The 86,811-nt window shown below is 69.5% G+C and carries 94 protein-coding genes and 4 tRNA genes; 75 read left to right on the top strand and 23 right to left on the bottom strand.

Translation table 11 applies throughout. The features are described 5' to 3' along the window. Positions 1-187 precede the first annotated feature (187 nt). The 3 genes from RM479_RS23210 to rarD form a co-directional block, all read right to left on the bottom strand. Complete coding sequence (locus RM479_RS23210) at positions 188-1,561, bottom strand: hypothetical protein (RefSeq protein WP_311513861.1); 1,374 nt, start codon at positions 1,559-1,561, stop codon at positions 188-190. Between the two features lie 206 nt (positions 1,562-1,767). Then, positions 1,768-2,646 (bottom strand): hypothetical protein, encoded by an 879-nt coding sequence (locus RM479_RS23215; RefSeq protein ID WP_311513862.1) that lies wholly within the window; start codon positions 2,644-2,646, stop codon positions 1,768-1,770. 120 nt (positions 2,647-2,766) lie between these two features. Next, a complete protein-coding gene (gene rarD, locus RM479_RS23220; RefSeq protein ID WP_311513863.1) occupies positions 2,767-3,711 on the bottom strand; it encodes an EamA family transporter RarD in 945 nt (314 codons plus the stop codon). Positions 3,712-3,789: 78 nt separating this feature from the next. On the opposite strand from rarD, the gene RM479_RS23225 reads away from it, so the two are divergent. The 4 genes from RM479_RS23225 to RM479_RS23240 all read left to right on the top strand — a co-directional run bounded on the left by RM479_RS23225 (position 3,790) and on the right by RM479_RS23240 (position 5,845). Then, positions 3,790-4,665, top strand: a complete 876-nt coding sequence (locus RM479_RS23225; RefSeq protein ID WP_311513864.1) for a phosphorothioated DNA-binding restriction endonuclease — start codon at positions 3,790-3,792, stop codon at positions 4,663-4,665. 240 nt (positions 4,666-4,905) lie between these two features. Further along, complete coding sequence (locus RM479_RS23230) at positions 4,906-5,208, top strand: AbrB/MazE/SpoVT family DNA-binding domain-containing protein (RefSeq protein WP_311513865.1); 303 nt, start codon at positions 4,906-4,908, stop codon at positions 5,206-5,208. A 4-nt stretch (positions 5,209-5,212) separates the two neighbouring features. Beyond that, entirely contained in the window at positions 5,213-5,512 is a 300-nt protein-coding gene (locus tag RM479_RS23235) for a hypothetical protein (RefSeq protein ID WP_311513866.1), read from the top strand. A gap of 171 nt (positions 5,513-5,683) precedes the next feature. Next, entirely contained in the window at positions 5,684-5,845 is a 162-nt protein-coding gene (locus tag RM479_RS23240; protein ID WP_311513867.1) for a hypothetical protein, read from the top strand. Positions 5,846-5,854: 9 nt separating this feature from the next. On the opposite strand, the gene RM479_RS23245 is transcribed toward RM479_RS23240, so the two are convergent. Then, positions 5,855-6,319, bottom strand: coding sequence for a winged helix-turn-helix transcriptional regulator (locus RM479_RS23245; protein WP_311513868.1), 465 nt, complete (start codon positions 6,317-6,319; stop codon positions 5,855-5,857). Between the two features lie 131 nt (positions 6,320-6,450). Here RM479_RS23245 and RM479_RS23250 point away from each other — a divergent pair, with 131 nt between their 5' ends. Beyond that, entirely contained in the window at positions 6,451-7,326 is an 876-nt protein-coding gene (locus tag RM479_RS23250; protein ID WP_311513869.1) for an aldo/keto reductase family oxidoreductase, read from the top strand. A gap of 133 nt (positions 7,327-7,459) precedes the next feature. Here RM479_RS23250 and RM479_RS23255 read toward each other — a convergent pair whose 3' ends face one another. From RM479_RS23255 to RM479_RS23265, 3 genes are read right to left on the bottom strand one after another with little or no spacing between them, the layout of a single operon-like run. Continuing rightward, positions 7,460-7,780, bottom strand: a complete 321-nt coding sequence (locus RM479_RS23255; RefSeq protein ID WP_311513870.1) for a hypothetical protein — start codon at positions 7,778-7,780, stop codon at positions 7,460-7,462. Continuing rightward, positions 7,777-8,040 (bottom strand): hypothetical protein, encoded by a 264-nt coding sequence (locus RM479_RS23260; protein WP_311513871.1) that lies wholly within the window; start codon positions 8,038-8,040, stop codon positions 7,777-7,779. Before RM479_RS23260 ends, RM479_RS23255 begins: the two co-directional genes overlap by 4 nt. Continuing rightward, a complete protein-coding gene (locus RM479_RS23265) occupies positions 8,041-8,388 on the bottom strand; it encodes a hypothetical protein (protein WP_311513872.1) in 348 nt (115 codons plus the stop codon). Positions 8,389-8,899: 511 nt separating this feature from the next. On the opposite strand from RM479_RS23265, the gene RM479_RS23270 reads away from it, so the two are divergent. From RM479_RS23270 to RM479_RS23280, 3 genes are all read left to right on the top strand, one after another. Next, complete coding sequence (locus RM479_RS23270) at positions 8,900-9,712, top strand: helix-turn-helix domain-containing protein (protein ID WP_311513873.1); 813 nt, start codon at positions 8,900-8,902, stop codon at positions 9,710-9,712. After that, positions 9,709-9,882 carry a DUF397 domain-containing protein gene (locus RM479_RS23275; RefSeq protein ID WP_311513874.1) on the top strand — a complete coding sequence of 58 codons (174 nt, stop codon included), beginning with the start codon at positions 9,709-9,711 and terminating at the stop codon, positions 9,880-9,882. The genes RM479_RS23270 and RM479_RS23275 overlap by 4 nt, the downstream gene beginning before the upstream one ends. 234 nt (positions 9,883-10,116) lie before the next feature. Continuing rightward, positions 10,117-10,770 (top strand): DUF4333 domain-containing protein, encoded by a 654-nt coding sequence (locus RM479_RS23280; protein WP_311513875.1) that lies wholly within the window; start codon positions 10,117-10,119, stop codon positions 10,768-10,770. 153 nt (positions 10,771-10,923) lie between these two features. Here the strand turns inward: RM479_RS23280 and RM479_RS23285 are convergent, their stop codons facing one another. Genes RM479_RS23285 through RM479_RS23295 form a run of 3 tightly spaced genes read right to left on the bottom strand, consistent with a single transcriptional unit; the run spans position 10,924 to position 14,068 of the window. Further along, entirely contained in the window at positions 10,924-12,483 is a 1,560-nt protein-coding gene (locus tag RM479_RS23285) for a tripartite tricarboxylate transporter permease (protein ID WP_311513876.1), read from the bottom strand. Next, positions 12,483-13,079, bottom strand: a complete 597-nt coding sequence (locus tag RM479_RS23290) for a tripartite tricarboxylate transporter TctB family protein (RefSeq protein ID WP_311513877.1) — start codon at positions 13,077-13,079, stop codon at positions 12,483-12,485. Before RM479_RS23290 ends, RM479_RS23285 begins: the two co-directional genes overlap by 1 nt. Then, positions 13,076-14,068 carry a Bug family tripartite tricarboxylate transporter substrate binding protein gene (locus tag RM479_RS23295; protein WP_311513878.1) on the bottom strand — a complete coding sequence of 331 codons (993 nt, stop codon included), beginning with the start codon at positions 14,066-14,068 and terminating at the stop codon, positions 13,076-13,078. The genes RM479_RS23290 and RM479_RS23295 overlap by 4 nt, the downstream gene beginning before the upstream one ends. 232 nt (positions 14,069-14,300) lie before the next feature. On the opposite strand from RM479_RS23295, the gene RM479_RS23300 reads away from it, so the two are divergent. Together RM479_RS23300 and RM479_RS23305 are read left to right on the top strand one after the other, a co-directional pair. Continuing rightward, entirely contained in the window at positions 14,301-16,001 is a 1,701-nt protein-coding gene (locus RM479_RS23300) for a sensor histidine kinase (RefSeq protein WP_311513879.1), read from the top strand. Further along, positions 15,998-16,681: a response regulator gene (locus RM479_RS23305; RefSeq protein ID WP_311513880.1), complete on the top strand. Its 684-nt coding sequence runs from the start codon at positions 15,998-16,000 to the stop codon at positions 16,679-16,681. The genes RM479_RS23300 and RM479_RS23305 overlap by 4 nt, the downstream gene beginning before the upstream one ends. Positions 16,682-16,839: 158 nt before the next feature. Here the strand turns inward: RM479_RS23305 and RM479_RS23310 are convergent, their stop codons facing one another. Next, positions 16,840-17,994 carry an FAD-dependent oxidoreductase gene (locus tag RM479_RS23310; RefSeq protein WP_311513881.1) on the bottom strand — a complete coding sequence of 385 codons (1,155 nt, stop codon included), beginning with the start codon at positions 17,992-17,994 and terminating at the stop codon, positions 16,840-16,842. Positions 17,995-17,999: 5 nt separating this feature from the next. Next, the gene (locus RM479_RS23315; protein ID WP_311513882.1) at positions 18,000-18,923 is read right to left on the bottom strand and encodes an RNA polymerase sigma-70 factor; all 924 of its coding nucleotides are present in this window, start codon (positions 18,921-18,923) and stop codon (positions 18,000-18,002) included. Between the two features lie 101 nt (positions 18,924-19,024). Here RM479_RS23315 and RM479_RS23320 point away from each other — a divergent pair, with 101 nt between their 5' ends. Continuing rightward, the gene (locus RM479_RS23320; protein ID WP_311513883.1) at positions 19,025-19,561 is read left to right on the top strand and encodes a GNAT family N-acetyltransferase; all 537 of its coding nucleotides are present in this window, start codon (positions 19,025-19,027) and stop codon (positions 19,559-19,561) included. Positions 19,562-19,620: 59 nt separating this feature from the next. Here RM479_RS23320 and RM479_RS23325 read toward each other — a convergent pair whose 3' ends face one another. The 6 genes from RM479_RS23325 to RM479_RS23350 all read right to left on the bottom strand — a co-directional run bounded on the left by RM479_RS23325 (position 19,621) and on the right by RM479_RS23350 (position 24,818). Further along, positions 19,621-19,833: a hypothetical protein gene (locus tag RM479_RS23325; RefSeq protein WP_274810009.1), complete on the bottom strand. Its 213-nt coding sequence runs from the start codon at positions 19,831-19,833 to the stop codon at positions 19,621-19,623. Between the two features lie 92 nt (positions 19,834-19,925). After that, entirely contained in the window at positions 19,926-20,138 is a 213-nt protein-coding gene (locus RM479_RS23330; RefSeq protein ID WP_274810008.1) for a hypothetical protein, read from the bottom strand. Between the two features lie 270 nt (positions 20,139-20,408). Further along, on the bottom strand, positions 20,409-20,930 hold the full coding sequence (locus RM479_RS23335) for a hypothetical protein (RefSeq protein WP_311513884.1): 522 nt from the start codon (positions 20,928-20,930) through the stop codon (positions 20,409-20,411). A gap of 179 nt (positions 20,931-21,109) precedes the next feature. Then, a complete protein-coding gene (locus RM479_RS23340; RefSeq protein ID WP_274810006.1) occupies positions 21,110-21,772 on the bottom strand; it encodes an NAD(P)H-binding protein in 663 nt (220 codons plus the stop codon). 150 nt (positions 21,773-21,922) lie between these two features. Next, positions 21,923-22,909: a 2-oxoacid:ferredoxin oxidoreductase subunit beta gene (locus tag RM479_RS23345; protein ID WP_311513915.1), complete on the bottom strand. Its 987-nt coding sequence runs from the start codon at positions 22,907-22,909 to the stop codon at positions 21,923-21,925. A 64-nt stretch (positions 22,910-22,973) separates the two neighbouring features. Continuing rightward, complete coding sequence (locus tag RM479_RS23350) at positions 22,974-24,818, bottom strand: 2-oxoacid:acceptor oxidoreductase subunit alpha (RefSeq protein WP_311513885.1); 1,845 nt, start codon at positions 24,816-24,818, stop codon at positions 22,974-22,976. Between the two features lie 435 nt (positions 24,819-25,253). On the opposite strand from RM479_RS23350, the gene RM479_RS23355 reads away from it, so the two are divergent. Continuing rightward, a complete protein-coding gene (locus RM479_RS23355; RefSeq protein WP_274810004.1) occupies positions 25,254-26,111 on the top strand; it encodes a M48 family metalloprotease in 858 nt (285 codons plus the stop codon). A gap of 1,088 nt (positions 26,112-27,199) precedes the next feature. Here the strand turns inward: RM479_RS23355 and RM479_RS23360 are convergent. Next, complete coding sequence (locus RM479_RS23360; RefSeq protein WP_274810002.1) at positions 27,200-27,697, bottom strand: YajQ family cyclic di-GMP-binding protein; 498 nt, start codon at positions 27,695-27,697, stop codon at positions 27,200-27,202. Positions 27,698-27,932: 235 nt separating this feature from the next. On the opposite strand from RM479_RS23360, the gene RM479_RS23365 reads away from it, so the two are divergent. The 17 genes from RM479_RS23365 (at position 27,933) to RM479_RS23445 (ending at position 43,409) form a co-directional block, all read left to right on the top strand. Beyond that, positions 27,933-28,014, top strand: a tRNA-Tyr gene (locus RM479_RS23365). Positions 28,015-28,434: 420 nt separating this feature from the next. After that, the gene (locus RM479_RS23370; protein ID WP_220563428.1) at positions 28,435-28,680 is read left to right on the top strand and encodes a hypothetical protein; all 246 of its coding nucleotides are present in this window, start codon (positions 28,435-28,437) and stop codon (positions 28,678-28,680) included. A 56-nt stretch (positions 28,681-28,736) separates the two neighbouring features. Then, positions 28,737-28,982 (top strand): hypothetical protein, encoded by a 246-nt coding sequence (locus tag RM479_RS23375; RefSeq protein ID WP_311513886.1) that lies wholly within the window; start codon positions 28,737-28,739, stop codon positions 28,980-28,982. A gap of 11 nt (positions 28,983-28,993) precedes the next feature. Continuing rightward, positions 28,994-29,242 (top strand): hypothetical protein, encoded by a 249-nt coding sequence (locus RM479_RS23380; protein WP_397222970.1) that lies wholly within the window; start codon positions 28,994-28,996, stop codon positions 29,240-29,242. Positions 29,243-29,252: 10 nt separating this feature from the next. Further along, a complete protein-coding gene (locus RM479_RS23385) occupies positions 29,253-29,537 on the top strand; it encodes a hypothetical protein (protein WP_311513887.1) in 285 nt (94 codons plus the stop codon). Positions 29,538-29,664: 127 nt separating this feature from the next. After that, positions 29,665-30,168 (top strand): hypothetical protein, encoded by a 504-nt coding sequence (locus RM479_RS23390; protein WP_311513888.1) that lies wholly within the window; start codon positions 29,665-29,667, stop codon positions 30,166-30,168. Positions 30,169-30,325: 157 nt separating this feature from the next. Then, on the top strand, positions 30,326-31,417 hold the full coding sequence (locus tag RM479_RS23395; RefSeq protein ID WP_311513889.1) for a DUF2397 family protein: 1,092 nt from the start codon (positions 30,326-30,328) through the stop codon (positions 31,415-31,417). Beyond that, the gene (locus tag RM479_RS23400) at positions 31,417-32,775 is read left to right on the top strand and encodes a TIGR02678 family protein (RefSeq protein WP_311513917.1); all 1,359 of its coding nucleotides are present in this window, start codon (positions 31,417-31,419) and stop codon (positions 32,773-32,775) included. The genes RM479_RS23395 and RM479_RS23400 overlap by 1 nt, the downstream gene beginning before the upstream one ends. Then, positions 32,741-37,270 (top strand): TIGR02680 family protein, encoded by a 4,530-nt coding sequence (locus RM479_RS23405; protein ID WP_311513890.1) that lies wholly within the window; start codon positions 32,741-32,743, stop codon positions 37,268-37,270. The genes RM479_RS23400 and RM479_RS23405 overlap by 35 nt, the downstream gene beginning before the upstream one ends. A 108-nt stretch (positions 37,271-37,378) precedes the next feature. Continuing rightward, entirely contained in the window at positions 37,379-39,472 is a 2,094-nt protein-coding gene (locus RM479_RS23410) for an AAA family ATPase (RefSeq protein ID WP_397222973.1), read from the top strand. Positions 39,473-39,722: 250 nt separating this feature from the next. Next, positions 39,723-39,798: transfer RNA gene (locus tag RM479_RS23415), tRNA-Thr, on the top strand. 99 nt (positions 39,799-39,897) lie between these two features. After that, positions 39,898-39,973, top strand: a tRNA-Met gene (locus tag RM479_RS23420). Positions 39,974-40,094: 121 nt separating this feature from the next. Continuing rightward, positions 40,095-40,259, top strand: a complete 165-nt coding sequence (gene rpmG, locus RM479_RS23425) for a 50S ribosomal protein L33 (RefSeq protein WP_013156089.1) — start codon at positions 40,095-40,097, stop codon at positions 40,257-40,259. A 133-nt stretch (positions 40,260-40,392) separates the two neighbouring features. Further along, a complete protein-coding gene (locus RM479_RS23430) occupies positions 40,393-40,836 on the top strand; it encodes a MaoC family dehydratase N-terminal domain-containing protein (protein ID WP_274810169.1) in 444 nt (147 codons plus the stop codon). A 35-nt stretch (positions 40,837-40,871) separates the two neighbouring features. After that, positions 40,872-41,300 (top strand): MaoC family dehydratase, encoded by a 429-nt coding sequence (locus RM479_RS23435; RefSeq protein WP_311513891.1) that lies wholly within the window; start codon positions 40,872-40,874, stop codon positions 41,298-41,300. A gap of 27 nt (positions 41,301-41,327) precedes the next feature. Continuing rightward, on the top strand, positions 41,328-42,422 hold the full coding sequence (locus tag RM479_RS23440) for a UDP-N-acetylmuramate dehydrogenase (protein WP_311513892.1): 1,095 nt from the start codon (positions 41,328-41,330) through the stop codon (positions 42,420-42,422). A 393-nt stretch (positions 42,423-42,815) separates the two neighbouring features. Beyond that, positions 42,816-43,409, top strand: a complete 594-nt coding sequence (locus RM479_RS23445; RefSeq protein WP_311513893.1) for a TMEM165/GDT1 family protein — start codon at positions 42,816-42,818, stop codon at positions 43,407-43,409. Positions 43,410-43,419: 10 nt separating this feature from the next. Here RM479_RS23445 and RM479_RS23450 read toward each other — a convergent pair whose 3' ends face one another. Beyond that, positions 43,420-44,469 (bottom strand): adenosine deaminase, encoded by a 1,050-nt coding sequence (locus RM479_RS23450; protein WP_311513894.1) that lies wholly within the window; start codon positions 44,467-44,469, stop codon positions 43,420-43,422. A 260-nt stretch (positions 44,470-44,729) separates the two neighbouring features. After that, positions 44,730-45,938 (bottom strand): pyridoxal phosphate-dependent aminotransferase, encoded by a 1,209-nt coding sequence (locus tag RM479_RS23455; RefSeq protein ID WP_311513895.1) that lies wholly within the window; start codon positions 45,936-45,938, stop codon positions 44,730-44,732. A gap of 223 nt (positions 45,939-46,161) precedes the next feature. On the opposite strand from RM479_RS23455, the gene RM479_RS23460 reads away from it, so the two are divergent. The 5 genes from RM479_RS23460 to rplA all read left to right on the top strand — a co-directional run bounded on the left by RM479_RS23460 (position 46,162) and on the right by rplA (position 49,127). After that, positions 46,162-46,234 (top strand) — tRNA-Trp (locus tag RM479_RS23460). A 99-nt stretch (positions 46,235-46,333) separates the two neighbouring features. Beyond that, positions 46,334-46,588 carry a preprotein translocase subunit SecE gene (gene secE / locus RM479_RS23465; protein ID WP_274809990.1) on the top strand — a complete coding sequence of 85 codons (255 nt, stop codon included), beginning with the start codon at positions 46,334-46,336 and terminating at the stop codon, positions 46,586-46,588. A 249-nt stretch (positions 46,589-46,837) separates the two neighbouring features. Continuing rightward, on the top strand, positions 46,838-47,644 hold the full coding sequence (gene nusG, locus RM479_RS23470) for a transcription termination/antitermination protein NusG (RefSeq protein ID WP_311513896.1): 807 nt from the start codon (positions 46,838-46,840) through the stop codon (positions 47,642-47,644). A 251-nt stretch (positions 47,645-47,895) separates the two neighbouring features. Then, entirely contained in the window at positions 47,896-48,324 is a 429-nt protein-coding gene (gene rplK, locus RM479_RS23475) for a 50S ribosomal protein L11 (protein WP_220563411.1), read from the top strand. 125 nt (positions 48,325-48,449) lie between these two features. After that, positions 48,450-49,127: a 50S ribosomal protein L1 gene (gene rplA / locus RM479_RS23480; RefSeq protein ID WP_311513897.1), complete on the top strand. Its 678-nt coding sequence runs from the start codon at positions 48,450-48,452 to the stop codon at positions 49,125-49,127. A gap of 110 nt (positions 49,128-49,237) precedes the next feature. Here the strand turns inward: rplA and RM479_RS23485 are convergent, their stop codons facing one another. Continuing rightward, positions 49,238-50,083: a LolA-like protein gene (locus RM479_RS23485; protein WP_311513898.1), complete on the bottom strand. Its 846-nt coding sequence runs from the start codon at positions 50,081-50,083 to the stop codon at positions 49,238-49,240. Positions 50,084-50,540: 457 nt separating this feature from the next. Between RM479_RS23485 and rplJ the strand changes: the two genes are divergently transcribed. From rplJ to truA, 41 genes are all read left to right on the top strand, one after another. Further along, a complete protein-coding gene (gene rplJ, locus RM479_RS23490; protein ID WP_306370913.1) occupies positions 50,541-51,068 on the top strand; it encodes a 50S ribosomal protein L10 in 528 nt (175 codons plus the stop codon). Between the two features lie 97 nt (positions 51,069-51,165). Further along, positions 51,166-51,555 carry a 50S ribosomal protein L7/L12 gene (gene rplL / locus RM479_RS23495; protein WP_274809985.1) on the top strand — a complete coding sequence of 130 codons (390 nt, stop codon included), beginning with the start codon at positions 51,166-51,168 and terminating at the stop codon, positions 51,553-51,555. Between the two features lie 691 nt (positions 51,556-52,246). Beyond that, positions 52,247-55,714: a DNA-directed RNA polymerase subunit beta gene (gene rpoB / locus RM479_RS23500; protein ID WP_311513899.1), complete on the top strand. Its 3,468-nt coding sequence runs from the start codon at positions 52,247-52,249 to the stop codon at positions 55,712-55,714. Between the two features lie 34 nt (positions 55,715-55,748). Continuing rightward, on the top strand, positions 55,749-59,627 hold the full coding sequence (locus RM479_RS23505) for a DNA-directed RNA polymerase subunit beta' (RefSeq protein ID WP_311513900.1): 3,879 nt from the start codon (positions 55,749-55,751) through the stop codon (positions 59,625-59,627). Positions 59,628-59,745: 118 nt separating this feature from the next. Beyond that, a complete protein-coding gene (locus tag RM479_RS23510) occupies positions 59,746-62,388 on the top strand; it encodes a hypothetical protein (RefSeq protein WP_311513901.1) in 2,643 nt (880 codons plus the stop codon). Between the two features lie 459 nt (positions 62,389-62,847). Beyond that, the gene (rpsL, locus tag RM479_RS23515) at positions 62,848-63,219 is read left to right on the top strand and encodes a 30S ribosomal protein S12 (protein ID WP_017538026.1); all 372 of its coding nucleotides are present in this window, start codon (positions 62,848-62,850) and stop codon (positions 63,217-63,219) included. Positions 63,220-63,221: 2 nt separating this feature from the next. Continuing rightward, complete coding sequence (gene rpsG / locus RM479_RS23520; RefSeq protein ID WP_274809981.1) at positions 63,222-63,692, top strand: 30S ribosomal protein S7; 471 nt, start codon at positions 63,222-63,224, stop codon at positions 63,690-63,692. 43 nt (positions 63,693-63,735) lie between these two features. After that, positions 63,736-65,850 carry an elongation factor G gene (gene fusA, locus RM479_RS23525; RefSeq protein ID WP_311513902.1) on the top strand — a complete coding sequence of 705 codons (2,115 nt, stop codon included), beginning with the start codon at positions 63,736-63,738 and terminating at the stop codon, positions 65,848-65,850. 83 nt (positions 65,851-65,933) lie between these two features. Continuing rightward, positions 65,934-67,127, top strand: coding sequence for an elongation factor Tu (tuf, locus tag RM479_RS23530; protein ID WP_274809979.1), 1,194 nt, complete (start codon positions 65,934-65,936; stop codon positions 67,125-67,127). 251 nt (positions 67,128-67,378) lie between these two features. Beyond that, positions 67,379-67,687: a 30S ribosomal protein S10 gene (gene rpsJ / locus RM479_RS23535; protein ID WP_014908366.1), complete on the top strand. Its 309-nt coding sequence runs from the start codon at positions 67,379-67,381 to the stop codon at positions 67,685-67,687. A 12-nt stretch (positions 67,688-67,699) separates the two neighbouring features. Further along, the gene (rplC, locus tag RM479_RS23540; protein ID WP_274809978.1) at positions 67,700-68,350 is read left to right on the top strand and encodes a 50S ribosomal protein L3; all 651 of its coding nucleotides are present in this window, start codon (positions 67,700-67,702) and stop codon (positions 68,348-68,350) included. Between the two features lie 3 nt (positions 68,351-68,353). Further along, positions 68,354-69,028, top strand: a complete 675-nt coding sequence (rplD, locus tag RM479_RS23545) for a 50S ribosomal protein L4 (RefSeq protein ID WP_311513903.1) — start codon at positions 68,354-68,356, stop codon at positions 69,026-69,028. Beyond that, positions 69,025-69,315, top strand: coding sequence for a 50S ribosomal protein L23 (rplW, locus tag RM479_RS23550; protein ID WP_311513904.1), 291 nt, complete (start codon positions 69,025-69,027; stop codon positions 69,313-69,315). Before rplD ends, rplW begins: the two co-directional genes overlap by 4 nt. A 52-nt stretch (positions 69,316-69,367) precedes the next feature. Continuing rightward, a complete protein-coding gene (rplB, locus tag RM479_RS23555) occupies positions 69,368-70,207 on the top strand; it encodes a 50S ribosomal protein L2 (protein WP_073382314.1) in 840 nt (279 codons plus the stop codon). A gap of 12 nt (positions 70,208-70,219) precedes the next feature. Next, complete coding sequence (gene rpsS / locus RM479_RS23560; RefSeq protein ID WP_274809975.1) at positions 70,220-70,498, top strand: 30S ribosomal protein S19; 279 nt, start codon at positions 70,220-70,222, stop codon at positions 70,496-70,498. Between the two features lie 75 nt (positions 70,499-70,573). Further along, the gene (gene rplV / locus RM479_RS23565) at positions 70,574-70,942 is read left to right on the top strand and encodes a 50S ribosomal protein L22 (RefSeq protein WP_274810168.1); all 369 of its coding nucleotides are present in this window, start codon (positions 70,574-70,576) and stop codon (positions 70,940-70,942) included. Then, positions 70,942-71,748 carry a 30S ribosomal protein S3 gene (rpsC, locus tag RM479_RS23570; protein WP_311513905.1) on the top strand — a complete coding sequence of 269 codons (807 nt, stop codon included), beginning with the start codon at positions 70,942-70,944 and terminating at the stop codon, positions 71,746-71,748. The genes rplV and rpsC overlap by 1 nt, the downstream gene beginning before the upstream one ends. A 3-nt stretch (positions 71,749-71,751) precedes the next feature. After that, positions 71,752-72,165 carry a 50S ribosomal protein L16 gene (rplP, locus tag RM479_RS23575; protein ID WP_274809973.1) on the top strand — a complete coding sequence of 138 codons (414 nt, stop codon included), beginning with the start codon at positions 71,752-71,754 and terminating at the stop codon, positions 72,163-72,165. After that, the gene (gene rpmC, locus RM479_RS23580; RefSeq protein WP_274809972.1) at positions 72,165-72,419 is read left to right on the top strand and encodes a 50S ribosomal protein L29; all 255 of its coding nucleotides are present in this window, start codon (positions 72,165-72,167) and stop codon (positions 72,417-72,419) included. The genes rplP and rpmC overlap by 1 nt, the downstream gene beginning before the upstream one ends. After that, entirely contained in the window at positions 72,416-72,688 is a 273-nt protein-coding gene (gene rpsQ / locus RM479_RS23585) for a 30S ribosomal protein S17 (RefSeq protein WP_311513906.1), read from the top strand. The genes rpmC and rpsQ overlap by 4 nt, the downstream gene beginning before the upstream one ends. A 105-nt stretch (positions 72,689-72,793) precedes the next feature. After that, positions 72,794-73,162, top strand: a complete 369-nt coding sequence (gene rplN / locus RM479_RS23590) for a 50S ribosomal protein L14 (RefSeq protein ID WP_013156121.1) — start codon at positions 72,794-72,796, stop codon at positions 73,160-73,162. 3 nt (positions 73,163-73,165) lie between these two features. After that, the gene (gene rplX, locus RM479_RS23595) at positions 73,166-73,471 is read left to right on the top strand and encodes a 50S ribosomal protein L24 (protein ID WP_274809970.1); all 306 of its coding nucleotides are present in this window, start codon (positions 73,166-73,168) and stop codon (positions 73,469-73,471) included. Further along, positions 73,471-74,046, top strand: a complete 576-nt coding sequence (rplE, locus tag RM479_RS23600; protein WP_274809969.1) for a 50S ribosomal protein L5 — start codon at positions 73,471-73,473, stop codon at positions 74,044-74,046. Before rplX ends, rplE begins: the two co-directional genes overlap by 1 nt. Positions 74,047-74,059: 13 nt before the next feature. Beyond that, entirely contained in the window at positions 74,060-74,245 is a 186-nt protein-coding gene (locus RM479_RS23605; RefSeq protein WP_073382333.1) for a type Z 30S ribosomal protein S14, read from the top strand. Between the two features lie 282 nt (positions 74,246-74,527). Further along, positions 74,528-74,926, top strand: coding sequence for a 30S ribosomal protein S8 (rpsH, locus tag RM479_RS23610; protein ID WP_274809968.1), 399 nt, complete (start codon positions 74,528-74,530; stop codon positions 74,924-74,926). 18 nt (positions 74,927-74,944) lie between these two features. After that, positions 74,945-75,484, top strand: a complete 540-nt coding sequence (gene rplF / locus RM479_RS23615; RefSeq protein ID WP_311513907.1) for a 50S ribosomal protein L6 — start codon at positions 74,945-74,947, stop codon at positions 75,482-75,484. 2 nt (positions 75,485-75,486) lie between these two features. Further along, positions 75,487-75,867 (top strand): 50S ribosomal protein L18, encoded by a 381-nt coding sequence (rplR, locus tag RM479_RS23620; protein ID WP_274809966.1) that lies wholly within the window; start codon positions 75,487-75,489, stop codon positions 75,865-75,867. A gap of 51 nt (positions 75,868-75,918) precedes the next feature. Next, positions 75,919-76,521, top strand: coding sequence for a 30S ribosomal protein S5 (gene rpsE, locus RM479_RS23625; protein WP_073382340.1), 603 nt, complete (start codon positions 75,919-75,921; stop codon positions 76,519-76,521). 2 nt (positions 76,522-76,523) lie between these two features. After that, positions 76,524-76,709, top strand: coding sequence for a 50S ribosomal protein L30 (rpmD, locus tag RM479_RS23630; protein ID WP_073382342.1), 186 nt, complete (start codon positions 76,524-76,526; stop codon positions 76,707-76,709). Then, positions 76,706-77,170 (top strand): 50S ribosomal protein L15, encoded by a 465-nt coding sequence (gene rplO / locus RM479_RS23635; RefSeq protein ID WP_311513908.1) that lies wholly within the window; start codon positions 76,706-76,708, stop codon positions 77,168-77,170. Before rpmD ends, rplO begins: the two co-directional genes overlap by 4 nt. Before the next feature lie 285 nt (positions 77,171-77,455). After that, positions 77,456-78,769, top strand: a complete 1,314-nt coding sequence (secY, locus tag RM479_RS23640; RefSeq protein WP_311513909.1) for a preprotein translocase subunit SecY — start codon at positions 77,456-77,458, stop codon at positions 78,767-78,769. Continuing rightward, positions 78,770-79,432, top strand: coding sequence for an adenylate kinase (locus RM479_RS23645; RefSeq protein ID WP_274809963.1), 663 nt, complete (start codon positions 78,770-78,772; stop codon positions 79,430-79,432). Next, positions 79,432-80,253, top strand: coding sequence for a type I methionyl aminopeptidase (map, locus tag RM479_RS23650; RefSeq protein ID WP_311513910.1), 822 nt, complete (start codon positions 79,432-79,434; stop codon positions 80,251-80,253). The genes RM479_RS23645 and map overlap by 1 nt, the downstream gene beginning before the upstream one ends. 66 nt (positions 80,254-80,319) lie before the next feature. Further along, positions 80,320-80,784, top strand: a complete 465-nt coding sequence (locus tag RM479_RS23655; protein ID WP_311513911.1) for a DUF1707 domain-containing protein — start codon at positions 80,320-80,322, stop codon at positions 80,782-80,784. Positions 80,785-81,095: 311 nt separating this feature from the next. Then, positions 81,096-81,317 carry a translation initiation factor IF-1 gene (gene infA, locus RM479_RS23660; protein ID WP_013156135.1) on the top strand — a complete coding sequence of 74 codons (222 nt, stop codon included), beginning with the start codon at positions 81,096-81,098 and terminating at the stop codon, positions 81,315-81,317. Positions 81,318-81,362: 45 nt separating this feature from the next. Continuing rightward, positions 81,363-81,476 carry a 50S ribosomal protein L36 gene (gene rpmJ, locus RM479_RS23665; RefSeq protein WP_073382354.1) on the top strand — a complete coding sequence of 38 codons (114 nt, stop codon included), beginning with the start codon at positions 81,363-81,365 and terminating at the stop codon, positions 81,474-81,476. Between the two features lie 234 nt (positions 81,477-81,710). Next, positions 81,711-82,091, top strand: coding sequence for a 30S ribosomal protein S13 (rpsM, locus tag RM479_RS23670; protein ID WP_073382356.1), 381 nt, complete (start codon positions 81,711-81,713; stop codon positions 82,089-82,091). Positions 82,092-82,156: 65 nt separating this feature from the next. Next, a complete protein-coding gene (gene rpsK, locus RM479_RS23675) occupies positions 82,157-82,561 on the top strand; it encodes a 30S ribosomal protein S11 (RefSeq protein WP_013156138.1) in 405 nt (134 codons plus the stop codon). A 185-nt stretch (positions 82,562-82,746) separates the two neighbouring features. Next, complete coding sequence (locus RM479_RS23680; protein WP_274809959.1) at positions 82,747-83,769, top strand: DNA-directed RNA polymerase subunit alpha; 1,023 nt, start codon at positions 82,747-82,749, stop codon at positions 83,767-83,769. Positions 83,770-83,834: 65 nt separating this feature from the next. After that, positions 83,835-84,332, top strand: coding sequence for a 50S ribosomal protein L17 (gene rplQ / locus RM479_RS23685; RefSeq protein WP_311513912.1), 498 nt, complete (start codon positions 83,835-83,837; stop codon positions 84,330-84,332). A 126-nt stretch (positions 84,333-84,458) separates the two neighbouring features. Beyond that, the gene (gene truA, locus RM479_RS23690; RefSeq protein WP_311513913.1) at positions 84,459-85,307 is read left to right on the top strand and encodes a tRNA pseudouridine(38-40) synthase TruA; all 849 of its coding nucleotides are present in this window, start codon (positions 84,459-84,461) and stop codon (positions 85,305-85,307) included. Positions 85,308-85,564: 257 nt separating this feature from the next. On the opposite strand, the gene RM479_RS23695 is transcribed toward truA, so the two are convergent. Further along, on the bottom strand, positions 85,565-86,431 hold the full coding sequence (locus RM479_RS23695; protein ID WP_311513914.1) for a hypothetical protein: 867 nt from the start codon (positions 86,429-86,431) through the stop codon (positions 85,565-85,567). Positions 86,432-86,811: the final 380 nt, after the last annotated feature.

The raw sequence follows: 86,811 nt of genomic DNA on the forward strand, positions 1-86,811 counted from the left end.
CCCCCCCCCCCCGGGGGGCGCCGCCGCCCACGTCTCCGGGGGAGGCGGATCCGGTCCCGGAGACGCCGATGGCGTCGCTCGGCGCGGAGAGCGACGCCATCGGGTGGTGCGGGGAGGGGCACCCCCAGGCGCGGTGAGGGCGCCCCGGTCGGTGTGGGCGGGCCCGGGGGCCCGGGGCGAACGGTGCCTAGCTCACCAGCGGCAGGGCCTCGGAACCGGGCAGGTCCATGAAGGTCGGGTGCGAGACCATGCCCTCGGGGGTCGCCGGGGCCTCGGCGGTGCCGCCGTCGATGGAGACCAGGTCGCTGGTGTCCAGGTCCTCCAGCAGCCCGGGGCCGCGGCTCAGCCCGGCGACCAGGTCCTCGACGGTGCTCATGTCGGGGCCCTCGGCGATGCTCGGCAGCGATGAGGTGTCGGCGACCTGCGGCAGCTTCCCGTCCACGGTGGGCAGCCCGGTGCCGACCTGCGGGAGTTCGGCGTCGGAGAGCGGGCCGTCCAGGCCGACCATGTCGGCCGAGCCCAGGTCGGAGGCCCCGGTCAGCAGCGCGTTGGTGAGATCGGACAACCCGGGCACGTCGGCCGCCCCCGGCGCGCTCTGGTGCTCCCGCAGGGACACGGCGGTGAGGTCCTCGTCCAGGTTGCGGTTGCCGATCATGCCCAGGACCTCCTCCTCTCCCAGGCTGACGTAGTTGTCGTCGGTGACCGGGTTGGACTCGACCACGTCCTGGATGGCCTTGGGGGTCTCCAGGCCGAAGGCGTGGGCGAAGTCCCACATGTTCGGGACCTCGGGCGTGCCCGCGCTCTGCGGGACGGTTCCGGCGGCGGTGGGCAGCGTCGGGGCGACGTCGAGGACCTCGGTCACGGCCAGGGCGTTCTCACTGGTCAACGCGGTGGGGTCGGACAGGTCGACGCCCTCGCCGAGGTCGGGCAGGCGGGAGGCGTCCAACTGTCCGGCGATCTCGGCGGGCCGGGGCAGCTCCGAGACCGAGGGGACGCCCACCTCGTCGCGCAGTTCCTGGACCGCGATCACCGTGTGCGGCAGGGTCTCCGCGGCGGCGTCCTCCACCATGCCGCCGGCGCTCTGGGCGGTGGTCTCGAACTCCGTGCCCGCGCCGGTCGCCCGCTTCTCCACGGCCGCGCCCAGGTCGTGGCCGACGGTGTCGTGCGGGTTCCCGTCCAGACCGGTCGCGTCCTGGGTGGAGGCGACGGCGTCGCCCAGCGCGCCGCCGGGGTGGGTCAGGTCGCCGAACGGGGTGACGATGTCCCGCTCACCGGCGGGCAGGACGGCGGACAGGTCGGGGGCGGGCTTGGCGGGGTCGTGAGAGGTCTCCTGGAGTTCGGTGAGCGCCGAGCCGGCCACCGGCCCCACACCCCCCGGGAACGCGGTGTTCATGGTCGGCGCGACGCCCTCCACGAGCGTCCGCTCGACGATGGGGGCGATCTCCGCGACGGGCGAGGCGAGGGCCTCGGCACCGGCGATCCCGGTACCGAGGGCGACGAATCCCGCGGTTCCGGCGGCGAGCAGAACGGTCCTGGCCGAGATGCGGTTGGCCTGCGTCATGGGGTTTCCTTCCGAAGGACTCTGTGGTTGCGGAGTGGATCCGGGCGGTCGCGCCTGGGCGCGGCCGACCGGGAGGCCGGAGTATCGGTGGACCACCGGCTGACATGAATCACGTGAGCGGGACCGCGATGGCGGTACGGGGCACGGGACTCAGGTCAGCTCCCAGAGCCGGACGAGGGCTGGGAACGGTCCGTCGAGGACCGTTCCTAGTCGGGGGAGACGGTGAGGTCGTCGGTGGCGCCGGCGGGCACGGGGTGCACGGCGTCGACGGCCGACAACGGCACGTCGGCGGGGGGCGCGGCGATGTGGGAACCGGTGAGGTAGCCGGCGACACCGGGGGCGGCGGCACCGGAGGGCGCCGAGGAGCCGGTGGTCGGCTTGGGCGCGGTCGGGTGATCCGGGTCGGCGGGCGCGGGGCGCTCGGTGTCGACGGTTCCGGCGCCGGCGACCGCGCCGACGGGGTGCCCCGTGTGGGAGGGGAGGTGGACCGCGAACACGCTCCCCGGTACGTCCACGGCGTCGGTCTCGCGCGCGGACCCCTCGTCGGGACGCTCGTCGCGTTCGACGACGGGTGCGGTCTCGACGGTGGCCGACCGCTCTGCGGCGGCGGGGGCGGCGGTGGGTGCGGTGAGCGGTTTGGTCGAGGCGACGTGGGCCACGAGGTTCTCCGCGCGGTCCCGGTCGACGACCTCCAGTTCCCCGACCACGCGCCTGGCGCCGTCGCGCACGCTCACGCCCACCTCGGTGACGGAGGGGTCGGACAGCACGCCGGTGGGTGCGCTCTCGGCCCGCTGCTCCAACCGCCGTTGCACGGTGCCGAGGGTGTCGGTGACGGGCGCGGTGACCTCGGCGACGCCCTCCAGGGAGGGCGGACCGTCGAGGCCGTCGGGCAGGTCGGTGTCCAGCACGGTGCCCTGGGTCAACCCGAGCGGCCCGGGGGCCGTCTCGGCCTGCGCGGGAGCCGCCCCCATCAGCCACAGGGCGGCCAGGGTCGCCCCGACGAACAAAGGCAACAGGAGCGGGAAGGGCGCGCGCACCACCGTGGCCGCGCGCGGGGCGCGTGCCGTGCGGTTGGTGCGGGACATGAGGGTGCCCTCCGGGACGTGCGGACCGAGGGGAACCGGGACGCACCCGGCTCGCGACTCGACGTTAGCACAACGTCACGGATTGTAGTTTCGGTTCGCCGAAAGCGGGGAAATCCGAGGTCAGTCGCAGGGCTCGGTGGTCGGTCGCTCCCGCGCCGACTCCCGATCCTCCCGGCGCCGCACCGACCGCGCCCGGGCGCCGCGCACCTGGTCGAAGGCGAACACGCTCAGGGCCAGCCACACCAGCGCGAACCCCGCCCACCGGGCGAGCGGCATCTCCTCGCCCTGGATCAGCCACCCGATGAAGAACATCATGGTCGGGGCGATGTACTGGAGCATCCCGATCACGCTCAAGGGCACCAGCCGCGCCGCGAGCCCGAACAGCAGCAGCGGCAACGCCGTGACGAAACCGCCGCCGACCAGCAGCGCCGTGTGCGCGGGGGATACCGACACCGCCGTTCCGACACCGGAGAACTCCAGGAACAGCACGTATCCCAGGGCGGGCAGAAACATCACCAGGGTCTCCACGGTGAGGCTCTGCATCCCGTCCAGGTCCACGTACTTCTTCACCGCGCCGTAGGCGGCGAACGACGAGCCCATGAGCAGGGCCAGCCACGGGGCGGCGCCGTAGCCGACCGTCATCACCACGACCGCGATCACGCCCAGCGCCACCGCGATCCACTGCGCCGTGCGCAGGCGCTCGGAGAACAGCACGACGCCCAGGCAGACCGACATCAAGGGGTTGATGAAGTACGCCAGGGACGCCTGGAGGGTCTGCGCGGTGGAGACCGAGTAGATGAACCCCCACCAGTTGACGGCGATGAGCACCGCGGCGGCGGCCACCGGCAACAGCCGACGAGGGCTGCGGATCACGCCGGGCAGCCACTTCCAGCCGCGGCGGGCGAGGAACAGGAAGACGCACATCGCCAGCAGGGACCACACCATGCGGTGGGCCAGGATCTCGGTGGGTTCGGCGGCGGAGAGGAAGGGCCAGTACAGGGCCGCGACGCCCCACAGGAGGAAGGCGGTCGCCCCGAGGGCGACGCCGCGATTGGAATCCGGCACGAATGCAATGGTAGGACGAATTGTCCGACCTGTCGCCCGTATTCCGGCCGTCGCACTCCGACGCTAGGGTCGTGCCTCATGGACTGGGAAGAGCGTGTGGGTCGGATCAGGCAGTGGCGGAAGGACGGCAAACGGGCCCCGCACAAGCCCCTCCTCCTGCTCTACGCGCTGGGCCACCACCAGCGTCACGGCGACGCCCCCATCCTCTACAGCGCGGCCGAGGAGCACCTCCGACTGCTGCTGGACGAGTTCGCTCCGCCGACCAGGAGCGGTACCACCCCCGCCTACCCCTTCCGCCGTCTGGCCAACGACGACGGGCTGTGGCTGCTCACCACCGACGACGGCGGCGATCCCGGGGACAACGCGGGCCGACTGCGCGGCTCCGGCGCCCGTGGGAACCTCACCCCCGAGTTCTCCCGCGCCCTGTCCGACGACCCGGGTCTGCGCACCCGTATCGCCCGAGCCCTGCTGGACGCGAACTTCCCGTCCTCCCTGCACGAGGAGATCCTCGCCCTGGCGGGCCTCGCCCTCACCGACGGCCGCCGGGTCGCGGCGCACGACCGCGATCCCCGCTTCCGCGAGGCCGTGCTGGACGCCTACGGTCACCGGTGCGCGTTCTGCGGCTACGAGGGACGGCTCGGCGGCGTTCCCGTCGGACTGGAGGCCGCCCATGTCCGCTGGTGGTCGCACGCCGGGCCCGACGAGGTCGACAACGGCCTCGCCCTGTGCTCCAACCACCACCTGCTCTTCGACCGCGGCGTCCTCGGTCTCACCGGGGAGCTGACCCTGGACGTCTCCCCGCGCTTCGAGGCCCGTTCCGCCGAGGCCGAGCGGATCGTCACCGACCTCGCGGGCCGCGACCTGCTCCTGCCCGCCACCGCCCCACCGGTCGCCGCCGGGCACGTCGACTGGCACCGACGTGAGGTCTTCAAGGACCCCGGCCTGGCCGCTTGACGCCCACTCCCGGCCGATGTCCCCGCCGATGTCCACGAGGATGCCCTGTCGTTCCTCGGCCCCGGTGTCCTGTCCGTCGGGGAGGGCGTGAGGGTCCCCGGATATGGACGCTCCTCCCGACACCCGCCCACCGAGTGGTCCTCTTGTCAGAGGATCCAATTTTCCGACTTTCCGAAAAATCCTTCTCCCTGCTGCATCGAGCGCCTAACCTGGAAGTGGTCCCCACCCAAGGAGCAGCCAGTGAGCGAGACGAAGGAGCAGCGTCGACGTGCGGTGATGCGTCGTAAGAACCAACTCACCTTGCCGCGTGAGGTCACGGAGGCGCTGCACATTCGGGAAGGCGATGAGGTCGAGTTCGCCATCGCCGAGGACGGGCAGGTCACGCTGCGCGGCATGACGGTGATTCCCACGGACCAGGCATGGTTCTGGGACCCGGAGTGGCAGCACGGTGAGCGGGAGGCCAGCGGGCAGATCGCCGAGGGCCGCACCGAAGAGTTCGACGACGCGGAATCGATGTTCGACGCTCTGGAACAGGAGCAGTGAACACGTGGCCACGTTCGCCGTCACCCCCCGCTTCCGGGCCGACTTCAAGAAGCTGACCCGGGAGCAGGCGGCCCGGTTCCGCAAGGTCGTCAGCGAGGAGTTCGCGCCGGATGCCGAGGCGGGTCGTTTCCGCCCCGGCCTCCGGGTGAAGGGCGTCCAGGGCGCTCCAGGGGTCTACGAGATGACCTGGGCGCCGGACGGGCGCGCCACCTGGGAGTACGGGGAGGAACGTCTTCCCGGCAAGGCACATGTGATCTGGCGCCGGGTGGGCACTCACGCGATCTTCGACCCCGGCCCGCCCTGAACCGGCCGCCTTCCCCGAGAGCGCCCCGCACGGGCCCCCTCGGGGAAGGCGGGACCTCGGGGAAAACGGCGCGCACGCCCCCGATGAACAGAGCACCCGGGATCTGCTGGTGGACTCGACGACCCCGAGCACCTGGAGTTCCCCCGGGACCACGACGCCTACGCCACCCGGGTGCGGTTCGAACGGCTCGCCGCCCGGCTGGGGGAGCGGTTCGGCCGCACCTGCGACGTCGACCGGTACGTCCAGGACGCGAGCATCCACCCACCTGGTGGCACCGCTTCTTCGACCACCTCCGACCCCGCCGGGGGCCGCCCCGGAGCGAGCGCGCCGTGATAGTGGCCGCTAGGCGGTGGGGGCGTCGTGGGCGGCGCGGTTGTCGAGGACTTCGCCCATGTGCGTCTCGGCCCAGCTCTTGAGGCCGCACACCTGGTGGTACAGCGACAGGCCGAGTTCGGTGAGCTCGTAGGAGACGGTGACGGGCACGGTGGCGGTCGCGGTGCGGGTGACGAGGCCGTCGCGCTCCAGCGAACGCAGCGTCTGGGTGAGCATCTTCTGGCTGACGCCCGCGAGTGTCCGGGCCAGTTCCGAGAAGCGCATCGCCTGCGGCTCACCGGTGTGGTCACCGGTCCGGTCACCGGCGCGGTCACCGGCGTGCCCGGCCTCCCCGCCGCCGAGCGCGCACAGGATCAGGGTGACCCATTTGTCGGAGATCCGGTCGAGCAGCTTCCTGCTGGGGCACACGTCCAGGAACGCGTCGTACTCGATCTTCGCCTGGGCCTTCTTCTGGGCCGCGGTCGTCGTTCCCATCGCCTGCTCCTGTCACCTGAGGGTCACCAGGGCACTCTGAAGTGCCTACTTCCTGTCAGGAAGTTGCATCTCCATTATGAAGAAGGGCTCCATCAGGAACCACTACCCGAACCGACACGAAAGACAGGGGCATGAGCGCGTACCCTCCTCCGCTTCCCGGCGGCACCTGGACCATGGGCGATCTGACCGTCACTCGCTTCGGCTACGGCGCGATGCAGCTCGCGGGCCCATGGGTCATGGGGCCGCCCGCCGACCACGACGGAGCCATCGCCGTCCTGCGCGAGGCCGTCGATCTCGGGATCACCCACATCGACACCAGCGACGCCTACGGGCCGCACATCACCAACCGGCTGATCCGCGAAGCGCTGCACCCCTACCCGGAGGGCCTGCACGTGGTGACGAAGGTCGGTGCGCGGCGGGACGCGCAGGGCGGGTGGCCCACGGCGCGCCGTCCCGAGCAACTGCGTCACCAGGTCGAGGAGAACCTGGAGTCCCTCGGGCGCGAGACGCTGGACCTGGTGAACCTCCGCCTCGGCGACGCCCAGGGGCCGCAGGCGGGGTCGATCGCCGAGGCGTTCGAGACGCTGGTCGACCTCCAGAAGCAGGGCGTCGTCCGCCACCTCGGCGTGAGCAACGCGACCGCCGAGCAGGTCACCGAAGCCCAGGGCATCGCGCCGATCGTGTGCGTGCAGAACATGTACAACCTCGCCCACCGAGGCGACGACGAACTGATCGACCGGCTCGCCGCCGAAGGTGTCGCCTACGTGCCGTTCTTCCCGCTCGGCGGGTTCAGCCCGTTGCAGTCGTCGGTGCTCTCCGCCGTCGCCGCCCGACTGGGCGCGGCGCCCATGTCGGTCGCTCTGGCGTGGCTGCTGCACAGGTCCCCGAACATCCTGCTGATCCCAGGAACCTCATCGGTCGCGCACCTGCGCGAGAACGTCGTCGGGGCCGGGCTCCCGCTGTCCGACGAGGACCTCGCCGCGTTGGAGGGGATCGGCCGCGGGTGACGTCACCCGCGGGGGTCCGTCCCCGTGTGCGCGGGGGCGACTGTGGCATGTGGGTGCCGGGATACGCGAGAAGGACGGCCGAACCAGCGGGGTGGAGTCCACCGGCGGCGGACCCCACCCCGCTGGATGCGGGTCACGGGTGAGGGCGGGGTTCGGCGGGCCGGACGGTGTCGTGCTGACGCAGGCGGGACTCCAACTGGTCCGGGGTGGGCTCGACGTGGGTGCGCCACGGCGCGGCCGGGTCGCGGTGGACCGCGACCCAGAGCGAGCCGGTCCAGGCGATGCGATGGGTGCTGCCCCAAACGGTGCGCAGGCGTTCCAGGACGGTTGCCGGGGGTTGCCAGGTCCAGCCGTTGAGGTCCTCGTGGTCGTCCGGGTGGTCGGCGTCGAGAACGCAGGTGCGCCGGGAGCCGTTGCGGTTGAGTGCGGCCTGGCCGCACAGCGGGGGGATCACCCCGCACCCCCGGCTCGGGGGTGCGGCCGGCAGGTGTAGGCGACCGGGTGGGCCTCCACAGCGGCGTCGAGGAGGTCGAGGGCCTCGACCGGGTCACCGGTGGTGCGGACGTGCTCGACCGCCGCGCACACCGCGGCGATGCGGTGCCCGAGCAGGGCGCTTCGGGTGGCTTCGCCGTCCGGGGTGGCGGCCGGGGGAAGGGTCAGGGCGTCGCCGATGGCGTCGAACAGGTCCGTGATGCTGATGTCGCCGACGAGCACCTACCTCACCCCCTGGGCGAGGTAGGTGCGGATCGCGAGGGCGAGTGGTGCCAGGTCCCCGGCCGGGTGGGAGACGTAGGCGCGCACACGCGAGGCGCAGCGCCGGATCCGGGGCCGCCGCCCGGGCCGCCGGTCGTGGGCAGGGGCAGGAGGAGCCGTGGCGATGGCGAACGATCGTTCGCCATCGGCCGGAGCGTTGACCGTGGTCGGGTGGGTGTAGCCCGCCAGGGTCAGGCGGATGCCGGGCTCGGGTCGGTGGTGGAGGCCGCGCCCCGGGAGCAAGCGCAGGAGTTCACCGCCGACGAGGGGCCGGGTCCAGTCCGCGAGGTCGGCCCGGAGGGGGATCACACACCCGGAGCCTCGCCCTCCCGGCGAGGTTCGGGGCACGGGTCGCGCGGGCGAGAACTCCGGGGACAGCAGGTCGCCACCCCCTCCCGCGTGGTTGAGACCGAAGGCCGCCGCGCCCGTGCGCGCCGCGAGCCGCCGCACGGTCGCCAGTTCGGTCGGCCGCAGGTGGCGTACCCCCGCCCTCCCCCTCAGCACCGTTGACGTGTCCGCATCCGCCCCCGGAGGGGCGTGCTTCCCGGCGATACACTGCATCCGTCTCACCTCGATGAATATCTGTTCAGGTAGGGGTGCGCGCCCCGGGGTCGAAACCAACGGCCGCCGGGGCTTTTCACTTATGGGTGTTTTGCGAAACTCACCCAAGTTGGCACGTTTGTTCATTCCTTGGGCTGTCCAACTCGGCGCAGGTATATGGTCTCGGGTGGCCTGCGGCGACTCAACGATTTTCTGAATGTCGATTGAAATCTGAGGGGTTCTGTACACAGATGTAGAACTGTCTTGTAAAGATTGACTCATGACTGAAAAAATCATGCCCGCATGGGTCAACTTCGGCCGCGAACTGCGCAGGATGCGCGAACAGCGCGGGCTCACGCTCGACAGCTTGGCGACGGCAACTGGATACGGCGCGTCCACCATCAGTAAATACGAGCGCGCCTATCGAGCCCCGAAGCGGCCGTTCCTGGTCGAAGCCGAAGGGATCTTGGGCGGCAACGGAGATCTCCTTCGGCGGTGGGAGGACGCGAAGAAGACCGAGAGCGACCCGGACTGGCACCGCAAGGTGGTCAAGACCGAGGAGCAGGCATCCGACATCAAGATATGGAGTCCCTTAATCATTCCGGGGCTCCTCCAGACAGAGGGGTACGCCCGATGCATCTTCCGGGATGGGCGTCCTCACGACACGGATGAGGAGGTGGAGAAACTGGTGGAGTTGCGCACTCGCCGCCTGGAGATGCTCCGGACGATGCACAACCCGCGGCTGCTCGCCATCATCGCCGAGCCCGTCATCCGGGCCCGGGTCGGAGCGGTCGACGTGATGCGAGAGCAGTTGCGGCACCTGCTGGAGCTCTCCGCCTCCAGGGATATGCGAATCTTGGTCCTACCAGCGGATGCTCCGTATCATGGCGGACACTCCGGGCCGTTCCGCGTGCTGACCTCCCTCCAGAACACGCCCTTGGTCGAGGTGGAACACGCCTCGGGCAGTGAACTGCTCAGCGACGACCGAGCTGTGACAAGGCTGCAAGCCGTGTTCGGAGACCTACAGATCTGGGCGCTGCCCCCTGCGGCGTCCCACGCCCTCATATCAGAAGCCCTAGGAGAACTACGGTGAACGAGCGCACCTGGCACACGTCCAGCTACAGCGGAGCCCAGGGCGACTGTGTTGAGGTCTCAGAAGGCCTGATCATCGCTGTGCGCGACACACGGAACCGCGAACTCGGGCACCTCGGGTTCACCGCCTCCGAGTGGACCGCCCTCCTCGGCGCGCTCGACTCGAAGTGATCACCGGGAAGCCGTCCCGCCGCGGAAAGTGCGGCGGGGCGGCTTCGTGTTCGGGTGTCCGGATGGCGCCGGAAAGCCAACAGCGTTGACAAGCCGTGCGTGTGCGGTGACGGAAACGACATAAATCGGCTGATGAGGCTACAGATCCATAGAGGACCGCGTATGCGTGGAACCTCGAACCGCGTTCCGGAGTCTGTTCGGAGGCACGTTCCCCGCACACTCAAGGAGTCCGCGATGCGGCAGATCAGAACCGACCGAATCATCACCGGAGCCGTTCTGGGAGCCCTCCCCCTCTTCCTCGCCACCGGCTGCTCGTTCAGCATCGGCGGCCCCGGCTCCGTGGACGCCGAGCAGGTCGCCGAACGGTCGAGCGCGATCCTCGCCGAGCAGGTCGGCCAGACCCCCGACGACTTCACCTGCGCCGACGACCTCCCCGCCGAGGTGGGTGCCGAGATCCGCTGCGAGCTCACCAGCGGCGGCGACACCCTCGGCGTGACCGTCACGGTGACCTCGGTCGACGGTAACGACGTCCAGTGGGACATCAAGGTCGACGACGCACCGGCCGACACCGGCGCCGCCGATGACACCCCCACCGATGACACCGCCGCCGGGGACGACTCCGCGGCTCAGGGCGGCAACAGCGGCACCGCCAGCGACGGCATCGTTCCCGCCGATCAGGTCGTCCAGCGGTCGACCGCCGCGCTGGAGGCGGCCGGACACACCCTTGAGAACTTCGCCTGTTCCCAGGGTCTGCGCGCGGAGGTGGGCAACGAGATCCGCTGCAACTTCCACGCCGACAACACGATCTACGGTGCGACCATCACGGTGACCTCGGTCGACGGCGACAATGTCCAGTGGGACATCAAGGTCGACGACGAGCCCTTGTAAGTCCGGACGCTTCCCCCAGCGACGCGTCTTCGCCCCACCCCCGCATGGGAACGGCCCCCGGCGGACGGGCCGGGGGCCGTGGGGTCGACCCCCGGGAGTAGAGGGTCGACCGTGAAGGCCGACCCCCGGGAGTAAGGGGTCGGCCATGGTCCGTCAGGACACGGGCTCGCGCTCCGTGCCGTCCGTCTGCGCGGTCTTCGCCGCCGCGCGGCGGCGAAGACCCGCGATCACCGGGACGAGGGCGGCCACCACCACCAGGGCGTACAGGCCGATCGAGATCCCGCTGCCCACGAGGATCGCCGGATCCCCCGAGGACGCCGCCAGCGCCCGCCGGAACTCCGTCTCGGCGATCGGTCCCAGCACCACGCCGATCAGCGCCGGCGCCACCGGAACCCCGAACGACCGCATCACCAGCCCCAGCAGTGCCACCGCCAGCAGAATCACCAGGTGCGCCACCGAGGCGTTGATCGCGTACACCGCCAGCACCGAGAACAACGCGATGCCCCCGTACAGGTAGGGCTTGGGCAGCTTCAGCAGCTTCGCCCACAGAGGCGCGAACGGCAGGTTGATCACCAGCAGCAGCACACTGCCGATCAGCAGCGACGCCAGCAGCGTCCACACCAGTTCCGCGTTGCGCTCGAACAGCACCGGCCCCGGCTGGAGACCGTACTGCTGGAACGCCGCCAGCATGATCGCGGCCGTCGCCGACGTCGGCAGCCCCAGCCCCAGCAGCGGCACCAACGTGCCCGCCGCGCTGGAGTTGTTCGCCGCCTCCGGCCCGGCCACGCCCTCGATGGCGCCTCGACCGAACTCGTTCTCCGCCGGGTCGCCCGTGCGCCGCGCCCGCCGAGCGGCGAGCTTGCGCTCCAGGCCCAGCGACACGAACGTCGGGATCTCCGCACCGCTGCCCGGGATCGGCCCGAACGTGCTGCCCAGCGCCGTACCGCGCAGCCACGGACCCCAGGACCGCTTCCATTCCCGGCGGCTCAACCACGGCCGCCCGGTGCGGATCGCCGCGAAGTCCGGCGCGGACTTCCCGCGCGCCACCACGTACAGCACCTCGCCCAGGGCCAGCAGCCCCACGGTCACGATGACGACGTTGATCCCGTCGAGCATCACCGACGACCCGAAGTCGAACCGTGGCGCACCGCTCTGTCCGTCGATGCCGACCACGCCGATCGCCAGGCCGATGAGCAGCGACGTCACACCGCGCAGCACCGACCCCGACACCACGGCGGCCACCGCCACGAACGAGAACACGGTCAGCGCGAAGTACTCGCCCGGCCCGAAGTTCAGCGCGAACGCCACCATCACCGGCGAGAAGAACGCCACGATCAGCGTTCCGACGATGCTCGCGAAGAACGAACCGATCACCGCGGTGCCGAGTGCCTGCGCCGCCCGACCCGCCAGCGCCATCTTGTGGCCCTCGTAGGTCGTCGCGATCGACGACGCCTGCCCCGGGGTGTTGAGCAGGATCGACGTCGTCGCCCCACCGAACATCCCGCCGTAGTACACGCCCGCGAACAGGATGAACGCGCTCGTCGGGTCCAGCCGGAACGTCACCGGCAGCAGCAGCGCCACCGCCATCGCCGAGCCCAGACCCGGCAGCACCCCCACCGCGGTGCCCAGCACCACGCCCAGGAACGCCCACATCAGGTTGCCCGGGGTCAGGGCCGCGACCAGCCCGTCCCCGAGACCGACCAGAGTCTCCATCACAGTCCCCACCCCAGGATCCCGGCCGGCAGGCTCAGCCCGAGGCCGAGCGAGAAGCCCACCTGGACGGCCGCCGACACCGACAGCGCCACCACGGCGTCACGCACGTACGCGCGCGCCCCGAACGCGAAGGCCACCGCCCAGAACAACAGCGCCCCGGACAACAGCCAGCCCAGGAACTCCAACAGCACGATGTGCGCCACCAGCCCGGCCAGCACGATCAGGACGGGCCGCGTCTCGAACCACGCGAGGGTGTTGGAGACCCCCGTCGTCCGCCCGCGCAGGCCGGTCACCACCAGGGACACCGCCGCCACCAGCAGCAGCGCACCGATGACCCCGGGGACGAAACCCGGTCCGGGTTTCGTCGCGTTGGTCGGTGCCTCGATGGTGAACGCGCCCCACAGCATGACCAGGCCGACGGCCGCGGCCAGCGCGGGTACCGCCCATCGGGCGGGACCGCTCCACGGCGCCGTCTCCGGATCGGGCGTCGCCGTCTCGGCCGCCGCCCGCGCGGCGGCGGCCTCCGCCGTCTCCGCGGTCGTCTCCCCGGGCTCCGTCACCACCGGAGCCCCCTTCTCGGTCTCGTTCACGGTCACAGCCCCAGCTCCTCGACGGTCTCCTGCGTGAGGGCGACCTCCTCCTCCAGGAACGCGGTGAACTCCGCGCGGTCCTGGTAGGTGTCCGTCCACCGGTTGCGCTCCAGGGTGTCGGCCCATGACGGGCTCCCCCTCAGCTCCTCCACCAACGCGACCAGCTCGTCGGCCTGCTCGTCGCTCAATCCGGGCGGCGCGATGACCCCGCGCCAGTTCGACATCTCCACGTCGTAGCCCTGCTCGACGATCGTCGGCACGTCCACCCCGTCCAACCGTTCGGGGGAGGACACCGCGATGACCCGCAGCGGGCCGCCGTCGGCCGCCTGGTCGGCGAAATCGCCCAGGGTGCCGAACCCGACCGCCGACGTGCCCGACAGCAGCGAGGTCAGCACCTCACCGCCGCCCGAGTAGGGCAGGTAGTTGATCTCCCCGGGGACCAGCCCCATGGACTGGGCGACCCGGGCCGCGAAGATCTGGTCCACACCGCCCATCGATCCGCCCGCCACCGGCAACGTCTCCGCCTGCGCGGTCCAGTCCTCGGCGAGGTCGTCCAGGGTCTCGTGGGGGGAGTCGGCGGGCACGACCACGGCCAGGTACTCCGAGGCCAGCTGCGCGATCGGGGTGACGTCGTCCATCGTGTACGGCGACCCGGTGGTCTCCACCGCGCCCACCATGCCCAGCCCGGTCATGGACAGCACGTTGTCCTGGCCCTCACGGTTGGCGATCTGGGCCAGCCCGATCGTGCCGCCCGCACCCTCGGCGTTGCGCACCTCGACGTTGAAGCGCAGGTCCTCCTCGCGCAGCCCGTTCTGCATCTCCCGGGCCAGGGTGTCCCACCCGCCGCCGGGGGCCGCCGGTGCGATGAGCAGGATCTTCTCCTGCTCCCCGGTCCCCGACGCCGCGCTCTGGCGCACGTCGAACAGTGCCGTTCCCACCAGCAGGAGGGCACAGAGCCCACCCGCGACACGGAGCGGCACGCCGCGTTCGCGCATCGCTGTCTCCTTCCGACCTCGTCTCGCCCCCTCGCCTTGCGGGAACGAGGAGAGCCGGGTCACAGTGTGACCCGGCGCACGCCCGTGTAAGGGTGTTGTTAAAACTGGCGTCATATTGGTCGTATTGTTCGTGTCACGCTCCTGAACGCGGTGCCCACCTGGGCGTTCGCCGATCCGAACGTCGCCGCGCCCACCTCGGAACCGCACCGATCCCCTCTCGGAAGGCACCGGCATGACCGCGCGCACGCTGCCACGGCCGCCGCGCACCCCTGCCCCGCGCACCCGGCCCCGCCTCACCCTGACCGGCTCGCTCTTCGTCGGCTACGTGCTCCTGCTCGCCGCCGCGCTGGTCGCCGTCGGCTCCCTGTGGGTGGTCCAGCTCGACCGCCACACCGACCGCCAGTACGAGGAACGCGTCCTCAGCGTGGCCCGGACCGTCGCCGTCATGCCGGAGGTCGTCGCGGGGGTCCAAGGCCCCGAACCGACCGCCGCCCTCGACCCGATGGCCGACCGGATCGCCTCCGCCACCGGGGTCGAGTACCTGGTGATCGCCGCGCCCGACGGCACCCGCTACACCCACCCCGACAAGGACCTCATAGGGGAGATCGTGTCCACCCCGCCCGGACCGGCCGCCGAGGGCGAGGAGTGGACCGGGGTGGAGACCGGCACCCAGGGGCGCACCGTCCGGGCCAAGGTCCCCGTGTTCGCCCGCGGCGGTTCGGTCAACGGCGGCGATGCCCGGGGCGAGGTCGTCGCCTACGTCTCCCTGGGCATCCTCACCTCCGACGCCGCCACCGAGGCGCGCGCCGCGGTCCCCGCAGTCCTGGGCACGGTCGCCGTGGTCCTGGGTCTGGGCATCGGCGGGGCCTGGGCGCTCTCCCGCCAGGTCAGGACCAAGACGCACGGTCTGGAACCCGCCGACATCACCGCGCTCCTGGAAAGCCGCGAGGCCCTCCTCCACGCCGTCCGCGAAGGCGTGCTCGCCGTCGACACCGAAGGCCGCCTCCTCCTGGTCAACCCGCCGGCCCGCGCCATGCTCGGGCTTCCCGAGGACGCCGAGGGGCGTACCCTTGACGAACTCGGCGTCTCCGAGCGGATCCGCGACATCGTCTCCGGGGACGACCCGGGTCGGGACCTCCTCCTGCTGTCCGGCGACCGCGTCCTGGTCGCCAACCGCAGGACGGTCCGGATCCGGGGTGAGGACACCGGCGCGGTCGTCACCTTCCGGGACCGCACCGAACTCGACCGGCTCACCGGTGAACTCGACGGCGCCCGCACCGTCACCCGGGGGCTACGGGCACAGACCCACGAGTTCGCGAACCGGATGCACACCCTGGCCGGCCTGCTCGACCTGGGCGCCCATGAGGAGGCCCGCTCCTATCTGGCGGACCTGTCGGCGGCGCACACCCGCACCACCGCGGGGATCGCCGAGCACGTGACCGATGCGGCGGTGGCCGCCCTGACCATCGCCAAGTCGGCGCAGGCCGCCGAGATCGGCGTGGACCTGCGGATCTCCCCGATGACGGACGTTCCCGCCCTCGACAGGGGATTGCGCACGGACGCCCTGCTGGTCCTGGGCAACCTGGTGGACAACGCGCTGGACGCCGTCGCGGGCGCCGGCCGGGGATGGGTGGAACTGATGGTGCGCCTGCATCGGGCCGGTGAGGACGGTCCGCCTCGCGACCTGCTGGAGATCCGGGTGACCGACTCCGGGCACGGGGTGGCCGACGGGACCGCCGAGGAGATCTTCCGCCTCGGGTTCACCACCAAGGCGTCCCGCGACGGCGGGGGACGCGGACTCGGTCTGGCCCTGGTCAAGCAGGTGTGCGAGGGGCGAGGGGGCAGCGTGGACATGGAGGCGCCCGATCGCGAGGAGGGCGCGGTGTTCACCGCCTACCTCCCCGCGACCGGCACGGTGGAGGAGAACCGATGATCCGTGTGCTGGTCGTCGACGACGACGTTCGAGTGGCCCGTAACCACCGGGAACTGGTGGAGTCGCTGCCCGGCTTCACGGTGGTGGGTGTGGCGCACACGGCCGCGGCCGGGCTCGCCCAGATCCGGGGGCACCGCCCCGACCTGGTCCTGCTCGACCTGCACCTGCCCGACGCCTCGGGGATCTCGGTGATGCGCACGCTGCGCGCCGCCACCGCCGACGAGGCACGCCGCACCGACTTCCTGATGATCACGGCCGTGCGCGACATCGCCCAGGTCCGCGACGCCCTGCACGGGGGAGCGGTGCACTACCTGCTCAAACCGTTCCCGCTGAGCGCCCTGCGCGACCAGTTGGAGCGCTACGCGGTGGCCCGCCGCCAGATGGACACCGAGGGGGAGACGACCCAGCAGGACGTGGACCGGCTGTTCGGACTGTTGCGCCCGCCGGGCGGCCGATCACTGCCCAAGGGACTGACCGCCGCCACCGTCGACCTCGTCGCGGGGGTGCTGCGCGCCGCCGACGGCGACCTGTCCGCCTCCGACGTGGCCGAACGCTCCGGTGTGTCCCGGGTGACCGCCCGTCGCTACCTGGAACACCTGTGCGCGGACGGCCGCGCCGAACTGCGCATGCGCTACGGCTCGGCCGGCCGCCCCGAACACCGCTACCGCTGGGTGGCATAGGGCCTGTTCTTCGGGTTCTCCTCCGCACCCTGGAGGTGCGAGGCCGCCCACGGGGTTCTGGAGGTCGGCGCAGTGGCCGAAGGTTCGCGTTCTTCGGGTGCTCTCGCGCGGACCGAAGCGGAGCGGAGGTCCGCAGGAACACGGCCGGGCCGCTCTCCTCAGACGTGCCGGTGAGCGTGGGAACCCGTCGCCGCGGCGGCGGCGCGCACCGCGCTCGCCACCGCGACCTCGCCGAGCAGGCCCGGCGCGGCCACCGAGTCCCCCACCAGGTACACACCGTCGCCCCGGTCGATCGCCGGCCGGTCCCGCCACGTGGTCCCCGGCAGGTCGAGCGCCCCCGTCCGCCCCTTGGCCACCTGGTCGCGGCGCCACGTCACCCGCTCCCGCCACTCCGGCAACGACGCGTCGAGCAACCGCTCCAGCCGCTCGGTCACCCGCGCCCGCGACTCGCCCGGCCGCACCGGGATCTGCGCCTGCACCAGCTCCTCGCCCGCCGGGGCGAGCGTCCGGTCCACCCGCGTGTACCGCTCCACGAACCCGCACTCGTCGGCGTCGAACACCGCGAACGGGTCCCGCCGCCCCCGGCGCAGCCCCAGGTCCACCAACAGCGCGTGCCCGCTCTCCCAGGCCGGCGAGTCGTCACCGAGCAGAGACCGGGCCGACGCCAGGGAGGTCGCCACGATGACCAGCCGGTCCGTCGGCAGGGAGTCCACCCGTGCCCCCGTCTCGATCCGCACCCCCATCTCCCGTGCCCGCGTCGCCAGCCGCTCGACCAGCGCCGTCCACCCGCCGACGATGTACAGCGCCGAGGGCCGCCCGGGCGACCACACCCGCTGGAACCTCTCCCACACGAACTCCGCCGACAACCGCGACGGGTCGTGGTCGAACAGCGCCACCCCCATGTGGTTCGCGGCCACCCGCGCGGTCCTCTCACCCAGGCGCTCCCGCGCCCAGGACCCGAAGTCGCGATCGTGCGGGGCGCGCAGCCCCCGGCGTGCGACCGCCCGCAACAGCGCCGGGGGCGGTGTCGACCGCATCCGGCCTCCCGCACGCACCCGGACCTCGAAGAGCGCCGACCACGGGAACCGGTGGTGGGGCGGTATCAGGTCCCGTTCGCCCAGCCACCGGGCGGCCGAACCGTCCCCGTACAGCACGTGCGGCCCCTCGTTGGCCAGGTACGGCGGATCGCACGTCCGGGCCCGGCCGCCCAGGGTGGAGTGCGCCTCCAGCAGGGTCACGGCGGCGCCGGCCTCGGCGCCGGCGATGGCGGCGGTCAGTCCGGCGAGGCCTCCGCCCACAACGGTGATGTCCATGCCTTTCAAGACGGGTCGGGCACCCGCAGGTGTGACATCTTGTCCGGGTTGGCGATCACGTACACGGTCCGGACCCGGTCGCCGTCCACGTCCAGGATCATGGTGCTGATCACCCGCCCCGAGACGATGACCAGCGCCGCCGGGGCCCCGTTGACCTCGGTGACCTCCAGTCGCGGCTCACCGGGGGCCACCCCGATCGACGCCAGGAAACGCTCCAGGTTGCTCGGCAGCGACAGGAGGAACCGGCCGACCTTCGTCCGGCCGACCAGCACCCGCAGCGGCGCCTTGGCCTTGCCGCCGCCGTCCCCGACCAGGGTGGCGTCGTCGGCGAGCAACCCGGTCAGCCCCTCCATGTCGCCCTCCGCGCAGGCCTGGAGGAAGCGTTCGGTGATGCGCCGCCGCGCCGCCCGGTCCGCCTCGAACCTGGGTCGGCGTTCGCGCACGTGGTCGCGGGCCCGCCGGGACAGCTGCCGGGTGGCGGCCTCGCCGCGCCCGATGATCTCGGCGATCTCCGCGTACGGCAGCTGGAAGGCCTCGCGCAGCACGAACACCGCCCGCTCCAGCGGACTGAGCGTTTCCAGCACCACGAGGAGCGCGAACTCGACCGTGTCGGCGAGCTCGGCCCGCTCCGAGGCGTCGGGCAGGTCGCTCACCGGTTCGGGCAGCCACTCGCCCACGTACGACTCCCGGCGGGCACGGGCGCTGCGCAACCGGTCGATGGCCAGGCGGGAGACGATGGTGACGAGGTAGGCGCGCGGGTTCTCGACCTCTTCCCGGTCGGCGGCCGACCAGCGCGGCCACGCCTCCTGGACCACGTCCTCCGCGTCGGAGGCCGTGCCCAGGATCCGGTAGGCGACCCCGGTCAGGAGGGAACGGTGGGCTTCGAAGACACCGGCGGCGTCGGCGGCGTCGGAGGTATCGGTGGTCATGAAGAGAAGACGTACCACGCACCCCGGAACGTGACACCCGTTCGCGGGATGATTCCGTGGGCCCGACCCCTGTCCCCTGCGACGGAACGAGGAACGAACGGATGTACCGACTGCGGCCCTGGGGGCCGAGGGACGCCGGACGACTGCTGTCGGCCTTCGCCGAACCCGAACTGGCGTGGCAGTCCCCGGAGGTGCCCGCCACCACCGATGAGGCGCTGGAGTGGATCGACCGGCAACGGGCCGCGGCCGAGGGGGGCTCCTCGTTCGGGTTCGCGGTCACGGCCGGGGAGGACGTCGCCCTCGGGCACGTGCAGGTCTCGGTGACCAGCCGCGCCCACGGCCTGGGCTGGGTGTCGTACTGGACGCACGCCGACGCCCGGGGGCGCGGGGTCGCCACGGCGGCCGTGCCGCTGGCCGCGGAGCGCGTCTTCGCCGAGACCGACCTGTTCCGGCTGGAACTCGGGCACCGGTTGAACAACCCGGCCTCGTGCCTGGTGGCGTTGCGCTCCGGGTTCCGGCCCGAGGGGATCGAACGGCGGAAGCTGCGCTACGGGGACGAACGGTTCGACACCGGGACCCACGCGCGGCTGCGCACCGACCCGGCCACGCGCCTTTCGGTCGCGGTCTGCGGCGCCTGAGAACGCGAGGGCGGGGCGCGATCATCGATCGCGCCCCGCCCCCGCGCTACCGGACGTGACTACTTCACGATGGCGATGCCGGAGGTGGAGTTGCTGGAGATGACGTTGCAGCCGTCCATGTTCACCAGGGAGAAGGTGATGATGTCGGCGCAGATCGGCACGGTGACGTTCTGGATGTTGGCGTTGTTGTCGGCCGCGGCGGTGCCGGTCATCGCGCCCAGGGCGAGGCCGGTGGCGAGGACGAGGCCGGAGACGGTGGCGAAGCGCTTCATGGTGAAGATCCTTTTCGGTTGGCGTTGCGATGGTCGTTGTCGATGGGACGGTGGCGTCCCGAGGTGCCCGGTGCGAGGGCGATCCGAACGATCTAGTCGTCGATGGCGATGCCGGAGGTGGAGTCCCAGCTGACGACGTTGCAGCCGTCGGAGCTGATGCCCGCGGCCTGGAGAACGTCCACGCACACCGGGATGGTGATGTTCTGGACCTTGGCGTTGTTGTCGGCCGCGGCGGTGCCGGTCATCGCGCCGAAGGCGAGGCCGGTGGCGAGGACGAGGCCGGAGATCTTGGCGATGCGGGTCATCGTGGATACCTTTCGGAAGCTCATAACGGGGTGGCTGTAGCCGCCGGAAATAACTTAGCGTAGTCATCAGCGTGCTCGGAGTACTTCAAGGGAAGAATCCAGAGTTTCTTCGAGCTTTTCTCGGGTTCCTTTCGGACATGCACGACATGTCGGAGCCCACGGTCCGCACCGCGTTACAGAACCGAGAGGTCGCCGCGCACACGAAGGGGCCCGCGCGGTGTTCCTCCACCGCGCGGGCCCCTTCGGACACCCCTCATCGAGGGGCCGTGATCACCAGCCCTGCTGCTGACCGTAACCCGGGTACTGCTGCCCATAACCGGGCTGCTGGCCGTATCCCGGCTGCTGACCGTAACCGGGGTACTGCTGCTGGTCGTAACCCGGGTACTGCTGTTGCTGGCCGTATCCCGGCTGCTGGCCGTAGCCCGCGTACGGGTCCGGCTGCTGGGCACCGGTCGGCTGCGGGTAGGCCTGCTGCTGACCCGACGGCTCCGGCTGGTGCTGGGCCTCGTGCCTGTCCACCGCGTCCTTCTTGGCGTCGGGGTCGGGGCGGAAGATGAACATACGGGTCGGCTTGTCCTTCTCGCCGTCCTCACCCGGGGTGATCAGCTCCAGCCGCCAGCCGGCCTCCTCGATCCCCTCCAGGATGCGCGTCAGGCCCGGGCGCAGCTTGCTGGAGGGCTCGTCGTAGGCGTTGATCTCCAGCTGGATGATGAACATCCGGCGCTTCTGCTGAGCCGCGACCTTGGCGTGCTCGACGACCGTGCTGTCCCTCACGACCTGTGTGACGCTCATGAATAACCGTGCCCATCTGCTCTGTTCGGAGCCGTCAGTACCCGTCGGGTCGCTACCCGGTCATCCGCGTCCAACCTTGGCGGGACTCCGCCGGGTTCCGTCACCATGATGCCTCCTATGGGTGCATCTGGCCACAGAATGCCCGAAGCGACCGCTCTGAGCGGCCACGATCGTGTTCCTCAGACGGCGGCGGCGCGGACGGCCTCGACGACGGGCGTCTCACCGTTCACGAGGTTGAGAACCCTTCCGACCGTCCCCGGTTCGTCCAGGAGCGCCACGATCACGGCGGCCACGTCGTCCCGGGTCACCGAGTCGCGCTCCACCTTCTCCCCGAGCGACACCTCCCCGGTCCCGGGTTCGTCGGTGAGGCGGCCCGGCCGCAGGATCGTCCAGTCCAGCTCCACCGAACGTTCACGCAGGTCGGCGTCGGCGGCGCGCTTGGCCTCGACGTAGGCGGCCCACACCTCGTCGCTGTCGGCGGGCAGCGGGTTGTCCACCCCGATCGCGGAGACCTGGATCAACCGGCGCACCCCCGCCAGAGAGGCGGCGTCGGCGGTCAGCACGGACGCCTTGCGGTCGACCGTGTCCTTGCGGGTGGCCCCGCTGCCCGGCCCGGCGCCGGCCGCGAACACGACGGCGTCGGCGTTCATGACCTTCTCCGCCAACTCGGTGACGGTGGCCTGCTCCAAGTCGATGACCACGGGCTCGGCGCCCGCGTCGACGACGTCCTGAGAGTGGTCGGGATTGCGGATGAGGGCGACGGGCTCGTCCCCGCGCGCGGCCAGCAGCCCGGCCAGCCGCAGCGCGATCTTCCCGTGTCCCCCGGCGATGACGATACGCATACCGGCACCCTAACCGTTCCGTTCGGATGTCCGGGGGTGGCCCGCGGACCCGCGCCCGACGACGACGGGCCTCCCGGACGGCGGAGGGCGGACGCCCGGCCCGGGCCCGCCCTCCGCCCGTCCCCGGCGCGGAGGGCGGGCCCGACCGCGCTACCCGACCGTCCAGACGTCCCCGCCCGCGAGCAGGGCCGACAACTCCCCGTCGCCGCGTTCGGCACGCGCGTCCGCCACCTGCTCGTTGACCAGATCGTCGTAGGTGGGTCGGCGCACCTCACGGAACACCCCGATCGGCACGTGCTCGAACGCCGGCCGGTCCAGCCGGGACAGCGCGAACGCGTACCCCGGGTCCTCCCGGTGCGCGTCATGGCGGATCAACCGCTCCTCACCGACCGACGCGACGTCCACCACCTCCAACCCGCCGTACTCCCCGGCGACCACGCCCCGGCCGTCGCCCAGGCGCAACGGCTCACCGTGCTCCAACCGCAGCAGCCGGGTGTCCTTGGCCGCGGGGTCCTTGAGCGGTTCGAACGCGTCGTCGTTGAAGATGGGGCAGTTCTGGTACACCTCCACGAACGACGCTCCCGGGTGTTCGGCGGCGGCCCGCAGCACCGACGTCAAGTGTTTGCGGTCGGAGTCGACCGACCGCGCCACGAACGTCGCCTCCGCGCCCAACGCCAACGACACCGGGTTGAACGGGTGGTCCAGCGATCCCACCGGCGACGACTTGGTGATCTTGCCCGCCTCGGACGTCGGCGAGTACTGCCCCTTCGTCAACCCGTAGATCCGGTTGTTGAACAGCAGCACGTTGACGTTGACGTTGCGGCGCAGCGCGTGGATCAGGTGGTTGCCGCCGATCGACAACCCGTCACCGTCACCGGTGATCACCCACACCGACAGGTCCGGGCGACTCGTGGCCAGACCGGTGGCGATCGCCGGGGCCCGCCCGTGGATCGAGTGAACCCCGTACGTGCTCAGGTAATAGGGGAACCGGGAGGAGCAGCCGATCCCCGAGACGATGACGATGTTCTCGCGCGGCACGCCCAACTCGGGCAGGAACGCCTGGAAGGCGGCCAGGATCGCGTAGTCACCGCAGCCCGGGCACCAGCGCACCTCCTGGTCGGACTTGAAGTCCTTCATCTTGTAGGAGATGTCGCTCTTGGGCACCAGACGCAGCCCCGCGAAGCCGGTGTCGTGCGTGTGCTCAGTCACGATCGATGACCTCCTGAAGCGCTCCCGCCAGCTCCTCCGCCTTGAACGGCAGGCCGCGGACCTTGTTGTAACCGATGACGTCGACCAGGAACCGGCCGCGCAACAGCAGGGCCAGCTGGCCCAGGTTGATCTCCGGGACCACCACCCGGTCGTAGGCGCGCAGCACCTCGCCCAGGTTCGCCGGGAACGGGTTGAGGTGGCGCAGATGCGCCTGCGCGACCCGACGGCCGGTACGGCGCACCCGCCGCGCCGCGGCGGTGATCGAGCCGTAGGTGCCGCCCCAGCCCAGGACCAGCACCTCGGCCTCCCCGCTCGGATCGTCGACCTCCAGGTCCGGGACGTCCACGGCGTCGATCTTGGCCTGGCGGGTGCGGACCATCAGGTCGTGGTTGGTGGGGGTGTAGGAGATGTCACCGGTCTCGGCGTGCTTCTCGATGCCGCCGATCCGGTGCTCCAGCCCGGCCGTGCCCGGCACCGCCCACGGCCGGGCCAGGGTCTCGGCGTCGCGCAGGTACGGCAGGAAGTCCCCGTCGGGCCCGTTGGGGGCGGTCGCGAACCCGGGCTCGATGACCGGAAGCTCCGAGACCTCGGGCAACCGCCACGGCTCCGACCCGTTGGCGAGATACCCGTCGGAGAGCATCACCACCGGGGTCCGGTACGTCACGGCGATCCGCACCGCCTCCAACGCCACCGCGAAGCAGTCGGCGGGGGAGGCCGGCGCCACCACCGGCAGCGGGGACTCGCCGTTGCGCCCGAACAGAGCCATGAGCAGGTCGGTCTGCTCGGTCTTGGTGGGCATGCCGGTGCTGGGCCCGGCCCGCTGGACGTCGACGATGACCAGCGGCAGCTCGGTCATCACCGCCAGACCCACGGTCTCCTGCTTGAGCACCATCCCCGGGCCGGAGGTGGTGGTCACGCCCAACGCCCCGCCGAACGCCGCCCCCAGGGCGGCGCCCACACCGGCGATCTCGTCCTCCGCCTGGAACGTGCGCACCCCGAACTCCTTGTGCCGGGACAGCTCGTGGAGGATGTCGGAGGCCGGGGTGATCGGGTACGAGCCAAGGAACAGGGGCAGCCCCGAACGCCGGGAACCGGCGATGAGCCCGTAGGCGGTGGCCAGGTTCCCGGTGATGTTGCGGTAGGTGCCCGCGGGCAGTCGGGCCGGTTTGATCTCGTAGGAGACCGCGAAGTCCTCGGTGGTCTCACCGAAGTTCCAGCCCGTCTGGAAGGCGGTCAGGTTGGCCGCCAGGATGTTCGGCTTGGTGGCGAACTTCGACTTCAGGAACGCCGCGGTGCCCTCCGTCGGCCGGTTGTACATCCACGACAGCAGGCCGAGCGCGAACATGTTCTTGGCCCGCTCGGCGTCCTTCTTGGAGATGTCCAGACCGGCCAGGGCCTCCACGGTCATGGAGGTCAACGGCACCGCGCTCACCTTGAACCCGTCCAGGGTCCCGTCGGTGAGCGGGTCCGCCGCGAAGCCCACCTTGGCCAGGGCGCGCTTGGTGAACTCGTCGGTGTTGACGATCACCGTGGCCCCGCGGGGCAGGTCGCCCAGGTTGGCCTTGAGCGCGGCGGGGTTCATCGCCACCAGGACGTCGGGCGCGTCGCCCGGGGTCATGATGTCGTGGTCGGCGAAGTGCAACTGGAAACTGGAGACACCGGGAAGGGTCCCGGCGGGCGCGCGGATCTCCGCGGGGAAGTTCGGCAGGGTCGACAGGTCGTTGCCGAACGTCGCGGTCTCCTGGGTGAAGCGATCACCGGTCAGTTGCATCCCGTCGCCGGAGTCACCGGCGAAACGGATGACGACGCGGTCGAGCTGTTCGATCTGTTTGGACACTGAGATCGACGACCTCCTCGGCCGCCGGTCGTTGTGGCGGCGGCGCTCGTGAGTGTCAGCCCTCCGGTCGGGGCGCACCGCTGCGGGGCGGCCCCCCGATCGCGTGAGGGCACGGACGGGGTGTGCGGCCCCCGCGTCCACCGGGTGCGCCAACCCTGGGGGACGTGGTGAGGCGTCCACGCCCGTGGACGCGGAACGATGTCCGCGACCTCGCGCGCAAAGTGATGAGGGCCACGTTCGCACTATAGGTCGTCGGGGCGGAATCGACCGAAGGCGGGTGGTGATTGTCACATCGGGGCGGCGATCGCGGGGCGGTACCGGATACCGGAACGCGAAGGGTGTGATGGACGGCCCCCCGACCGGGGAACGCGGGACGCCGACCCGCACGTTCATCACCATGTACACATCACGGACGAAGAGCGGGGAGGTGGCGGCGTGCACGTCGGCCTGATCCGGGCGATCGGCCTGTTCATCGGCGTCGCTGTGGTCCTCCTCGTCGCGGGCTGGCTGTGCGCCGAGAAGACGGGACTCCAGTTCGCCGTCACCCTGGTGGTGTGCGCGGCGATCCTGGTCCACCTGTTCGGCGACTCGCTGGCGCTGCGCGCCATGCGGGCGCGCCCGGTGGGGGAGATCGAGCGGCCCGAGCTGTACCGGATGGTCCGCGAACTGGCCACGGCCGCACGCCAGCCCATGCCGCGCCTGTACCTGTCGCCGATCCGATCGCCCAACGCCTTCGCCACCGGGACCGGTCGCCGGGCCGCGCTGTGCTGTACGACGGGCCTGTTGCGCACGCTCGACGAACGTCGGCTGCGCGCGGTGATCGCCCACGAACTGGCGCACATCAAGGCCGCCGACACCCTGGCCGGATCCGTGACGGTCACCCTCACCGGTCTGATCACCGCGTTGAGCGCGCTGGCCCTGGTACTGCCGCTCGGCGACTCGGAGGAAACCGACGTCCCCGAACTCCTGGGCGGACTGATGGTGGCGCTGCTGGCGCCGCTGGCCTTCCTCGTGGTGCGCGCCGGAGTGGGGCGTCAGAGCGAGTTCCGGGCCGACGAACAGGCCGCCCGCACCACGGGGGACCCCGAAGCGCTGGCCGAGGCCCTGCTCGCGATCGAGAAGGGGATGCGCGCCCATCCCTTGCCCCGCCGGAGGACGCTGCTGCCGGCGGCCCACTTGATGACCACCAACCCGTTCCCCACGGGGGTCTGGCGGCTGTTCGCCGCCCATCCGCCCACGGAGGAGCGGGTGCGGCGGCTGCGTGAACTGCGCCGGGACTGGGACCTGGGCTGATCGATCCCGCCCCGGAGGCCTCCGGGCGGAGGGAGCACACGACGGCCGCCCTCGACGGACGGCCGCTCGGTGGTTCCGCCCGGTCCTAGCGGTGGTTGACGAACTGAGAAGGGCATTCCCGCCTCCCAGCTCAGGAGACGGGGATGCCCTCTGACGTGCTGCTACGCCTCTTGCTGCTTCTCGCCGTTTCGCACTACATCCCAGCTTGATGTGCCCTGGATGTGCCTTGCGCCCTACGGGCTTTGTAGGCCTGCCGGACGCAGAGTCCTGCCATGAAGCTATTCCGAACAATGCTCGTTTCCATGCCCTACGGGCTTTGTAGGCCTGCCGGACTGGCTCCGCGCCAACGCCCAGGACGAAGCAAAGGTTTCCATGCCCTACGGGCTTTGTAGGCCTGCCGGACATGAGCCCGGAGGAGCAGCAGCGTTGCTTCCAGAGGTTTCCATGCCCTACGGGCTTTGTAGGCCTGCCGGACCCTTCCCGGTTTTCACCGGGCCTGGCCTGCGACGATGCACTCCGTCTGCACGCAATACCCCTTCCAGGCCCCTGGAAGTATGTGACCGGGCGCATATTTCCCGCCCGTGAGGCTGTGGCCAGCGCAAACACCTTGCACGCGCGGGCCGGTTTCCGCACCCGAACCAGATTCGGTGTACATGCCCAAACCCATCACGGGCCATTCCCAGTCTGCCACGAGCACCCCCACCACCGCCTCCCGCTTCTCTGCCTTCCGCGCCTGCCCGAACCCCTGGACTCCTCGCCCCGCCCGTGGTGCTCCGATCGTCGTCCCGGCCCGGCCGGTCTTCTGCCGCCCGCGCGGTCGGCCTCCCGAAGGGTGTCGGCCTCCACTGCCTGGGGCACTACTTCGCGACCCTGCTCATCCACGAGGGGGCCCGGTCAAGACGGTGCAGATGGCCTCGGGGCACTCCACACCGACGGTGACGCTCAACACCTACGTGGGGGAGTGGCCCGAAGCCCAAGACCGAACACGTGCCCTCGTGGACAACGCGCTCGGTCTTGTGCCCCGGATGTGCCCTCCACTGGACGCCGCCTAGCCTTCTGGCAGGTCACAGCGGTGAACTCTCGTGTTTCTAGCGGTAGTTGACGAACTGGAGGGCCAGGTCGAAGTCCTTCTCCTTGATCAGGTTCTGGACCGACTGGAGGTCGTCCTTCTTCTTGGAGCTGACGCGCAGCTCGTCGCCCTGGATCTGCGCCTTGACGCCCTTGGGGCCCTCGTCGCGGATCAGCTTGGAGATCTTCTTGGCGTCATCGGAGGTGATGCCCTCCTTGAGGCCGATGGGCAGGCGGTACTCCTTGCCGGAGATCTTGGGCTCGTCGGCGGCGTCGAGGATCTTCAGGGAGAGCTTGCGCTTGATCAGCTTCTCCTTGAAGACCTCCAGGGCGGCGAGCGCGCGCTCCTCGGAGCTGCTGCGGATCTCGATGCCCTCCTCGCCCTGCCAGGCGATGGTGGTCCCGGTGCCCTTGAAGTCGAAGCGCTGGGAGAGCTCCTTGCCCGTCTGGTTCAGGGCGTTGTCGACCTCTTGACGGTCGAGCTTGGACACCACGTCGAAACTGGATTCGGCGGCCACGTTCTCTCACACCCCGTAGTTGGGTCGGTCATCGGGGCGGGCCTCCTCGGAGCGCCCGCGCGGTCGGTCGGGCCCGGCCGCGCGCGGCGCGGGCACGGTCCCAGAGCTTAGTGGGACCCTGCTCAGGGTGTCCGAAGGGCGGCCGGGGGCGCGCCCGCGAAACCGATTTCAGGTTCGGGGGGTTCATCCGCTATTCTCGTTCATGCGACACGGGGAACCCCGAAGTCGCAGCCCAGGCAGGTTGCCCGAGCGGCCAATGGGAGCGGACTGTAAATCCGTCGGCTTAGCCTTCGAAGGTTCGAATCCTTCACCTGCCACCCTGGGAACGAGGCCCCGACACCATCAGGTGTCGGGGCCTCGTCGTGTTTCCCGAGAGACACCGGCCTCCGAACATGGTGCCGAGACCCAGGTCACACGATGGCTTCGGAACGCTGACGAATCGGACGTTGTGGCCCAAGTGCCGGGCGGGTCCGGGATTCGGACCATCGCGAGTCCATAGCGCTGCGGACACGGTGGGGTAACAGCCCTTCGCCCATGTGTCGGAAAAGACGCGAAAAAAAGGATTCGACGGACCGGCAAAAAGAATTCTCCCGACAAAATGGACAATCGAACTCCACGGGTTTCGGCGTTGACAAAAAACAAAGGGCGGATGATGATTGCCTCAGTCCACCGCGACACAGGTGCAAGAGCGCCTGCGTCTTTTTCTGTCAACACCTCGAAGATTTCCGGGGGAAGTCATGATCAAGAAGATGGCCGCTGCTGGCCTGGTCGCCGGTGCCGCGATGGGCGCGCTGCTCCTCGGAGCTCCCGCACACGCTTCGCACGGCGGTGACCAGCAGTTCAACCAGAACCTGCAGCTGGTGCCGATTCAGTCCTGCAACCTGACCGGCAGCGTCGGTCTGGTCGCCGTCACCGTGCCGATCCTGTCGCCGCAGACCACCGGCGACTGCGTGAACGGGCCCATCGGCACCAACATCAGCTAGTTCCGGCAATTAGTCCGACTGCGACGATTTCTCAAACTTTCTCGAAGGGTAATTCAATGCTGCGTAAGCTCGGTGTTGCCGGTCTCATCGCTGGTGCCGCTCTCGGCGCCGTTCTCTCCGCCACCCCGGCCTCCGCCTCCCACGGTGGCGACCAGCAGTACAACCAGAACCTTCAGGCCATTCCGGTCCAGCTGTGCAACACCAGCGCCGCCGTGGGCCTGGTCGCGGTCAACGTGCCGATCCTGTCGCCGCAGACCACCGGCGACTGCGTCAACGGCCCGGTCAGCACCAACATCAGCTAGGAGATCTCGACATGCTGCGTAAGTTCGCCACCGCCACCGCCATCGCCGGGATCGCCCTGGGCGCCGTTCTGGCCGCGTCTCCGGCCTCCGCCTCGCACGGCGGTGACCAGCAGTACAACCAGAACCTCCAGCTGGTTCCGGTCCAGCTGTGCAACACCGAGTTGGCCGTCGGTCTCCTGGCCGGCGTCAACGTGCCGATCCTGTCGCCGCAGACCACCGGCGACTGCGTCAACGGCCCGATCAGCACCAACATCGACTAGGAGCCACCACATGCTGCGCAAGCTCTCGATCGCGGGTGCTGTTGCCGGTATCGCCCTGGGTGCGGTCCTGGCCGCGTCTCCGGCCTCCGCCTCGCACGGCGGTGACCAGCAGTTCAACCAGAACCTGCAGTTGGTTCCGGTCCAGCTGTGCAACACCGAGCTGGCCGTCGGTCTGATCGGGGCGAACGTGCCGATCCTGTCGCCGCAGACCACCGGTGACTGCGTCAACGGCCCGGTGGGCACCAACGTGGACCACGATCGCCGTGGCCACCACGACCACCCCGGCTACCACTAGTCACCACCCTGTGGTGACGGCGGGGTCCTTGCGGCCCCGTTGACGGAAAAGAGCGGTTCCCAGAGGCCCCCCGGTGCACACCGGGGGGCCTCGTCGCGGATCCGGAACCCACGCTGGAGGTAAAGGAATGCAGCGCATCACCCTGACCGGGGTCGGCGCGGTCGCCCTGTTGGCGGTCATCGGGTGCGGCGGCGAGGAGCCGGGAGGGGGCGGCACCCTCCCGGAGGAGGCCGCCCCGCAGGCCGAGGAGGCGAGCCCCACCACGACCGCCGGCGACGCCGAGGTGTACGTCCTCAACCGGTACGGCGACGAGAACGGGTTCGACGACCGGCGCCCCACCGAGTACGTCGCCACGGAGTTCACGACCTTCAGCGACATGGAATGGCGGGAGTGGTCGGACGGGCGGGCCAGGGGCGAGGGGGGCCTCCTCGGCACCTGGTGCATGGACCAGGAGTGCCAGAACGACCCCTACGACGTGGAGGTCGAACTCGGCGACCCGGTCGAGGCCGACGGGACCCGCTACTTCTCCACCTACACGATCACCGAGTACGACGACGACATGACCGACGAGGTCCGGCGGGCGCTGGAGGGCGCCGACGACGGCCGACTCGAACATCCGGCGGCGCGGTGACCGGGACCACCCGGATCGGGGCTCCCGCGAGAATCGTGCCAAAGTTCCTGAAACAGTTGTCATCGCTGGTCAGGCATGGTGGTACGAGGTCCCGAGCGGGGGTCGGAAGGGCGGAATCCGACGTGCCGTGTCCCTGAGGTCTCTACCCTGCTGAGGTGTGGGACTCAACCAATGGGCGGATGACCGCGCGGACGATGAACGAAGCGATGGCGACCGATCGGCGCCACGCCACGGCCGCGCCGCCCTGCTGCGCCTGGCCTCGTGGTTCGAGGAGGCGGGGCAGGAACGCGCCGACGCCCTGGCCGGCGCGGCCTACGCCCTGTACCCGGCCCGTCACCTGAAGGGGCGGGTCGACGACGGCGTCGCCGCCACCACGGCGTGGTGGCAGGCCGAACCCGACCGCAGCACGGTCATCGAGCGCCCGGGGACCCGACCGCCCGAACCCGTCCGCGACCACCGCGCCCAGCAGTCCCGGTTGCGCGATGCCGCCGAGTCCTCCGCGCACTGGCGCCGCACCGGCGCCGCCCAGGTCCGCGCTCTGCTGTCGCGTCCCACGGGGCCGCGCGCCCACCTGGACCTGTCCGGCGCGGGCATGGAGGTGCTCATGGAGCTCCTCACCGCGGCACTCGGCTCCGGTGACGCCGGTCGCCGGCCCACCTCCGCCGGCGACCTGGAGTTCTCCCTGCGCCTGCACGTGGTCTCCGCGCCGGGGTCCGAGGTGGTGATCCAGGGCGAGGGCGGCGAACTCACCCTCGAAGGCCTGCGCCTCTGCGTCACCCCCTACGAACAGCACGAACCCGACCCCTCGCTCTTCGCCCCGAGGACCGGAACCGCCCCTTCGGCCTCGTCCGGAACCCCGGCGGCCCTGGCGGCCCCGGCGCCCGCCGTCCTCCCGACCCCCTCCGGCCCCTCCGCGCCCTCCGAGGCGCCGGAGGAGGACGCTTCAGCGCCTTCCGCCGCACCGGAGACGGACGCCCCGGCGCCCTCCGCCGTCTCCGCGACCGCGGCGCGGGGATCCGGGCCGACGGCACCGGACACGACGCCTGCGGAGGAAGCCCCCTCGGACGCGCGGGCCCGGCCCGGGGAGCAGGCCCCGCCGCCCGGTGCGCCGGTCGTCGACCCGCCGACCCCGCCGGTCCCCGTCACCGAGGACGAGGACGACACCACAGACGACACCGATCCGGACACCCGGACCACCGGCCCGATCGACCTCGGTCGGGACCGGCCGTGGACCCGGACATGGGGGTGATGGAGACGGACATCCACAGCGAGGACACCGCGCTCATCGGCGAACGTCAGGCCGCCGCGCGCGCCCTCATGGCACGCCCGCTCCTGACCGAGCGCGCCCATTCCGCCGAGTTCTCCCTCGTGCGCTCCCACGCGGAGTGGCTCGCCCAGCGGTTCCATCGGGTGCTGGGTTACCGGCTCACCGTCGCCGACGACCACGCCCGACTGGTCAAACGCGGCCCCGGCGCCCCCGCGCCGTTGGCACGGACCACCGGCGCGCCCTTCACCCCGCGCACCCACACGTACCTCGCCCTGGTCCTGGCGGTACTGGTCGAGGACACCGGCCCCATCGGCGTCCGGGACCTGGCCGTCCGGCTCCGCGAGGCGGCCCGCGAGGCCGGTATCGACGCCGACCCCGGCCGTGGCCTGGGCGAACGCCGCGCCTACTGCGCCGCCTTGGAGCTGCTGGTCGAACTGGGCGCCCTCGCCGAGACCGAGGGTTCCATCGGTGACCACCGCGCCGACGCCACCGCCGACGCGCGTCTGCTCCCGCACACGCGCGTCGCGCGCTCGGTCGCCGTCCACCTGCCCCGCGCCGGCGACGACCCCGACTCCTTCCTCGCGGCGGCCTCCGTGAGCGACCCCGACGGCGACAACCAGGGCGAGCTCGCCCTGCGTCGGCTGCTGGCCGAGACCGCCGTCGTCTACCGTGAGGACCTCCCCGACCGTCAGCGCGACCGGCTGTCCGCCCACCAGTGGCGGGCCGCGGCGGCACTGTCCAACCTCCTCGGCTGCGACGTCGAGGTCCGGGCCGAGGGCGTCGCGCTCATCCTGCCCGACGAGGCCGTCGCGGGCCTGCCCTCCGACGACCCCGTCGGCCAAGTCGCGCTGTCCCTGATCCGGCACCTCTCCGGCCGCCTGCACCCCGGTCGCCCCCTCACCTCCGTCACGGTCCCCGACCGGGAACTGGACGCCGCGCTGGAGGCCTTCTGCGGGGCGGACGCCCCCGAACGCGCGGAATGGGCCCGCACCGCGGGACCCGAGATCCCCGACCCCGAGCGACTCCGTGGACGGGCGCTGACCCTGCTGGCCGACCTCGGCCTGCTCCGCGGCGGCCCCGGGCGGTGGCGGCTCACCGCCGCAGCCGCCCGCTACGGGGCCGAGGCGGACGATCGCGTCCCCCGAATCCAGGACAATGACCATGACAGCCGGACACAACCCTCCCAAGCGAGCGGTTCCGGTCAGGAAGACGGCACCCCCGAATCCCCCATCGACCCTCGGGGCGACCTGAATCGGGTGGCGTCCGTGCTGCAAGCGGTGGCGAACGAGAAGGTGAGCGCGACCAGTGGTGACCCAGGAGACCGGAACGGCGACGGCTGAGCCCCGCTACCGCCTCGAACGGGCGGGCATCCGCAACGTCTGGCAGTACGACGACCACGTCCTCGAATTCGCCGAGGGCCGGCTGCTGCTGCGCGGCCGCAACGGCGCCGGCAAGTCCAAGGCGCTGGAGATGCTCCTGCCCTTCCTGCTGGACGGCGACACCCGCCGCCTGGACACCACCGGCACCAACCGCACCAGCCTGCGCTGGCTCATGTCCGAGGACCCCCGTGCCGGACGTGCCCCCGTACCCGAGGACGCCGGCCCCGACCTGCTGGGCGGCCCCGAGGAACCCCGGGACGAACCGGACGCGGAGTCCGACGACGACACCGCCCCGGCGATCCGCCTGGGCTACCTGTGGGTCGAGTTCACCACCGCCCGCGGCGACCGCGGCCTGGACGCCGCGGCCCGCGGCGCCACCACCGCCTCCGCCCTGCTGGCCGCCGTGGCCGGCGGCGACCGCGACCGCGACCGCGACGACACCGCCCGCCACCTGACCCTGGGCGCCGCCGTCATGGCCGTCGGCGACGCCGACCCGCGCTGCGTGTTCTTCGTCACCGAACGCCGCGTCGGCCACGACCTCGACCTCGTCGTCGACGGCCGCCCCAAGCCCGTCGACCGACTCCGCTCGGAGATCGGCGCCGACAACTGCTACACCTCGCCCGTCCCCTACCGGGCCCGGGTCATGCGCGACCTCTTCGGCATCGACGATTCCGTCCGCTACCGCAATCTCATCCACCTGCTCTACCGGTTGCGCCGCCCCACCATCGGCGACCGTCTGGAGGCCGGTGAACTCGTCGGCGTCCTCTCCGAGGCGCTGCCCCCCATGGACGAGTCCGTCCTGGACGAGGTCGCCCGCAACATCGCCGACCTCGAACAGGCCCGCACCGACAAGGACTCCCTCACCGAGGCGGGCGACGGGGTCACGGCCTTCCTCGCCGACTACCGCGCCTACCTGGTGGGCTCCCTGCGCGAACGGGTCGCCGAAGTCCGCGAACAGCTCGACGGATGCGCCCGCCGCACGGTCGAGACCGACCGACTGCGCGCCGAACTCGACGGCCTCATCACCACCGAGAGCCGCATCGCCGAGGAACGCGACCAGGCCCGCCGCACCCGCGACACCGCCACCGCCGACGAAGGCACCCTGAGCGCCGCCCAGGGCGCCGCCGCCACGGCCACCGCCGGCGAGCGCCGCGCCTACGACGCCGCCGTCGGCGCCTACATCCGGGCCGCCGAGGCCTCCTGGGTCGCCGCCGAACACGCCGAACGCGTCGAACGTCACGCCATCGGGCTGCTCGGCGACGACACCTCCGTCATCGAACGCGCCCTCGACGTCCTGCGCCAGACCCACGCCGAGGCCGTCCGCGCCGCCACCGCCTCGGGGCTGGACCCCGAGATCCTCGGCGTCGTCCCCGACACCACCGCGATCGTCCACACCCCCCGCGAGAGCGGCACCCGCGTCGACATCCAGGGCCTGGAACAGGCGGTCGAGCGCGATCCCGTCGAGGGCATCGACCTCGACGCGCTGCGCGAACACCTGGGTCGGCTGCACGACCACCTCACCGACACCGCCGAACGGGCCACCGAACGCGCCGACCAGGCGGCCCGCCTCACCGGCCTCACCGCCGCCGAGGCCGCCGCCGACCGCCGCCTGGTCGCCCTCACCAGCGAGGCCGAGAGCGCCGACTCCGTCCTCGAACGCGCCCACGACCGCGAGCAGGAGGCCATCGCCGCCCTGCGCGCGCGGAGCGCCGACTACGCCGACGGCGTCCGGGCCTGGGCGGCCCGCCTGCGCGACTCCAGTCACGCCCACGCCCTGGGCGACGCCATCCACGAACTGGAGGGCAGTGTCGAACTGCCCATCACCGAAGCCCTGCGCGTCCTCGACATCACGGTCCCCGCCACCGTCGCCCACCTGGCCCACGCCGCCGTCGACCCGCTCCTGGAGGAGCTGCGGGCCCGTCGCGACGTCGCCGTCGGCGAAGAGGGACAGCTCGCCGAAGAACTCGCCGAACTGGCCGACCGGCGCGCCCGCGGCACCGAACACGCCCCCGAACGCCCGGCCTGGGCCGCCTACCCCCGCCCGGCCGCCGACGGTGTCCCCTTCCACCTCGCCGTCGACTTCGCCGACGGTCTCTCCACCCGTGAACAGGCGGGACTGGAGGCGGCCCTGGAGGCCGCCGGCCTCCTCTCCGGGTGGATCCGCGCGGACGGCACCCTCTACGACCCGGCCACTCGGGACCTCATGCTCACCCCGGCCCGCCCGGCCAAGGGCCGCACCCTCCTCGACGTGCTCGTCCCCGTCGTCATCCCCGACCGGGGCGTGGGCCACGAGTCCCTGCGCGCCCTGCTGGCCTCCATCGCCCTGCTCCCCGAACCCGGGGTCGCCGGTGTCGGCGGTGCGGAGGGCGGCGAGGCCAAGCACCGCCGCGACGACTCCGTCGCCACCGTGAGCGCCATGTCCACGTTCGGGGCCTGGCGGCTCGGCGTCGCCTCCGGCGCGCACTTCAAGGGCGAACCCGAGTACATCGGCGAGGCCGCCCGCAAACGCGCCCGGGACCGCCAGTCCGCCAACACCGACCGGCGCATCGCCGTCGCCGAGGCGCTCCTCGCCGAGGCGGGGGAGCGGCGTTGGGGCCTGGAGCACTCCTACGCGGAGCTCCTGGAGGTCTCCCGGGACCTGCCCGACCCCTCACAGCTCATCCGCGCCTGGGCGGTCCTGGACATCGCCCGCGCCGCCACCGCCGCCGCCCGCCGCGCCCACGACACCGCGGCCGGCGCCGCCGACGCCGCCCGCACCGAACTCCTCGACATCCGGGCCCGGCTGCGTTCGGCCGCCGCCGAACACGACCTGTCCACCCTCCGCGCCGACCTCGACAGCGCCCTGCGCGCCCTCGACCACCTGCGCGTCCTCGTCACCTCCGGCCTGCGCGACCTGGAGATCCTGGCCTGGTCCCTCGCCGACCACGAACGCCACATCGACTCCTGGCACCGCGCCCGCGCCGATCGTGTCCTCGCCGAGGACGTGCGCGCCGCGGCCATCGACGACATGATCACGGTGCGCCGCCAGATCGAACTCGGCGACCGCGCCAAGGGCGTCCCCGACGAGCAGCTCGACGCCGCCCGGGCGCAGGTCCGCGAACGCGCCGAGGCCGCCGCCCGCCGCCTGCCCGAACTCGAACGGGCCGCCCAGCGCGCCCGCGACGAACGGGTCGGCGCCGAGGCCCGCCTGGACGTCGCCACCGTCGAACGCTCCGAGCAGATCCGCCGGACCCTGACCGCCGGGGACCGCCTCGTCGCCGCGCTCTCCCTGCCCGGCGAGGGCGAGGAGCCCGACCGCCCCGACGCCGTCCTGCTGGGCGCCGCCGGTCTGGCCTCCCGCGCCGCCGCCGACGCACCCCTGGCCGCGCACCTGGCCGCCCGTCCCGGCCCCTCCGTCGACCCCGCCGCCACCGCGCCCGACGCCCGCCTGGCGCTCCTGGACGCCTGCGTCCGAGACCTGGAGGAAGGGCTCGCCGAACAGGGCGAGGTCCCCGAGGTCGACGACAGCGCCATCCTGGGCAGCCGCGAGGAACTCCACCGCCTCCTCACCTCCGTCGGCTGGGCCCAGACCCGCACCGAGCTCACCGAGCCGCGCGGCCTCAAGCGCCTCACCGTGCACGACGAGGAGGACGCCTACGACGTCACGGCCTACGCCGAGCGCATCGCGGCCTCCGTCGCCCGGGCCGCCGAGACCGTCGCCATCGCCGAGGAGGAGGCCTTCGAGCGCCACCTGCTCGGCGAACTGGCCGGCCACCTGGCCCACCAGATCGACGAGGCGCGCGCCCTCATCGAGACCATGAACGACGTGCTCAAGGACGTCACCACCTCCGCGGGCCTGGGCGTGCGCCTGGACTGGCGGCTGGCCCCCGACGCCGGAGCCGACATCGAGGCGGTCGTCCCGCTCCTGGCCACCCCCGCCGAGGAGCGCACCCGCGTCCAGACCACCCGACTGCGCGACGCCCTGCGCCGGTGCATCGAGGCGATCCGACGCCTGGACCCCACCGCCACCGGCGGCGCCCAGCTGCGCGCCGCGCTCGACTACCGCTCCTGGTTCACGTTCACCGTCTATGTGACCGACGCCACGGGGGCCGAGCGTCGCCTCGGTCACCGCACCGCCCTCAGCCAGGGCGAGCAGCGCGTCGTGGCCTACCTGGTGCTGTTCGCCGCGGCAGCCGCCCACTTCGACGCCCTCGCCGCCCGCGCGCCGTGGGCGCCGCGCCTCATCCTCCTCGACGACGCCTTCGCCAAGGTGGACGAACCCACCCACGGCCGCCTGCTCGGCCTCCTCGTCGAACTCGACCTCGACTTCGTCCTCACCTCCGAGCGGGTGTGGGGCTGCTTCGCGAGCGTGCCCAGCCTCAACATCTACGAGTGCCTGCGCGACCCCAACGTCCCGGGCATCGCGACCCTGCACTTCACCTGGGACGGGAGCAGACGCCGCCTCATCGGCGTCTGACCCCCGCCCCGAGGCGGGGCCGGGCGGGAGAACCGACCTTTACGGGCGGTTCTCATGCGGGCTGTCCTAGTCTGCTTGTGCAGGAACGACGACAGATGGGGTACGACAATGACCCGGGTGCCCGAGGAGATCGAGATCGGCGACCACGCCGTGGCCGTCACCGGTGACGACCCCACCGCCACGGTCCTCCTGGACGCCCTGGCGCGGTCCGGACTGCCCAGGGGGACGCACTCCTGGGTCACCGCCGCACTGTGGGGCGACGAGGCGCTGGAGGCCCGCGCCGAGGGCCGGGAGATCCCCGATCCCCGGCCGACCGCTCCCGCGCCGCCCCCGCCGGGCCGGGTCCGGCGGGCCTACCTCACCCGCATCCGGGTCCAGGGTTTCCGGGGCATCGGCCGCCCCGCCGAACTGGTCTTCCCGTCCGGGCCCGGGCTCACCGTCATCGTCGGCCGCAACGGCTCGGGCAAGTCCAGCTTCGCCGAGGCCGCCGAGGCCGTCCTCACCGGACGCAACCCCCGATGGGACGCCATGCCCACCGGCTGGCGCGACGGATGGCGCAACCTGCACTACGACGAGAGCACCGAGGCGACCGTCGACCTCCTCATCGCCGGCGACGAGGCGCCCACCCGGATCAGCCGTCGCTGGAACGGGGACAGCGTCCGTTCGGCGCGCGGCGAGATCATCCGCCCCGACGGCACCGTCACCCCCCTGCGCGCCCTCGACTGGGGTGAGGACCTGGTCCGGTACCGGCCGTTCCTGTCCTACGACGAGCTGGGCCGCACCGTCACCGGCCGCTCCGCGGAGCTGTACGACACGCTCACCTCCCTGTTGGGGCTCACCGGGCTGGCGGACGCCGAACGCCGTCTCGCCCGCTTCTGCGACACCCTGGCCAAGCGCCGCGACCGACCCTCGCGGGAACTGCCCCGGCTCCTGGACTCGCTCCGCGCCTGCGACGACCCGCGCGCCGCCCGCGCCGTCGAACTCCTCACCGGGCCCGGGCTCGACCTGGCGGCGCTGCGCGGATTGGCCGAGGACGACGGCCCCAGCGACCCCGCCCTGCACGTGGTGATGCGCCGCCTGCGCCGCCTCTCGCTACCCGAACGCGTCGTGATGAGCGACGTCGTCAACGAACTGCGCGGCGCCGCCATGGAACTGGCCATGGCCGCCGGCAGCAAGGGCGACCACGCCCACGGTGTGGTCCGCCTCCTGGAAGAGGCGATCGAACACCACGGACGCCATCCCACCGAGACCACCTGCCCCACCTGTGACACCCCGAGCGCCCTGGGGTCCGACTGGGTCCGGCGGGCCACCGCCCGTCTGCGCGCCCTGCGCCCCCAGGCGGCTGCCGCCTCCGCCGCCTACGAACGCGCCGAGGCCGCTCGCGACCAGGCCAGGTTCCTCCTGGCGCCCGCTCCCGGCTGGCTGCCGCCCGACAGCGAACTGGGAAGGGTGTGGTCCCTGTGGGAGTCCGGGGCCACCATCACCGACCTGGGAGAACTGGCCGAGCACATCGAGACCGTGGGCCGGAGCCTGCGCGCCGCCGCCGTCAGCGCCCGCCGCGAGGCCGGCGAGCGACTGGAGGACCCCACCTCGGGATGGGCGGAGGAGGCCGAGCGGCTCGCCTCCTGGCTCGACGACGCCCAGGACGCCCTCGGCGCCCGGGACACCCTGGGCGAGGCCGAGGCGGCGCTCACGTGGCTGTCGGAGCAGGCCCGGATCCTCCGGGAGCAGCGCCTGGGCCCGGTGGCGGCGCAGGCCGAACAGGTGTGGTTCCGGCTGCGCCAGGAACGCCACATCGACCTCCAGGGCATGCGCCTCATCGGGCGTGGGGCCCGTCGCCGGGTCGAGGTCGACGTCACGGTGGACGGGGTCGGCGACCAGACCAGCGCCCCCGGTCTGCTCAGCCAGGGCGAGTTCCAGGCCCTGGCGCTGTCCATCTGTCTGCCGCGCACGCTGGTCGAGGGCAACCCGTTCGGCTTCCTGGTGCTGGACGATCCGGTCCAGGCCATGGACACCGAGACCGTCGAAGGGCTCTCCTCGGTCCTGGCGGAGGTGGGTCGGCACCGACAGCTGGTGGTGTTCACCCACGACACCCGGCTGCCCGACGCCCTGCGCCGACTCGGCCTGCCCGCCACCATCCGCACCATCAACCGGGACGCCATGTCCAACGTCTGGGTCTCCGACGGATCCGAGCGTGCCTGAGGGGGCGTCGCGCGTCACATTCGGCTTTTCCCCAGCCGCCCGAGGCCCCCTTCGCGGCCCTTGGAACCCTTGCCCAGCAGGGGTTTCGCGCTTGTCCGGGGTGGGGTGAGGGGGTGGCCCGGGGAGGCCCCGGTATTCGATTTGGCAGACCACCCCCCAACCCCTGTATAGTCATGACCAGCGCAAGGGGGAACGCCCCGGAGAGCCGGACCGCAAGGGTCGGAACGAAGGAGCGGGAACCGAGCAGCGCGCCCCTTTAGCTCAGTCGGCAGAGCGTCTCCATGGTAAGGAGAAGGTCTACGGTTCGATTCCGTAAAGGGGCTCCACCACTTGATGAGGTCCGGTCCACTCAGGTGGGTGGTCGGTGGATCCTCGCCGACCGAAGGGGACGGGTCCGAAGTTGCGGACCGTGTCCCTCTGATCGGGGCGGAGTAGCTCAGTCGGTAGAGCAAGCGGCTCATAATCGCTGTGTCGTCGGTTCAAGTCCGGCCTCCGCTACCACCCCGCTGACCCCTGGCGCGTGAGAACGATAACCAGGGGTCGTTGCGGGGACTTCGCGGTGTTCACTGTCAGGTGGGCATCGCACGACCAAGTCCGACTCCCACGAGAAAGGCACTCCGACGTGGCTGCCACCGACGTGAGGCCGAAGATCACCCTGGCCTGCCAGGAGTGCAATCACCGTAACTACATCACGCGCAAGAACCGTCGGAACACCCCCGACCGGCTCGCGATCAAGAAGTTCTGCCCGAACTGCCGCAAGCACAACGAGCACCGCGAGACCCGCTAGTCGAGTCTGCGTGAGCCGTTGCGGTCGATCGAGCCGCGCGTGAGGAGCAGGGCTTCTCATAGACTTCGAGCCCGGTGAGCTTTCCGCTCACCGGGCCGTTCGCGTCCCAGGGCACCGTCAGGAGAGAATGAGCGTGGCGATCAACCCCGACTACGTGGGCCGGGAGTACCGCGCCCCGGAGGTCTACGAGGTCACCAGGGTCAAGATCCGCGAGTTCGCGGAGGCCGTGGGCGATCCCGACCCCGTTCACATCGACCCCGTCTCGGCCAAGGCCGCCGGATACCCGGATGTGGTGGCACCGCCCACCTTCCCCGTCATCCTCGGCATGGCCGGCTCCGCCCAGGCCATCGCGGACCCCGAGCTCGGGGTGGACTTCTCCCGGGTGGTCCACGGCGATCAGGGCTTCCACTACAGCCGTCCCGTGGTCGCCGGCGACGTCCTCGACACCGTCACCCGCATCACCGACGTCAAGGCGCTGGGCGGCAACGAGCTGCTCACCCTGGAGACCGTCGCCACCGACGCCTCCGGAGAACACGTGGTCACGGCGGGCATGATGCTCGTCGTCCGCGGCGAGTAGAACGTCCGACCAACCCCAACGTGAGGAACGCGACCGTGAGCAACAGGCTGCGCCACGCCGACGTCGAGGTCGGCACCGAGATCCCCGAGCGGACCTTCACCGTCCGCCGCCTGGACCTGGTCCGCTACGCGGGCGCCTCGGGCGACTTCAATCCCATCCACTGGAACGAGCGATTCGCCAAGTCCGTCGGCCTGCCCGACGTGATCGCGCACGGCATGTTCACCATGGCGCAGGCGGGCCGCCTGATCACCGACTGGACCGGCGACCCCGGTGCCGTCGTCGACTACTCCGTGCGCTTCTCCGCGCCGGTCGTGGTCCCCGACGACGACGAGGGCACCGACATCGTCGTCGGCGGCATCGTCAAGAAGAAGCACGACGACGGCACGGTCACCGTGGCCCTCAGCGCCCGCTCCGGCGGAGCCAAGGTGCTGGCCCGCTCCACCGCCGTCGTCCGCCTGGCCTGAGGCCGCAGCAGCAGGAGGAACACCCCCGTGTCCGCACACCCCGAACCCACCGCCGTCCGGCTCGCCGAGCACACCACGCTGGGCCTGGGCGGCCCGGCCCGGTCCTACCGGCGGGCCGACACCACCGAGGCGCTCATCGCCGCGGTGACCGAGGCCGACGCCGTGGGCGAACCGGTCCTGGTCCTGGGTGGCGGGAGCAACCTGGTGATCGCGGACGCGGGGTTCCCCGGGACCGTGGTGCACGTCGCCTCCACGGGGGTGTCCTTCGAGGAGACCCGCGAGACCGACCCGGCCACCGGTGAACCCGTCGTACTCCTGCGCGCGGAGGCGGGTGTGGAGTGGGACCCGCTCGTGGAGCGGGTCGTCGCCGAGGGCCTCAACGGCCTGGAGTTCCTCTCCGGCATCCCGGGACGGGTCGGCTCCACCCCGATCCAGAACGTCGGCGCCTACGGCCAGGACGTCTCCCAGACGGTGCGCGAGGTGCTCGTCCACGACCGGCGCACGGGGGAGCGGCGGGTGTTGGGCACCGCCGAATGCGGGTTCACCTACCGGGACAGCGTCTTCAAGGGCGACGACCGGTACGTGGTCTGCGAGGTCGTCTTCGCGCTGCGCCGGGGCAAGTCGAGCCGCCCGGTGGCCTACGCCGAGGTCGCCCGCACCCTCGGCGTCGAGGCGGGGGAACGGGTGCCGATGGAACGCGCCCGGGAGACGGTCCTGGCGCTGCGCCGGGGCAAGGGCATGGTCCTGGACCCCGGCGACCCCGACACCCGGAGCGCCGGCTCGTTCTTCACCAACCCCGTCGTCACCGCCGAGGTGTTCGAGGCAGTCCGCTCCCGTGCGGCCGAACGCCTGGGCCCTGACGTGACCGTGCCGGGCCACCCGGACACCGACGGCAACGTCAAGCTGTCCGCGGCCTGGCTCATCGACCGCGCCGGTTTCACCAAGGGGTACGGCGACGGGCCCGCCCGCATCTCCGGCAAGCACGCCCTGGCCCTGACCAACCCCGGTGGTGCCACCACCGCCGACCTCCTCGATCTGGCCCGCGAGGTCCGCGCCGGCGTCGAGGCGGCCTTCGGGGTCCGCCTGGTCAACGAACCGGTGATGATCGGCGTCTCGCTCTAGGCCGCGAGGCGGAATGATCCGTCGAACACGCCCTGGCCTCCGCGCGTTCTCCGGAATTCCCGCCGAAGAAACGAGTGACCCGCATCGAATTCCAAAGTGAGGCCGGCCGAACATCCTTATTCGACCGGCCTTTCCGGTGAATTCGACGAATCCATGAATTGCGAATCCGAGTCAGTGTGCCCTAAAGTCGGACACGTCGAAGGGGAGTAGTCCCCGATCGCGTGGTCGACATGCTGGACCCCTCGCGGTCCCGGTCACGCGGGCCCGATCGCGCCCCTCCGAGGGTGTGCGGTCCAGGGCGGACGAGACCTTCGACCCGGTAGACACCACCGCCGGGTCGAAGAGACGTATCCGCCCTCTTCCGCCCACGACCGCACTGAGGGAAGAACGCGCATGACGGCATTTCTCGTCGGCCTCGGATTCAGTACGCTGGCCGTTTTCATCGCCGAAATGGGGGATAAGACCCAGCTCGTCGCCATGTCCCTGGCGACCCGTTACCGGGCGCTCACCGTCATCCTCGGCATCACCGCGGCCACGGCCGTCGTGCACATCGCCAGCGTTCTCGTCGCCGAGGTCCTCGGCGCGGCCCTGCCCACCGACTGGATCACCTTCGTGGCGGGTGTCGCCTTCCTGGTCTTCGGCGCCTGGACGCTGCGCGGCGACGAGATGACCGACAAGGACGAGGCGCGCGCCGCCTCCCGGCGGATCAAGTCGGTGTTCCTCACCGTCTTCACCGTCTTCTTCGTCGCCGAACTCGGCGACAAGACCATGCTGACCACCATCACCGTCGGCGCGCGGTACGACTGGCTGCCGGTGTGGATCGGCTCCACCGTCGGCATGGTCGCCGCCGACGCCATCGCCATCGCCGTCGGCGCGGTCCTGGGCAGGAAACTCCCGGAGAGGGCCATCCGGATCGGCGCCGCGACACTGTTCTTCGTCGCCGGCGCGGTGATGGTCGGCCAGGGCGCCTGGATGCTCCTGAGCTGAGCGGGCCCCGTCAGCCCTCGACCGGCTCGGGCTCCGCGGCCAGCCAGACGTCCACGCCCGACAGCAGCTCCTTCTTGAGGGGGTCCGGCGCCCCCGAGCCACGGATGGACATCCGTGCCAGCTCGGCCAGCTCCGGGTCGGTGAACCCGAACACCTCACGGGCGATCCGGTACTGCTCCACCAGACGCGGCCCGAACAACAGCGGGTCGTCGGTACCCAGCGCGATGGGCACCCCGGCGTCGAACAACCGCCGCAACGGCACGTGCGACAGCTCGTTGAACACCCCCAGGCCCACGTTGGAGGTCGGGCAGATCTCCAACGTCACCCCCTGGGTGGCGATCCGCTCCACCAGGTACGGGTCCTCGATCGCCCGCACCCCGTGCCCCACCCGGTCGGCCTCCAACTCGTCCAGGCACTCCCGGATGCTCAACGGCCCCTGGAGCTCTCCGCCGTGCGGGGTCGACAGCAGTCCGGCCCGACGGGCGATCCGGAAGGCGGCCTCGAACTCGCGGGCCCGGCCCCGGCGCTCGTCGTTGTTGAGACCGAACGACACCACGCCCTCGCCGGCGTACTGACGGGCCAGCCGTGCCAGCGCCCGGGCGTCCAGGGGGTGGCGGGTGCGGTTGGCGGCGACCATGATCCCGATCCCCACGCCCGTTTCGCGCTCCGCCACCCGGGCGGCGTCCAGGACCAGTTCCATGGTGGCGGTCAGCCCGTCGAAGAGCGCGGCGTACCCGCTGGGGTCCACCTGGATCTCCAACCAGCCGGAACCGGCCGCCCGCTCGTCCTCGGCGGCCTCGCGCAGCAGCCGGTAGAGGTCCTCGGGCTCGCGCAGCACCGATCGGGCGATGTCGTAGAGGCGCTGGAAGCGGAACCAGCCGCGCTCGTCCGTCGCGCGCAGGCGCGGCGGCCACTCGGTCACCAGGGCCTGGGGCAGGTGCACGCCCCGCCGTCCGGCCAGTTCCACCAGTGTGGAGTGCCGCATCGACCCGGTGAAGTGCAGGTGCAGGTGGGCCTTGGGCAACCGGTCCAGTCGGCGGCCGGTGATGGGTGTCCCCATCGGGTCCTCCCTTCGTCGTTCCACCCCGTGACGGGCACGGACGTCCTGATCCGGTCGCACGGGCCGGTTCGGTCCCACCCCTTCCCCGACGGGGCGGGGACGGTCCCACCCCTGTCGGAGGCGAGGGAGGGGTCACGACCCCAGAGTGCCGTATCGGTGGGCCCGGTGGTGTCCGATCATCGTATTTCGATGATGGTCCTGGACACACGACGGGGCGCGCCCGGAACCTCCCGGACGCGCCCCTCGTGGCCGGTCTCCCGCTACTTGGCCTCGGCCAGCAGCTTCTGGATGCGGCTGACGCCCTCGGCCAGGTCCTCGTCACCCAGCGCGTAGGACAGGCGCAGGTAACCCGGGGTGCCGAAGGCCTCGCCCGGGACCACCGCGACCTCGGCCTCCTCCAGGATCAGCTCGGCCAGCTCGGCGGAGTCCTGCGGACGGCGACCGCGGATCTCCTTGCCCAGCACGCCCTTGACCGACGGGTAGGCGTAGAACGCCCCCTGCGGCTCGGGGCAGAAGACGCCGTCGATCTCGTTGAGCATCCGCACCATGGTCTTGCGGCGGCGGTCGAACGCCGTCTTCATCTCCTCGACGGCGGTCAGGTCGCCGGAGACCGCGGCGATCGCGGCGGCCTGGGACACGTTGGCGACGTTGGAGGTGGCGTGCGACTGGAGGTTGCTCGCGGCCTTGACGACGTCCTTCGGGCCGATGAGCCACCCCACGCGCCAACCGGTCATCGCGTACGTCTTGGCGACGCCGTTGACGATGACGGTGCGGTCGGCGATCTCGGGAACCTCGACCGGCAGCGAGGAGAACTCGGCGTCCCCGTAGACCAGGTGCTCGTAGATCTCGTCGGTGAGCACCCACAGGCCGTGCTCGTTCGCCCACCGCCCGATGGCGCGCACCTGCTCACGCGGGTACACGGCGCCGGTCGGGTTGGACGGGGAGACGAACAGCAGGACCTTGGTGCGCTCGGTGCGCGCCGCCTCCAGCTGTTCGACGCCCGCCAGGTAGCCGGTGGTCTCGTCCGTGACCACGTACACCGGCACACCGCCCGCGAGCTTGATCGACTCGGGGTAGGTGGTCCAGTACGGGGCGATGACGATGACCTCGTCGCCCGGGTCCAGCAGGGCGGCGAACGCCTCGTAGATGGCCTGCTTGCCGCCGTTGGTCACCAGGACCTGGGCGGGCTCCACCTGGTAGCCGGAGTCGCGGGCGGTCTTCTCGGCGATCGCCTTCTTCAGCTCGGGCAGGCCGCCGGCCGGGGTGTAGCGGTGGTACCTGGGCTCACCGGCGGCGGCGATGGCCGCCTCGACGATGTAGTCCGGAGTCGGGAAGTCCGGTTCCCCCGCGCCGAAGCCGATGACGGGACGGCCCTCCGCCTTCATGGCCTTGGCCTTGGCGTCCACGGCGAGGGTTGCGGACTCGGAGATGGCGCTGATGCGTGCAGAGACACGGGGTCGGTTGGTCATGCCTTCCATGGTGTCATGCGCGGATCGGCCCGTGGCGGGTGGGAAGGCTCACGTGATCCGGACGAAGTGCCTTTTCCGAGGGCGCGGAAGGGCGAAACGGTTTGGCTCCGCGGTGATGAACCCGTAGACTTCCTCGCGTCGGCCGGTCGTGGCCCAGGTGTTACGCACCGACGGTGTGCGCACCCGTCACCGACCGGCTATGGTGGGAACGCGGTTTCCGCTTAGGGCAGTGGCTCAATTGGCAGAGCACCGGTCTCCAAAACCGGCGGTTGGGGGTTCGAGTCCCTCCTGCCCTGCACGACCGTTCGCGCGGCGTGGCGGCTCATCCGGTCGCCGCGTCGCGCGAACGGGCTCTCCTGCTACTCGGGGACACCCCGCGACCCTAAGGACCCCAGGTGACTCAGACTGACGCCGACGCCAAGCCCGACAGGGAGCCCGCGCGCCGTACCGGTCCGGTGACGTTCACCAAGCAGGTCGTCGGCGAGCTGCGCAAGGTCCGCTGGCCGACGCGTCGCGAACTGGTCACCTACACCATCGTGGTCCTGGTCTTCGTGATCATGGTCCTGTCCTACATCTCCCTCATCGACTGGGGTTTCGGCGAGGCCGTCACCTGGTTGTACGGCACCTTCGGCACCCCCGAGGGCTTCTAGACCGACGTTCCGGGCGTCCCCGGCAGGGGTCACCGACCGCACAGGCCGCGTTCCGCACCACCGGGGCGCGGCCTCGCCCGTGCGCGCGTTGGTCCCGCGTCGCGCCGGGAGAGCTTAAGCTGACATGACCGGGCCCGTTAACCGGGCGCCTTCGTGGTGTTCCGGTCCCGGCGCAGCGCATCGAGAACCGCTGGGCGGAACCGAGTGAGGGGCCGCGCAGCGCACCCGACGAGAGAAAGAGCAGCAGCCGTGTCCGAGTCCCCACCGACCAATGACGACTTCCACGAAGAGGAGCCGGGTCAGACGTCGGCGGAAACGACCGGCCTGGCGGGCGAGCCGTCCGAGGAGGCCGCGCAGGCCGACCTCGACGAAGCCGAGCCGACCGGCGATGACGAAGCCGAGTCGACCGGTGACGCGGACGAGTCCGAGGAGGAGGCCGAGGAGGCCCCGCGCCCGGACCCCGTCGAGGAGTTCAAGAACGAGCTGTTCCTGCTGCCCGGCGACTGGTACGTCGTGCACACCTACGCCGGGTACGAGAAGCGGGTCAAGGCCAACGTCGAGAGCCGCACCCAGTCCCTCAACATGGAGGAGTACATCTTCCAGGTCGAGGTTCCCGAGCACCAGGTCACCGAGGTCAAGAGCGGTAAGCGCCAGCAGGTCACCGAGAAGGTCCTGCCCGGTTACGTGCTCGTCCGCATGGACCTCACCGACGAGTCCTGGTCGGCCATCCGCAACACCCCCGGCGTCACCGGGTTCGTCGGCCTGTCCAACAAGCCGGCCCCGCTGAGCCTGACCGAGGTCGCCAAGCTCCTCGCCCCCGAGCCGGAGGAGGAGCCGGAGCAGGCCCAGAAGGCCAAGGCCGGCGGTATCGAGATCCGCTCCGACGTCGCCTACGAGGTCGGCGAGTCCGTCACGGTCATGGAGGGTCCGTTCGCGACCCTGCCGGCCACCGTGAGCGAGATCAACCCCGACACCCAGAAGCTCAAGGTGCTGGTGTCGATCTTCGGTCGAGAGACCCCGGTCGAGCTGTCGTTCAACCAGGTCGCCAAGATCTGATCCGGTGACCGCGCCCGGGTACTCGCCCGGGCGGCGTAGACTTGGTGGGTCCGCCTCGTGCGGACCCACTCGCGTGCCCTGCCTCCGGCGGGGTACGCCCGGCCCGCCCGGTCCCGGCGGGCCGTCGCCCGGCGCCTCGCGCGCCGGCGCCGTTCCTCCCATCGCGGTGGTTCCCACGGCCGTTCCCGGTCCCCTGGTACCCCGGGAGGACAGGGACCGGTACACAACGCAGATCAGGCAAAGGACCCGATATGCCTCCGAAGAAGAAACTGGCCGCACTCGTCAAGGTGCAGCTCCCCGCCGGTCAGGCCACCCCGGCTCCGCCCGTCGGTACCGCACTCGGTCCGCACGGCGTCAACATCATGGACTTCTGCAAGCAGTACAACGCTGCCACGGAGTCCCAGCGCGGCAACGTGATCCCGGTCGAGATCTCGATCTACGAGGACCGGTCCTTCACCTTCGTCACGAAGACGCCGCCGGCGCCGAAGCTGATCCTCAAGGCCGCCGGTCTGGACAAGGCCGCCACCGACCCGGGTCGCAGCACGGCCGGTTCCATCACCGCCGAGCAGGTCCGCGAGATCGCGCAGACCAAGCTGCCCGACCTCAACACCGACGACATCGAGGCCGCGGCCAAGATCGTCGCCGGTACCGCCCGCTCGATGGGCATCGAGGTCAAGTAGCCCCTCACCGTGCGCCGACCCCTCCGGGTCGGGGCGAGGGCCGCTCGACAGTTCAGAGCAGAACCGAAAACGTGGCAGGGCCCGGCGCTGGCCCATAGACCACACGTTCCCCTGAGGAGAACAGCGTGAAGCGCAGCAAGAACCACCGCAAAGCCAGCGAGCTGGTGGACCGCGAGAAGCTCTACAGCCCGGCCGAGGCCGTGAAGCTGGCCAAGGAGACCTCCACCACCAAGTTCGACGCGACCGTCGAGGTCGCCATGCGCCTGGGCGTCGACCCGCGCAAGGCCGACCAGATGGTCCGCGGCACCGTGAACCTGCCGAACGGCACCGGTAAGACCGCCCGGGTCCTGGTCTTCGCCACCGGTGAGCGTGCCGAGCAGGCTCTCGCCGCCGGCGCCGACATCATCGGCGACGACGAGATGATCGAGAAGGTCGCCAAGGGCTTCACCGACTTCGACGCCGTCGTCGCCACCCCGGACCTCATGGGCAAGGTCGGTCGTCTCGGCCGCGTCCTGGGTCCGCGCGGCCTGATGCCGAACCCCAAGACGGGCACGGTCACCCCCGACGTGGCCAAGGCCGTCACCGACATCAAGGGCGGCAAGATCGAGTTCCGCGTGGACCGCCACGCGAACCTGCACTTCATCATCGGCAAGGCCTCCTTCACCGAGGAGAAGCTCCTGGAGAACTTCCAGGCCGCCATCGACGAGGTGACCCGTCTCAAGCCGTCCGCCGCCAAGGGCCGCTACATCAAGAAGGCCGTGGTCAGCACGTCCATGGGCCCGAGCATCCCGCTCGACGCCTGACGGTCCTCCTGACGCGAACGGCCCCCGGATCCTCGGATCCGGGGGCCGTCGTCGTGTTCGGGGCCGTGAGGGCCCGCCGGGCACCCTTCGGGGGGAGGGGCCCCGGGCGACTACAGGTCGCTGATCTGGTCCTCGGCCGGGATCTCGAACGAGGTGGTGCCGATGGAGGAGAACTCCAGCTCCATGTCCATCTCGTCGTCCGACATGTGCATGCGCATCGGGAAGCCGTCCTCGGCGATCCAGATGGAGACGTCGACGGTCCCCGCCAGGTCACCGCCGAGGAAGTCCAGGACGGCGCTCTTGGACTCGGCGTCCATGGCGTCGACGTCCTCCTGGGTCAGGGTGCCCTCGACCACGGTGGTGGCGACGCCGTCGACGTCCTCGGATCCGGTCTCCTCCATCTGGTCGACCTCGGCGAAGGCCCCCACCATGTCGGGGAAGGTGGACAGGTCGAACAGGTCCTCGGGGGCGAGCTGTCCGGCGTCGTCCAGGCCGCGGGCCCACGGGGTGTCGACATCCTGGAGACCGTTGTGGTTGGAGACCAGGCTCTCGCCCTCGGGCGGCAGGATGATGATGGTGGTGCCCAACTCCTCCGCGCTGACATCCGGGGCGGCGCCGCCGAGGGCCGCCAGCTCGGCCAGCATCTCGCCGATGGACGGCATCACCATGGTGACCTGGGTGGCCTGCGGGTCGTCCATGATCTCGTAGGTCATGTCGACCTCGATCTCACCGAGGTCGGGGTCGGGCATCGCCATGGAGATGTCGAGGGTGTAGTTCGTGACCTCGGCGGTGCTCTCGCCCAGGTTGCTCAGCAGGTCGAAGAGGCCACCGCCCTTCTCCTCCTCGGCGGCCTCGGTGACCTCGGCGACCTCCTCGGGGGCCTCTTCGGAGCCGCAGGCGGTGAGGGACAGGGCCAGGACCCCGGCGCTGAACAGGGCCGGGACGCGGGTCTTCACGGTGCTTGTTCTACTTTCTCTCAAGGGGGATGAGCACCAGGGAGCGGGGTGTGCTCTATCGCGGGAATGGTCTCACGAAAAGCGGACATTCCCGTCTTCTTGAACAGCCACCCCTGCCCCGGGGCCGAATCCCGGACGGTTCCCCGTCCGGGTGGGTGAGCGCCGTCACCGGGGGATGCGCCGGTCAGGGTTAGAGCGGCCCGTGACTCGGGTATGATGGTGTCTTGCCGAAGACCGCTGGTCGTCACCCGAACGGGTGACCTAAGGATCCATCCACGATGGGCGCCCGCGCAGGTGTCACAAGAGCTTTCCCGTACCGCTCCATCGCGCCCCGCGCGCTCGGAGTCGGATACGCGGACCTGCCCCGTGCGCCTGGCGCATCGGGGCTTTTCTCGTGCTGACGCCCTTTGTGCGGGTCCTTGGGAATCAACCGGCGTTCAATGTTGGAAGGAGTCCCATGGCGAGGCCGGACAAGGCAGCCGCGGTCGCCGCGCTCTCGGAGGAGTTCCGTGAGTCCAGCGGTGCCGTGCTGACCGAATACCGGGGGCTCACTGTGGCTCAGCTCACCGAGCTGCGCCGTAGCCTCGGCCAGAACGCGCGTTTCTCCATCGTGAAGAACACGCTGACCAAGTTGGCGCTCAAGGAGGCCGGTGTCGAGGCGCAGATCGATGATCTGCTCGTCGGCCCGTCCGCCGTCGCCTTCGTCCACGGTGACGTGGTCGAGGCCGCCAAGGGTCTGCGCGACTTCGCCAAGGCGAACTCGCCGCTGGTGATCAAGGGCGGCATCATCGACGGTAAGTCGATGACCGCCGAGGACGTCACCAAGCTGGCCGATCTGGAGTCCCGAGAGGTTCTCCTCTCGAAGCTTGCCGGCGCGCTCAAGGCCAAGCAGGGCCAGGCCGCCGCCGTCTTCCAGGCGCTGCCCTCCAAGACCGTGCGTCTCGCACAGGCCTTGGCGGACAAGCGTTCCGAGGAAGCCGCTTAAACCTTGTGAACCACGGCGGGTGCCGACGGCGCCCGGCCATTGGCTCGCACGCGCAGCCCACAGGCGCGCGTGTTCGTAAAGAAAGAGAGATCGCATCATGGCGAAGCTCAACAACGAGGACCTGCTTGCCGCGTTCGAGGAGATGACCCTCCTCGAACTGTCCGAGTTCGTGAAGCTCTTCGAGGACAAGTTCGACGTCACCGCCGCCGCTCCGGCCGCCGTCGTCGCCGCCGCCCCGGGTGCCGGTGGCGGCGCCGCCGCCGAGGAGGAGGAGAAGGACGAGTTCGACGTCGTCCTCGAAGCCGCCGGCGACAAGAAGATCCAGGTCATCAAGGAGGTCCGCGGCCTCACGAGCCTGGGCCTCAAGGAGGCCAAGGACCTCGTCGACAACGCTCCGAAGGCGCTGCTCGAAGGCGTCAACAAGGAGACCGCGGAGAAGGCCAAGGCCGCTCTCGAAGGCGCCGGCGCCACCGTCACCCTCAAGTAGTCCTCAGGCGGGCCCCTGAGGCCCGTCGACTGCGCTCGCGGCCGTCCGCTCCCTTCGGGGAGGGACGGCCGCTTTCGTGTCCCCAGGGGCCGGTGGGGGCCGAAGCGCCCGGTGGGAGGCCCCTCGGCCCCGCCGTGGCTTTTCCCTGATCGGCCCCGTGTCCGACGCCGATCACGCCGGGACGTGTGCGAAGCTTGTGCCGGCTCGGGGGCGGACCGTTCGGAGGTCGGGGCCGCGGATGCGGATCGTCCCCGGAACACGGTAATCTCCGGTGCCGGGAATCTTGAGCGGCTCGGGGGCGAGTGTTTACCCGCCCGCCCCGGGGGAATCCTTCCGGATGTCCGATGGCTCACAAACCCCCCAGGGGCCAGGGCGAGAGCGCAGTCCACCGGACGGATCGCCCCCGCGTAGGGGTTGACGGATCGCCTTCCACAGGTGATCCTGCCGGTGTCGTGAGTTGCGCTGTGGACCATGAGTGGACAGCGGTGTGGTGTTCGGCTACACTGCTCTTTTGCGCTGCCCTTTGGTGATCCCTGTGCCGGTGACCGGCTGCCGACCAGCCCGTTTCGTCTGGACAAGGCACCCGTTCCCGCTCGATGTGACCGTCTCAACCGCGTTGCGGCGGTCCTTCTCGTGACGGATCGTCTGGCGTGCGCGCTTCAACCGCCACAAGCCTTCGGAAGGACCCCTGTTGGCAGCCTCGCGCAACGCCTCCGCTAACGCCCTTGGTCCGCACCGCGTTTCCTTCGCCCGTATCCAGGAACCCCTTGAGGTTCCGAACCTGCTTGCCCTGCAGACCGAGTCGTTCGACTGGCTGCTGGGCAACGACAAGTGGAAGGCCCGGGTCGACGCGGCCCGGAACGCTGGCCGCAAGGACGTTACGGAGCAGTCCGGTCTCGAAGAGATCTTCGAGGAGATCAGCCCGATCGAGGACTTCTCGGGCACGATGTCCCTGTCGTTCCGTGACCACCGCTTCGAGCCGCCCAAGAACACGGTCGACGAATGCAAGGAGCGGGACGCCACCTACTCCGCGCCGATGTTCGTCACCGCGGAGTTCATCAACAACGACACGGGTGAGATCAAGAGCCAGACGGTCTTCATGGGCGACTTCCCGCTCATGACCGACAAGGGCACCTTCATCATCAACGGCACCGAGCGTGTCGTGGTGTCCCAGCTGGTCCGCTCCCCGGGTGTCTACTTCGACAGGTCCGTCGACAAGACCACGGACAAGGACCTGTTCGGCTGCAAGGTCATCCCGTCCCGCGGCGCCTGGCTGGAGTTCGAGGTCGACAAGCGCGACTTCGTCGGCGTCCGCATCGACCGCAAGCGCAAGCAGGGCGTCACCGTCCTGCTCAAGGCGCTGGGCTGGACCACCGACCAGATCCTGGAGCGGTTCGGTCAGTACGAGTCCATCCGCAACACGCTGGAGAAGGACCCCACCGCCGGCACCGACGACGCGCTGCTGGACATCTACCGCAAGCTGCGTCCGGGAGAGCCGCCCACGAAGGAGTCGGCCCAGGCGCTGTTGGAGAACCTCTACTTCAACCCCAAGCGCTACGACCTGGCCAAGGTCGGCCGCTACAAGATCAACAAGAAGCTCGGTCTGGAGACCGACTACACGCAGGGCACGCTGACCGAAGAGGACATCGTCGCCACCATCGAGTACCTCGTCCGCCTGCACGCGGGTGAGAAGGAGAGGGACACCCCGCTCGGTGTCCTGCCGATCGAGGTCGACGACATCGACCACTTCGGCAACCGCCGCCTGCGCACCGTCGGCGAGCTCATCCAGAACCAGGTCCGCCTGGGCCTGGCCCGCATGGAGCGCGTCGTCCGCGAGCGGATGACCACTCAGGACGTCGAGGCGATCACGCCCCAGACCCTGATCAACATCCGTCCCGTCGTCGCCTCCATCAAGGAGTTCTTCGGCACCTCGCAGCTGTCCCAGTTCATGGACCAGACCAACCCGCTGGCGGGTCTGACCCACAAGCGCCGTCTCTCGGCGCTGGGTCCGGGCGGTCTCTCCCGTGAGCGCGCCGGCTTCGAGGTCCGCGACGTGCACCCCTCCCACTACGGCCGCATGTGCCCGATCGAGACCCCCGAGGGTCCCAACATCGGTCTCATCGGTTCGCTGGCCGCGTACGGTCGGGTCAACCCGTTCGGCTTCGTGGAGACCCCGTACCGCAAGGTCGTCGACGGTCGCATCACCGACCAGGTCGACTACCTCACCGCGGACGAGGAGGACCGGTACATCATCGCGCAGGCCAACACGCCGATGAACCCGGACGGCACCTTCGCCGAGGACCGCGTGCTGGTCCGCCGTAAGGGCGGGGAGTTCGAGCAGGTCGGCACCGACGACGTCGACTACATGGACGTGTCGCCGCGCCAGATGGTGTCGGTCGCCACCGCCATGATCCCGTTCCTGGAGCACGACGACGCCAACCGCGCGCTCATGGGTTCCAACATGCAGCGTCAGGCCGTGCCGCTGCTGCGCGCCGAGGCCCCGTTCGTCGGTACCGGCATGGAGTACCGCGCCGCCACCGACGCCGGTGACGTCGTGCTCGCCGAGAAGGCCGGTGTCGTCGAGGACATCACCGCCGACTACGTCACCGTCATGGCCGACGACGGCACGCGCAAGACCTACCGTCTGCACAAGTTCCAGCGCTCCAACCAGGGCACCTGCTTCAACCAGCGTCCCATCGTCGCCGAGGGCCAGCGGGTCGAGGCGCGCCAGGTCCTGGCCGACGGCCCGTCCACCGACCAGGGTGAGATGTCGCTGGGCAAGAACCTCCTCGTGGCCTACATGTCGTGGGAAGGTCACAACTACGAGGACGCCATCATCCTCTCCCAGCGTCTGGTGCAGGACGACGTCCTCTCCTCGATCCACATCGAGGAGCACGAGGTCGACGCCCGTGACACCAAGCTGGGCCCGGAGGAGATCACCCGGGAGATCCCCAACGTCAGCGAAGAGGTCCTCGCCGACCTCGACGACCGGGGCATCATCCGCATCGGCGCCGAGGTCGTCGACGGCGACATCCTCGTCGGCAAGGTCACGCCCAAGGGCGAGACCGAGCTGACCCCGGAGGAGCGTCTGCTGCGCGCCATCTTCGGTGAGAAGGCCCGCGAGGTCCGCGACACCTCCCTGAAGGTGCCGCACGGCGAGTCCGGCAAGGTCATCGGCGTCAAGGTGTTCAGCCGTGAGGAGGGCGACGAGCTCGCCCCCGGCGTGAACGAGATGGTCCGCGTCTACGTGGCCCAGAAGCGCAAGATCACCGACGGCGACAAGCTCGCCGGCCGTCACGGCAACAAGGGCGTCATCTCCAAGATCCTCCCGCAGGAGGACATGCCGTTCCTGGAGGACGGTACGCCCGTCGACATCATCCTCAACCCGCTGGGCGTCCCCGGCCGTATGAACGTCGGCCAGGTCCTGGAGGTCCACCTCGGCTGGCTGGCCAAGAACGGCTGGCTGGTCGAAGGGGTCGAGGAGGAGTGGCAGCAGGCGCTCGCCGCGATCGGCGCCACCGACGTGCCGCCCAACTCCAAGGTCGCCACGCCGGTCTTCGACGGCCTGAACGGTGACGAGCTCAGCGGTCTCATCAAGTCGGTCCGCCCGAACAAGGACGGCAACCCCCTCATCAACGAGGACGGTAAGGCCCGCCTGTACGACGGCCGCACCGGTGAGCCCTTCGCCGAGCCGATCTCCGTCGGCTACAAGTACATCCTGAAGCTCCACCACCTCGTGGACGACAAGATCCACGCGCGTTCCACCGGCCCGTACTCCATGATCACCCAGCAGCCGCTGGGCGGTAAGGCGCAGTTCGGCGGTCAGCGTTTCGGTGAGATGGAGGTCTGGGCGCTGGAGGCCTACGGCGCCGCCTACGCCCTCCAGGAGCTGCTCACCATCAAGTCCGACGACGTGGTGGGCCGGGTCAAGGTCTACGAGGCCATCGTCAAGGGCGAGAACATCCCCGAACCGGGCATCCCTGAGTCCTTCAAGGTGCTCATCAAGGAGATGCAGTCGCTCTGTCTGAACGTGGAGGTGCTGTCCAGTGACGGTATGTCCATCGAGATGCGGGACAGCGACGAGGACGTCTTCCGCGCGGCGGAAGAACTGGGAATCGACCTGGGTCGGCGCGAGCCGAGCAGTGTCGAAGAAGTCTAACTTCCGCATTCTTCGAGAGCAGGGGACGAATTAAGTGCTCGACGTCAACTTCTTCGACGAGCTGCGCATCGGTCTCGCCACGGCCGACGACATCCGCCAGTGGTCGCACGGCGAGGTCAAGAAGCCCGAAACCATCAACTACCGCACCCTCAAGCCCGAGAAGGACGGCCTCTTCTGCGAGAAGATCTTCGGCCCGACCCGGGACTGGGAGTGCTACTGCGGCAAGTACAAGCGCGTCCGCTTCAAGGGCATCATCTGTGAGCGCTGCGGCGTCGAGGTGACCCGCGCCAAGGTGCGCCGTGAGCGAATGGGCCACATCGAACTGGCCGCGCCCGTCACGCACATCTGGTACTTCAAGGGCGTGCCCTCCCGCCTGGGCTACCTGCTGGACCTGGCGCCGAAGGATCTCGAAAAGATCATCTACTTCGCCGCCTACATGGTCACGTGGGTGGACACCGAGGCCCGTGAGCGCGACCTCCAGTCCCTGGAAGCGCGGATCGCGGTCGAGAAGCAGCACATGGAGCAGCGCCGCGACTCCACCATCGAGGAGCGGCACCGCAAGCTCGAAGCCGACCTGGCCGAGCTTGAGGAGCAGGGTGCCAAGGGCGACGCGCGCCGCAAGGTGCGCGAGGGCGCCGAGCGCGAGATGCGCCAGCTGCGCGACCGTGCCCAGCGCGAGATCGACCGCCTCGACGAGGTCTGGAACCGGTTCAAGAACCTCAAGGTCCAGGACCTCGAAGGCGACGAGATGCTCTACCGCGAGATGCGGGACCGCTTCGGGAAGTACTTCCGCGGCGGCATGGGCGCCCAGGCCATCCAGGACCGGCTCGCCAACTTCGAGCTGGACGTGGAGGCCGAGAGGCTCCGGGAGATCATCCGCACCGGCAAGGGCCAGAAGAAGGCCCGCGCCCTCAAGCGGCTCAAGGTCGTCTCGGCGTTCCTCAACACCACCAACAGCCCCATGGGCATGGTGCTGGACTGCATCCCGGTCATCCCGCCGGACCTGCGTCCGATGGTGCAGCTGGACGGTGGCCGCTTCGCGACCTCCGACCTCAACGACCTGTACCGCCGTGTCATCAACCGGAACAACCGCCTCAAGCGGCTGCTCGACCTCGGTGCGCCCGAGATCATCGTCAACAACGAGAAGCGGATGCTCCAGGAGGCCGTCGACGCGCTGTTCGACAACGGCCGCCGCGGCCGTCCCGTCACCGGGCCCGGCAACCGCCCGCTGAAGTCGCTGTCCGACATGCTCAAGGGCAAGCAGGGTCGTTTCCGCCAGAACCTGCTCGGTAAGCGAGTCGACTACTCCGGCCGTTCGGTCATCGTCGTCGGCCCGCAGCTGAAGCTGCACCAGTGCGGTCTGCCCAAGCAGATGGCCCTGGAGCTGTTCAAGCCGTTCGTGATGAAGCGCCTGGTCGACCTGAACCACGCGCAGAACATCAAGAGCGCCAAGCGCATGGTGGAGCGGTCCCGCGCCGTGGTGTGGGACGTCCTCGAAGAGGTCATCACCGAGCACCCGGTTCTGCTCAACCGTGCCCCGACGCTGCACCGCCTGGGCATCCAGGCCTTCGAGCCGCAGCTCGTCGAGGGCAAGGCCATCCAGATCCACCCGCTCGTGTGCACCGCGTTCAACGCGGACTTCGACGGTGACCAGATGGCCGTGCACCTGCCGCTGTCCGCCGAGGCCCAGGCCGAGGCGCGGCTGCTGATGCTCGCCACCAACAACATCCTCAAGCCGTCCGACGGCAAGCCCGTGACCATGCCCACCCAGGACATGATCATCGGCCTGTACTACCTGACGACGGAGCGGGCGGGGGCCGCCGGCGAAGGCCGCGCGTTCCGCGGTCCGGCCGAGGCGATCATGGCCTACGACCTGGGCGACCTCGACCTTCAGGCGAAGATCCGCCTGCGCATCGAGGACGGCGCCCCGGCTCCCAAGGACTGGACGCCGCCGGAGGACTGGAAGCCGGGCGAGGCGTACACCCTGGAGACCACTCTGGGTCGGTACCTCTTCAACGAGACCACCCCGGTCGACTACCCGTACATCAACTACCAGGTCGGCAAGAAGCAGATCTCGGTGCTGGTCAACGACCTCGCCGAGAACTACCCCAAGGTGCAGGTCGCCACGACCCTGGACGCCCTCAAGGACGCCGGTTACCGCTGGGCCACCCGGTCCGGCCTGACCATCGGCATCGAGGACGTCGTCGCGCCTCCGCGCAAGGCGGAGATCCTCGCGGGCTACGACCGCAAGGCGGACAAGATCCAGCGCGAGTACGAGCGTGGTCTGATCACCGACGACGAGCGTCGCAACGAGCTCACCGAGGTGTGGACCCAGGCCACGGCCGAGGTCGCCAGGGACATGGAGGACAACTTCCCCGCCGACAACCCGGTGTGGATGATGGTCCAGTCCGGCGCCCGAGGCAACCCGATGCAGGTGCGTCAGATCGCGGGTATCCGTGGTCTGGTCTCCAACACCAAGGGTGAGACGATCCCGCGTCCGATCAAGTCCTCCTACCGTGAGGGCCTGTCCGTGCTGGAGTACTTCATCTCCACCCACGGTCAGCGCAAGGGTCTGGCCGACACCGCGCTGCGGACCGCCGACTCGGGTTACCTGACCCGTCGTCTGGTGGACGTCGCCCAGGACGTCATCGTCCGCGAGATCGACTGCGGTACCGACCGTTCGCTGTGGCACGAGATCGGTGAGAAGAACGCCGCCGGCGTCGTCGTGCGCAAGCACAACGTCGAGAACACCGGTTTCGGCCGCACCCTCGCCGAGGACGTCGCCGACGCCAACGGCGACCCGGTGCTCCAAGCGCTCTCCGACACCTCCGAGCAGAACATCGACAAGCTCATCGCCGCCGGGATCACCCGGGTGCGCATCCGCTCGTCGCTGACCTGTGAGGCGAAGATCGGCGTCTGCACCACCTGCTACGGCCGCTCCATGGCGACCGGCAAGCCGGTGGACGTCGGTGAGGCGATCGGTATCATCGCGGCCCAGTCCATCGGTGAGCCCGGTACCCAGCTGACCATGCGGACCTTCCACATGGGTGGTTCGGCCGGTCAGGACATCACCCACGGTCTGCCCCGTGTCCAGGAGCTCTTCGAGGCCCGCATCCCCAAGGGTGTGGCCCCGATCTCCGAGGTCGAGGGTCGGATCCGGATCGACGACACCGAGAAGAGCCGCAAGATCGTCGTCATCCCCGACGACGGCACGGACGAGATCGCCTACCCGGTCCCGATGCGCGCCCAGCTCCTCATCAGCGAGGGCGATCACGTCAAGGTCGGCGAGCAGCTGATCCAGGGCGCGATCAACCCGCACGAGGTCCTGCGCATCCAGGGTCCGCGCGCGGTGCAGCAGCACCTGGTGTCCGAGGTCCAGGAGGTGTACAAGTCGCAGGGTGTGTCCATCCACGACAAGCACATCGAGATCATCGTCCGCCAGATGCTCAAGCGGGTGAACATCCTGGAGTCGGGTGACACCGAGCTGCTGCCCGGTGAGATGGTCGAGCGGCCGAAGTTCGAGCGGATCAACCGCCGCGTCGTGTCCGAGGGCGGTCAGCCCGCGGCCGGTCGTCCGGTGCTGCTCGGTATCACCAAGGCCTCGCTCGCCACCGAGTCCTGGCTGTCGGCGGCCTCCTTCCAGGAGACCACCCGGGTGCTCACCGAGAACGCGATCCACGGCAAGAGCGACCCGCTGCTCGGCCTCAAGGAGAACGTCATCATCGGTAAGCTCATCCCGGCCGGTACGGGCATTCCGCAGTACCGCAACATCCGGGTCGAGCCGACCGAGGAGGCCAAGGCCTCGATGTACTCGGTCTCCGGTTACGAGGAGCCGAGCGAGTACACCTTCGGGCAGGGCTCGGGAGAAGCCGTGCCGCTGGAGGAGTACGACTTCGGTCCGTACAACCGGTAGCCGAGGTGAACTGACGGCGGCGGTCCGCCTCCCCTGCGGGGGTGGTGCCGCCGCCGTTCGGCGTAAGGGGTCCGTACGCGGACCGGGGAGAGGGCGCCACGGCGCCGGCGGGAGAGGCATGACTGATAACGGGGGCGGACGGGATTCCGGCGGTGACGCTTCGTGGTTCAGGCCCAGTGAGGACCGCCACCTGCGGCAGTCGGAGTACGAGGACCCGCTCGAAGGTCCGGAGCAAGAGGAGACGGTCTTCCCGGACAGCGGGGGGTACGCGGGCCTGAGTTCGTCGCGCCCCGCGCTGGTGGACCCGTACCCGGAGGCCCTGGGCGGGCCTCCCGTCGAACCGCCCAACCCGCTGTCCTACCCGGGTGCCGGCGACGCGGCATACCGGCCGCTCACCCGCATCCCCGGAGAGCGGGACGAACCGCGGACCCGGGAGATCCCGGCCCTGCGCCCGGATGACGAACCCCTGTGGGCCGGATCGGATCACTCCGAGGCCGGCCGTGAAGACCCGCGTGACGGTGTTCCCGCCTCTTCCGTCAGCGATTCCCCGTGGACCTCGGACACCTTCTCCGCCACCGCCGGCGAACGCGCCGGTCTCGGTGGCGATGACGCTCCTCCTCGCTCGGATCCGGCCTGGGGCTCGGACCCGTCGGACCTCGCTTCCGGGTGGGGCGCCGATGAGACCTCCCCGAGGGCGGACGACGACCCCGACACCTCCGGTGCCGCCGTGACCGCCGAGCCCTGGGACACGGGTGGGGCGCCGTACAGCGGTGAGCGCGATGCCCACGGTGCCTTCCCCGGTGCCGTCGACTCTCCGTGGAACTCGGAGCCGCCGGCCCGCGCCGACGAACACGACGGTTCCGGTATCGCGCGGGCCTGGGACACCACCGCTCCCGCAGCCGGCGGTTGGGAGGTCGACGCCGAGCCGCGCCCCGTCGTGGGCGACGCACCGTGGGAGCCGGAACGGTCCGCCCGCCTCGACGAGCGTGGCGGGTCGGGCGTCGAGGACGCGCCGGGCGCTCCCACCCCCGGGTGGGGTGCCGAGAGCGCCTCCTCGCGCCCTGACGCGGCCTGGGACACCGGTGTCGACCCACGTCCCGCCGGTGAGCCGGCCCGGGACGCGGACGTGGCCGGTGGGTACGGTGATCCGCCGGGTGAGGGTGACGCTCCTGGTGTTCCGGTGTGGGACGCGGGGGCCGCGGACGTGTCCGCCGATCGTTGGGGTTCCGGTGAGGACCCGCTGGGCGGGCCCTCCAGGTGGGGTTCCGATGACGTTTCCCCGGTCGCGGGTTCCGACGCGGCGTGGGACACGGGTGCCTCCGAGGCGGGTCCGTTCGCCGCGGGTTCTCGGGGCCGGTACGCCGACGAGGACCCGCTGGGCGGCTCCTCCACGTGGGACGCGGACGTGGCCGGTGGGTACGGCGATCCCTTCCGTTCCGGTGAGGGTGTCGGTCCCGGTGTTCCTGTCGGGGACGCGGGGGTCGCGGACGTGTCCGCCGATCGTTGGGGTTCCGGTGAGGACCCGCTGGGCGGGCCCTCCAGGTGGGGTTCCGATGACGTTTCCCCGGCTGCGCGTTCCGACGCGGCGTGGGACACGGACGATGACCCGTTGGGTGGTCCCGTCCGTGAGGATCGGGGTTGGTCTTCGGGGGTGGACGATGACCCGTTGGGTGGTCCCGTCCGTGAGGATCGGGGTTGGTCTTCGGGGGTGGACGATGACCCGTTGGGTGGTCCCGTCCGTGAGGATCGGGGTTGGTCTTCGGGGGTGGACGACGATCCGTTGGGTGGTCCCGTCCGTGAGGACCGCGCGTGGTCCCCGGAGGCGGACGACGATCCGCTGGGCGACTCCTGGCGTCCGCGGCCGATCACCGAGGAACCCCGGGCGGAGGAGAACGACTCCTGGGACTGGAGTGAGAACTCCGGTGGGAACCCCGGCCCCGTGCGGATGTCCGACGTCCGCGACGACGCGCGTCCCTGGGGCGACGACCCGCTGGGCGGACCCCGTGAGGAGGTCGAGGACCGACGGCCCGCCTCGTGGGTCGACGTCCCCGAGCCGGACGCCTGGAACGACGCGTCCTCCGGCGCCACCGGCAACACCTGGGCCTTCGACCGGGACGATCCCCGGTTGCCCGACGTGGTGCGCGAGGCCGAGCGGCGGCGGCGTGAGGAGCGCGATGCCCTCGACGCCGGCGACCCCGCGGCCTCGGTGGCGGCCTCCGACGATCCCCTGGGGGCGATCGCGGACCTCCAGACGCGGGCCCGGTACGAGGACGGTGGGCCTGCCGACGAGGGCGCCACGCAGATGTTCACCCCCGTCGAGGACGAACCCGACGCGTCGAGGGCGGAGGACCCCGATTACGACGACGGGTTCACCCCGGCCGATTACGGAATGTCGGACGAACCCAAGGCCAAAAAGCGGAGAAAAGATCCCATCGCCGAGGACTTCCCCGGCTTCGAGGACCGGCCGCCGGGCGGCGAGGCCGGGGACGCGTACCCCGGTTACGACAGCATCGACTTCCTCGCCGACACCGAAAGGGGGGCGTTGGTCACCCTGTGGCTGGGCATCGCCTCACTGATCCCGGGTCTCGGTCTGGTCACCGCTTTGGTCGCCCTGTTGGTCACCGGCCCCAAGGCCAAGCGGGCGATCCGCGGTTCCAACGGGACCCTCGACGGGCTGGGTTTCATCATGACCGGCACGGTTTTCGCCGTGATCGGCATCCTCGTCACGGTGATCTCGGTCGCCATCTGGGTGATCCTGTAGCGTTCACGGCCGCTCCCTGTGACAATGGTCGGAGGGGAGCGGCCGTTGTGCTATGTTCACCGGTCCCGGTGCAAAACCGGGGCGAAGCAACGCCGGGACGGCGTAGACTGAGGGTGACCCACGGCTACGCGAGAACCGGTTTCGCGGTTCGCGCCATGTCGCACACCGTTTTGACCGCCTAGAGGGTAGACGGTAGCCTGTGTGATTGTGCCCGTGAGTCGACGGGTCACACGTGTGTGTGCGGCGCCCCGGTCGGAGTCTGAAGACCTGCGGCGCGCGGCGCATGTGAACCCCCTCCCGTGAAAATCGGCCCCTTGTCGGCTGTGTTCGGTTTCGCCGTGCTTCGGAACGAACGCGACACGCCCGACAGCGTGGGTCGGGGAGGTTCGGGAAATCCAGCAGGTCAATAGCGATACGGCTACGAGAACCGGCGTAGGTCACGAGGAAGACGGAGACGCGGTGCCCACCATCCAGCAGCTGGTCCGTAAGGGCCGACAGGACAAGGTCGCAAAGAACAAGACCCCGGCGCTGAAGGGGAGTCCGCAGCGTCGTGGTGTGTGCACACGCGTCTACACCACCACGCCGAAGAAGCCGAACTCCGCTCTGCGTAAGGTCGCTCGCGTCAAGCTGAGCAGCGGCATCGAGGTCACGGCCTACATCCCCGGTATCGGTCACAACCTCCAGGAGCACAGCATCGTGCTGGTGCGCGGTGGTCGTGTGAAGGACCTGCCGGGTGTCCGTTACCGAATCGTCCGCGGTTCGCTCGACACCCAGGGTGTCCGTAACCGCAAGCAGGCGCGTAGCCGTTACGGCGCCAAGAAGGAGAAGTAAGCATGCCGCGCAAGGGCCCGGCGCCGAAGCGCCAGCTCATCACCGACCCGGTCTACGGTTCGCCGCTCGTCACCGCACTCATCAACAAGGTGCTGCTCGACGGTAAGCGTTCCATCGCCCAGCGCGTCGTCTACGACGCCCTGGAGGGTGCTCGCGAGAAGACGGGCCAGGACCCGCTGGTCGTCCTCAAGCGCGCTCTGGACAACGTCAAGCCCGCGCTGGAGGTCCGCAGCCGCCGTGTCGGTGGCGCGACCTACCAGGTGCCGGTCGAGGTTCGCGCCTCCCGGTCCACCACGCTGGCGCTGCGTTGGCTCATCTCGTTCTCGCGTCAGCGTCGCGAGAAGACCATGACCGAGCGTCTGATGAACGAGCTGGTCGACGCCAGCAACGGTCTCGGCGCGGCCGTCAAGAAGCGTGAAGACACGCACAAGATGGCCGAGTCGAACAAGGCCTTCGCCCACTACCGCTGGTAACCCTGCGGTTGTATCGCAATAGACCGAGGGAATGACGAGCCTCATGGCTGTTAAGACTGCGCTTGACCTGGCCAAGGTCCGCAACATCGGGATCATGGCCCATATCGACGCGGGCAAGACCACCACCACTGAGCGGATCCTCTACTACACCGGTGTGACCCACAAGGTGGGCGAGGTCCACGATGGCGCTGCCACCATGGACTGGATGAAGGAGGAGCAGGAGCGGGGTATCACCATTACCTCCGCTGCTACCACCACCCACTGGGACGACCACACCATCAACATCATCGACACGCCCGGCCACGTCGACTTCACGGTCGAGGTCGAGCGTTCGCTGCGTGTTCTCGACGGTGCTGTCGCGGTCTTCGACGCCAAGGAAGGCGTCGAGCCCCAGTCGGAGCAGGTCTGGCGTCAGGCTGACCGCTACGGCGTGCCGCGCATCTGTTTCGTCAACAAGATGGACAAGATCGGTGCCGAGTTCCAGCGCTGCGTGGACATGTTCCGCGAGCGTCTGGGTGCCAACGCGATGCCGATCCAGCTGCCCATCGGTGCCGAGAGCGACTTCAAGGGCGTCATCGACCTCGTGAAGATGAAGGCCTACGTCTGGAACGACGAGGCCGCCCTGGGCGAGATGTACGACACGATCGACATCCCGGACACCCACGCGGACGCCGCCCGTGAGGCTCGCGACCAGTTCCTGGAGACGCTGGCCGAGGCCGACGACGAGATCATGGAGCTGTACCTGGAGGGGCAGGAGCCCACCCTGGAGCAGCTGGTCCCGGCCATCCGTCGCGCCACCATCGCGGGTACGGCCATCCCGGTCGTCTGCGGCACCGCGTTCAAGAACAAGGGCGTCCAGCCCCTGCTCGACGCGGTCGTGGCCTACCTCCCCTCGCCCCTGGACATCGAGGCCATCGAAGGCCACGACCCCAAGGACGAGACCGAGGAGTCCAAGCTCTCCCGCAAGCCCAGCAACGACGAGCCGCTGTCCGCTCTGGTCTTCAAGATCATGAGCGACCCGCACCTCGGCAAGCTGACCTACGTGCGCATCTACTCCGGCGTTCTCCAGACCGGTACCCAGGTGCTCAACAGCGTCAAGGGCCGCAAGGAGCGCATCGGCAAGATCTACCGGATGCACTCCAACAAGCGCGAGGAGATCGCCGAGGTCGGTGCCGGTGACATCGTCGCCGTCATGGGTCTGAAGGACACCACCACGGGTGAGACGCTCTGCGACCCGCAGAACGGCATCGTCCTGGAGTCCATGACCTTCCCGGCCCCGGTCATCGAGGTGGCCATCGAGCCGAAGACGAAGAGCGACCAGGAGAAGCTGGGCATCGCGATCCAGCGTCTCGCGGAGGAGGACCCCTCCTTCCAGGTCGCCACCGACGACCAGACCGGCCAGACCGTCATCTCCGGTATGGGCGAGCTGCACCTTGAGGTCCTCGTCAACCGCATGCGCGACGAGTTCAAGGTCGAGGCGAACATCGGTAAGCCCCAGGTGGCCTACCGCGAGACCATTCGCAAGAAGGTCGACGGCCACGTCTACACCCACAAGAAGCAGACGGGTGGATCGGGCCAGTTCGCCAAGGTCAAGATCAACGTCGAGCCTCTTGAGTCCGAGAGCGGCGACACCAGCGGCTACGAGTTCGTCAACGCCGTCACCGGTGGTCGCATCCCGCGGGAGTACATCCCGTCGGTCGACTCCGGCTGCCAGGAGGCCGCGGAGCTGGGCGTCCTCGCCCACTACCCGCTGGTCGGCGTGAAGGTGACGCTGACCGACGGTCAGTACCACGAGGTCGACTCCTCCGAGATGGCCTTCAAGACCGCCGGTTCGATGGCCTTCAAGGAGGCCGTCAAGCTGGCCAAGCCGACTCTCCTGGAGCCGGTCATGGCGGTCGAGGTGACCACACCTGAGGAGTACATGGGTGACGTCATCGGTGACCTGAACTCCCGCCGTGGACAGATCCAGTCCATGGACGAGCGTTCCGGTGTCCGTCTCGTCAAGGCCCTCGTGCCCCTCTCCGAAATGTTCGGCTACGTGGGTGACCTGCGCAGCCGTACGCAGGGTCGAGCCAACTACTCGATGGTGTTCGACTCCTACGCGGAGGTTCCGTCCGCTGTCGCCCAAGAAATTGTGGCGAAGGTTCGCGGCGAGTAATCGCGAACACGTGACCAAGCCGGTCCCGCCCTTCTGGGCGGGTGCCGGATCCCAGATAGCTCTGTACGTCTAGGAGACTTTCAGTGGCGAAGGAAAAGTTCGAGCGGACTAAGCCGCACGTCAACATCGGCACCATCGGTCACATTGACCACGGCAAGACCACGCTGACCGCAGCCATCACCAAGGTGCTGCACGACGCGTACCCGGACATCAACCCCTTCACCCCGTTCGAGGACATCGACAACGCTCCTGAGGAGCGCGAGCGCGGCATCACCATTTCCGTCGCTCACGTCGAGTACCAGACCGAGGCGCGTCACTACGCCCACGTCGACTGCCCCGGTCACGCGGACTACGTGAAGAACATGATCACCGGTGCCGCTCAGATGGACGGCGCGATCCTGGTCGTGGCCGCCACCGACGGCCCGATGCCGCAGACCAAGGAGCACGTGCTCCTGGCCCGCCAGGTCGGCGTCCCCTACATCGTCGTCGCCCTGAACAAGGCCGACATGGTGGACGACGAGGAGATCTTCGAGCTCGTCGAGCTTGAGGTCCGCGAGCTGCTCAGCGAGTACGAGTTCCCCGGTGACGACATCCCCGTCACCAAGGTCTCCGCGCTGAAGGCCCTTGAGGGCGACCCGGAGTGGGGCAAGTCCGTCCTGGAGCTCATGGGCACCGTGGACGAGTACATCCCCGAGCCCGAGCGTGACACCGACAAGCCGTTCCTCATGCCGATCGAGGACGTCTTCTCGATCACCGGTCGCGGCACCGTCGTCACCGGTCGCATCGAGCGCGGCATCGTCAACGTCAACGAGACCGTCGACATCGTCGGTATCAAGGACGACAAGCAGACCACCACGGTCACCGGTGTCGAGATGTTCCGCAAGCTGCTCGACCAGGGCCAGGCCGGCGACAACGTCGGTCTGCTCCTGCGCGGCATCAAGCGCGAGGACGTCGAGCGCGGCCAGGTCGTCATCAAGCCGGGCACGACCACCCCGCACACGGAGTTCGAGGCCCAGGTCGTCATCCTGTCCAAGGACGAGGGTGGCCGCCACACGCCGTTCTTCAACAACTACCGCCCGCAGTTCTACTTCCGCACCACCGACGTCACCGGCGTCGTGACGCTGCCGGAGGGCACGGAGATGGTCATGCCCGGTGACAACACCGAGATGACCGTCAACCTGATCCAGCCGGTCGCGATGGAAGAGGGCCTGAAGTTCGCCATCCGCGAGGGTGGTCGGACCGTGGGCGCCGGTCGCGTCACCAAGATCCTCAAGTAGCACACGCGGGGGAGGTTCCTTCCGGAACCGACCCGGCGTGGTGGGCGGGCCGCCCCCGACGGCGGCCCGCCCACCACAACGAAAAGACGTCATCGGGCTCTGTGACGGTGACGCACCGCAGGGGCAAGCCCTGTTGCGGTTTCTCAAGGGAATAGGGGCTCACGGCTGTACGGCGGACTCCGCCAGGCCTGGGCTTCTGTGACCGGACAGCTCACCGTTACGGACACTGAAGCGAAGGACGAACAGGCCACATGGCGGGACAAAAGATCCGCATTCGGCTAAAGGCCTATGACCACGAGGTCATCGACAGCTCGGCGAAGAAGATCGTCGAGACTGTGACGCGAACTGGCGCACAGGTCGCGGGCCCGGTGCCGCTGCCGACGGAGAAGAACGTTTACTGCGTCATCCGATCGCCGCACAAGTACAAGGACTCGCGCGAGCACTTCGAGATGCGCACCCACAAGCGGCTGATCGACATCATCGACCCCACGCCGAAGACGGTCGACTCGCTCATGCGTCTCGACCTCCCGGCCGGCGTTGACATCGAGATCAAGCTTTAAGGACGCACAGACATGGCCACCAAGCAGATCAAGGGAGTTCTGGGCGAAAAGCTCGGCATGACCCAGGTCTTCGACGACACGGGCAAGATGGTGCCCGTGACGGTTCTGAAGGCCGGTCCGTGCGTCGTGAGCCGGATCCGGACCCCGGACACCGACGGCTACTCCGCCATTCAGATCGGTTACGGGCAGATCAACCCGCGCAAGGTCAACAAGCCGCTCGGCGACTACCTGCGCAAGAACGACCTGACCCCGCGTCGCAACTACGTCGAGGTCCGCACCACCGACTCCACCGAGTACACGCTCGGCCAGGAGCTCACCGCGGACCTCTTCGAGAGCGGCCAGAAGGTCGACGTCACGGGTAAGAGCAAGGGCAAGGGCTTCGCCGGTGTGATGAAGCGCCACGGTTTCCGTGGTCTCTCCGCCTCGCACGGCACGCAGCGCAAGCACCGCTCTCCCGGTTCCATCGGCGGCTGCGCCACGCCCGGCCGCGTTTTCAAGGGCATGCGGATGGCCGGGCGCATGGGCAACGTGCGCAAGACCGTCCAGAACCTGACCGTTCACTCCGTGGACGCGGAGAAGGGCCTCATCCTGGTCAAGGGTGCTGTTCCCGGTCCCAACGGCGGTCTGGTGCTCGTCCGCACCGCTGTGAAGGGGGACAAGTAAGCCATGGCCCAGATCGAGGTCAAGAACCCCGAGGGCGGCGCCAACGGCAGCGTCGAGCTGCCGGAGAGCGTCTTCGCCCAGCAGGTCAGCATTCCGCTGATCCACCAGGTCGTGAACGCCCAGATGGCCGCCGGCCGCCAGGGCACTCACTCCACCAAGACCCGCGGTGAAGTCCGCGGTGGTGGTAAGAAGCCGTACCGCCAGAAGGGCACGGGTCGCGCCCGCCAGGGCTCCATCCGCGCTCCGCAGTACACCGGCGGTGGCACGGTCCACGGGCCTCAGCCCCGTGACTACAGCCAGCGCACCCCGAAGAAGATGAAGGCCGCCGCCCTGCGCGGTGCCCTCTCCGACCGGGCGCGTCACGGCCGTATCCACGTCATCAGCCACTTCGTGGCCGAGGACGCCGACGCCAAGCTCACGCAGACCGCTTTCAAGGCGCTCCGCCAGGTGACCGAGTCCGACAAGGTCCTGGTCGTCCTGGCCCGCGAGGACGAGCACAACCGTCGTGCTCTGCGCAACCTCGAAGAGGTGCACATCCTCGACGCCAACCAGGTGAACACGTACGACGTCCTCTACGCGGACGACATCGTCTTCACCGAGGCGGGCTACACCGAGTTCCTGGCTCACGCCTCCGGCGACGTCAAGGCCGCTGCTCAGTCCGAGGAGGACGACCAGTGAGGATCCCCGACCCGCGGGACATCATCATCGAGCCGGTGATCTCGGAGAAGAGTTACGGGCTCATGGACGATAACAAGTACACGTTCATCGTCCACCCGGACTCCAACAAGACCCAGATCAAGATCGCGATCGAGCAGATCTTCGAGGTCAAGGTCACCGGGGTGAACACGATCAACCGCAAGGGCAAGCGCAAGCGCACCCGTTTCGGTTTCGGTAAGCGCCCCGACACGAAGCGTGCGATCGTCAGCGTCGCCGAAGGCGAGCGGATCGACATCTTCGGTCGGTAAACCGGTCTGACCGCTCCACACCTAGTAACACGTAAAGGAATGCGCGAAGAAGATGGGCATTCGTAAGTACAAGCCGACGACACCGGGTCGTCGCGGTTCCAGCGTGAGCGACTTCGTCGAGATCACGCGCTCGGAGCCGGAGAAGTCCCTGGTCCGTCCGCTCCACTCCAAGGGCGGCCGTAACGGCCACGGTCGTATCACCGCCCGTCACCAGGGTGGCGGTCACAAGCGCGCCTACCGCGTGATCGACTTCCGTCGCCACGACAAGGACGGGGTGCCGGCCAAGGTCGCTCACATCGAGTACGACCCGAACCGCACCGCTCGCATCGCCCTGCTCCACTACGTGGACGGTGAGAAGCGCTACATTCTGGCGCCCGCCGGCCTCAAGCAGGGCGACCGCGTCGAGAACGGTCCGCAGTCCGACATCAAGCCCGGCAACTGCCTCCCGCTGCGCAACATCCCCACGGGTACGTTCGTGCACGCGGTCGAGCTGAAGCCGGGTGGCGGTGCCAAGCTGGGCCGCTCCGCCGGTACGCAGATCCAGCTCCTGGCCAAGGAGGGCAGGTACGCCACGCTGCGTATGCCCTCCGGCGAAATGCGCATGGTCGAGATCTCCTGCCGCGCCACCGTCGGCCAGGTCGGCAACGCCGAGCAGTCCAACATCAACTGGGGCAAGGCCGGCCGCTCCCGCTGGAAGGGCAAGCGCCCGACCGTGCGTGGTGTGGTCATGAACCCGGTCGACCACCCCCACGGTGGTGGTGAGGGCAAGACCTCGGGTGGTCGTCACCCGGTCAGCCCCTGGGGCAAGAAGGAAGGCCGGACCCGGGCCAAGAACAAGGCCAGCGACAAGCTGATCGTTCGGCGTCGGCGTAGCGGTAAGAAGAAGCGGTAAGGAGCACGTCTGATGCCACGTAGCCTGAAGAAGGGTCCGTTCGTCGACGACCACCTTCTCAAGAAGGTGGAAGCGCAGAACGAGGCGAACACCAAGAACGTCATCAAGACGTGGTCCCGTCGGTCCATGATCATCCCGGAGATGATCGGCCACACCATCGCCGTCCACGACGGTCGCAAGCACGTTCCCGTGTTCGTGTCCGAGTCCATGGTCGGCCACAAGCTCGGCGAGTTCGCTCCCACGCGTACTTTCCGCAGCCACGTCAAGGAAGACCGCCGTAGCCGCCGTTAGCGGTTACACCAGGCAGTTAAGAACCACTTTCTCCACGGTGAGTGGAGATGAATTTCCGTGAGCGAGGGAAAAGCGATGGGAACGAGGGCACAGGCACGGTTCGTCCGTGTTACGCCCCGGAAGGCCCGCCGGGTGGTGGACCTTATTCGCGGGTTGCCCGCTGACGAGGCACAGGCGGTGCTCCGGTTCGCGCCCCAGTCAGCGAGCGAGCCTGTTGGCAAGGTACTGGCCAGTGCCATCGCCAACGCTGAGCACAATGACAAGTTGGACCGCGAGTCTCTGGTGGTCGAGCGCGCGTGGGTGGACGAGGGTCCGACCCTGAAGCGCATTCGTCCCCGGGGCTTCGGCCGCGCCTTCCGGGTGACCAAGCGTACGAGCCACATCACCGTGGTCGTCGCCGAGCGCTCGGGCGCCTCGTCCAAGACGAAGGAAAGGACCCGATAGTGGGACAGAAGGTTAACCCGCACGGGTTCCGCCTCGGCATCACCACCGACTTCAAGAGCCGTTGGTACGCCGACAAGTCCTACAAGGACTACGTCAAGGAAGACGTCGCGATCCGTCGGATGCTGACCCGTGGCATGGAGCGCGCGGGCATCTCCAAGGTCGAGATCGAGCGCACCCGTGACCGCGTTCGCGTCGACGTCTACACCGCCCGGCCGGGCATCGTCATCGGCCGCCGCGGCGTGGAGGCCGACCGCATCCGGACCGACCTCGAAAAGCTGACCGCCAAGCAGGTCCAGCTGAACGTGTTCGAGGTCAAGAACCCGGAGGTCGACGCGCAACTGGTCGCCCAGGGCGTCGCCGAGCAGCTGAGCAGTCGCGTGGCCTTCCGCCGCGCGATGCGCAAGGCCATGCAGACCGCGATCAAGTCCGGTGCCAAGGGCATCCGGATCCAGTGCGGTGGTCGTCTGGGTGGGGCCGAGATGTCCCGCTCGGAGTTCTACCGTGAGGGTCGCGTTCCGCTGCACACGCTGCGCGCCGACATCGACTACGGCTTCTTCGAGGCCCGCACGACCTTCGGCCGCATCGGCGTGAAGGTCTGGATCTACAAGGGTGACGCTCCGGTGACCCGCGCCGAGCGCGAGGCGGCCCAGGCCGCGCAGCGCTCTGCCGGTGGCGGCGGTGGCGGTGGCGGCGGTCAGCGCCGCGAGCGTCCGCAGCGCCGTCGTCGCGGTGGTGCCGGTGGCGGTCAGCCGCAGAACGCCGAGGCCAAGGCCCCGGCCGAGTCCGCTCAGTCCGAGGGGAGCTGACCAGTGCTTATTCCTCGTAAGGTCAAGTACCGCAAGCAGCACCACCCGGACCTGCGCGGCAAGGCCAAGGGCGGCACGACCGTCAACTTCGGTGAGTTCGGCATCCAGGCTCTGGAGTCGGCTTACGTGACCAACCGGCAGATCGAGTCCGCTCGTATCGCCATGACGCGTCACATTCGCCGTGGCGGCAAGGTCTGGATCAACATCTTCCCGGACCGTCCGCTGACCAAGAAGCCCGCCGAGGTCCGTATGGGTTCCGGTAAGGGTTCCCCGGAGTGGTGGGTCGCGCCGGTCAAGCCCGGCCGTGTGATGTTCGAGCTGTCGGGCGTGCCCGAGGACGTGGCCAAGGAGGCCATGCGCCGTGCGATGCACAAGCTCCCGATGAAGTGCAAGTTCGTTAAGCGGGAGGGGGAGTGATGGCAAAGTCCGTGACTGCCCAGGAGCTCCGCGACCAGTCCCTTGAGGACCTGGCCGCCAAGCTCAAGGAAGCCAAGGCCGAGCTTTTCAACCTCCGCTTCCAGGCCGCGACCGGTCAGCTCGACAACCACAGCCGTCTGCGCACCGTCAAGCGCGAGATCGCCAGGATCTACACGATCCTGCGCGAGCACGAGCTGGGGATCGCCCCGCTGTCTGGTGAGTCGGCGCAGGAGTCGAAGGAAGCAGCCGAATGAGTGAGAACCAGACCGAGGCACGCAGCCACCGCAAGGTGCGCGAGGGCTACGTCGTCAGCGACAAGATGAACAAGACCGTCGTCGTCGAGGTCGAAGACCACGTGAAGCACGCCCTGTACGGCAAGGTCATCCGTCGGACGACCAAGTACAAGGCGCACGACGAGGCGAACTCCTGTGGCGTCGGTGACCGCGTCCGAGTGATGGAGACGCGGCCGCTCTCCGCGACGAAGCGTTGGCGCGTCGTGGAGATCCTGGAGAAGGCTAAGTAACCCCAGCCTGTCGGCGGCCGACATCCGTTGTCGGCCGCCGGCGCGAGGGGTGCAGACCACCTAGCCGTGCGGCAGTGGACCGCACGCATCACATCAGGAGCAGACGTGATTCAGCAGGAGTCGCGACTCAAGGTCGCCGACAACACGGGTGCGAAGGAAATTCTCACCATCCGTGTTCTCGGTGGCTCGGGTCGGCGCTACGCCGGGATCGGCGACACGATCGTCGCCACGGTGAAGGACGCCCTGCCTGGCGCTGGAGTCAAGAAGGGCGACGTCGTCAAGGCCGTTGTCGTGCGCACCGTCAAGGAGCGCCGCCGGCCCGACGGCTCCTACATCCGCTTCGATGAGAACGCTGCCGTGCTCATCAAGGACGGTGGGGACCCGCGAGGCACCCGTATTTTCGGCCCGGTGGGCCGCGAACTGCGGGACAAGAAGTACATGCGCATCATTTCGCTTGCGCCGGAGGTGCTGTAGGCGATGAAGATCAAATCTGGCGACGAGGTCATCGTCATCGCCGGCAAGGACAAGGGTGCCACGGGCAAGGTCGTCAAGGCCCTGCCCAAGGAGGACCGTGTCGTCGTCGAGGGCGTCAATCTGGTCAAGAAGCACAGGAAGGCCAACCCGGCGGGCGGCCAGCAGGGCGAGGTCGTCACCAAGGAGGCCCCCATCCACGTGAGCAACGTTGCGCTCGTGGTGGACGGCAAGGCCTCCCGGGTGGGCTACCGCTTCGAGGAAGACGGAACCAAGGTTCGGGTCTCCCGCCGCACCGGTAAGGACATCTGATGACGGTTACCAACGACATCACGGCCCCGCCGATGCCGCGGCTCAAGGAGAAGTACCGGAACGAGATCGTTTCGGCGCTCAAGGAAGAGCACGGCATCGCCAACATCATGCAGGTCCCCGGTCTGACGAAGATCGTGGTCAACATGGGTGTCGGCGAGGCGGCGCGTGACGCGAAGCTCATTCAGGGCGCGATCGCCGACCTGTCGGCGATCACCGGGCAGAAGCCGCGGATCAACCGTGCGAAGAACTCCATCGCGCAGTTCAAGCTGCGCGAGGGTCAGCCGATCGGCGCCAGCGTCACGCTGCGCGGCGACCGGATGTGGGAGTTCCTCGACCGGCTGCTCTCGCTGGCCCTGCCCCGTATCCGGGACTTCCGAGGCCTGTCCCCGAAGCAGTTCGACGGGAACGGCAACTACACCTTCGGTCTGACCGAGCAGGTCATGTTCCACGAGGTGGACCCGGACAAGGTCGATCGCGTGCGTGGGATGGACATCACCGTCGTCACCAGCGCGATCAACGACGACCAGGGCCGCAGCCTGCTCAAGCGGCTCGGTTTCCCGTTCAAGGAAGCCTGAGGGATAAGCACACATGGCTAAGAAGGCTCTGATCGCCAAGTCGCAGCGGAAGCCGAAGTTCGGCGTTCGCGCGTATACTCGATGCTCGCGGTGCGGTCGCCCGCGCGCCGTCTTCCGGAAGTTCGGCCTGTGCCGTATCTGCTTCCGCGAGATGGCCCACCGGGGCGAGCTGCCCGGTATCACCAAGTCGAGCTGGTAGTCCCCGGCGGGGCCGACCCGCGTCCGTCCCCTGAGACGACGCGTACGACGGTCGGCCCCCCGAGGCGCCCTTCCGGCGCCTCGAAGAAGCTTCCGTCGCCCTCCCGGGCGTGCGGAACAGCATGATTTCAACCAATCAGGGCACGGCAGTCCCGACAGGGACCGCGGTGCCCACGACCACGCCGAAGGTCCGGCTGGTGCGTCCCCTTGGGTTCAGGCCCGGGGGAGAGGGTTCTGGAAAGGCCCGCACACGGAAACCGCGGTGAGGAAGGGCCAGTCGGCCATGACGATGACCGACCCGATCGCAGACATGCTGACGCGTCTGCGTAACGCGAATTCGGCTTACCACGACACCGTGGCGATGCCGTATTCCAAGATCAAGGCGCACATCGCCGAGATCCTCCAGCAGGAGGGCTTCATTCAGGGGTGGCGGAGCGAGGACGCCCAGGTGGGCAAGAACCTCGTCCTGGACCTGAAGTACGGCCCCACCCGGGAGCGTTCGATCGCGGGCATCCGCCGGGTCTCCAAGCCCGGTCTGCGGGTGTACGCCAAGAAGGAGAACCTGCCCCGGGTCCTCGGTGGCCTCGGTGTGGCGATCATTTCGACGTCCGGTGGCCTGATGACGGAGAAGCAGGCCAAGAAGAACGGCGTTGGCGGCGAAGTCCTCGCCTACGTCTGGTAACCAGGGAGAGATTGAAGCATGTCGCGTATCGGTCGACTGCCGATCTCGGCCCCCAAGGGCGTCGAAGTCACGATTAACGGGCAAGACGTCACTGTCAAGGGGCCGAAGGGCGAACTCAAGCACACCGTCTCCGAGCCGATCGTCGTCTCCAGGGACGACGCCGGTGTCATCACCGTGGCGCGCCCGGACGACAAGCCGGAGAACCGCTCGCTGCACGGTCTGACCCGTGCTCTGCTGGCGAACCTGGTCGAGGGCGTCTCCAAGGGGTACGCCAAGACCCTGGAGATCCACGGCGTCGGTTACCGGGTCCAGGCCCGCGGCTCCAACCTGGAGTTCTCGCTGGGCTACAGCCACCCGGTCGTGGTGGAACCCCCGGAGGGCATCACCTTCCGCGTGGAGAAGCCGACGCTCCTCCACGTCGAGGGCATCGACAAGCAGCTCGTGGGTCAGGTCGCCGCGAACATTCGCAGCCTGCGCAAGCCGGACCCGTACAAGGCCAAGGGCGTGCGGTACCAGGGTGAGCACATCCGCCGCAAGGCCGGAAAGGCTGGTAAGTAGGCATGGGCATCACCGTGACCCGCAAGCGGACCGCCAAGCGCGCGACCTCCCGTGCGCGCCGTCAGTTCCGCGTTCGCAAGAAGATCTTCGGCACCGCCGAGCGTCCGCGCCTGGCCGTGTTCCGCTCCTCCAAGCACATCGTCGCCCAGGTCATCGACGACTCCAAGGGTCACACCTTGGTCGCCGCCTCCAGCGTCGAGACCGACCTGCGTGCCTTCGACGGCACCAAGTCGGACAAGTCAGCCCAGGTCGGCCGCCTCATCGCGGAGCGTGCCAAGGCCGCCGGCATCTCCTCCGTGGTCTTCGACCGCGGTGGGTTCCAGTACGCCGGCCGAATCGCCAAGCTCGCCGACGCGGCGCGCGAGGGCGGGCTGGAGTTCTAGGCGTATGACCTCTGTAAAGGCTGAGATCAACCACGAGAAGAGGAACCACTGATGGCTGCAGCACCGCGGCGCGGCGCCGGTGGCGAGCGGCGTGATCGCCGTGACGATCGCCGCGGCGGCGCCGCAGACAAGGGTGTCTCCTACATCGAGAAGGTCGTGACCATCAACCGGGTCGCGAAGGTCGTCAAGGGCGGCCGTCGCTTCTCCTTCACCGCTCTGGTCGTCGTCGGTGACGGCAACGGCATGGTCGGTGTCGGTTACGGCAAGGCCAAGGAGGTCCCGGCCGCGATCGCCAAGGGTGTCGAGGAGGCGAAGAAGAACTTCTTCCGCGTCCCCCGCATCCAGGGCACGATCACGCACCGGGTCCAGGGTGAGGCCGCCGCCGGCGTCGTCCTGCTCCGTCCGGCCGCCCCGGGTACCGGCGTCATCGCCGGTGGTCCCGTGCGCGCCGTCCTGGAGTGCGCCGGCATCCACGACATCCTGAGCAAGTCGCTCGGGTCGTCCAACCCGCTGAACATCGTGCACGCCACGGTGGCGGCGCTCAAGGGCCTCAACCAGCCCGAGGAGATCGCCGCCCGTCGTGGTCTGCCGATCGAGGACGTCGCCCCGGCCGCCATGCTGCGCGCTCGCGCTGAGGCGAAGGCAGGAGCCTGACCATGGCCAAGCTCAAGATCACGCAGACCCGTTCCAAGATCGGTGGCAAGAAGAAGCAGCACGCTGCTCTCCAGTCGCTCGGTCTTGGCCGGATCGGCAAGTCCACCGTCCGTGAGGACCGTCCCGAGGTGCGCGGCCAGCTTACGATCGTCTCGCACCTGGTCACTGTCGAGGAGGTCGCGGAATGAGCGACTACAACCCCGACGAGCTGCTCAAGCTGCACCACCTGCGGCCCGCCCCGGGCGCCAACAAGGCCAAGATCCGCAAGGGTCGCGGCGAGGCGTCCAAGGGTAAGACCGCCGGTCGCGGTACCAAGGGCACCAAGGCTCGTAACACCGTCCGTCCCGGTTTCGAGGGTGGGCAGATGCCCCTCATCCGCCGGGTGCCGAAGCTCAAGGGCTTCAGCAACGCCAGGTTCAGGAAGACCTACCAGGTCGTCAACCTGGACAGGCTGAGCGAGCTGTTCCCGGAGGGCGGTGAGGTCACCGTGGAGACGCTGGTGGCCAAGGGCGCCGTCCGTAAGAACCAGCTCGTCAAGGTGCTGGGCACCGGTGAGATCACCGTCGCCGTGCAGGTGAGCGCGAACGCGTTCTCCTCCGCGGCGAAGGAGAAGATCACCGCCGCCGGTGGCACCGTCACCGAGCTGTAGGGGTCGACCCCCGCATGCGCACACAGGGGCGCTCGCCCGGTCCGGATCGGTGAACGATCGGGCCGGCGGGCGCCCTGTGTGCTTGTGAGTGATGATCGTTATGACTCACGAACTCAATAGCACGGTGATGACTGTTACAGTGCCATCTGTTTGACCTCACCGCTTGACGTAATGTGAGTACTTCCGAGCACCGGGCGACCGCCCGGGGCTGACGTTCAACGACGATTCAGGATCGGCCGCGATGTCTGGAATCCGTTCCGCCGCCGAAGCCGCGCAGGAGGAGACGTGCTAGGTGCGTTCGTTCGTGCATTCCGCACGCCCGACCTGCGTAACAAGTTGCTTTTCACGCTGTTCATCCTGACGCTGTTCCGTCTGGGTTCGGTGATCCCCGCGCCGGGTATCAACTCCGCGGCGATCCGTGACCAGATGGAGGCGATCACGGCGGGCGACCAGTCCGGTGTGTACGCGCTCGTCAACCTGTTCAGTGGTGGCGCCCTCCTGCAACTGGCGGTGTTCGCGCTCGGTGTGATGCCCTACATCACCGCGAGCATCATCATCAACCTGCTGACGGTGGTGATCCCCCGTCTGGAGTCCCTCAAGAAGGAGGGACAGTCCGGGCAGACCAAGATCACCCAGTACACCCGCTACCTGACGCTGATGCTCGCGGTTCTCCAGGCCACCAGCATCGTCGCCATGGCCCGGACCGGCGCCCTGTTCCAGGGGGCCATCCCGGTCGGCTCCTACATGCCGAACCAGGACATCATCACCCTGGTCACCATCGTCTTCGTCATGACCGCCGGTACCTGCATCATCATGTGGTTCGGCGAGCTCATCACCGAGCGCGGTGTGGGCAACGGCATGTCGCTGTTGATCTTCACCCAGGTCGTCGCGATGTTCCCCTCCTCGATCATGGGCCTCTACCAGGAGCGCTCCATCTGGATCTTCGCGGTCATCTGCATCGCCGGTCTGGCCCTGATCACCGCCGTGGTCTTCATGGAGCAGGCGCAGCGCCGTATCCCGGTGCAGTACGCCAAGCGGATGGTGGGACGTCGCATGTACGGCGGCAGCTCGACCTACATCCCCCTCAAGGTGAACCAGGCCGGCATCATCCCGGTGATCTTCGCCTCCTCGCTGCTGTACCTCCCCCAGCTCCTGGTCGGCCTGCTGGGCCAGGACTCGGACAACCCCGTGGTGAACTTCATCTCCACGTACTTCCTCACCGGTACACACCCCGTGTACATGGCGACCTTCTTCGTGATGATCGTCGGTTTCGCGTTCTTCTACGTCGCGATTACCTTCAACCCCACTGAGGTCGCCGACAACATGAAGAAGTACGGTGGGTTCATCCCGGGTATCCGACCAGGGCGTCCGACCGCCGAGTACCTCGATTACGTGCTCACCCGGCTGACGACTCCCGGCTCTCTGTACCTGGGTGTGATCGCGCTCCTGCCGATGGTCGCGCTCGGTGCCACCGGTGCCAACGCGAACTTCCCGTTCGGCGGGACGAGCATCCTGATCATGGTCGGTGTCGGGCTGGACACGGTGAAGCAGATCGAGAGTCACCTCCAGCAGAGGAACTACGAAGGTTTTCTGCGATAAATGCGCGCTGTATTGGTGGGACCGCCCGGGGCCGGCAAAGGCACCCAGGCCCAGATCCTCGCGGCCGAGCTGTCCATCCCGAAGGTGTCCACAGGCGACATCTTCCGGGCGAACGTCAGCGGTGGCACGGAACTCGGTAAGAAGGCCAAGGAGTACATGGACCGCGGTGACCTCGTCCCCGACGAGGTCACCAACGCCATGGTCAAGGACCGCCTCGCCCAGGACGACGCGGTGGAGGGCTTCCTGCTCGACGGATTCCCCCGCAACGTGCCCCAGGCGGAGACGCTCCAGGGCATGCTCCGGGACCTGGACACCCGTCTGGACGTCGTGCTGGAACTGCGGGTCGACGAGGACGAGGTCGTGCGTCGGCTCTCGGGCCGCCGCTCCTGTCCGCAGTGCGGCCGGGTCTACCACGTCGAGTACGACGCCCCGAAGGTCGAGGGGCGTTGTGACGACGACGGTGCCGAGCTGTACCAGCGTGACGACGACCGCGAGGAGACCATCCGCCACCGGCTGAAGGTCTACCGCGACCAGACCGCCCCCCTCGTGGAGTACTACGAGAACGAGGGCCTGCTGGCGACCATCGCGGCCACGGGTCCCGTGGCCGAGGTGACCGGCCGCGCCATGGACGCCATTCGGGAGAAGGCCGGGGCCGGTTCCTGATGTTCGGCAAGGCCAACGGCGTACAGATCAAGACGCCGGAACAGATCGCCGGGATGAGGGCGGCGGGCCAGGTCGTGGCCCGCGCCCTGGACACCCTCCGGGCCGCGGTGCGGCCCGGGGTGTCCACCCTGGAACTGGACTCCCTGGCGGAGAAGGTCATCCGCGACGCGGGGGCCGTCCCCTCCTTCAAGGGCTACCACGGCTTCCCCGGCTCCATCTGCGCCTCCGTCAACGAGGAGGTCGTCCACGGGATCCCCAGCGCCGAACGGGTGCTGGCCGACGGCGACATCATCTCCATGGACTGCGGGGCCGTCCTGGACGGTTGGCACGGCGACTCGGCGATCACCGTCGCGGTCGGACAGGCCCGTCCCGAGGACCTGCGCATGATGGAGGTCTGTGAGGAGTCCATGTGGCAGGGCATCGCCGAACTCCGGCCCGGTAAGCGCCTGGGCGACATCGGTCACGCGATCGACCACCATATCTCCCACAACGGCGGCTACGGCAACGTCCGCGAGTACGGTGGCCACGGCATCGGCACCGAGATGCACATGGAGCCGCACGTGCTCAACCACGGGCGTCGGGGCAAGGGCCTCAAGCTCGTCGAGGGCATGTGCCTGGCCATCGAACCGATGACCACCCTGGGACGACAGGACGTCGTCCAGCTCGACGACGGCTGGACGGTCGTGACCCGGGACGGCAAGCGGGCCGCGCACTTCGAGCACTCCGTCGCGATCACCGCCGACGGCCCTCTCGTGCTCACCGCACGCGAGTCGAACCGGGATAAGATATCCCAGATGGGGTTCGTCCAGCCCTCCTGGTAACGGAGGGGCGGACCGCTCCCGCCTTCGGCGGGGGCGTCATCACTCACGGGATGCGAGGTGCGCGCAGTGTCCGACCCGGTTCCGTCGACCCGAACGTCCGATGCCGATCGTGACCGTGTGGCGCAGCTCCTCCAGGAGCACTTCGCGCAGGGGCGCCTGGACCACGAGGAGTTCACCGAGCGCCTCGGTCTCGCCTACAAGTCCCGGACCGTCGACGAACTCGCCCTCGTCACCCGTGATCTGCCCGAGCGCGACCTCGCCGAGGTCCGCGGCGCGGTGCCCCGCTGGGAGGAGGGGGCGGCCGTGCCGCCCATGACCCTGCGGGACCCGGCGCTGATGGTGCCCTGGATGCTCTACGCCGGGGTCAACGTCCTGTGTTTCGTGATCTGGCTCATCCTCTTCCTGACCACGGAGTACGACTACCCGTGGTTCCTCTGGGTGCTGGGTCCCTGGGGGATCGTGATGGGTGTCGTCACGGTCGGGGTGCTCGCCGGTGGGCAGGGGCGCAGGGACGAACGCGGCGACGTCTGAGGCGACCCTTCCGGGAAGAGGATCGCCGGCGGCGTTGTTCTCCCTGAGGCCGTTCGGGTCGTCGTCCGGAGTGGTTGCTCCGAGGGGATAGACTGTCATTGCCCATACGCGGGCTGTTGGGTCAGTCTGCCTTCTTCGCATCACGTCCTTCCAGTGACGTATCGCTCTTGCAGTTGGCCCGAACTTCCAGTGTCCTCGGTGTCGGCGACGCGGGTCCCCCCGTCGTCGGTGCCTTCGCGTCATGTCGAAGGGACACCGGGGTCGCGTCGGGTTGTCATGATCGACCAATTGATGAGCGAGGCGTGGAGGACATGGCCAAGAAAGACGGCGCCATCGAGATCGAGGGCTCCGTTGTCGAGTCCCTACCCAACGCGATGTTCAAGGTAGAGCTCGACAACGGGCACCAGGTCCTTGCCCATATCAGCGGCAAGATGCGGATGAACTACATCCGTATTCTCCCCGACGACCGCGTCGTCGTGGAGCTGAGCCCGTACGACCTCACGCGCGGGCGCATCGTTTACCGCTACAAGTAGACCGTCCGGGCCTCTGGGCCGGGCGGCTCCGAGTTCGGAGTCACCATGAAGGTCAAGCCGAGCGTCAAGAAGATCTGCGCGAAGTGCCGCGTGATCCGTCGCAACCGTCGGATCATGGTCATCTGCGCGGACCCGCGGCACAAGCAGCGCCAGGGTTAATCACCCCGGTCCGCCGGCCGCGGCTTACGCCGTACGGGTCCGATCGGGGAAGGACTTCCCCGATGCGGGACCGCATCGCACATTGAACAACCTGTTCCGATCTCCGGGAACGCACCGCCGAGCGCGGGCGGCCCGGGGAGAACCCCCGGTCGGAGGCCGGGGCCTCGTCGATTGGGCGACGAGAGGGTGGAACGGGTCAGACCTCCGTGAAGGCATGGATGGAGTTTCGCCCACATGGCACGTATTGAAGGCGTCGACCTTCCCCGCGACAAGCGGGTGGAGATCGCTCTCACGTACATCTTCGGGATCGGCCGCACCCGCGCGCTCGAAACCCTGAAGGAAACCGGTGTCGACGGCAACACCCGCGTGTACCAGCTGTCCGAAGAGGACCTGGTCAAGCTGCGCGAGTGGATCGGCGCGAACTACCAGGTCGAGGGTGACCTGCGCCGCGAGGTGCAGGGCGATATCCGTCGCAAGATGGAGATCGGCAGCTACCAGGGCATCCGCCACCGCCGTGGCCTCCCGGTCCGCGGTCAGCGCACCCAGACCAACGCGCGTACCCGCAAGGGCAAGAAGAAGACCGTGGCCGGTAAGAAGAAGGCCGGTAAGAAGTAGTCCGCTCGGACCTTTCGACCGCGTCCGAGAACACAACGGACCGATGATCTCTGGGAGTTTCGCTCATGCCGCCTAAGGGCCGTCAGGGTGCCGCGCGCAAGGTGCGCCGCAAGGAAAAGAAGAACATTGTCCACGGACACGCTCACATCAAGAGCACGTTCAACAACACGATCGTGAGCATCACCGACCCGACCGGTGCCGTGATCTCGTGGGCCAGCTCCGGTCAGGTGGGCTTCAAGGGTTCGCGTAAGTCGACCCCCTACGCCGCGCAGATGGCCGCCGAGGCCGCCGCCCGCCGCGCCCAGGAGCACGGCGTCCGCAAGGTGGACGTCTTCGTGAAGGGTCCGGGCTCGGGCCGCGAGACCGCCATCCGTTCGCTTCAGGCGACCGGGCTGGAGGTCGGCTCGATCCAGGACGTCACCCCGGTGCCGCACAACGGCTGCCGTCCGCCCAAGCGCCGCCGGGTCTGATCCCGGCCGAGGCGCCCGCGGCCCTATCCGCGCGGGCGCCCCGCCGCGCTTGAACCCGCGTCGGCCCCGGGGGATCCCGGGACCGCGCGGGCGGGTAGGAATCCGAGTGGGAAGCGGGCACCTCGCCGGTGCCCGTCAGGTGGTCGTCAAATAGCGGGCGGCCATGTGGAAGGGAAACACGGACCATGTTGATCGCACAGCGTCCCACGCTGACCGAGGAAGTCATCTCGGACCTGCGCTCGAAGTTCGTCATCGAGCCGCTGGAGCCGGGTTTCGGCTACACCATCGGTAACTCTCTGCGCAGGACCCTGCTGTCCTCCATCCCCGGTGCCGCTGTCACCAGCATCCGCATCGAGGGCGTCGAGCACGAGTTCACCACCGTGCCCGGGGTCAAGGAGGACGTCACCGAGATGATCCTCAACCTCAAGGGTCTGGTCGTCAGCTCCGAGCACGATGAGCCGGTGCTGATGTACCTGCGCAAGCAGGGCCCTGGTGTGGTGACCGCCGCGGACATCGCTCCGCCGGCCGGTGTCGAGGTGCACAACCCCGAGCTGCACATCGCCACCCTCAACGGCAAGGGCAAGCTGGAGATGGAGCTGACGGTCGAGCGCGGCCGCGGTTACGTCTCGGCGACGCAGAACAAGCAGGCCGGACAGGAGATCGGTCGGATCCCGATCGACTCCATCTACTCGCCGGTCCTGCGTGTGACCTACAAGGTCGAGGCCACCCGTGTCGAGCAGCGCACCGACTTCGACCGCCTGATCGTCGACATCGAGACCAAGCCCGCCATCCGTCCCCGTGACGCCGTGGCGAGCGCGGGCAAGACGCTGGTGGAGTTGTTCGGTCTGGCCCGCGAGCTCAACGTCGACGCCGAGGGCATCGACATGGGCCCGTCGCCGACGGACGCCGCCCTGGCGGCCGACCTGGCGCTGCCGATCGAGGACCTCAACCTCACGGTCCGGTCCTACAACTGCCTCAAGCGTGAGGGCATCCACAGCGTTGGTGAGCTGGTTGCCCGCTCCGAGCAGGATCTGTTGGACATCCGCAACTTCGGTGCCAAGTCCATCGACGAGGTCAAGCAGAAGCTCGTCGACATGGGCCTGTCGCTGAAGGACTCCCCGCCCGGATTCGACCCCGGCACCGCGGCCGACTCCTTCGGCTCCGATGACGACGAGGGCGAGTCCTTCGTCGAGACGGAGCAGTACTGACCTTCGTCGCCCCATGGTCCCCGGCCGAGTGCGGCCGTGGACCGCATCACTAGGAGAACGACACCATGCCCACGCCTACCAAGGGCGCCCGTCTGGGTTCCGGGCCCGCTCACGAGCGGCACATCCTGGCGAACCTCGCCACCTCGCTGTTCCAGCACGGCCGCATCCGCACCACCGAGGCCAAGGCCAAGCGCCTGCGCCCCTACGCGGAGAAGCTGATCACCCTGGGCAAGCGCGGTGACCTGCACGCCCGCCGTCAGGTGCTGACCAAGATCACGGACAAGTCCGTGGTGCACGAGCTCTTCACCGAGATCGGCCCGCGCTACGAGAACCGTCCCGGTGGCTACACCCGTATCACCAAGATCGGTCCGCGCAAGGGCGACAACGCCCCCATGGCGATCATCGAGCTGGTCGAGGCCCTGGCCCCGAAGCCGGCCGCCGCCGCTCCGGCCGAGCCGGTCGAGGAGACCAAGGTCGAGGAGACCAAGGCCGAGGCCGAGGAGACCACGGAGGCCACCGAGGCCGCCGAGGCCCCGGCCGAGGAGAGCTCCGAGAGCAAGTAGATCGGCCGTGAGGCACACGGGGGCACCCCGGGTGCGCGCCGATCGATCGAGTGCCCGATCCCGAGGGGGGTCGGGCACTCGTGTTTCCTCCCGCCCCTCGTCGATGGGACCGATGTGACGGATGAGATGAACGAGGCACCGGAGCCGACGATGCGGATCCGGTTCGACGTGGCCTACGACGGCACGGACTTCTCCGGGTGGGCGGTGCAGCCGAACCGGCGCACCGTACAGGGCGAACTGGAGTCCGCCCTGGCCCGGGTGCTGCGCCTGCCCGAGGTGTCGTTGACGTGTGCCGGGCGCACCGACGCCGGCGTGCACGCCCGGGGGCAGGTCGCCCAGGCCGACGTCCCCGTGGGGACGTGGGAGCGCGAAGGCGAGCGGGTCCTGCGCCGGCTGGCCGGGGTGCTGCCGCCCGACGTGCGGGTGGCCGCCGCCCGTCCCGCGCCGCCCGGGTTCGACGCCCGTTTCTCACCCCTGTTCCGTCGTTACCTCTACCGGGTCGGCGACGCGCCTCACGGGGTGGACCCGCTGCTGCGTCGGGACGTGCTGTGGCACAAGAACCGGCTGGACGTGGACCGGATGAACGCGGCCGCCGCGCGGTTGCGCGGCGAACACGACTTCGCGGCCTTCTGCAAGAGGCGGGAGGGCGCCACGACGATCCGCGAACTGCTGCGGCTGGAGTGGACCCGCGTCGACGAGCACCTGGTGCACGGCACGATCCAGGCCGACGCCTTCTGCCACAACATGGTCCGCGCGCTGGTCGGCTCGCTGCTGGCGGTCGGCGACGGACGCCGTGACATCGGCTGGCCGGCCGAGGTGCTGGGAGCCGGGGTACGCGATCCGGCGGTGCACGTGGTGGGCCCCCAGGGGTTGAGTCTGGAGGAGGTGCGCTACCCCGCCGACGAGGAGCTGGCCGCCCGCGCGGTCGCCACCCGCCGGGTCCGCGAGCTGCCCTGTCCCGGACACACCGGATAGGGGCGCGAGGGCCCACGCGGGGTTCGGGAGACCGGCGGAGAAGACGTCCTCGGAAGGACCACCGGCCGTGGGGGCGCCGGCGTGGCGGTCGCCGCGGCTCCGATCCCTTCCCGTTCCTCGGGCGGCCGGTCGCGGCGACACCGTCGGTGGGGCCCCTCCCACGGGGCGGCGGCCGACGGGAGGTCCCGAGCCGGAGGTGCGACCGACAGAGAAGGGGGCGTCCGAACGGACGCCCCCTCCGGTGTGGTCGGGGTGGATCAGCCGCGGTCCTCCGACAGCCGCTCGTAGGCCTCCTCCAGGAAGCCCTCGCTGACGGGGGCCAGCCCGTCGGCGTCCTCCTGGCCGCCATCGCTGTTGGTGGCCAGGGAGAAGAGCAGGTAGCGGCCCCACTGGCCGCCGCTGCCGTGGCCGCCCGCGTAGCCCAGGCGCTCGGCGGGGGTGCCCTCGTCGCCGGCCAGGCCGGCGAACCACTGGGAGTCCTCCAGCTTCTGCGCGTCCAGGGCCGTGGCGGCGTTGTCCTCATCGGACATCGCGGCGATGCCGATGGTGACGGCCCGGCCCTCGTCCTCGCTCAGGTAGGAGGCGCGGATCAGCTGGCGGCAGCCGTTGTCGGCGAGCACCGTGCCGTAGTCGCCGTGGGCGCCGACGGAGCAGTCCTCCTCGTCGTTCACGGCGACACGGGTGAAGGACCCGTGGCCGTCGACCTCCAACGTCTCGGGGAAGAGGTTCTCGACGGACAGCGCCCCCGGGTCGTCCTCCTCGGTGGCGACCGTGGTGGCGTTGCCCTCGCCGTCGGAGCCCAGGCCGCCGCTGGCGAGGAAGAACATCCCACCGGCCGCGATGACGGTCGCGGCGACGAACCCGCCGATCATCAGGGCCTTGCGGCGTTTGGCCCTCGAACCGTCGTACCCGTCGTCGTAGTCGTCGTACCCGTCATCCTCGTACCCGTCGTAGTCGTTCACCGCCCGGACGTCGAACTGGGCCGTGTCCGCGCCGGCGTCCTCGGGGACCTCGTCCCGGAACATCGGGCGGCTGTCGCCGCGGCCCATCGCCGGAACGGCGTGGATGTGCTGGGTGGCGCCCATCGCGTCGTCCGGGAAGACCGGCTCGGGGGCCGCCGGCACGGGCGGTCCCGGAGGGATCGCACCGGGCGGCGGCCCCATCGGAGCGCCCGGCTGCGGTGCCATCGACGGCAGGCCGCCGGTGGGGGCGGCATAGGGGGGCGGCGGTGCCTGGGGCGGTTGCCCCGGGATCTGGCCGGGAGGGGCGGTCACACCCGGGCCCATGGGGGCCACCTGGGGGCCGGTCGGGCGCGGTGCCATCGGCGGCCGGCCGCCGGTCGGCTGCGCGTACGGGGGGTGCTGAGGGCCGGGCGGCATCGGAGCGCCGGGTTGCGCTGCCGGAGGGAACGGTCCGCCCTGCGTCTGTCCCGGGGGCGACTGGGGCTGCCCCGGGGGGAACGGTCCGCCCTGCGGTCGTCCCGGCGGAACCGGGGGAAGGGGGC

The sequence above is a fragment of the Nocardiopsis lambiniae genome (genome assembly GCF_031845465.1).
Classification (GTDB): Bacteria; Actinomycetota; Actinomycetes; order Streptosporangiales; family Streptosporangiaceae; genus Nocardiopsis; species Nocardiopsis lambiniae.

Bases quoted from the DNA above. Each gene is read 5' to 3' on its own strand.
- RM479_RS23210 (WP_311513861.1), bottom strand. From the start codon at position 1,561: ATGACGCAGGCCAACCGCATCTCGGCCAGGACCGTTCTGCTCGCCGCC.
- RM479_RS23215 (WP_311513862.1), bottom strand. From the start codon at position 2,646: ATGTCCCGCACCAACCGCACGGCACGCGCCCCGCGCGCGGCCACGGTG.
- RM479_RS23225 (WP_311513864.1), top strand. From the start codon at position 3,790: ATGGACTGGGAAGAGCGTGTGGGTCGGATCAGGCAGTGGCGGAAGGAC.
- RM479_RS23245 (WP_311513868.1), bottom strand. From the start codon at position 6,319: ATGGGAACGACGACCGCGGCCCAGAAGAAGGCCCAGGCGAAGATCGAG.
- RM479_RS23250 (WP_311513869.1), top strand. From the start codon at position 6,451: ATGAGCGCGTACCCTCCTCCGCTTCCCGGCGGCACCTGGACCATGGGC.
- RM479_RS23270 (WP_311513873.1), top strand. From the start codon at position 8,900: ATGACTGAAAAAATCATGCCCGCATGGGTCAACTTCGGCCGCGAACTG.
- RM479_RS23280 (WP_311513875.1), top strand. From the start codon at position 10,117: ATGCGGCAGATCAGAACCGACCGAATCATCACCGGAGCCGTTCTGGGA.
- RM479_RS23285 (WP_311513876.1), bottom strand. From the start codon at position 12,483: ATGGAGACTCTGGTCGGTCTCGGGGACGGGCTGGTCGCGGCCCTGACC.
- RM479_RS23295 (WP_311513878.1), bottom strand. From the start codon at position 14,068: ATGCGCGAACGCGGCGTGCCGCTCCGTGTCGCGGGTGGGCTCTGTGCC.
- RM479_RS23300 (WP_311513879.1), top strand. From the start codon at position 14,301: ATGACCGCGCGCACGCTGCCACGGCCGCCGCGCACCCCTGCCCCGCGC.
- RM479_RS23305 (WP_311513880.1), top strand. From the start codon at position 15,998: ATGATCCGTGTGCTGGTCGTCGACGACGACGTTCGAGTGGCCCGTAAC.
- RM479_RS23310 (WP_311513881.1), bottom strand. From the start codon at position 17,994: ATGGACATCACCGTTGTGGGCGGAGGCCTCGCCGGACTGACCGCCGCC.
- RM479_RS23315 (WP_311513882.1), bottom strand. From the start codon at position 18,923: ATGACCACCGATACCTCCGACGCCGCCGACGCCGCCGGTGTCTTCGAA.
- RM479_RS23320 (WP_311513883.1), top strand. From the start codon at position 19,025: ATGTACCGACTGCGGCCCTGGGGGCCGAGGGACGCCGGACGACTGCTG.
- RM479_RS23325 (WP_274810009.1), bottom strand. From the start codon at position 19,833: ATGAAGCGCTTCGCCACCGTCTCCGGCCTCGTCCTCGCCACCGGCCTC.
- RM479_RS23330 (WP_274810008.1), bottom strand. From the start codon at position 20,138: ATGACCCGCATCGCCAAGATCTCCGGCCTCGTCCTCGCCACCGGCCTC.
- RM479_RS23335 (WP_311513884.1), bottom strand. From the start codon at position 20,930: ATGAGCGTCACACAGGTCGTGAGGGACAGCACGGTCGTCGAGCACGCC.
- RM479_RS23340 (WP_274810006.1), bottom strand. From the start codon at position 21,772: ATGCGTATCGTCATCGCCGGGGGACACGGGAAGATCGCGCTGCGGCTG.
- RM479_RS23345 (WP_311513915.1), bottom strand. From the start codon at position 22,909: ATGAAGGACTTCAAGTCCGACCAGGAGGTGCGCTGGTGCCCGGGCTGC.
- RM479_RS23370 (WP_220563428.1), top strand. From the start codon at position 28,435: ATGATCAAGAAGATGGCCGCTGCTGGCCTGGTCGCCGGTGCCGCGATG.
- RM479_RS23375 (WP_311513886.1), top strand. From the start codon at position 28,737: ATGCTGCGTAAGCTCGGTGTTGCCGGTCTCATCGCTGGTGCCGCTCTC.
- RM479_RS23380 (WP_397222970.1), top strand. From the start codon at position 28,994: ATGCTGCGTAAGTTCGCCACCGCCACCGCCATCGCCGGGATCGCCCTG.
- RM479_RS23385 (WP_311513887.1), top strand. From the start codon at position 29,253: ATGCTGCGCAAGCTCTCGATCGCGGGTGCTGTTGCCGGTATCGCCCTG.
- RM479_RS23390 (WP_311513888.1), top strand. From the start codon at position 29,665: ATGCAGCGCATCACCCTGACCGGGGTCGGCGCGGTCGCCCTGTTGGCG.
- RM479_RS23400 (WP_311513917.1), top strand. From the start codon at position 31,417: ATGGAGACGGACATCCACAGCGAGGACACCGCGCTCATCGGCGAACGT.
- RM479_RS23410 (WP_397222973.1), top strand. From the start codon at position 37,379: ATGACCCGGGTGCCCGAGGAGATCGAGATCGGCGACCACGCCGTGGCC.
- RM479_RS23445 (WP_311513893.1), top strand. From the start codon at position 42,816: ATGACGGCATTTCTCGTCGGCCTCGGATTCAGTACGCTGGCCGTTTTC.
- RM479_RS23450 (WP_311513894.1), bottom strand. From the start codon at position 44,469: ATGGGGACACCCATCACCGGCCGCCGACTGGACCGGTTGCCCAAGGCC.
- RM479_RS23455 (WP_311513895.1), bottom strand. From the start codon at position 45,938: ATGACCAACCGACCCCGTGTCTCTGCACGCATCAGCGCCATCTCCGAG.
- rplK (WP_220563411.1), top strand. From the start codon at position 47,896: ATGCCTCCGAAGAAGAAACTGGCCGCACTCGTCAAGGTGCAGCTCCCC.
- rplJ (WP_306370913.1), top strand. From the start codon at position 50,541: ATGGCGAGGCCGGACAAGGCAGCCGCGGTCGCCGCGCTCTCGGAGGAG.
- rplL (WP_274809985.1), top strand. From the start codon at position 51,166: ATGGCGAAGCTCAACAACGAGGACCTGCTTGCCGCGTTCGAGGAGATG.
- RM479_RS23510 (WP_311513901.1), top strand. From the start codon at position 59,746: ATGACTGATAACGGGGGCGGACGGGATTCCGGCGGTGACGCTTCGTGG.
- rpsG (WP_274809981.1), top strand. From the start codon at position 63,222: ATGCCGCGCAAGGGCCCGGCGCCGAAGCGCCAGCTCATCACCGACCCG.
- fusA (WP_311513902.1), top strand. From the start codon at position 63,736: ATGGCTGTTAAGACTGCGCTTGACCTGGCCAAGGTCCGCAACATCGGG.
- rpsJ (WP_014908366.1), top strand. From the start codon at position 67,379: ATGGCGGGACAAAAGATCCGCATTCGGCTAAAGGCCTATGACCACGAG.
- rplC (WP_274809978.1), top strand. From the start codon at position 67,700: ATGGCCACCAAGCAGATCAAGGGAGTTCTGGGCGAAAAGCTCGGCATG.
- rplD (WP_311513903.1), top strand. From the start codon at position 68,354: ATGGCCCAGATCGAGGTCAAGAACCCCGAGGGCGGCGCCAACGGCAGC.
- rplB (WP_073382314.1), top strand. From the start codon at position 69,368: ATGGGCATTCGTAAGTACAAGCCGACGACACCGGGTCGTCGCGGTTCC.
- rpsS (WP_274809975.1), top strand. From the start codon at position 70,220: ATGCCACGTAGCCTGAAGAAGGGTCCGTTCGTCGACGACCACCTTCTC.
- rplV (WP_274810168.1), top strand. From the start codon at position 70,574: ATGGGAACGAGGGCACAGGCACGGTTCGTCCGTGTTACGCCCCGGAAG.
- rpmC (WP_274809972.1), top strand. From the start codon at position 72,165: ATGGCAAAGTCCGTGACTGCCCAGGAGCTCCGCGACCAGTCCCTTGAG.
- rpsQ (WP_311513906.1), top strand. From the start codon at position 72,416: ATGAGTGAGAACCAGACCGAGGCACGCAGCCACCGCAAGGTGCGCGAG.
- rplX (WP_274809970.1), top strand. From the start codon at position 73,166: ATGAAGATCAAATCTGGCGACGAGGTCATCGTCATCGCCGGCAAGGAC.
- rplE (WP_274809969.1), top strand. From the start codon at position 73,471: ATGACGGTTACCAACGACATCACGGCCCCGCCGATGCCGCGGCTCAAG.
- RM479_RS23605 (WP_073382333.1), top strand. From the start codon at position 74,060: ATGGCTAAGAAGGCTCTGATCGCCAAGTCGCAGCGGAAGCCGAAGTTC.
- rpsH (WP_274809968.1), top strand. From the start codon at position 74,528: ATGACGATGACCGACCCGATCGCAGACATGCTGACGCGTCTGCGTAAC.
- rplF (WP_311513907.1), top strand. From the start codon at position 74,945: ATGTCGCGTATCGGTCGACTGCCGATCTCGGCCCCCAAGGGCGTCGAA.
- rplR (WP_274809966.1), top strand. From the start codon at position 75,487: ATGGGCATCACCGTGACCCGCAAGCGGACCGCCAAGCGCGCGACCTCC.
- rpsE (WP_073382340.1), top strand. From the start codon at position 75,919: ATGGCTGCAGCACCGCGGCGCGGCGCCGGTGGCGAGCGGCGTGATCGC.
- rpmD (WP_073382342.1), top strand. From the start codon at position 76,524: ATGGCCAAGCTCAAGATCACGCAGACCCGTTCCAAGATCGGTGGCAAG.
- rplO (WP_311513908.1), top strand. From the start codon at position 76,706: ATGAGCGACTACAACCCCGACGAGCTGCTCAAGCTGCACCACCTGCGG.
- RM479_RS23645 (WP_274809963.1), top strand. From the start codon at position 78,770: ATGCGCGCTGTATTGGTGGGACCGCCCGGGGCCGGCAAAGGCACCCAG.
- map (WP_311513910.1), top strand. From the start codon at position 79,432: ATGTTCGGCAAGGCCAACGGCGTACAGATCAAGACGCCGGAACAGATC.
- infA (WP_013156135.1), top strand. From the start codon at position 81,096: ATGGCCAAGAAAGACGGCGCCATCGAGATCGAGGGCTCCGTTGTCGAG.
- rpmJ (WP_073382354.1), top strand. From the start codon at position 81,363: ATGAAGGTCAAGCCGAGCGTCAAGAAGATCTGCGCGAAGTGCCGCGTG.
- rpsM (WP_073382356.1), top strand. From the start codon at position 81,711: ATGGCACGTATTGAAGGCGTCGACCTTCCCCGCGACAAGCGGGTGGAG.
- rpsK (WP_013156138.1), top strand. From the start codon at position 82,157: ATGCCGCCTAAGGGCCGTCAGGGTGCCGCGCGCAAGGTGCGCCGCAAG.
- RM479_RS23680 (WP_274809959.1), top strand. From the start codon at position 82,747: ATGTTGATCGCACAGCGTCCCACGCTGACCGAGGAAGTCATCTCGGAC.
- rplQ (WP_311513912.1), top strand. From the start codon at position 83,835: ATGCCCACGCCTACCAAGGGCGCCCGTCTGGGTTCCGGGCCCGCTCAC.
- truA (WP_311513913.1), top strand. From the start codon at position 84,459: ATGAACGAGGCACCGGAGCCGACGATGCGGATCCGGTTCGACGTGGCC.